Annotated in this window: 100 protein-coding genes and 2 pseudogenes; 40 read left to right on the plus strand and 62 right to left on the minus strand. The window is 43.1% G+C overall.

Features of this window, described 5'->3' with window-relative positions; all coding sequences use genetic code 11:
- Nucleotides 1-493, minus strand: a 493-nt coding sequence (locus QUA25_RS14145) for a calcium-binding protein (protein WP_445305264.1), incomplete at its 3' end; no start/stop codon positions are given.
- Nucleotides 494-581: 88 nt separating this feature from the next.
- A complete protein-coding gene (locus tag QUA25_RS14150; protein ID WP_333038797.1) occupies nt 582-1,469 on the minus strand; it encodes a calcium-binding protein in 888 nt (295 codons plus the stop codon).
- 298 nt (nt 1,470-1,767) lie between these two features.
- Between QUA25_RS14150 and QUA25_RS14155 the strand changes: the two genes are divergently transcribed.
- Nucleotides 1,768-5,538, plus strand: coding sequence for a WD40 domain-containing protein (locus QUA25_RS14155; RefSeq protein ID WP_333038798.1), 3,771 nt, complete (start codon nt 1,768-1,770; stop codon nt 5,536-5,538).
- Between the two features lie 328 nt (nt 5,539-5,866).
- Here QUA25_RS14155 and QUA25_RS14160 read toward each other — a convergent pair whose 3' ends face one another.
- Nucleotides 5,867-6,478, minus strand: a complete 612-nt coding sequence (locus QUA25_RS14160) for a 2OG-Fe(II) oxygenase (RefSeq protein WP_333038799.1) — start codon at nt 6,476-6,478, stop codon at nt 5,867-5,869.
- A gap of 635 nt (nt 6,479-7,113) precedes the next feature.
- On the opposite strand from QUA25_RS14160, the gene QUA25_RS14165 reads away from it, so the two are divergent.
- Both QUA25_RS14165 and QUA25_RS14170 read left to right on the plus strand, forming a co-directional pair.
- On the plus strand, nt 7,114-7,473 hold the full coding sequence (locus tag QUA25_RS14165; RefSeq protein WP_333038801.1) for a group 1 truncated hemoglobin: 360 nt from the start codon (nt 7,114-7,116) through the stop codon (nt 7,471-7,473).
- Nucleotides 7,474-7,684: 211 nt separating this feature from the next.
- A complete protein-coding gene (locus QUA25_RS14170; protein ID WP_333039000.1) occupies nt 7,685-7,960 on the plus strand; it encodes an ester cyclase in 276 nt (91 codons plus the stop codon).
- A 225-nt stretch (nt 7,961-8,185) separates the two neighbouring features.
- On the opposite strand, the gene QUA25_RS14175 is transcribed toward QUA25_RS14170, so the two are convergent.
- The gene (locus tag QUA25_RS14175) at nt 8,186-9,790 is read right to left on the minus strand and encodes an alkaline phosphatase D family protein (RefSeq protein WP_333038803.1); all 1,605 of its coding nucleotides are present in this window, start codon (nt 9,788-9,790) and stop codon (nt 8,186-8,188) included.
- A 222-nt stretch (nt 9,791-10,012) separates the two neighbouring features.
- Nucleotides 10,013-10,162: a hypothetical protein gene (locus tag QUA25_RS14180; protein WP_333038805.1), complete on the minus strand. Its 150-nt coding sequence runs from the start codon at nt 10,160-10,162 to the stop codon at nt 10,013-10,015.
- A gap of 357 nt (nt 10,163-10,519) precedes the next feature.
- On the opposite strand from QUA25_RS14180, the gene QUA25_RS14185 reads away from it, so the two are divergent.
- From QUA25_RS14185 to QUA25_RS14210, 6 genes are all read left to right on the plus strand, one after another.
- Nucleotides 10,520-12,856, plus strand: a complete 2,337-nt coding sequence (locus QUA25_RS14185; protein WP_333038807.1) for a glycoside hydrolase family 31 protein — start codon at nt 10,520-10,522, stop codon at nt 12,854-12,856.
- Between the two features lie 19 nt (nt 12,857-12,875).
- Nucleotides 12,876-13,001: a hypothetical protein gene (locus tag QUA25_RS14190; RefSeq protein ID WP_333038808.1), complete on the plus strand. Its 126-nt coding sequence runs from the start codon at nt 12,876-12,878 to the stop codon at nt 12,999-13,001.
- Nucleotides 13,001-13,609 (plus strand): Uma2 family endonuclease, encoded by a 609-nt coding sequence (locus QUA25_RS14195; RefSeq protein WP_333038811.1) that lies wholly within the window; start codon nt 13,001-13,003, stop codon nt 13,607-13,609. Before QUA25_RS14190 ends, QUA25_RS14195 begins: the two co-directional genes overlap by 1 nt.
- 229 nt (nt 13,610-13,838) lie before the next feature.
- The gene (locus QUA25_RS14200) at nt 13,839-17,954 is read left to right on the plus strand and encodes a WD40 domain-containing protein (protein WP_333038813.1); all 4,116 of its coding nucleotides are present in this window, start codon (nt 13,839-13,841) and stop codon (nt 17,952-17,954) included.
- Between the two features lie 222 nt (nt 17,955-18,176).
- Entirely contained in the window at nt 18,177-20,042 is a 1,866-nt protein-coding gene (locus QUA25_RS14205) for an ABC transporter ATP-binding protein (RefSeq protein WP_333038814.1), read from the plus strand.
- 608 nt (nt 20,043-20,650) lie between these two features.
- Nucleotides 20,651-21,247, plus strand: a complete 597-nt coding sequence (locus tag QUA25_RS14210) for a Uma2 family endonuclease (RefSeq protein ID WP_333038815.1) — start codon at nt 20,651-20,653, stop codon at nt 21,245-21,247.
- 129 nt (nt 21,248-21,376) lie between these two features.
- On the opposite strand, the gene QUA25_RS14215 is transcribed toward QUA25_RS14210, so the two are convergent.
- Nucleotides 21,377-21,799 (minus strand): hypothetical protein, encoded by a 423-nt coding sequence (locus QUA25_RS14215; RefSeq protein ID WP_333038816.1) that lies wholly within the window; start codon nt 21,797-21,799, stop codon nt 21,377-21,379.
- A gap of 293 nt (nt 21,800-22,092) precedes the next feature.
- Here QUA25_RS14215 and gnd point away from each other — a divergent pair, with 293 nt between their 5' ends.
- Nucleotides 22,093-23,547: a decarboxylating NADP(+)-dependent phosphogluconate dehydrogenase gene (gene gnd, locus QUA25_RS14220; RefSeq protein ID WP_333038818.1), complete on the plus strand. Its 1,455-nt coding sequence runs from the start codon at nt 22,093-22,095 to the stop codon at nt 23,545-23,547.
- Nucleotides 23,548-23,607: 60 nt separating this feature from the next.
- Here gnd and QUA25_RS14225 read toward each other — a convergent pair whose 3' ends face one another.
- Nucleotides 23,608-25,092 carry an alpha-amylase gene (locus QUA25_RS14225; protein ID WP_333038820.1) on the minus strand — a complete coding sequence of 495 codons (1,485 nt, stop codon included), beginning with the start codon at nt 25,090-25,092 and terminating at the stop codon, nt 23,608-23,610.
- Nucleotides 25,093-25,435: 343 nt separating this feature from the next.
- Between QUA25_RS14225 and QUA25_RS14230 the strand changes: the two genes are divergently transcribed.
- Together QUA25_RS14230 and arfB are read left to right on the plus strand one after the other, a co-directional pair.
- Entirely contained in the window at nt 25,436-25,906 is a 471-nt protein-coding gene (locus tag QUA25_RS14230) for a restriction endonuclease (protein WP_333038822.1), read from the plus strand.
- 75 nt (nt 25,907-25,981) lie between these two features.
- A complete protein-coding gene (gene arfB, locus QUA25_RS14235; RefSeq protein ID WP_333038823.1) occupies nt 25,982-26,395 on the plus strand; it encodes an alternative ribosome rescue aminoacyl-tRNA hydrolase ArfB in 414 nt (137 codons plus the stop codon).
- A 39-nt stretch (nt 26,396-26,434) separates the two neighbouring features.
- Here arfB and QUA25_RS14240 read toward each other — a convergent pair whose 3' ends face one another.
- The 3 genes from QUA25_RS14240 to QUA25_RS14250 form a co-directional block, all read right to left on the minus strand.
- On the minus strand, nt 26,435-26,704 hold the full coding sequence (locus QUA25_RS14240; RefSeq protein WP_333038826.1) for a helix-turn-helix transcriptional regulator: 270 nt from the start codon (nt 26,702-26,704) through the stop codon (nt 26,435-26,437).
- 308 nt (nt 26,705-27,012) lie between these two features.
- Nucleotides 27,013-27,285, minus strand: a complete 273-nt coding sequence (locus QUA25_RS14245) for a helix-turn-helix transcriptional regulator (protein WP_333038829.1) — start codon at nt 27,283-27,285, stop codon at nt 27,013-27,015.
- Between the two features lie 317 nt (nt 27,286-27,602).
- On the minus strand, nt 27,603-27,875 hold the full coding sequence (locus QUA25_RS14250; RefSeq protein WP_333038831.1) for a helix-turn-helix transcriptional regulator: 273 nt from the start codon (nt 27,873-27,875) through the stop codon (nt 27,603-27,605).
- Between the two features lie 246 nt (nt 27,876-28,121).
- On the opposite strand from QUA25_RS14250, the gene QUA25_RS14255 reads away from it, so the two are divergent.
- The 3 genes from QUA25_RS14255 to QUA25_RS14265 all read left to right on the plus strand — a co-directional run bounded on the left by QUA25_RS14255 (nt 28,122) and on the right by QUA25_RS14265 (nt 29,769).
- On the plus strand, nt 28,122-29,120 hold the full coding sequence (locus QUA25_RS14255; protein WP_333038832.1) for a hypothetical protein: 999 nt from the start codon (nt 28,122-28,124) through the stop codon (nt 29,118-29,120).
- 7 nt (nt 29,121-29,127) lie between these two features.
- Nucleotides 29,128-29,289: a hypothetical protein gene (locus QUA25_RS14260; RefSeq protein WP_246276752.1), complete on the plus strand. Its 162-nt coding sequence runs from the start codon at nt 29,128-29,130 to the stop codon at nt 29,287-29,289.
- Nucleotides 29,290-29,532: 243 nt separating this feature from the next.
- A complete protein-coding gene (locus QUA25_RS14265; protein WP_333038835.1) occupies nt 29,533-29,769 on the plus strand; it encodes a hypothetical protein in 237 nt (78 codons plus the stop codon).
- 61 nt (nt 29,770-29,830) lie between these two features.
- Here the strand turns inward: QUA25_RS14265 and QUA25_RS14270 are convergent, their stop codons facing one another.
- From QUA25_RS14270 to QUA25_RS14285, 4 genes are all read right to left on the minus strand, one after another.
- On the minus strand, nt 29,831-31,183 hold the full coding sequence (locus QUA25_RS14270) for a hypothetical protein (protein ID WP_333038837.1): 1,353 nt from the start codon (nt 31,181-31,183) through the stop codon (nt 29,831-29,833).
- A 27-nt stretch (nt 31,184-31,210) separates the two neighbouring features.
- Nucleotides 31,211-33,235: a helicase HerA domain-containing protein gene (locus QUA25_RS14275; protein ID WP_333038839.1), complete on the minus strand. Its 2,025-nt coding sequence runs from the start codon at nt 33,233-33,235 to the stop codon at nt 31,211-31,213.
- 7 nt (nt 33,236-33,242) lie between these two features.
- The gene (locus QUA25_RS14280) at nt 33,243-34,217 is read right to left on the minus strand and encodes a site-specific DNA-methyltransferase (RefSeq protein ID WP_333038840.1); all 975 of its coding nucleotides are present in this window, start codon (nt 34,215-34,217) and stop codon (nt 33,243-33,245) included.
- A 305-nt stretch (nt 34,218-34,522) separates the two neighbouring features.
- Nucleotides 34,523-34,735, minus strand: a complete 213-nt coding sequence (locus tag QUA25_RS14285) for a hypothetical protein (protein ID WP_333038842.1) — start codon at nt 34,733-34,735, stop codon at nt 34,523-34,525.
- Between the two features lie 168 nt (nt 34,736-34,903).
- On the opposite strand from QUA25_RS14285, the gene QUA25_RS14290 reads away from it, so the two are divergent.
- The 16 genes from QUA25_RS14290 (at nt 34,904) to QUA25_RS14365 (ending at nt 43,400) form a co-directional block, all read left to right on the plus strand.
- Nucleotides 34,904-35,134: a hypothetical protein gene (locus QUA25_RS14290; RefSeq protein ID WP_333038844.1), complete on the plus strand. Its 231-nt coding sequence runs from the start codon at nt 34,904-34,906 to the stop codon at nt 35,132-35,134.
- Between the two features lie 66 nt (nt 35,135-35,200).
- Entirely contained in the window at nt 35,201-35,554 is a 354-nt protein-coding gene (locus QUA25_RS14295) for a hypothetical protein (protein WP_333038847.1), read from the plus strand.
- The gene (locus QUA25_RS14300; RefSeq protein ID WP_333038849.1) at nt 35,538-36,104 is read left to right on the plus strand and encodes a hypothetical protein; all 567 of its coding nucleotides are present in this window, start codon (nt 35,538-35,540) and stop codon (nt 36,102-36,104) included. The genes QUA25_RS14295 and QUA25_RS14300 overlap by 17 nt, the downstream gene beginning before the upstream one ends.
- Before the next feature lie 173 nt (nt 36,105-36,277).
- Nucleotides 36,278-36,607: a hypothetical protein gene (locus QUA25_RS14305; protein WP_333038851.1), complete on the plus strand. Its 330-nt coding sequence runs from the start codon at nt 36,278-36,280 to the stop codon at nt 36,605-36,607.
- 153 nt (nt 36,608-36,760) lie between these two features.
- Entirely contained in the window at nt 36,761-36,973 is a 213-nt protein-coding gene (locus tag QUA25_RS14310) for a hypothetical protein (RefSeq protein WP_333038852.1), read from the plus strand.
- A gap of 9 nt (nt 36,974-36,982) precedes the next feature.
- Complete coding sequence (locus tag QUA25_RS14315) at nt 36,983-37,426, plus strand: hypothetical protein (protein ID WP_333038854.1); 444 nt, start codon at nt 36,983-36,985, stop codon at nt 37,424-37,426.
- A complete protein-coding gene (locus QUA25_RS14320) occupies nt 37,407-37,853 on the plus strand; it encodes a GIY-YIG nuclease family protein (protein WP_333038856.1) in 447 nt (148 codons plus the stop codon). The genes QUA25_RS14315 and QUA25_RS14320 overlap by 20 nt, the downstream gene beginning before the upstream one ends.
- 37 nt (nt 37,854-37,890) lie before the next feature.
- Nucleotides 37,891-38,226, plus strand: a complete 336-nt coding sequence (locus QUA25_RS14325; RefSeq protein ID WP_333038857.1) for a hypothetical protein — start codon at nt 37,891-37,893, stop codon at nt 38,224-38,226.
- On the plus strand, nt 38,219-38,566 hold the full coding sequence (locus QUA25_RS14330) for a hypothetical protein (protein ID WP_333038858.1): 348 nt from the start codon (nt 38,219-38,221) through the stop codon (nt 38,564-38,566). The genes QUA25_RS14325 and QUA25_RS14330 overlap by 8 nt, the downstream gene beginning before the upstream one ends.
- Nucleotides 38,559-38,783 (plus strand): hypothetical protein, encoded by a 225-nt coding sequence (locus QUA25_RS14335; protein ID WP_333038860.1) that lies wholly within the window; start codon nt 38,559-38,561, stop codon nt 38,781-38,783. The genes QUA25_RS14330 and QUA25_RS14335 overlap by 8 nt, the downstream gene beginning before the upstream one ends.
- A 20-nt stretch (nt 38,784-38,803) precedes the next feature.
- Complete coding sequence (locus QUA25_RS14340) at nt 38,804-39,148, plus strand: hypothetical protein (protein WP_333038862.1); 345 nt, start codon at nt 38,804-38,806, stop codon at nt 39,146-39,148.
- Nucleotides 39,138-39,434 carry a hypothetical protein gene (locus tag QUA25_RS14345; protein ID WP_333038865.1) on the plus strand — a complete coding sequence of 99 codons (297 nt, stop codon included), beginning with the start codon at nt 39,138-39,140 and terminating at the stop codon, nt 39,432-39,434. The genes QUA25_RS14340 and QUA25_RS14345 overlap by 11 nt, the downstream gene beginning before the upstream one ends.
- 11 nt (nt 39,435-39,445) lie before the next feature.
- Complete coding sequence (locus QUA25_RS14350; RefSeq protein ID WP_333038868.1) at nt 39,446-40,309, plus strand: hypothetical protein; 864 nt, start codon at nt 39,446-39,448, stop codon at nt 40,307-40,309.
- 225 nt (nt 40,310-40,534) lie between these two features.
- The gene (locus QUA25_RS14355; RefSeq protein ID WP_333038871.1) at nt 40,535-40,972 is read left to right on the plus strand and encodes a hypothetical protein; all 438 of its coding nucleotides are present in this window, start codon (nt 40,535-40,537) and stop codon (nt 40,970-40,972) included.
- A gap of 261 nt (nt 40,973-41,233) precedes the next feature.
- On the plus strand, nt 41,234-43,075 hold the full coding sequence (locus tag QUA25_RS14360; protein ID WP_333038873.1) for a hypothetical protein: 1,842 nt from the start codon (nt 41,234-41,236) through the stop codon (nt 43,073-43,075).
- 70 nt (nt 43,076-43,145) lie between these two features.
- Nucleotides 43,146-43,400: a hypothetical protein gene (locus tag QUA25_RS14365; RefSeq protein WP_333038875.1), complete on the plus strand. Its 255-nt coding sequence runs from the start codon at nt 43,146-43,148 to the stop codon at nt 43,398-43,400.
- Nucleotides 43,401-43,524: 124 nt separating this feature from the next.
- On the opposite strand, the gene QUA25_RS14370 is transcribed toward QUA25_RS14365, so the two are convergent.
- The 35 genes from QUA25_RS14370 to QUA25_RS14540 all read right to left on the minus strand — a co-directional run bounded on the left by QUA25_RS14370 (nt 43,525) and on the right by QUA25_RS14540 (nt 63,411).
- A complete protein-coding gene (locus QUA25_RS14370) occupies nt 43,525-43,755 on the minus strand; it encodes a hypothetical protein (RefSeq protein WP_333038877.1) in 231 nt (76 codons plus the stop codon).
- A gap of 16 nt (nt 43,756-43,771) precedes the next feature.
- The gene (locus tag QUA25_RS14375) at nt 43,772-44,101 is read right to left on the minus strand and encodes a hypothetical protein (protein ID WP_333038879.1); all 330 of its coding nucleotides are present in this window, start codon (nt 44,099-44,101) and stop codon (nt 43,772-43,774) included.
- Nucleotides 44,102-44,112: 11 nt separating this feature from the next.
- Nucleotides 44,113-44,721, minus strand: a complete 609-nt coding sequence (locus tag QUA25_RS14380) for a hypothetical protein (RefSeq protein ID WP_333038882.1) — start codon at nt 44,719-44,721, stop codon at nt 44,113-44,115.
- A 6-nt stretch (nt 44,722-44,727) separates the two neighbouring features.
- Complete coding sequence (locus tag QUA25_RS14385; protein ID WP_333038883.1) at nt 44,728-45,237, minus strand: thermonuclease family protein; 510 nt, start codon at nt 45,235-45,237, stop codon at nt 44,728-44,730.
- 56 nt (nt 45,238-45,293) lie between these two features.
- Entirely contained in the window at nt 45,294-46,277 is a 984-nt protein-coding gene (locus QUA25_RS14390; protein WP_333038885.1) for a hypothetical protein, read from the minus strand.
- Nucleotides 46,278-46,281: 4 nt separating this feature from the next.
- A complete protein-coding gene (locus tag QUA25_RS14395) occupies nt 46,282-46,647 on the minus strand; it encodes a hypothetical protein (RefSeq protein WP_333038888.1) in 366 nt (121 codons plus the stop codon).
- An 85-nt stretch (nt 46,648-46,732) separates the two neighbouring features.
- A complete protein-coding gene (locus QUA25_RS14400; protein WP_333038890.1) occupies nt 46,733-46,981 on the minus strand; it encodes a hypothetical protein in 249 nt (82 codons plus the stop codon).
- Nucleotides 46,982-47,010: 29 nt separating this feature from the next.
- A complete protein-coding gene (locus QUA25_RS14405; protein WP_333038892.1) occupies nt 47,011-47,325 on the minus strand; it encodes a hypothetical protein in 315 nt (104 codons plus the stop codon).
- A 49-nt stretch (nt 47,326-47,374) separates the two neighbouring features.
- Nucleotides 47,375-47,752, minus strand: a complete 378-nt coding sequence (locus QUA25_RS14410) for a hypothetical protein (RefSeq protein ID WP_333038895.1) — start codon at nt 47,750-47,752, stop codon at nt 47,375-47,377.
- A gap of 2 nt (nt 47,753-47,754) precedes the next feature.
- Nucleotides 47,755-48,123 (minus strand): hypothetical protein, encoded by a 369-nt coding sequence (locus tag QUA25_RS14415; protein WP_333038897.1) that lies wholly within the window; start codon nt 48,121-48,123, stop codon nt 47,755-47,757.
- A gap of 382 nt (nt 48,124-48,505) precedes the next feature.
- The gene (locus tag QUA25_RS14420) at nt 48,506-48,736 is read right to left on the minus strand and encodes a hypothetical protein (RefSeq protein ID WP_333038900.1); all 231 of its coding nucleotides are present in this window, start codon (nt 48,734-48,736) and stop codon (nt 48,506-48,508) included.
- A gap of 80 nt (nt 48,737-48,816) precedes the next feature.
- A complete protein-coding gene (locus QUA25_RS14425) occupies nt 48,817-49,740 on the minus strand; it encodes a DUF5131 family protein (RefSeq protein WP_333038901.1) in 924 nt (307 codons plus the stop codon).
- A gap of 73 nt (nt 49,741-49,813) precedes the next feature.
- The gene (locus QUA25_RS14430) at nt 49,814-50,167 is read right to left on the minus strand and encodes a hypothetical protein (RefSeq protein ID WP_333038904.1); all 354 of its coding nucleotides are present in this window, start codon (nt 50,165-50,167) and stop codon (nt 49,814-49,816) included.
- Between the two features lie 224 nt (nt 50,168-50,391).
- Entirely contained in the window at nt 50,392-51,174 is a 783-nt protein-coding gene (locus QUA25_RS14435) for a hypothetical protein (RefSeq protein WP_333038906.1), read from the minus strand.
- Between the two features lie 180 nt (nt 51,175-51,354).
- Nucleotides 51,355-51,813 (minus strand): hypothetical protein, encoded by a 459-nt coding sequence (locus tag QUA25_RS14440; protein ID WP_333038909.1) that lies wholly within the window; start codon nt 51,811-51,813, stop codon nt 51,355-51,357.
- 95 nt (nt 51,814-51,908) lie between these two features.
- On the minus strand, nt 51,909-52,364 hold the full coding sequence (locus QUA25_RS14445) for a hypothetical protein (RefSeq protein ID WP_333038910.1): 456 nt from the start codon (nt 52,362-52,364) through the stop codon (nt 51,909-51,911).
- Nucleotides 52,365-52,453: 89 nt separating this feature from the next.
- Nucleotides 52,454-52,930 (minus strand): hypothetical protein, encoded by a 477-nt coding sequence (locus QUA25_RS14450; protein WP_333038913.1) that lies wholly within the window; start codon nt 52,928-52,930, stop codon nt 52,454-52,456.
- Nucleotides 52,931-53,380: 450 nt separating this feature from the next.
- Nucleotides 53,381-53,656: a hypothetical protein gene (locus QUA25_RS14455; protein ID WP_333038915.1), complete on the minus strand. Its 276-nt coding sequence runs from the start codon at nt 53,654-53,656 to the stop codon at nt 53,381-53,383.
- An 83-nt stretch (nt 53,657-53,739) separates the two neighbouring features.
- Complete coding sequence (locus QUA25_RS14460; protein WP_333038917.1) at nt 53,740-54,336, minus strand: SLOG family protein; 597 nt, start codon at nt 54,334-54,336, stop codon at nt 53,740-53,742.
- Between the two features lie 69 nt (nt 54,337-54,405).
- On the minus strand, nt 54,406-55,011 hold the full coding sequence (locus tag QUA25_RS14465; protein WP_333038918.1) for an alpha-ketoglutarate-dependent dioxygenase AlkB: 606 nt from the start codon (nt 55,009-55,011) through the stop codon (nt 54,406-54,408).
- A 77-nt stretch (nt 55,012-55,088) separates the two neighbouring features.
- On the minus strand, nt 55,089-56,522 hold the full coding sequence (locus tag QUA25_RS14470) for a phospholipase D-like domain-containing protein (protein WP_333038919.1): 1,434 nt from the start codon (nt 56,520-56,522) through the stop codon (nt 55,089-55,091).
- Between the two features lie 86 nt (nt 56,523-56,608).
- On the minus strand, nt 56,609-57,118 hold the full coding sequence (locus QUA25_RS14475; protein WP_333038921.1) for a hypothetical protein: 510 nt from the start codon (nt 57,116-57,118) through the stop codon (nt 56,609-56,611).
- A 168-nt stretch (nt 57,119-57,286) separates the two neighbouring features.
- A complete protein-coding gene (locus QUA25_RS14480; RefSeq protein ID WP_333038923.1) occupies nt 57,287-57,610 on the minus strand; it encodes a hypothetical protein in 324 nt (107 codons plus the stop codon).
- Between the two features lie 150 nt (nt 57,611-57,760).
- Entirely contained in the window at nt 57,761-58,276 is a 516-nt protein-coding gene (locus QUA25_RS14485; RefSeq protein WP_333038926.1) for a hypothetical protein, read from the minus strand.
- A gap of 175 nt (nt 58,277-58,451) precedes the next feature.
- Nucleotides 58,452-58,850, minus strand: a complete 399-nt coding sequence (locus QUA25_RS14490) for a hypothetical protein (protein ID WP_333038928.1) — start codon at nt 58,848-58,850, stop codon at nt 58,452-58,454.
- A 186-nt stretch (nt 58,851-59,036) separates the two neighbouring features.
- Entirely contained in the window at nt 59,037-59,327 is a 291-nt protein-coding gene (locus tag QUA25_RS14495; protein ID WP_333038931.1) for a hypothetical protein, read from the minus strand.
- 21 nt (nt 59,328-59,348) lie between these two features.
- Entirely contained in the window at nt 59,349-59,600 is a 252-nt protein-coding gene (locus QUA25_RS14500) for a hypothetical protein (RefSeq protein ID WP_333038934.1), read from the minus strand.
- Nucleotides 59,601-59,606: 6 nt separating this feature from the next.
- A complete protein-coding gene (locus QUA25_RS14505; RefSeq protein ID WP_333038937.1) occupies nt 59,607-60,005 on the minus strand; it encodes a hypothetical protein in 399 nt (132 codons plus the stop codon).
- A gap of 103 nt (nt 60,006-60,108) precedes the next feature.
- On the minus strand, nt 60,109-60,474 hold the full coding sequence (locus tag QUA25_RS14510) for a hypothetical protein (protein ID WP_333038940.1): 366 nt from the start codon (nt 60,472-60,474) through the stop codon (nt 60,109-60,111).
- A 124-nt stretch (nt 60,475-60,598) separates the two neighbouring features.
- The gene (locus tag QUA25_RS14515) at nt 60,599-60,973 is read right to left on the minus strand and encodes a hypothetical protein (RefSeq protein ID WP_333038942.1); all 375 of its coding nucleotides are present in this window, start codon (nt 60,971-60,973) and stop codon (nt 60,599-60,601) included.
- A gap of 34 nt (nt 60,974-61,007) precedes the next feature.
- Nucleotides 61,008-61,394 carry a hypothetical protein gene (locus QUA25_RS14520; RefSeq protein ID WP_333038944.1) on the minus strand — a complete coding sequence of 129 codons (387 nt, stop codon included), beginning with the start codon at nt 61,392-61,394 and terminating at the stop codon, nt 61,008-61,010.
- Between the two features lie 176 nt (nt 61,395-61,570).
- The gene (locus QUA25_RS14525; RefSeq protein ID WP_333038945.1) at nt 61,571-61,942 is read right to left on the minus strand and encodes a hypothetical protein; all 372 of its coding nucleotides are present in this window, start codon (nt 61,940-61,942) and stop codon (nt 61,571-61,573) included.
- Nucleotides 61,943-62,023: 81 nt separating this feature from the next.
- Complete coding sequence (locus QUA25_RS14530) at nt 62,024-62,440, minus strand: hypothetical protein (protein ID WP_333038946.1); 417 nt, start codon at nt 62,438-62,440, stop codon at nt 62,024-62,026.
- Nucleotides 62,441-62,555: 115 nt separating this feature from the next.
- Nucleotides 62,556-62,963 carry a hypothetical protein gene (locus tag QUA25_RS14535; protein WP_333038949.1) on the minus strand — a complete coding sequence of 136 codons (408 nt, stop codon included), beginning with the start codon at nt 62,961-62,963 and terminating at the stop codon, nt 62,556-62,558.
- Nucleotides 62,964-63,030: 67 nt separating this feature from the next.
- On the minus strand, nt 63,031-63,411 hold the full coding sequence (locus QUA25_RS14540) for a hypothetical protein (protein WP_333038952.1): 381 nt from the start codon (nt 63,409-63,411) through the stop codon (nt 63,031-63,033).
- A gap of 68 nt (nt 63,412-63,479) precedes the next feature.
- Between QUA25_RS14540 and QUA25_RS14545 the strand changes: the two genes are divergently transcribed.
- The 3 genes from QUA25_RS14545 to QUA25_RS14555 all read left to right on the plus strand — a co-directional run bounded on the left by QUA25_RS14545 (nt 63,480) and on the right by QUA25_RS14555 (nt 65,457).
- A complete protein-coding gene (locus tag QUA25_RS14545; RefSeq protein ID WP_333038954.1) occupies nt 63,480-64,304 on the plus strand; it encodes a DNA cytosine methyltransferase in 825 nt (274 codons plus the stop codon).
- Between the two features lie 126 nt (nt 64,305-64,430).
- Nucleotides 64,431-64,586 carry a hypothetical protein gene (locus QUA25_RS14550; protein ID WP_333038957.1) on the plus strand — a complete coding sequence of 52 codons (156 nt, stop codon included), beginning with the start codon at nt 64,431-64,433 and terminating at the stop codon, nt 64,584-64,586.
- Nucleotides 64,587-64,668: 82 nt separating this feature from the next.
- A complete protein-coding gene (locus QUA25_RS14555) occupies nt 64,669-65,457 on the plus strand; it encodes a hypothetical protein (RefSeq protein ID WP_333038958.1) in 789 nt (262 codons plus the stop codon).
- Here QUA25_RS14555 and QUA25_RS14560 read toward each other — a convergent pair.
- The gene (locus QUA25_RS14560; RefSeq protein ID WP_333038959.1) at nt 65,449-65,880 is read right to left on the minus strand and encodes a hypothetical protein; all 432 of its coding nucleotides are present in this window, start codon (nt 65,878-65,880) and stop codon (nt 65,449-65,451) included. The genes QUA25_RS14555 and QUA25_RS14560 overlap by 9 nt on opposite strands.
- A gap of 90 nt (nt 65,881-65,970) precedes the next feature.
- Here QUA25_RS14560 and QUA25_RS14565 point away from each other — a divergent pair, with 90 nt between their 5' ends.
- The 4 genes from QUA25_RS14565 to QUA25_RS14580 all read left to right on the plus strand — a co-directional run bounded on the left by QUA25_RS14565 (nt 65,971) and on the right by QUA25_RS14580 (nt 71,346).
- Nucleotides 65,971-66,393: an RNase H family protein gene (locus QUA25_RS14565; protein ID WP_333038962.1), complete on the plus strand. Its 423-nt coding sequence runs from the start codon at nt 65,971-65,973 to the stop codon at nt 66,391-66,393.
- Nucleotides 66,394-66,492: 99 nt separating this feature from the next.
- A complete protein-coding gene (locus QUA25_RS14570) occupies nt 66,493-67,998 on the plus strand; it encodes a hypothetical protein (RefSeq protein ID WP_333038965.1) in 1,506 nt (501 codons plus the stop codon).
- 6 nt (nt 67,999-68,004) lie between these two features.
- Nucleotides 68,005-70,719 (plus strand): hypothetical protein, encoded by a 2,715-nt coding sequence (locus QUA25_RS14575; protein WP_333038967.1) that lies wholly within the window; start codon nt 68,005-68,007, stop codon nt 70,717-70,719.
- A gap of 54 nt (nt 70,720-70,773) precedes the next feature.
- Entirely contained in the window at nt 70,774-71,346 is a 573-nt protein-coding gene (locus QUA25_RS14580; RefSeq protein WP_333038969.1) for an HU family DNA-binding protein, read from the plus strand.
- A gap of 70 nt (nt 71,347-71,416) precedes the next feature.
- On the opposite strand, the gene QUA25_RS14585 is transcribed toward QUA25_RS14580, so the two are convergent.
- The 4 genes from QUA25_RS14585 to QUA25_RS14600 form a co-directional block, all read right to left on the minus strand.
- Nucleotides 71,417-72,259: an ATP-dependent DNA ligase gene (locus QUA25_RS14585; RefSeq protein WP_333038970.1), complete on the minus strand. Its 843-nt coding sequence runs from the start codon at nt 72,257-72,259 to the stop codon at nt 71,417-71,419.
- A 13-nt stretch (nt 72,260-72,272) separates the two neighbouring features.
- Entirely contained in the window at nt 72,273-73,100 is an 828-nt protein-coding gene (locus tag QUA25_RS14590; protein ID WP_333038972.1) for a hypothetical protein, read from the minus strand.
- A gap of 85 nt (nt 73,101-73,185) precedes the next feature.
- Nucleotides 73,186-75,972, minus strand: coding sequence for a hypothetical protein (locus tag QUA25_RS14595; protein ID WP_333038973.1), 2,787 nt, complete (start codon nt 75,970-75,972; stop codon nt 73,186-73,188).
- Between the two features lie 103 nt (nt 75,973-76,075).
- Nucleotides 76,076-76,624 carry a hypothetical protein gene (locus QUA25_RS14600; protein ID WP_333038975.1) on the minus strand — a complete coding sequence of 183 codons (549 nt, stop codon included), beginning with the start codon at nt 76,622-76,624 and terminating at the stop codon, nt 76,076-76,078.
- 555 nt (nt 76,625-77,179) lie between these two features.
- Here QUA25_RS14600 and QUA25_RS14605 point away from each other — a divergent pair.
- A complete protein-coding gene (locus tag QUA25_RS14605; protein ID WP_333038977.1) occupies nt 77,180-77,353 on the plus strand; it encodes a hypothetical protein in 174 nt (57 codons plus the stop codon).
- Nucleotides 77,354-78,042: 689 nt separating this feature from the next.
- Complete coding sequence (locus QUA25_RS14610) at nt 78,043-78,417, plus strand: hypothetical protein (protein ID WP_333038980.1); 375 nt, start codon at nt 78,043-78,045, stop codon at nt 78,415-78,417.
- Between the two features lie 687 nt (nt 78,418-79,104).
- Here QUA25_RS14610 and rppB read toward each other — a convergent pair.
- The 8 genes and pseudogenes from rppB to QUA25_RS14650 all read right to left on the minus strand — a co-directional run.
- Entirely contained in the window at nt 79,105-80,472 is a 1,368-nt protein-coding gene (gene rppB / locus QUA25_RS14615; protein ID WP_333038983.1) for a two-component system sensor histidine kinase RppB, read from the minus strand.
- Between the two features lie 190 nt (nt 80,473-80,662).
- Nucleotides 80,663-81,348 (minus strand): annotated as a pseudogene (rppA, locus tag QUA25_RS14620) (two-component system response regulator RppA).
- Nucleotides 81,349-81,393: 45 nt separating this feature from the next.
- Complete coding sequence (locus tag QUA25_RS14625) at nt 81,394-81,861, minus strand: hypothetical protein (protein WP_333038986.1); 468 nt, start codon at nt 81,859-81,861, stop codon at nt 81,394-81,396.
- A 246-nt stretch (nt 81,862-82,107) separates the two neighbouring features.
- On the minus strand, nt 82,108-83,031 hold the full coding sequence (locus QUA25_RS14630; RefSeq protein WP_333038990.1) for a cation diffusion facilitator family transporter: 924 nt from the start codon (nt 83,029-83,031) through the stop codon (nt 82,108-82,110).
- Between the two features lie 50 nt (nt 83,032-83,081).
- Complete coding sequence (locus tag QUA25_RS14635; RefSeq protein WP_333038991.1) at nt 83,082-83,576, minus strand: hypothetical protein; 495 nt, start codon at nt 83,574-83,576, stop codon at nt 83,082-83,084.
- Between the two features lie 101 nt (nt 83,577-83,677).
- Nucleotides 83,678-84,154, minus strand: a complete 477-nt coding sequence (locus tag QUA25_RS14640; RefSeq protein WP_333038994.1) for a DUF2808 domain-containing protein — start codon at nt 84,152-84,154, stop codon at nt 83,678-83,680.
- A 55-nt stretch (nt 84,155-84,209) separates the two neighbouring features.
- Nucleotides 84,210-87,335: an efflux RND transporter permease subunit gene (locus QUA25_RS14645; protein WP_333038997.1), complete on the minus strand. Its 3,126-nt coding sequence runs from the start codon at nt 87,333-87,335 to the stop codon at nt 84,210-84,212.
- Nucleotides 87,336-87,400: 65 nt separating this feature from the next.
- A pseudogene (locus QUA25_RS14650) lies at nt 87,401-87,674 on the minus strand (efflux RND transporter periplasmic adaptor subunit); the annotation flags it as partial.

Below are 87,674 nucleotides of genomic sequence, written 5' to 3' on the forward strand. Positions count from 1 at the left end.
CATTGCCGATACCGCCAAGCAGAGCATCGTCTAAATTACCACCAATCAGCCGATCGTCACCAGGGCCGCCAACTAGATAGTCGTAGCCAACGCCGCCATATAAAGTGTCATTACCAGCGCCACCATCGAGAACGTCGTTGTTAGACCCACCATCTAGATAGTCATTTCCACCAAGACCCAACAATATATCGCTTCCTGCATCACCATAGATTGTGTCAGATCCCAGCGTTAATACAGGGCCATTGGGGCCTTGCATCCATTCAGGATCTTTACCAACTAACTTGGGTCGGAATTGACCGTTATTGAAGGTATCGTCGTCATTGAAAGGGGTTCCATTAATAATTGCCATTTCAGTTGCTCCTTGTTCTTCAAAATTAGGGCGTAGAGATTGAGCGAAACCCACGTAGATGAATTTTGTTTGTGTAGGCAAGGGTGCAAGTTCGATGACGGGCGTCGCCACATTCGACTTGCACCCAGACGAGCGGTTTCCCACCGCAGGCAAGCGGGGTATTTTCCCTTAAATTGACACGCCAAGAATGGGCGGAGCGAAGCGGAAGGTGTGCAGCGCCCTACAGATAAAATTAGACGAAGGACAGGGTTAAATCCGCAGCCATTGTGTCAGAAACTACGGCAATCATGTCACCTTGATAAAATATTTTTGTGTCTTTCAGAGAGTCATTGCCGTAATCGTAGTAGCCCGATACAAATTCGTAGTCTTGCTTTTGACCGACCATCAAAATTGCATCTCCATCGGCTTTCTTAAAGTCCCGAATAATTGCATAAGCGTGCTCGCCTAAGCCATCTAAGTAAGGAACTTCAAACTCTGGGCCGTCAATAACTAGCGAGAATGTATCGGCTCCGGAACCGCCAATTAAGGTATCGACTTCATAATAATCGTATCCGTCACCATTGGCGTGACCAACAAGAAAATCGTTGCCGCTATTGCCTTCTAGCCAATCGGAATCGCCACCGCCATAGACTTTATCATTGCCAGTACCGCCAAATAGGAAGTCGTCACTGTCAAGGCCTTTGAGTGTATCTGCACCGCCACCGCCAAAGATGTCATCGTCCGTGTAATGCTTTCCTACTAGGTAGTCATTTCCTGGTGTTCCCGTTATGTTGTCATTGGGTAAGCCACTGATTTTATCGATGCGGCCGAATAAGCTGTTAGTAGAGTTGCTATCTGCGGCGATTACTTCACGTATTTCTACCATTGGATTACCATCGTCTTCTGTCCGGGGAACATCGGTGAAGTCTTCAATAAAAGGGGATTTATTGGGATTCGGATCGCCATCGGGGTCTGTCCGGGGAACATCGGTAAAGTCTTCAATCAAACCGAATTTATTAGGCTTAGGATTCGGATTATCTGAATCAGGGTCTTCAGTCCGAGGAACGTCGGTCAAGTCTTCAATTAAACCGAATCTCAGGGTAGAAATGTTAGCGTCGGCGATCGTTCTAAGTTCTGTCATGGTATTAATCCTATTTATGAGTGTATTCTGAGTTTGTCAAAGCGCTAAGTGTTTGTATTTGTTTGCTGCACCTTTCGCTTTCTGTTATCAGTGTCTTCGTAAAACTCTTGAACTGCAATGGTGATAAAATCAGGTATTATAGGAACTGATAAAGAGCTTCGCACTCGGAATTTATCGGAAAAAATCAGGTGCAGCCTGACAAAGCATCATCAAAATCAGCAAAAATCAGGTTTTTTGGTAAATCTCTACATAGTCAGGTTTGCGATCGTACAATCAAATCTAGATTTTGGTGCAGGCAATGATGAAAGAATCTCCAGTTAGTTATGAATATCAGATTGGCGGGAGTCTCCCCGCAGATGCGTCGAGTTACGTGACGCGACAAGCAGACTTGGACTTTTACGAAAGTTTGAAAGCGGGTGAGTTTTGTTACGTTTTGAATTCGCGGCAAATGGGCAAATCTAGTTTGCGGGTGCGGGCGATGCAAAAATTGCAAGCTGAAGGTACTGTGTGCGCTTTTATCGATTTAACTGGGATTGGCAAGGAAGATGTAACTCCCGAAAAGTGGTATGCAGGCATTGTCAATTCTTTGGTCAGTAGCTGTCAGCTAGGTAATAAAATTAATTGGCGGAATTGGTGGCGCGAACGCCGGGACTTGTTATCTCCCGTCCAGCGGTTTAGTTTGTTTATCGAAGAAGTTATTTTAGTTGAAATTTCCCAAAATATAGTTATTTTTATTGACGAGATCGATCGAGTATTGAGCATGAATTTTTCGGCTGATGAGTTTTTTGCTCTGATTCGCTGGTTTTACAATCAAAGAGTTGACAATCCTCTGTACCGGCGTTTGACTTTTGCGCTGTTGGGGGTGGCGACGCCTTCGGATTTGATTGCTGATAAAACTCAAACTCCTTTTAATATTGGTAAGGCGATCAATTTACGCGGTTTTCAGATTGATGAAGTGCAGCCTTTAATTGATGGTTGGCAGGGGCAAGTTGCCAATCCTGAAAGTGCGATCGCAGATATTTTGGATTGGACGGGGGGACAACCTTTTTTGACCCAAAAGCTGTGCAAGTTAATGCTGGAAAAGGAGTTGAAGAAAGTTAACGGCAGAGACGCAGAGGGCGCTGAAAAAGACAGGCAGGATGCCTGTTCGATCCCCACAGACGGGCAGGATGCCTGTTCCACACAGGAGGACGGAGTTGAGAGGTTGGTGAAGTTGCGGATTGTGGAGAATTGGGAGTCTCAGGATGAGCCTGAACATTTGAAAACTATTCGCGATCGCCTTTTGAGAAATCAGCAAAAAGCGGGGCAGTTATTGGGGCTTTACCAGCAGGTTTTGCAATCCGCGAACCCCCCCCAGCCACCCCTTAGCAAGGGGGGGCTAAATGCTGCTACTTCACCCCTGGGAAAGCAAGAAATAGCCACTCTTGCTCCTCCCCTTAGCAAGGGGGGGCTGGGGGGGGTTCTTGCTGATGGCAGTCCCGAACAAACGGAATTGCGACTGTCAGGTTTAGTGGTGCAACAGCACGGAAAATTAAAAGTTTATAACCGAATCTATGCCGAAGTTTTCAATCTTGAATGGGTGGAAAAACAGTTAGGAAAGCTGCGACCTTATTCGGAAAATTTTAATGCTTGGAAGGCGGCCAATTTTGAGGATAATTCGCGGCTCCTGCGGGGTCAGGCGCTGCAGGAAGCTTTGGAATGGGCAAAATATCAAAGTTTAAGCCATCTGGATTACCGCTTTTTAGCGGCGGCTCAGGATTTGGAAAAGCGAGAAGTTGAATTGGCTTTTGCACTGCAAGCTGAGGAAAGTCAAATATTGGCACAAGCTAATGAAACTTTAAGTCTGGCTCAGCATCAAGCTAAAACAGAGTTAACGTTAGCTAAAAAACAAGCTAGAAAAATAATTGCGATCGGCTCGACAATTTTAGGGATATCTTTAGCAGCAGCTATCGCCGTACAATTGCAAGTAATTAAAGCCGATCGAGAACTCGCAGAAACCAAAATAGTCCTCGAAAGTTTGTCGTCAAAGACAACTTTAGCCTCAAACCCTTTTCCAGCACTGATCGAAGCACTCCTTGCAGCACATAAACTTAAAAAATTAGAGGCATTCAGTCCGGCAAAATCTGAAACTAAGATGCAAGTATCGATCGCCCTCCAACAAGCACTTTACAGTATCCGAGAGCGCGATCGACTCCTCGGCCACCAAGCTGTCCTCAGAAACGTCGTTTTCTCGCCCGATGGCAAAATCCTCGCATCCGCTAGCGAAGACGATACTGTCAAACTCTGGAACCCAGACGGCATCTTACTCAGAACCCTCACCGGACACCGCGACAACGTTTGGACTGTCAGTTTCTCACCTGACGGCAAGACGATCGCATCTGCTAGTGACGATGCTACTATCAAACTCTGGAACATTGAAAACGGCACACAAATTAGAACCCTTACGGGGCATAGGGGCTGGGTGAGAGGAGTCAGTTTTGCTCCCGACGGATTGGCGATCGCATCTTCTGGTTCCGACGGCACTGTCAAACTCTGGAATCTAGCAGACGGCACTTTACTTCAAACCTTTACTGGGCATAGGGGGTGGGCAACAAGCGTCACTTTTTCGCCCGACGGGTTGGCGATCGCATCTTCGGGTAGCGATCGCACTGTCAAACTCTGGAATCCAGTAGACGGAACGGAAATCGCAACGCTGAGGGGCCATACCAATGCTGTCAGAAGTGTCAGTTTCTCCGACGACGGCAAAACCCTAGCATCTTCGGGTGAAGACGGTTTAGTCAAGCTGTGGGATGTCCAAAACCTGACTCTCCTCAAAACCCTGCAAGCCCACACCAGGCAAGTCTGGAACGTCAAATTCAGTCCCAGAGACAGCCGCAGCCAAACTCTGGCTACCGCTAGCGAAGACGGCACCGTCAAATTGTGGAATTTATCGCAGTTAGGAGACATCGAGCCGCAAACGCTCAAAGGACACACCGGCAGGGTTGCCAGCCTTAGTTTCAGTCCCGACGGCCGCACTTTGGCAACGGCAGGTACCGATCGCACGGTACGACTCTGGAACCTCACCGGCATCGAACCGAAAGTGCTTGAAAGCCACCGCCGTCAGGTTTTCAGTGCGAGTTTCTCGCCCGACGGCAAAACTGTTGCCTCCGGTAGCAACGATCGCACTGTTAAATTGTGGAATGCACAAAACGGCAGCGAAATCAAAACTTTTCTAGGACATCGAGGTGCCGTCACCAGCGTCAGTTTCGCCCCTGACGGCAAAATTTTAGCATCTGCAGGAAGCGATAAAACTATTAAATTGTGGAACCTAGAAACCGGCACCGAAATCAAAACCCTTTCAGGGCATCAGAGGGGAATTGATAGCGTTGTTTTCAGTCCCGACGGTAAAATCTTAGCATCAGCCGGAGTCGATAAAACTGTTAAATTGTGGCATCTAGAAAGCGGTACTCAAATCAAAACCTTCACAGGACATCTCGAAAGAGTTAGAAGTGTCACATTCAGTCCCGATGGCAAAACTTTAGCATCCGCAGGAAACGATCGCGCGATCTATTTCTGGGATTTAAAGAATTTAGAATCTACTCCAAGAAGGATTCTGAGAGCCCATAACAGCCGAATTACCAGCCTGCGTTTCAGTCCCGACGGCAAAATCTTAGCATCCGCTTGCGATGACAGCACAATTAAATTGTGGAATGGAGAAACAGGCACCGAACTCAAAACGATCAAAGGACACGGAACTTGGGTAAAAAGCATTAGTTTCAGTCCCGACGGCAAAACGATCGCATCTGCAAGTTTCGATCACACAATTAAATTGTGGAATGTAGCAGACGGCCAAACAGGATCGGAGGTGCTGCCCCTACAAACTTTTGAGGGACATAGCGATCGAGTTAATGACGTTAACATCAGTCCCGACGGCAAAACTCTTGTTTCTGCCAGCGATGATTCTACTTTAAGGATCTGGAATTTGAAACTTGATGTAGATAATTTAATGAAACTGAGTTGCCAATGGCTGAGCAATTATATTGCTAATCATCCCGAAGAAAAAGCGCTCCCCGAAATCTGCAATCCTTAAAAAACCGGATTTACACAACTGGCACTTTAAACAAAAATATGTTGTTGCGCTTGGGCGCTCTTTCATATCCTAAAAGCGCCCAAGCGCAATAACATACCTAAAAATCTTGTGACAGTTTGCCTTAGCCCTGAGATTAAAGATTTGGCAAGGACTAATGAACTAATCGTTGGGATTACGGCCCTACAGTTACCTTTTTTTTTACTGGTATAAACAAGCGCCCAACATAAAGCTGGCTATTTAAGTTTTTTTGGTAGGTAGTATGACAGTAATTCCTGCTTGGGGAGACATTTTGATTGTCAAATAAGAGGTTTTTTTTAGAGAATAAACATTACTTGCTTTTGGCTTTCACTGCCCTCGACTCCACTGTGAATCCTGGAATATCTTGCAGTTCTGTTTCGCTCAAACTGTACTGTTCGCAAACCAAACTCAAACGAGTTCCGGTACTTTTAACAGCGTTGACAGAGTGAGTCAAATCTCCTTGAAAATAGATCAGCGAGTTGGCTTGCGGCTTAATCTGTCCGACTTGCTGTTTGTTGCGCCGCAGTATCAACTCTCCCCCTTGCAAGTTTGGCGGTACTTGTACGTACAAAACGCTGACGGCTACGGGAGGTTCAACAGTTTTGCAGTACGATCGCAATGATCGATCGATATGCGGATCGACGCGGGAACCTTCACCCAGCAACAAAGGGTTGAGGTAAAAAGCATTGCATTCAGGCTGTAATGCTTGGTCTAGATAGGGTTTGAACAAGGGAAACCGCCGTTCTACTTCGGCGATTTCCGCACGTTGAAACACCACGGAAAACCCTTTTGTGCCAATGAAATCGCGATTGAGGTTGTTGATTGCTAGATAAGGGGAGGCTAGAATTGCTCCTCGCAAGTCGTTGAGGTAGTCGATCGAGAAAGCGTTAGGATGTTGGCTATAGTATTTCAAGGCACTCAAAAATCATCAAATTTTAAGGAAACAGCAGATAGAAATGCAGCAATCGCTCAGATTTGGGATTGCTTCGTTCCTCGCAGAGGACATAATAATCTTGATTTCAGTCCGCGTACTTAAGTCAAGGGTTTTTCTTAACTGCGAGCGATCGCCCGGAAGTGTCGCAACCGACTAGCAACGGCAGAATATCAGTATACAGGCGATCGTTGTGGTGATTCGATTATATTTGCAATTCCATTATACATGATGCCGCTCAGCAGCCGATCGCCCATTTATTTTAACTTGTGGAATTGCAGGGGCGGGCCTAATTTCCGCGATCGCATCCGGCCGCTGTTTTCTCACCAATTTCTTGAGTTTGCTAGCTGAAAAACAGATGTGTGTTGCGGCTTTGTCGCAAGCATCTTGCTAAAACAAGCAATCCGTGCATTAAGTCAAAATGCAGGGAGGGCGATCGACTATATCTAACTGGCAATAGAACGTTAATAAAGTTTACAAATAGAGGGCGAGCTCAAAAATACCACCAGCCGCAACAGTTACTAAGTAATTATTTCAGATTAAATTAATATTTCACAGGGTGAAAAAAGCCAAGCTGCCAGCTAAAATTAAAGAGTAAGTGAAAAAAAACAACTCGCTGAAACGATATGGCAACAACATTGTACGAGAAAATGGGTGGAGAATCAGCCATTAAAGAGATGGTGGATGATTTTTACCGCGATGTTTTGGCTGACGAGATAGTGAGCCATTTCTTCGATCATACAGATATGGAAAAGCAGCGCCGCCATCAAACTGCTTTTATCTCTTATGCCCTTGGCGGCCCCAAGCAATACTCAGGCCGTTCAATGGAGAAAGCACACGCAGGTTTGAATTTACAGCCAGAACACTTTGATGCAATTGTGAAGCATTTGACAGATGCCATCATTGCCCACGGCGCGTCTCAAGAAGATCTCGATGAAGCGCTAGGTAAGATCGCGACTTTGAAAGAGGCGGTTTTGTACAAGTAATAAGTAGGTGTGCAGAATTAATTACACAATATTTATACTGAAACCCTTGCCTAGCAAGGAGTCTTTATGTAATTAATTTTGTGTGGTTACTTATCTACAGTCCCGGACGCAGGGGTACCTTCATAACCGGGTTTTTTCCGAAAATACTGGATAAAGATTTTTAATCGCCGTAAAAAACTAAAGTGGTGAAGGTATTGATGCGTAAGTTTTTATCTCATTCTTTCAGGCGTTTCCAGGCAACTGCACCCATATGGAGAATCTGTTTGAAGACGGTGAGTGGGCGATTTTGGAGTGGAGTGGCACGGGTACATTTGTCGGCGAATTTGCTGGTTTTACTCCGACTGGCAAGAGTTATACTCTGCGCGGGTGCGGGTTCTTCCACGTTGTAGATAGTAAAATTCAATTTCAGCGTGGATACTTCGACAAATTAACGTGGTTCACTCAAATCGGTATACCAATTACTTCGGAAAGTGACGGCGCAGCATAACGCCCCTGTTGCAGCTAAGGTGCAAAGTCTTTGCGCTTCGCTTAGATTCGATCGCCGCCCAACAGGGGCGTTTGACTAGCATTGAGAATATTATTTTCTATCGGTAAGTAGATAGGGCTTTGAGCGCGTTACTACTCCCCGATCGATCGCAGATGATAGAACTTGATATTACTCGTACATTTTGTAATTTTGCCGATCGACTTGTCCAGCGCCCTTGAAGCTGTTTTAAACCTCCGGCGGCAAGTCCACGCTGTAGAGAATTTTGCCTTCAAGGTTGTGCAGCGCCACAGTCATCACCTGACTGTCGCCATTAATTTTAACCGTACCAAAGAACTGAAAACCTTTTGTAGGAGGTAGATTTTCTAATTCTCCCGGCGGCAAACTTTGGAACTTAACTAGGGGGCCAAAAGTATTGTCAAGCTTATTTGGTCCGTAAGTTCCAGCGTGAAGCGGCCCGGCAACAAACTCCCAAAAAGGTTTAAAATCAGTGAATTGAGCTTGACCTGGATCGTAGTAGTGCGCGGCAGCATAATGCACGTCAGCCGTCAGCCAAACGACATTTTGGATATTGTTTTGCTGGATAAAGCGCAACAATTGAGCAAGTTCGAGTTCGCGTCCTAATGCAGGGCCATCTCCATTGGCGAGGTTTTCAAATTTGCCGCTGTTTTTGCCATCTTCAATCACCAATCCGACTGGCATATCGCTAGCAATTACTTTCCACCTTGCCTTTGAATTCTGCAATTTGTTCTTTAACCAGCTAACTTGGGCATTACCCAAAAACGCCGTTTCTTCACTTGCTGCTGTCTGACGGTTGGTAGTGTTTATTCCTCGGTAGCTACGCATATCCAGCATAAAAATTTCCAGGGAAGAACCGTAATTGAACGAACGGTAAATCCGTTCTGGGTCGTTGGCATCGAAGCGGATCGGCGTATACTCCATAAATGCTTGCTTGCCTCGCGCTGCCAGTAAAGAACTGCTTTTGACTTTGTAGCGGTCATCGCTCATTAGCATCTCGCCGGGATACCAGTTGTTTGTAGTTTCGTGGTCATCCCACTGAACTAGCTGAGGCACTTCGGCGTTGAAGCGCCGGATGTTATTGTCTAGCAGGTTGTAGATGTAATTTCCGCGAAACTCTGTTAAGGTTTCAGCTACTTTTGACTTTTCTTCTGTTGTGATGTTTTTCCAGATGCTACCGTCGTCAAGTTTTACCTCAGATTTAATCGGATTATCGGCATAGATGTAATCGCCAGAATGAATGAAGAAGTCTGGCTTAAGCTGCCTGATAGTTTCATAGATTTTCATGCCGCCCCATTCAGAATTGATACCCCAACCCTGTCCGGCGGTGTCTCCAGACCAGGCAAAAAAGATGTCGCGCTTGCTGTTTGGAGGTGTGCGGAAACTGCCTGTAACGGGGACGCTGTAGATGTTTGGATCGGCTAAATTCTGGAAGCTGACTCGGTAGAATATTTGCCGGTCGGCTGGTAGGTCAATCAGGTTAATACGCGCCGTGTAATCGCTAGTTTCCAACGCTGCTGGGCCGATGATGCGCTGCACGTTGCCGAAGGAGTCGGCGGTGTCATATTCGACTATCATCCGGGAGGAGCGATCGCACCGACTCCAAATCACCGCACTGTTGCCGGTAATATCACCGCTAGCAACACCGTATGGAATGCTGGGGCGCATCCGCTCCGAGGTGATAATTGCCGGTGCAGAAGATTGTGCTAATCCTGATTGCGATCGCAGGTTTGCGGCAATAATACCGCTACCTGCAATTGCCGAACCGAGTAGAAACTGGCGGCGGCTGAGTTGGTCTTGTTTTTTACGTTTCATGGCTACCCTCATCTTTAAAAATACCGAGACTGTACTTCTGCTAATTTGTGATGTACGCAACAATCAGCAAATTCACCGCTGTTTCTGAGACGCCCCGAACTGTGAGGAGTAAAACAAATCCCACAGACAAAAACAGGTTTTCAATCAAGTTTTAGTGGACCCAAAATAAAGGTAGCAGGCGGTCGCTGAAAAAGCAAGCATCTAGACTACCAAAGCACCATATTAACCAAGTGTCTTCGCTTTTTCCTCTGCTAGTGCTTTTGCTAAACCAGCAGCAGCTTCAAAAGAATCATATAAACCTTGAGTATCTATTTTGTTCTGAACATCCAATGGGATTAAACCTGATTCATTATTCAATAATTCGGCTACCACGAAATTTAGTAGCAACAGTTTAATGGGATTAAACCTGATTCATTATTCAATAATTCGGCTACCACGAAATTTAGTAGCAACAGTTTATCGGAGTGAGATAACTATTTGAGGAGGGATAAAAATTCTGTGAGAGGCATAAGTTAAAGGTTTAATAAACTTAGGTAACATTTATTTTAGATTCTTTAGCTCTCACCTTTACAATACTCTCAGGCGATCGGGTTAATCAGGCGGTGGATCGGACAGATTAGAGATATTGAGGTTTTGGTGCATGAGATCGATCGTTGTAGTTCAGCCTTTTGCCAGATGACAACCCTTAACTCATGAAAGCAAAATCGATAATATTTTCAGTCAGAGTCTATGCCACAATACTTCGGAAAACTCCAAATTACAGAACAGCCTTGGTCAACAATAGGCTCGGTAGAGTCCATAAAGAAAACCGATCGCACCCTTCACTTTAATTGCGGCGAAACTTCCCTAAACCTCAGCATCCTCGCGCCGAATTTAATCAGAGTGCGAATGTCCCCGACAGGTGAATTCAAAAGCCGATCGCAATCAATAACTGTCCCTGACGAAGAGTGGGAAATTATACCATTTGAAGTGCGAGAAACAGAGGAAAAAATAGAAATTGAAACATCACAAATAACGATTTCAGTCAAGCGGGCTCGCGCTTCCATCGAATGCTTGGACAAATCGGGAAAACCCTTTGCTAGCGACTGCGATCCTAGTATGGGATGGCGCACCGGCGCAACCGCAGGCTGGAAACGCATCGAAGCAGACGAACACTTCTACGGTTTTGGCGAACGCACCGGCTTTCTCGACAAACTCTCCCAAGTCAAGACAAACTGGACAATAGACGCGCTTGACTACAATTCCCTCAGCGATGAAATGTACCAGGCGATCCCATTTTACATCGCCCTGAATCCCGATCGCGCTTACGGCCTCTTTTTCAACACTACATTTTGGAGTCAGTTCGACATCGGCGCCCAACAACCGGGAGTTTTGCGGATGGAAACCAGAGGCCCGGAACTCGATTACTACATCATTTACGGCCCGGAACCCGCCCAAATTATCGCCACCTACACGCAGTTAACCGGCCGGATGCCGCTTCCGCCAAAATGGGCGCTGGGATACCACCAATGCCGCTGGAGCTACGACTCCGAGGACGTTGTGCGGGAGTTGGCGAAGGAATTTCGCGATCGGGCCATTCCCTGCGATGTCATCCACCTCGATATCGACTATATGAACGGCTACCGCGTTTTTACCTGGAGCCCGAAGCGTTTCCCCGATCCCGCGAAACTGCTCGCAGACTTGAAAGCAGCGGGTTTTAAGGTTGTCACGATTGTCGATCCCGGTGTCAAGTACGAACCGGAAGGAGATTATGAAGTATTCGATCGGGGTGTGGAAAATGACTATTTCGTCCGCACCGCAGAGGGAAGGCTATTCCACGGTTACGTTTGGCCCGAAAAAGCGGTGTTTCCCGACTTCCTGCGGCCAGAGGTGCGCGAGTGGTGGGGCGAATTGCACAAAAACCTTACAGATATGGGCGTTGCGGGGATTTGGAACGACATGAACGAACCTTCGATCGCAGAACGGCCTTTTGGCGACGGCCACCAACACGTCTGGTTTCCGCTGGATGCACCGCAAGGCCCGGAATCCGAGGGCGCAACCCACGCGGAAACGCACAATTTGTATGGGTTGATGATGGCGAAAGCTTGTTCGGAAGGGTTGCAAAAAGTGCGATCGGGCGAGCGATCTTTTGTGCTGACGCGATCGGGTTTTGCGGGCATTCAGCGTTACTCCTCGGTATGGATGGGCGACAATCTATCGCAGTGGGAATACTTAGAAATGTCGCTACCGATGCTTTGCAATATGGGGCTTTCCGGCGTGGCGTTTGTCGGTTGCGACATCGGGGGTTTTGCGGAGAATGCAACCGCTGAATTGTTCGCGCGGTGGATGCAGGTGGGAATGCTGTATCCCTTGATGCGCGGTCATTCGGCGATAAATACGGCCCAACACGAACCGTGGGTTTTTGGCGATCGCACTGAGAAGATTTGCCGCGAATACATGAATTTGCGCTATCAGTTGTTGCCTTACATTTACACCTTGTTTTGGGAAGCTGCGACGACGGGAACACCGATTTTGCGACCGTTACTATATCAATTTCCGCGCGATCGGGCAACTTATCACCTTTACGATCAAGTATTGCTCGGCCCGTCGCTGATGGCTGCACCTGTTTACCGGCCGGGAGTTGAACACCGCGCCGTGTATTTCCCGGAGGGGACTTGGTACGATTGGTGGACGGGCGAATGCTATCAGGGCCCGACGCACATTTTGGCTGATGCACCTTTGGAGAGAATGCCGCTTTACGTGCGGGGCGGGGGCATAATTGCGATGGAACCTGTGAGGCAATTTGTCAGCGAAGAACCGCTTGAGTCATTGAAAATGCGAATTTGGCCCGGAAGCGGTGAATGGACGCTTTATGAGGACGACGGACACAGTTTTGAGCATGAACAAGGTGTCTGGGCAACGACTAATTACAAAGTGTATTTGGAAGAGGACAAAATCATCGTTGAAATTGCCGCGCGCGAGGGTCAATTTTCGATTTCTGAACGCGAAGTTATTGTGGAAGTTGTTGGCGTTGGCGAACAGCGATTTACAGATGATGGTACGGTGCGGCGTTTGACATTTGGATAGTTTTGGAATAAAGCGGTTTATGCTATGGTGGCATTCAGGGCGATCGCTCGATCTGGCAGAGTTTGAGATGGAAAGGGCGATCGCATCCCTCGATCAAGCTAAAAATATAATTATTCATGTACCTATCACTAAAGAGGCTTTCTGATGACTCAAACAATATCCAAGTTAATAACTTTTGATGATTTTCTGGAAGGAAAGCCAGAAAACGGACATTATGAATTACATAACGGAGTTATTGTTGAAATGCCAAATCCAACTGGTAAACATTCAGCCAGCGCAGGTTTTCAGGCGATCGAGTTTGGGTTAGAAATCAGGCGACTACAGATTCCTTACTTTATTCCCAAGGAATGTACAATTAAATTTAGCGATAACTCTGGCTACGATCCCGATGTAATTGTATTAGATAAACAAGCCGTAGCAGCCAATGAGTCTCGATGGGAAAGAGAATCAGTTATTACTCAGGGAAATTCCGTCAAATTAGTTGTTGAAGTTGTCAGCACAAATTGGCGGGATGATTATGGCCACAAAATGATTGATTATGAAGCATTAGGCATTTTTGAATATTGGATTGTAGATTATTTGGGTTTAGGTGGTAGCCGTTATATTGGTTCTCCGAAACAGCCTACTTTATCGGTTTATCAGTTAGTAGATGGTGAGTATCAAATTAAGCTGTTTCGAGGAGATGAAAGGGTTGAATCGGCAGTGTTTCCAGAGTTGAATTTGACCGCAAAGCAAATTTTTAACGGTGGGTAAGTGTAATGCACTGATAAATTTTCAACCAACCTGGGCGTGAGGATAAAGAAATAGAAATTATGTCATCATCATTTACAATGATTAACCGAGCATCTGGTATAATCTACATAAATAACTTAGATGAACTTTTATTATCACCACATTTACGGGAGAACCCTCTATCACCTAGCTAATTTGTTGCTTGTGGCTGCCCAAAAATCAGAAATTTAATGATTGGGAGAGAAATATAATGTCTACAAGAATTGAAGAAGTTAAGAAGCAGTTATCTAGTCCAAGTGAGCAAGAAAGACTTGCTGCTTTATCAGAGACTCTCAATTATGGTCAACAAGGTTTAGAACTATTGATTGAACAGTCTATCAAAGATGAATCAGACAGAGTTAAACAATTTGCCTACAGAGTTTTTCGTGGTGATAATTCTTATTTGAGGGCAAATACACCAGAAAACTTAACAACTTGCCCAACAGATGTTATTACTTGTCTAGCAATAAGTCCAGGCAATACTATTTTAGTAGGAGGGAGTTGGAAAAAAATTTGGGTATGGGATTTGCAAACAGGGGCACTGATTCGTAGTATTGAAGGACATTCGCATTGGGTTTTGTCTGTGGCTATTAGTCCGGGTGGAAGTATATTAGTTAGCGGAGGTGCAGATAAAACTATTAAGGTATGGAATTTAAAAACAGGGCAGATTATTCGGACGCTCAATGGTCATTCTAGTTGGATTACTGCTGTTGCTATCGCTGCTAACGGCAAAATTGTTAGCGGTAGCGCAGATAAAACCATCAAAATATGGGAGCTAAATACAGGTAAGCTAAGTAAAACCATAAAAAATGAAAAGGAACTATTTTGTGTTTTGAGCTTATGTATTAGCCATGATGGAAAAGTCATCGCTTGTGGAAGCACTAATAATAAAATTACATTATGGAATTTAGATAGCGGTCAACTCATAGGCAGTATTGAAGGGCATTCGGATTGGATTCAATCTTTAAGTATTACTTCAGGCAACACAACCTTAATTAGTGGAAGTCGTGATGGGGTTATCAAATTTTGGCAATCCAAAACAGAAGCAGTGTCTTCAAATCAATCAGCTTCAGTTTTGGGGAAAGGTTTAGTAGATGTAGCAGCTACGGTAGCGGGATTTTCATTAGGAGGGCCTATAGCTGTAGGGGCTTGGGTTTTAGGTAGAGTTATTGTTGGCGCATTAGATAATAAAGATTTGTCTACGTTACCTCTTCTAAATTTAGAAGATACCAATACTTACTCTCACAATCAATCAATTAATTCTCTAGCTTATCATGTCAATCAAAATATACTTGTAGTAGGCTTTTCCCAAAACATTAAAATATTTGATTTACGAGATAATTATAATAAAATCATCTATAATTTACCAGAAGAGTCTGGTTTTATTAGCTCTGTAGCAATTACCTCTAATGGAAAAACTCTGGCTGTTGCAGGTAAAGATTGGGTAACATTGTTGGAGGCAGAAACCGGAAAACCACTTCATGCTATTAAGGGATGTTCTTATCCTAAACTAAGCAAAATTGTTATTTATGAAACTTTCCAAGCACTCTTTTGTGGTCAAGAGCAGCATTTTATTGTTAAAGTTTTAGATCAGAATAATCGAGAGATGAACTTTAACGCTCAAGATATTACATGGGAAACTACTGGTGGTAAAATCGAACAGGGTTTATTTACCGCAGGTCAAAGAGAAGGAAGATTTGAAGTTAAAGCAAAGATAGGCATTTTTGAGACTTCTGTCACAATTACTATTATTCAGCCTCCTAGAATCACTGATATTTCTTTTGCTCCCTCTAGTATTACTTTAGAGTTTGGTAAAACGCAACAATTCACAGCACAAGTTTTAGATCAACGCAGAAATCCCATGCAGGAAACTGTATTATGGGAAGTAAGCGGAGGTGGAAGCATTGACCAAAATGGCAATTTTATAGCTGGAAGCAAGCAAGGTAAATTTGAAATCATAGCTTCAGTTAGTTCAATTCGTCGAGTTATTCCAATTACGATTATTGAACCTCCGAGACTAGCAGAACTAATTATTATATCTTCAATACCTCAATTAGAGTTTGGTCAGAGCTTTCACTTTCAAGTTAAGGGCTTAGATCAGTATGATAACAACATACAAACTGGGAAAATTACTTGGTCAGCAAGTAGCGGAGGTGGAACAATTAACCAAAATGGCAATTTTATAGCTGGAAGCAAGCAAGGAAATTTTGAAATTATCGCTTCAGTCCGTTCTATTCGTCGAGTTATCCCAATTACGATTATTGAACCTCCGAAGCTAGCAGAACTAATTATTACATCCTCAACATCTCAATTAGAGTTTGGGCAGAGTTTTCAGTTTCGAGTAAAAGGTGAGGATCAGTATGGTGACAACATAAATATTGGACAAATAACCTGGAGTACAACGGGTGGGTCAATTCTGAATAATGGAATGTTCCGCGCTAGTTATCAAGAGGAGGAAATAACTGTTACTGCTACTCTGGGAGAAATAAGCGTTTCTGCTGAGGTCACGATAGTTGAACCACCAAAACTAACGACATTAGTAATTTCACCAAACCAAGTAGAAATAAAGCCTGGACAGCATCAACAATTCAAGCTTCATGGTTTAGATGAGTGGGATCGTGAAATCGCAGTTGGGAGGATAGTTTGGAAAGCAACAGGCGGTACGATTGACCAAAATGGCAATTTTATAGCTGACATAAATGCTAAAGGTAAGTTTAGAGTAACTGCTACTTCCACGGAACACAATATCAGTACCTTTGCTGATATTACAGTAGTTTCTGTATTGATAGACTTTTCTATTTTTCCCAAGGAAGTAGCACTTCAACCCGAAGAAAATTTTACTTTTGATGTTATAGGATTTGATCAACAAGATGAACCAATACAGGTTAATCAAGTAGATTGGCAATGTACTCAAGGGGGAAGAATTAACGGCAATGGAACTTTTATAGGAGGTTATGAAAAGCGTGAAGTTACGGTTAATGCGACAGTCGAAGGAATTACTCAATCAGTTACAGTTACGTTGCTCCCAGTTTTAAGACGATTAGAGATTTATCCTCAAAAAGTAGTAAAGCTCAAGCCTGGTGAATGCCAAAAATTTACAGCAGTAGGCTTAGACCAATATGGCAATCGAATAGATACTGGAAAAATATCTTGGGAAACAACAGGTGGCAAAATTGACCAAAACGGTAATTTTACTGCTGGTCACAATGCTAAAGGTACATTTAATGTACGAGCTAATGTTTCTGAAATACCTGAATCTGGGGTAAGGGCTAAACTCTTAACTTTGGGAATATACATGAGGCTTTTAGAGCGTGTATTTTCATTTGTTAACTTTACCCAAAGTAATTTTATTGTCAAGTCTGCTATCGATTTTTTAACCACTAATTTTAATACTGGTGAAAAAACAGAACAAGCTGAAAATACCGAAACAGATTTTACAAATGAAGAAACTGATATCCTTGGTTTTGATATAGAAGCGTGGTTACAGAAAAACATCTTTAAGATTGTCGCTCGGATTCTCGACTTTGCGGGTCAACTATTTATTAATGCAGCTAAGATTAGTGCTTCTGTTGAAGTTATTGTAGTTCCTGTATTGAGACGATTAGAAATTTATCCTAGGGGCTTGCAGCTTAATACTATACCAATCCTTTGGTTGCTCTTTCGACAATACAATTGTATGGCTGGGATTTTATTTATACGCAAGTCCCCTAAAGAAGTACAACTTAAGCCTAATCAGAATTTAACTTTTCGTGCTAAAGGATCTGATCAGCAAGGGGATGTGATGGTGCCTGGGAATATCATCTGGCGTGCAACAAGTGGCAATATAAATTCAGATGGTAAATTTATCGCTGGAAAAAGTATCGGTCAAGTTAAAATAACCGCCATTGTTGGAGAGATTTATGATTCTACATTCATAAATGTAGTTGAGGATCAGAAATTAACACTACCACCATTAACACTTCTACCCAATCCTGCACCTGCACCTGCACCTGCACCTACAGAGACAGTTGATCGGGATCATGAACAAGATGATGATTTTGATGATGATTTTGATGATGATTTTGATGATGATTTTGATGATGACTTTGATGATGATTTTGATGATGATTTTGATGATGATGTCTTCAAAGATAATTTTTTTTATAAGTATTATTTTGCTGAATATATTTATGAGAATGATATCGATATAAGAGGTAATTATTTTCAGGACAAGTATTTTGATTGCGATAATATTCCGAATAAAATCGAGAAGTGGTTTTACAGAAGCCAGCTTTTTTACTACGATGGTTATAGTATTAATGATGTACTCGATGGTTATACTATTTAATGATATACTCGATAATGATGATTATTATTTAAATTAGATGGATGCTAGGAACTTTTTCGAGTATCTAATGGAGTAATGAAAAATTAATTGATGAATAGAATACCATAATTCACAGAGTAAACTAACTAAGGTATTTAATTTTAAATGCTTGGCAAACAGTTAATAAATACTGTTATAATATACCGTCGGGGGATGAGTAGACCCGACACCTACCCACAAACTATGCAAGCCATCCAAATTACCACATTCCAAGCTTTGTGGCGCAGCCTGGGCCTGATAATCAAAGCCGCACCAATAGAGCTCCGAAATTTAATAATACTCAACATCATCGGCGGTGCTGCCCCATCGGCCGTGCTTTTTTTAGATAAATTAATCATTGATGAAGTATCTAGGTTGCTATCGCAAACCCAAACAGCACAGCCCTTTGCTTTAATGCTTTCCCGGCCAATATTGCTGTGGAGTATTGCCGGAGTCTTAAGTCTCAGGTTAGTCGGCGATGCCCTAGACACAATGGGCTCTTTTGTCTCGACATCTTTGCGCGATCGCGTTCAAGGCTTTGTCGAAGGAAAAGTCATCGAAAAAGTCGCCAATTTCGACGATATTGCCCTCTTTGAAAACCCCGAACTATTAAATATAGTAGAATTAGCCAAAACGGGAGTATTCAAAATACAGCAACTAGCCTTTACCATCAGCATGACAGTCACGGGAATTTTTATATTTATTCCATCGATAGGCCTTGCTGCTGCGATAGCTTGGTGGGTGCCAGTGCTGATGTTGATTTCATCCTGCCCCTCAATTTACATCCAAAGAAAATATAGCAAAATCATCTGGAGAGTTCAAAGAAAGCAAGCTAAAATAACTCGTGAAATGAACTTATCCGCTAGAGTCTTGACGGGGGAAGAATACGCTAAAGAATTGCGTTTGTTTGGGTTGCAGGAACTTTGGCTCAAACGCTGGCAAGGTCAGTTTTTGCAGTTTTTTAGCGAGATGCAGCAAATCCGAAAAAAAGGAGCAATTGTTTTACTTTTGTGGTCAGTCTTTAGTAGAATCGGAGTAGCTTTGCCATTTGTTTATGTGGTAATTGGAGCTTTGGGTGGTCGCTATACTTTGGGAGATTTGGCGCTTTATTCGGGTTTGATTGTTCAGGTGGAGCAAAGTTTGCAATTACTTATAGGCAATTATGCTAATTTGTACGATATCTCTCTCGGTGTTAGTCCGATTTTTCAACTGTTAGAACTCAAACCAGAATTGCAGTCTCCGCTTGGGGATGTAGCATCTCGCCTGCCTAGTTTACCAGATGGCGGGCAAGATTCCCCCCCCTCAAAAGATAAAATTGGCATAGAGATTAAGGATTTATCTTTCTGTTATCCCGGTAGCAATAAAAGCACGGTTGAAGATATCAACTTAACGATTAATCCGGGTGAAATGCTAGTGCTTGTTGGTGAAAATGGCGCGGGTAAAACCACCCTTGGTAAACTCCTCGGCCGCCTGTACGACCCGACAAGTGGTACGATCGCCTGGAACGGCAAAGATTTGCGATCGTACTCTCTAGCATACGTGCGATCGCGCATCGCCGTAGTCATGCAAGATTACGCCCGTTTCCCCTCCACAGTCCGCGAAAACGTCGGTTTCGGCGACTTGCTTTCACTGTCGGATGACACCGCAATTAATGAAGCTATTTCCGAAGCAGGAATTGCAGCTAAAGTCAACAGTTTAGAGCAAGGTTTAGAGACTCCGTTGGGGAAACAATTAGAAGACGGCATCGACTTATCGGGGGGACAGTGGCAAAGAATTGCGATCGCCCGCGCCTTAATGCGGCTTTCTACAGCCGAAGTGCTCATTTTTGACGAACCAACCGCCGCCCTCGACCCCAAGACAGAACACGAAATTTACAGCATCTTCCGCCAAATTGCCGCTGGGAAAACCACGATTGTCATCAGTCATAGGTTGGGATTGGCCAAAATTGCCGATCGTATCGCCGTCATGGAAAACGGTAAAATAGCAGAAATAGGAACTCACGACGAGTTGATCGCATCAAACGGAATTTATTGTGCGATGTTCACACGTCAAGCTAGTAGCTATATTTAGAGTGAAATCAACAGTCCGCCAGGGGTTAAAACCCCTGTCTCATAGCGAAAGTCGGTTGAAACCGACTGGGGAGATATTGCAAGGCTTGTTCAAAAATGTGTCTTTCAGTCCTCTTTGAGAGGACTTTTGCTATGAGACGGGGGTTTTCAACCCCCGGCGGACTTGTGGGTTAGCGTGGGGAATTTTGCGCGGGTGATTGTGATAAATCATCGCGGATTTGCGATCTAATTTCTCTCGTTAGGTGGCGAGAAACCGGGTTTATGCGACAATTTTCAGTTGAGTACGATAAATATCGGAAGAAACCGGGTTTCTGGGATGATTGTGCGAGATAGATTTATGATAGATTAATCTCATTTGTTTTGTGGCAAAGTCTCGATCCCCCCTAGCCCCCCTTAAAAAGGGGGGGACAAAAGTCAAATACAAATTCCCGCTTTTTGAGAGGACAAAAGTTCGATTCAAAGTCCCCCTTCTTAAGGGGGATTTAGGGGGATCTAGCCTTCGAGGTAAAGCAGAGATACCTGTTTTACTGTTGAATGCGATCTTTTTGAGAAAATTGTCAGAAAGTGCGAGCTATAATAAAACCAACCTAGTTGGCGATAATATCAACGATGGAAACTATAACTCTCAACCTACCTGCAGCCGTCGCTTTAACCGACGAACAATTTTATCAATTGTCCATCGCTAATGAAGAGTGGCGATTAGAACAAACCCCCGAAGGAGAACTAATTATTATGCCTCCAACAGGCGGCGAAAGCGGCATAAGAAATTCCGATCTCAACCTGGGACTCGGTTTGTGGAATCGTCAGACTCGATTGGGAAAAGTCTTTGACTCTTCCACTATCTTTCAATTACCCAACGGTGCGAAGCGTTCCCCTGATGCTGCTTGGGTACTCCTAGAACGTTGGGAAGCATTATCCGCAGAAGATAAGCGCAGGTTTCCTCCCCTGTGCCCGGACTTTGTAATAGAATTGCGATCGCAAAGTGATTCCCTAGAAACATTGCGGGCTAAAATGCGGTATTATCGAACTAACGGCTGTCGCTTAGGTTGGCTAATTGACCCCCAAACACCTTTAGTAGAAATCTATCGGTTGTCTGAAGATGTAGCAGAAGTAATTAATTTCTCTTGTGACCAACCGCCTACACTTTCAGGTGAAGATGTACTTCCCGGATTTCTTCTAGATCTTACACCTATTCTCAATCCTTGAATCTAGATCCAGAACTGTCGCCCAAGTGGCGAGAAACCGGGTTTCTGCGACAATTTGGGTTGAGTACGAGAAATAAGGGAAGAAACCCGGTTTCTGAGATGAGCCTCCATCCACAAAAATGATGAGCAATTATCTCCCCGTCAACGTATCCGCATAAGGATCGGGCAAAGCTTGCTGCACCTCCAAAAGCGGCAAAGGATCTCCAGTCAACGGTTGGCTAATCAAATTTTTTTTTACCCCATCCCCCTTACGATCGCGCTCTTGCAAATGCGATAATTCCTCTTGATAAACCGCAACAATCCGCGCCAAACTCGCCGCCAAATCATCCCAATTATCATCTCCTCCCAACTTCTCAGAAATTCCCTCAAATAACTCTCCCGCTTGCCTTTTTTGAACATAAGCTTTCAAAAGCTTTCCCGACTTTTGCAAAACGGCCTGATAAATATCCCCATCAGACCACCACAGCCCCTGTTGACTCAGCAGCCAAGTCAAAATATACTCGCGAGCGTGTTGCTCCTTCACCCAGGCCGCGAGATACTGCAAATCTTCCATAGTTAAAACAGTCTCCTCAATTTTCCTCAAAATGTCCGCTTGTTTGTATCTACCGTTACCGCGATCGACATAATACCTGCCTTATCATCACCTGCCCGCGTCATTAATATCCCTTAAATCTTAAAAAAACCCTACTGATTTACCAAACAGCAATTCTGAGAATATAAAAATAAACCTAAACCTCCTAGGTCTATTGTCCAATACTTTTAGTCCACCGGAAAGCGGTACACCCCGCCTCGCTTTCCTCTCTCGCAAACCTATCATCAAGCGGGAACAACCAGCGGGTTATTAGCATGACAAAGCAAAATTTTGGTTTAATCGGTCTAGCAGTGATGGGCGAAAACCTAGCGCTCAACGTCGAAAGCAGAGGCTTCTCCGTGGCTGTATACAACCGTACAGCAGCCAAAACCGACGACTTCATGGCCCTACGCGCCCCCGGCAAGAACATTATAGGCACCAAGACTCTGACAGAATTCGTCGATGCCCTAGAAACCCCACGGCGAATATTAGTAATGGTGCAAGCTGGCAAACCCGTAGATGCGGTCATCGACCAGCTCAAACCCATGCTGTCACCGGGCGACATGATTATTGACGGCGGCAACTCGCTATACGACGACACCGAACGCCGCACCAAAGATTTAGAATCGATGGGGCTGGGATTTGTCGGCATGGGCATCAGCGGCGGCGAAGAAGGCGCGCTGAATGGTGCTAGCTTGATGCCCGGTGGCACCCGCACTGCTTACGGCCTACTAGAGCCAATTCTCACCAAAATTGCGGCTCAAGTAGATGATGGCCCCTGTGTCACTTTCATCGGCCCCGGTGGCGCCGGCCACTACGTGAAGATGGTTCACAACGGTATTGAGTACGGGGATATGCAGCTCATTGCTGAAGCCTACGATTTGCTCAAAAACGTTGGTGGATTGAACGGCCAGCAGTTGCAGGAAGTTTTTGCCGAATGGAATACCACAGACGAACTCAACTCGTTTTTGATTGAAATTACGGCTAATATTTTCAAGTACAACGACCCGGAAACTAAGCAACCCTTAGTTGAGGTAATTATGGACGCAGCCGGTCAAAAAGGCACCGGCCGCTGGACTGTTATGAGTGCTTTGGAATTGGGCGTGAGCATTCCCACAATTATCGCTGCTGTGAATGCGAGAATCATGTCTTCTTACAAAGACGAGCGCGTTAAAGCTTCCCAAGCACTGACCGGGCCTAGCGGCAAGTACGAAGGCGATACTAAAGAGTTTGTGAATAAAGTCCGGGATGCGCTTTACTGCTCGAAGATTTGCTCCTACGCGCAAGGCATGGCGTTGTTGAGCGCGGCCTCGAAGTCCTACAATTACGACTTGAGTTTGAGCGAAATTTCCAGAATTTGGAAGGGTGGCTGTATTATTCGGGCTGGCTTTTTGGACAAGATTAAAACAGCTTTCAAAGACGACCCCACGCTGCCGAATTTGCTGTTAGCGCCGGAGTTCAAACAGAGCATTCTCGATCGCCAATCGGCTTGGCGAGACGTGTTAGCTACTGCTTGCAAACTGGGGATTGCAGTGCCAGCATTTAGCGCCTCGCTGGACTATTTCGACAGCTACCGCCGCGAAAGATTGCCGCAAAACCTCACGCAAGCTCAGCGTGATTATTTTGGGGCTCACACCTACGAGCGCACCGACAAACCGCGCGGCGAATTCTTCCACTCTGAGTGGACGCAGACTGCTAAAGAATCGCTGCAAACCGGTACTACCGATTAATTAATTTTTGTAGGGTGCGTTTCGGCGCACCTTACAGATAGAACATGAGATTACTGCCAACTAATCTTTTTCCTGAATCCACACGGATACTGAACCGCCTTGACAGCGAAACTCGCCCCAACCCCACTCGTTAGTAGAAACAGGTTCCTTAATATGCCCTGTTAAGTCCACAAACTTAGCATGAGGTTTACCAACTTCCATCCACTTGAAACCCTCCGGGCCGTCACTCATAATTACTGCCATTGCTTGTGGATGTTTCCCATTGCCCAATCTCGTCCAGCCAATGGTATTCCAATGATCGAAATAGTCATATTGAGGGCCGTAGGCGAAGTGTTTGCGAGCATGGAGCAACTTATCAATTAGCGATCGATGAGACGGCATAACAATCTTGTACCGATTGCCATCACGCCCCCAATCTTCATATTCTGCACCGTAATAATCGCCGTAGAAAACGCAGGGATAACCTTCTCTTCGCAATAGAATAATCGCATACGCAAGAGGTTTAAACCACGGTTCTACAACAGATTCAAGTGCTTGCAGCGGTTGGGAGTCGTGGTTTTCGACAAAGGTTACTGCATGAGTCGGTTGCTGCTGCATCATTGTACCGTCTAAAATGCGCCGCATATCGTAATTACCACTCTGTTGGCTGGCGTAATGAAAGTTGTAATGCAGCGGCACGTCAAAAACGGACATTTTGCCCTTAACTGAACCGACATACCAGTGCAGGATATCGATATTTGGTGCCCAATACTCACCGACAACAAACAAATCTTTGCCGACATATCGCTCCATTTCATCCAACCATTCCGCAAAAAACCAAGACGATATGTGCTTGATGGCATCTAAACGGAAACCGTCGGCACCTGTTGTGTCGAGATACCACTTACCCCAGCGTGTAATTTCATCTCGTACCCATTGATCCTGGAAATCCAGATCGCACCCCATTAAATAGGCAAAATTGCCATTTTCTAGGGCAACATAGTCATCAAACATTCTCCCTTCTACCAAATAGACTGTGCCGCGATCGTCTGGATTGTATTCGTTGTAATCTACTGCGTCAAAATGCCACCAGTGCCATTCAAATTGGGAATATTTACCTTTGCGTCCGGGAAAGTTAAAATTGGTGTAGCTTTTGATTTCTTGCAACCAACCTTTGGGATTTAGCCGATCGTGGTAAGGATAAGGAGTTGCCTTAAATATCTCTGCTGCATCTGCACCAATTTTATGGTTTATAACTACATCGGCATAGATTTGGATCTGAGATTGGTGCAGGGCTGCGATCGCATCCAAATATTGCTGCTTAGTACCATATTTGGTGCGAATTGAACCTTTTTGGTCGAATTCTCCCAAATCAAATAAGTCGTAAACCCCATATCCAACGTCGCTTTGCCCACCCATTCCTTTGTAAGCTGGGGGCAGCCACAGTGCGGTAAAACCTGCATCTGCCAATTCTTGTGCTTGATTTTTCACCTCATCCCACAGGGTTCCTCGATCGGGAATGTACCAGTGGAAATATTGCATCATCGTGCCGTTGATATCTGCCATTTTTCACCGCCTTGAGATGATACTGACAATTTAAGGCGATCTTAGGCTAGAGCCTTGCCCATTGTCACTGTATCCCCATTAATTTTTGCTAAAACTTCGGTTTGGGTGTGATTAAAGTTTTGTTACAGTTCTCAACTAAAACATCTCTTGACTTTCGCCTGACTCTTTGAACCATACTTGAACTTGAGTGCAGACAAAAAGTCCAAGTCCTAGATCGGGAATCTAAAAGAATCAGTAATTAAGATCACAATGTGCTTGTTATCTTACTTGTGACCTTAGTAGATAACTATACTGAGCAAATCTGTTACCATCATAATTACTCCTTTTAAAAAAATGTAATTTTATGAAATCTTTTATTGGAAGAGCCGCTGCCGTTTTGGGTGTGATTGCGACATCGGTACTGGATACATTGAAAGAAGAAGAGGAAAAAAAGCGTTTATTAGACAGTGGTATTCTGGAAGTGGATGGAATGACGGGAAAAGAGTTTGAAAAATTTCTAGAGGTTCATTTTATAAATTTTGGTTATACTGTTACTTTAACTCAAGATAGTCAAGATTATGGGGCGGATTTAATTTTATACAAAGATGGCTCCAAAACCGTGGTTCAAGCGAAAAGAAGCAAAAATCCAGTTGGGATTAAAGCAGTTCAAGAAGTAGCAGGAGCCGTCAGGCATTACAAAGGAAATAAAGGCAGAGTCATCACCAACAACAGATTTACGGAAAATGCTTACAATCTTGCTAAATCTAACGACATAGAGTTATGGGATAGAAAAAGACTCATCGAATTCATCCTGACAGCTAAGAAGTGTAAATAATTGATCTACCAAAGTGAGTTATATATAAAAGATGCACTGCTTTCCCAGTATCTTTAATTTCACTGATGATGAATCATGCTACAAATTTCTAATACAGTGTTCATAGACGATCGCGAAATCGAGATTAGTGCGATTCGATCTCAAGGGGCGGGGGGGCAAAATGTAAATAAGGTGGCGAGTGCGATTCACTTGCGCTTTGATATCCCAGCTTCCTCATTGCCCGATCGCTACAAGGAGCGTTTGCTGCAAATCAACGACCAGCGCATCACCTCCGAAGGTGTGATTGTCATCAAAGCCCAGGAACACCGCAGCCAGGAACAAAACCGGGAGGAGGCTTTGAGACGGCTGCAAGAACTGATTAAAAGTGCGATCGTCATACCGAAAAGGCGCAAACCCAGCAAAGCAACTCGTAGTTCCCAGCGCAAGCGTCTCGACAGCAAAACCAAGCGAGGGCAGATTAAAGCTTTGAGAGGGAAAGTCACGGATTGATCGATGAAAAGTCGATCGGGCTTTTTGAGTTTTTAGTTGTCAGTCGGGATTTGGTGGGCCTAAGTCGTTAGGTAAATCGTTAAGCGTTTTTCCCAAAGCTTTGCAAAGAGCTTTCATTTGAGCAATGGTCAGTTCGGGTTCGTCTAATCCTCGTTCCCATTTGCTAATGGCTTGCTGAGTTAGGGTTTTTGTGCGGGTTTTGTCGGGAATTTGTTTTGCTAAGGCGGATTGCGATAAACCAACAGCCTCCCGCAAGATTTGCAGTGCTGGTATATCTTTGGACTCTTGAGTTTGTTTCTTTCGGGGCATATCATAGCAAATTCACAACCAAAGTTGTTGACAAATTGGCAAAATACAACTATGGTTGTTTAATATAGAGACAACACAAAGGCGGCTCCTTTAGCCGGACGGTGGAAACGCTTTGGTTTAGCGAGCTGCCTTATTTGTAGTTTCTACCCATTATGCCTGCATAGCCTTAGTATTTTCCGGGCTTGGGTGCATGACTCAAGCCCTTTTTTCTCAATACCGAAAAGGTGGTGCCATGTAAAAGGTCGATCGACCTCACAGCCCAGTTTAAAATTCTATCAAATATCAAGACCATGATTTAGCTCTGTTTGTTAGCTGTTCCTCGGCGGAACGTAATCATCAACAAGTCCTGAAACATCTAGCCCGATCGAGTGACAGAACTGTTTCAAGCTAATATTTAGGGCTGTACAGATGGCTATTGCAGTATCAACTCTGGGTTTTTGTTTTCTTTTTTCTATTGAATACAAAGTATCTTCAGAGACTTTCCCCGTCAGTTGCTGGCTAAGCTCTCGGCGACTCAAGCCCCTGTATTCTCTAATTTCTGCAAGGCTCATTTCGTATAAATCCCGTACTTCTTGATTCATGGTGCAGAATATTTCGTAGTTTACCCTTGACAAAAACAATAAGTCTGACTAAACTACGAATAAGGACATAGCAAAGCGGTTGGGCGAGCCTCCTTTGGTCAAAATGCAGGTTTGAAGAACCGCCTCATTTTTCGTGTCTATCAATTGTGCTTGCATACCCAAGCGTATTTTCGGGGGTTGGGCGCATACCTCAAGCCCCTTTTTTCTCAACGCCGAGGAGGTGATGCCATGTAAAAGGTCGATCGACCTCACAAGACAGCCTGACTCAAAATTGTATCAGCAGTAATAATTTTTTAACTGTTGGTTTAATTTAATTGCTAATTCGGCCCAAAGCTCTCTGGAAGTTCATCGATTTTTTCTATTTTTAGTTCTCGGCAAATAGCTTTCAACTGAAAGAGAGAAAATTTTGGTTCTGTGGCTCCAGATATCCATCTATGATACGTGGCCCGGGGAATCCCGCATCTAAAAGCAAACTCATCTTGTGATAAGTCTGTTTTGTTGATTCTTAGGGCTTCCAATGGTGAATTGCCCTCCTGTCTTCGTTCTTTTCTTGATGACATTGTAACATAAATCTCAAATTGAGATGTCATACTTGACAAATTTAAATCGACATCTCATAATGAGACACAAGTGACAGAACAAAAGCTGGTCGGTCAGGCCGAACAGCCAAAACCAGCAGTTTTGAATAACCGCCTTGAGGTGATGCGATGTAAGAGGTCGATCGACCTCACAGGACAGCCCAACTCAAAATTGTATCAAAGATCCAGACCAAAACTTCTCCTTTGCGATCGCACAACTTCCGTGCTATCGTGCCCTTTCTCGAACCATTCCAGATCATGTCCACATCAATTGACAACTTCTACCTAGGCGATGTCGCCTCCAACTTTCACTTTGCAGGCCCGCTGCTAGACTTTGAAGAAGAAATCCAGAATCAATCTCCCTTTCACGATTTAGACTACCTGACTGGCGAAATTAAAAGGGGATTCCTAGACTACGTGCGTCAAGGAATCATGCTGGACGCGATCCGAAAACTGCGATTGTACAAAGACAAGTTCAAAACTTTTAAAAGTTACTGCGAACAAGCATTAGGTCGGCAGTATTTTTACTGCACGCAAATTATCAAAGCTGCTGGCATTTGCCTGCGCTTAATTAAAGCCGGATTTGAGATTTTGCCTAGCTGCGTTGCTCAAGTTGTTCCTTTGTTCAAACACGCAATTACCGACCAATATGGCGACTGTCGTTTACAGGAAAAGTGGCAAGAAGTTGTCGATGTTATACCAAAAGAAAGGATTACCGCAGTAACTATTGCCGAAACAGTTGACAACAATCCCAACCTCCGGCTAAAACAAATTCGCATTAAAACCGACACCTACGCCATTTTAACCAAAAAAGCAGCCGCAGCCGGACTGTCAATTTCGGAATTTTTGGCAAGGTTGGTTGGCGAATACAATCCCAGCAATTTAGACCAGCCAGCGGAACATACTCCCGAACAAGAGGAGATTTTAGACCAATTAGACGCGGAGTTTAAGAAGCCGGCAACGGAACAGACTGCAACTTCTGCCCCAGGAAAAGTTAAGTCTAAAGGTTTTGGAGTCAAAATTGAGCCTAAAGGTGGTAAAAGGGAAGTTAAGGCGAAAACTTCGGAAAGGGAAGTTAAGGCGAAAACTTCGGAAGGTGAAGTTAAGTTCAAAAATCGGCAAAGTGAAATCAAAGCCGAGAAACAGTCGAATTCATTTAATGAGAAAAATCATGAAGTCATCTGCCCAAAATCCAATCATGCGTCAACTGAAATTAATGGAGGCTCAACTGAACGAAATTCAGTGCCACCTTATTAAAGCCACTGTGTTGAATTGGTGGCAAATAGTTTTGCCTGACGGACAAAAGATTGCGATCGAGCACGCGGGTGGCGGACACTGGATTTTTCGGGCTAACGGGCTTGAGAAATCTCATCCAGAAGTGCGGCTAGCGGTGTTAAGGGCGATCGCCGAAGGCTGTCGCCGATAAGTTACGGCCCAGGACACGGCGCGGTGCCGTGTCCTGAGATGGACTGGCGGACTGGTGCGCTGGGGGCGATCGATATTAGTTGCGATTGCGATCGGAATTTCCCAACTGTGGGGCAAAATTTAAGGTTCCCGCGTTTTAGGGAGATAATTTGTTATTACCGCTTATAAATACCCCAGTAAAAGCAAGCTCGAACTAGAAGCGGAATTTAATAACCTCGCCGAAGAATGGCGTGCAGAAACCAGGATGCTGTCATTGGTTGCACAGAAGTCAATGCACGCAGCTTATCAGAGAATTATTGGTATGGGCCCGGCTGTTGTCCCGTTGATTTTGCGCGATCTCGAACAAAAACCCGATCATTGGTTTTGGGCGTTGAGGGCAATTACTGGTGATAATCCAGTAAAACCTGAACAGCGCGGTCGAATGAAGCTGATGACTCAAGCGTGGATAGAATCGGGAAAAGAACACGGTTATGAGTGGTAGGCTGGATTACCGTAAAATCTTGAGATTTCCGAATTTAGAGCGTATGACAATTATTAAATTTTTATCCCTGAACATTCTGACTAGCAAATTTTTGAAGAATACCCTGGCTAGGATGAGCGGACAAGCTAACCAACTTATTAACAAGTGCCACGGGAAAAAGAGCAGAATCATACATATCACAGCGTAAAGCTTCTACGTTGTCTAGTATTACCTGTAAGTTAGGTAAATCAGTAGGGTTGGGAGTTTTCTTAAGTTTACGAACAGGCATAGAAACAACGTGCATCTGCCCTCCTCTCGTCTTAAAAATAATCTTGTGCCCATAGTTGCTCGTATAAGCATAGGGATTGTTAGGATCTCCTGTACCTGGTAAGATGTATCGGTAAATGTAATCGTCATTAAGAATGACTGCCTGCCCCGGCTTTAGCTTCTCTTGGATTGCGTGGGCATGATCCACAAAAGCACCACTTTTCTCTAAACCAGCTAATAGAATATTATGCTTATCTAGAAGCCAATTAACCAAATCATTCATTGGGTCATGTAGTAAAGCTGTTTGCCCAAAAAATCCAGTTGATCCATCTTTGATAAAAAGAACTTTTTTGAGAATTTCTGGTTGACTACGTAGCAACTGACGGATTATATGAATGATAATTATATGTTCGATAACATTCAGTAAATAACCCAAAATTCCCGCCGCTCCGGTTTCCTCGTCAATAACTTCATGGAGCCTAAAAATATCAGTTAAATGAATTTTTTCTCCGGTTTCTGGACATTTAAACATATAATTGGCCATATCTCTCTCTGACAAAACAACTTGATTCCCGACTGGACTTAAGGGGTTAGTTGCTAAATTCCAGCGCTTATCCTTTTCGGTTTTATTTCCTTGTTTATAGCGACGGAATATAAACCACGCCAGAGTATCTACTAAGCTATGTTTTTCTCCTAAATTATTATTACTGAAAAACTCGAATATCGCTGTAAGAACAGTGGCTTTGAGAGTATTTTTATCCTTAAAGCAAAGATTCTTGGTTGGCAGAGCTAGTTTTAATCGTTCAATCTTTCTGAGCTTTGCCATATCTTCTGGAGCAATAAAAGCTGCTGCATCAATTTTGGCAAGATCCTCCATCTCAAAATAGAGCGCGCCAAACTGTAGAAAGTGCATTGTTTGTGAAGGAAACCCCTTATCCAGAATAACCTCCGTATAACCGCCATCCACAGCAATAACCGCTTCTACAGGGTTATTTTGAGGAGGAGCAAAATCTACAGTCATATCTATTAATGAAATACCAGCATCTTTGGGAGGCTTATAAATACGCTCCATTGTGCTTTGAACTTCAGGGTCGTTAATAATGTGATGATGCGAAGCCTTACTCGCACCCTCAAAAGGTCGCCGATTGTTTTTACTGGTATATCCCATATTTTTGAAAAAGTCTCGTAAAGTAAGCTAATTTTCAGGGGGAAAGCGATCTATCTGGACTGGAATAACAAAGGGGTTGCTGTAGGTTTTCATCCGAACAAAACCTTTGTCGGTGTCTTGGCTGAAGCGAATTAGGCTTTCAGTGAAGTCACTGAAGTCATAATACTTTCTTAGCTCTTTAATCTCATCCTCGTTGTTCAAATGAGAAATAAACCAGTTTTGAGTCGCTTTAAGGATGTTGCTACTAATCGAGCTAACTTCTTGAGTAGCATAAACTAAACCGAGGTTCAGTTTTGCTCCTTCTTTTGCCAGCCTGTTATAGATTTGGGATAAATCTTTATCGTCTTTCTTAGGGAATAGATTGTGAGCCTCTTCAAAGTAAAACTGGATGAAATTATTTGGATGAGTGCTGGTAAAACGATTAATCGCATCAGCAAAAATACATAGACAAATTTTTTCGCTAAACATTACTTGTATCTCAGGATTTCCGAGGGAAAGGTCAACAATGACTATCTTTCCTTGTCGTAAATTACTTAAAATATCCTGGTCAAACGGTTGTTGAACGGTACTGGTATGTTGCTCGCGAATCGGATTAAGTATACGAAACCCAGAAACGTTAGCATTTCCACCCGATCTACTTTTACGAGTGAGCATCACTAGCAAAGCTTTTAAATCCTCGTCGGCCCATTCGTACCCTTTTTGTCGTCTATAATTAGAGAAAACTTCATCAGGATCTTCGTCATAAACATCCCAAAACATTTCCCACCAGTTTGCAGCTTGTTCCAAATTCAACCCTGAATTGGGATCGACATTTTCTTGTACAATATTACGAACATCCTGATTGGCCGTAAAACAGACTAGAGGGAAATTAGATGGAGCTTTAAAATTGGCTCGATATAGGCAACACAGATAAACTGCGACTCGGCGATCGTACCGTGCTTTAGCAGATCTATTAGTAGCATAATCTTCGGGTCGAGTAAAATCTATGGATGTAAAACTTCTTATATAGTTGCTGCTATTATTTGCAACACTAGGATAGCTTCTAATTAGTCCAAAACCATTTTCAATTTCCCGATAAAAATTTACTTTCATTTCCAAAAAGTCGGGTTTTGGTACAGTCGAGTATCGAACTGTCTGGCTTTGATATAAATCAAAAATTGCAGTTCCCTGATCCTGTAAATTTGGGTTGGCATATTCACCGTTAATGTCAAATATAATCTGCCCAATCGGATACTTAGGATTATTATCCTCTGTAAGGTTATTAAGAACTTCCTCTGGAGTTTCTTTTCTTTCGTCTAGCTTCAGTGGTGCGTTGTTGCTCATGTCAACACAAGCCTGAATAATCTTCTTAACCGTGTTGGATTTACCTGTTCGAGTCATACCAAAGAGAGCTGTGCGTTTTCCGGCAAAATCTGGGGCTTGGACATACACAGGAACTTCCTGTTCAGTTTGCTGGAAGCGACGGCTGGAACTGTAGCGAACTTTTCCAATCTTGATATCTCCAGAGCCTCCAGGAGTTCCATTTTCTCGATAGTTAACAATCGCCTTTAAAATATCAGATGATGGTTTAATTACTGAGTAATTATGGGCGCTATAGAAGTTTTCTAAGTCAGCACCGAAGCGAGTTATTCGGTCTTTATCAACGTAGAAAGATCCTAGCACTGAACATTCTAACCCACTGAAAGAAAATTCGTAACGAGTAAAAGTATCTAGCTGGGAGTGTTTATTCTCTCCTGTTTTAATATCATCCTTGTAATATTCCACCATACTACTAATAACGTTTTGGTCGGTGGGCAGCTTACTTGGTTGAATAACACGAAGAAGAATTGCTTCGGCGTTATTCTTGTCGTCAAGTTCGTTGTCATAGTAAGCAAGAAGGAAGCAACCTTGAGGAATGCCTTTAGCTCTCTGCTTCCAAGCATCGGCTACTAAAATTTCTGCTTTATTATAGCTAAGTCGGAAGGGACGACCAACAAAAAAGCCCGTATCCCAATCTCCATTAGACTTGCTCTTAAAAATTTTAGTCTGTGTGAGTTGTTGGCTAATGCTCATGATGTTATTACTGATGTTGGTTGGTAAGGGCAGGATCTTGAAAGCGAATTCTAGACTGTTCTACATATTTTTCCTCAGCATCTATGGCTATCCATTTACGATCTAGTCTAGCTGCGGCATATCCAGTAGTATTACTTCCTGCAAAAGGATCTAGGACTAAATCTCCCGGGTCTGTTAGAAATTCAATAAAAAAAGCCGCTAGACCCATTGGCATCCTAGCAGGATGAGGAGTAATTCCTTTTTTTTTACAACTTTGTGAAAAGAAGTCATTAGAGTTGCTATTGGAAAAAGAAAAACCATTGGGTAAGTTAGGCAAGCGAACTTGTCTGTTATCATCCATATTTTCTAGTTCAAATAAGTTATGAGCAATAGAGCCTCCGCAATCTCTTAGAAAACTTGTTTCACCAATTTTATGTTGAGAAGGTCTTGTTCCGGAATTATAGCGTCCTGTGGAAAGGAGATATTTCATACGTTCACTATAAGGACGCAAAACTTTAGAGTTGTTTGCTTTTGGGAAATCACTTTTAGCAATCCACCAAAGGCGAGTATAACTATCTACAGTTCTAATTCGCTTAACTGTAACCCAGTGAGCTGGGGAGGGAAGCCTGGATGGATTATAGCAGACGAACTCTTGTATTAAACGAAGTTGACATTCGGGATGAGAAACAAAATTCAATAGAGATTGTAAAGGTAGTAAAGATTGAACAGGACGGCCTGGTTCCCAACTGTTACCAAGTTCAATAACAATAGAGCCATCGTTTGTCAGCATTTCAGCAAAGATTGGTGCTAACTCCGTAAACCACTTAAGATAGTCATCTCCTAACATATTGCCATAGCTTTTTTTACTATTAAGAGGAAAAGGGGGAGATGTCATAATTAGATTGACTTGACCGTTTAGCTGTTGACAAGAGGGAGTCTTAAGTATATGTTCACTTTTGCCAACGTAATAGCGACCAGAGTTAGTTTCTTGAGCTGGGGACACCAAATTATTTCCTTACTTATGTTACTGACTGTATCAAAAGGCTTTTCAGGGTTTACAAAGTATTCTGCATCAAATTTATTCTACAGAAGCCGATCATAAAACAATTTATGTAATTATAAAACTTTATCAGTGACAAATAATTTGTTACGCGCAAAACAACAAAACCCGCTACACAGAGCGGGTTTAATAAGATGGACACAACTGGACTCGAACCAGTGACCCCTACGATGTCAAGGTTTAATTTGCATCGCTCAAACATATACGGGATATAGGATTTAAGCATTTTCAATAACTGATATATCAATTTAATCGCTTTTTTTAGATTTAGATTCTTGATTTTGTTGATTTTCTTCGCGAATCCTTAACCATTCCAGCAGTCCCATGCGAACGATCGAAGCCAGCGATTGACCCGGTTCGATCGCCTGAGCTCTAAGTCGCTCGCGTAACCCACCCACATCAAATGTGAGCCGATCGCGAGTATCCCTACTTTTTCCTTTTTTACTGTTTTCCTCGCTCATAAATCTAGCATATTCGATGAGCGAAACAAATCTTAGCTAAATATTCAAGTTTTTTCTTGACGCAACATCCATTGGATGTTACAGTTTGTTTAAACGCCCAGAAAAGTGTTGGTACCACTTTTCTGGACTTTCAACCAATGCCGGCAGACGGCACTAGGAGACAGAAATATGTTACTACAGACGGAATATCCGATCGTAGTTGAACGGAAATTCAACCAAAAAGCGATCGTGAGAGGATTCGGAAAAACAGCGGACGAAGCAGCAAACAAAGTATTTGCCTCCGCTCGGGATTATGGCTACTGGGACGCAACAAAAGCTTACCCGAAGGGACAACAAAACCAATCAGTGGCAGAAACTGTAGGTGGAGAAACCCCAGAACGTGGTGATGGTAAGCGCTAGACTCATTTTTTTTACTCTATCGTGAGCTACTTGAAGGGCTCAAAAAAAGGGTACTAAAAGTAGCTCATGAGATACGAGAAAAAGTGTCGAAAACCTTACACAGTCCAGTATCAAGACGAAGCGGGTAGAGCTAATTACTGGACTCGATCGCAAATAAAGCAAATCCTGGGGAGCGTCGGCCGTAAAAATAGACGCAAACCAGTACCAATGTCGGAAGCAACTTTTAAACGCCGACTGACATTGCTAGAAGAAGAATGCCCAGAGTGCGATCGAGTTCTTCATTCCCGTAAATTTTCAGATTTTCAGAAACGCTGTCTGGTTCAGGTTGAAGAAATTTTCGTTGCCTGCGATCGAGATATCGAAAAAACACGCAAATACTTACAAAACGTAGGACTTAACATCAATGACTACACTATCTAGAGTTGAGCTAAAGTTTGAACTCGGACTAGGTAAAGTGTCCGACATTACCACCGTCCGCAAAGCGCTCGGTCATCGTAAATGGCAAAATGCTCAGGTTGAGGGCGTGGATATCGACGAAGTACGGGAATATTACCGTTTGATTCGTGAAGAAATGAAGAGTCCGACTGACGCATTGCTAGAAATTGCTTCCAAGCGCACCGGATATGCTGAGCACTGCGATGATATCAACGATAGTGAAATTGACCATTCTCAAAACCGAGACGGGCAGGAAGAAACCAGTCAGCTAGTGATGGCAGTTCGAGGGGCAACATCTGAAGCAGCCCTGGCGATGACTGATGTGGGTGCTGCTGCTGCTGCTTCGGTTGTTGATGCCTTCTACATCTCCCTGGGAGACAATGTAATCGATCAGCTTAAAGCTCGATCGACAAATACTCGTGCCAATTTCCGAGAAATAGTTAGCTCAGTCGAAAATGCTCCCCTCGATCTTCGTAACGGTAGCTTGCCAGGAAAAAAAAATACACCGAAACAGATCACTGGTGCTTGGGGTTAATTGAATCCTGCATAGAATTAGCTACAGCTTTTAGCGATCGGCTAATTCTAGAAGAGCAAGCTCGCTCAGCTAACCGAGAAAAGTTTCTTATGGCTTTGGTTATTTATGCGAGTTTGCTCTCCTCAGATTCATCAAAATGCGATTGTTCTAACAAAGATAAAAAGGAAAACACAATGATTCCTATAACCTCTAATAAGGTTTATGATTGGGACCCAAACCAGAAAGTTTACGTCTACAGTGCTGATAAAAAATGTTTGGAACTGTGCCGAGTAATTGACGTGGATTTGTCAGACTTAGGCGATCGAACTCGGCTTCTGGAACCAGTAGACGACAACCTGCAACTCTGCAAACCAAAAGAACGAGAAATACCTCCTAACTGCGTCGGAGGTAGGCATTGCCCTTATCCTGGAGTTTGTTACCGTTTCGAGACTGAACAACAAGATTATGAATGCACTTTCCCCACTGTTGAAGATCAGTTGGCACTTGATGATTGTTGGAAATAATAGCGAAATTGAGTTACTACTCCTGACTAGCGTAATTCTAATCAGTTGCTTGATTCTTCTACTCAATATCGTCAATGTGTCGCGAAATGTTCGGCAACTCAACAAAGTTAAAAACATTCAATTCCGATACAAAAAATTGAAGGATGACAAAGGGTGGAAATAACGCCTGAAATACAAGCCATTCTCGATTTCTTGAAACAGTTTGGGAAAGGTAGTACAGCCGAAATTGCTTTCTGTACTCTAATCGAAGAATGGCGCGTAGAAATTGATGTTCAAGACATGGCTGATGAAGGTTGGGTCAGACTCTCATCTGATAACGAAAGTAATACGATCGCAAAACTGGTAAACCACAGCAAAGATTATTAGGAGGTAAGGATGGTAAAACGATTGACAAGCATGAGCTATGAAGAGCTTCAAGCTGAGCGCGATGCCAACGAATTGCTCAAAAACAATCTGAAAGCTCAAATCGAACGGGTCACTGATACAAAGGTTTCTTTGAAGTTAACTCAAGAACTTTTGCAGCTATCAAAGCGCAATGAAAAACTGGCAGAACGACAAGTGGTTTTGATGTCTAAGGTCAAAAGACCGATCAATATGTCGCTTGATGAAATCGAAGCGGAAATCCAACAGAATAAAGTTACGATCGCCAAGTTTGAAGGAGAATTAACATCCAGTGATTTTAATACACGGTTTAACGCCAGTCAAACACTACGGAATGTGGACGTAAGACAGAAAGCATTAAATGGTCAACGAATCGCGCTTTTGGAACATTCGATCGCAGAATTAAGGAAAGAAATGAATGCCACGCAAAAACGCTAAATCAACTCTCATTCTGAAACACCAACGGCAACCTAAACAACCTAAACCTCAAAGAAAGAGTGATTATGTCCCTGGGTTTAATTACATTTTCCAAGACGGTTATCTGTCTAAAGTTGGTTTGAGTGAAACACCCAAAACACGCCGATATTTCCTGTCACGAGAATATGGAGCCAATTTACAAATTAGGGCGATCGTGTTCACGATGAACATGAGACTGACAGAAAAAACGATGCACAAAATGTTTAAGCGCTGGAATGTTCACCGAGAATACGGCTTAGACGGTAGGACAGAATGGTTTGAAGCACCTCCTTACAGAGTTTTACTGATGCAAGTCACGCTATTTCTTCTCTGTTGGCTGGTCAATTTCGCTTACTTAGCTCTGACTATTTTAATTTTAATGCTCTTTTCCTCTCTGGTTTTTAGATAATATGCTCAACAAATTCCTGCAACTATTCCCAAATCTGTTGGCTTCTCAGGAAAAAGTTACTCAGGTTTCCCGAAAACTTAGTAATAAAATCTTTCAAAATTGTAATCAGGATGCTCGACATCTACTGCCAGGTTGCTATTTCTATGCAGGGTTGCAAATTAAAATCAAGTTTTTCTCTGCATATTCAGAATTCCTGAAAGAAGATATCGAATGTTGGGATTGGATAATCTATGACGGTTTTGGGCAAGTAATTCTACACACTGGGATCGGAGATACGAGAGATGATGCTGTTGCTCTAGCTCAAGCTTGGACAGTCGAATTTCTTCAGGGCAAAGTACCTTTTGTAATGGTTCCAGGTGATCAAAATGCTTAAGAAAATCTTGAATCTTGTTCCAATCAACATTCTTCAAAACATTGGTAGTTCGATCGTAGAAATCTTACACGAAAAAGATGAACTACGGAATTGGCAGCCGGATCAATCCGATGTAGCAGAAACTTTCTGTTATATGAACTTAGAAATCAAAATCGTTGCCTGTGCAAAATTGAATTACTGGTACTGGTATTGGTTTGTTTGCGATGGTCGAGGTGCTGAAATCCTTAGAAATGGAACAGCTACTACTGAAAATGATGCGATCGCTCTAGCTCTAAAATGGGCTAATGCGTTTTTAGCCGATGATGTTGATACTTTAGCTGAGGAAGAAATAGATGTTTAATTGGCTATTCGGCACAACTCCAGCAACAAATCAATATTCTCGCAACATTTACGTTTTCAGCAGCCGTCGCCCAACCCAAATTTTTACATTTTACGGTGATGCGGAAATTTGTGTGATTCAGGCAATGAAAGCAGTTGAGCGCAAACTTCCCAAACCTGAACCGGGAGAAATGGTGAAAATTACAGCTTACCTAACACCGGATGGTTTACCCGAATAATGCGTAAAAATCTTAAACCAATGCTGAATCTGTTACCTGATTCGATCGTCCTAGCGTTCACAAAACAACTGTTGATTTACCTAAAACTGAAAGGTGCAATCACAGAATGGGTGATAGATCCACCAATCTCTGACGAATATGACCATTATGGATTGATTATCCGGCTGCGCTGCTTTCATATTGACGGAGATGAACGCTGGAGCGAACAGTGGAACTGGTATGTCTATGACGGTATGTATCGGTTTCTCAATCAAGGCATGACCTATGACTCCGCTTCCTCCCTGCTGGCAGCTAAAAAGTGGATTAACGATTTTATGAACTATGACGATGAAGAATCTGATGAGGTAAGCAATAATGTTAGATAAATTGTTGAATTTATTGCCAGAGCGCACCGTTAGCCAACTAGCTATCAAACTCTTGCTTAATCTCCAAACTAGAGGTGTTGTAGAGTCTGACTCTAATTCTGATGAGGAGTATGACTATTTAGGCTGGGTAATCAAACTGAAATGGAGTGAATCAAAAAAGGAAATGAGTTGGTGTATTTACGATCGACTGAAAGAAGGAGTTTCTTACAGCAGAAAAACAGCTTTGTCTACGGCAGTAAACTGGATCGACAATTTAGAGCCTAATGATCCAACACAATTAGATTAAGAGGAAAAACAATGCAACAACTACTTGACCCAGAACAAGATGTATTGACTTACCTTCTCTCCACCCTAGTCGGTGGCGCTCTTGATGAAGAGGGTGAACAGATGTTGGAGGATCTATTCGACATCTCAACCGCTAACTTGAATCAGTTAACTCCCCAAGGTTGGGCTGCGATCGGCGATCGGGCAATTCAAGCAAAATGGTTTCTTGACCACATCAACGAAATCAAAGAGAAATTTAAGCTACTCATTGACGCACAAATTTGTTTCCGTGAGTTTCAAGCCTGGTTGATGGAAGCTGGCTATACAGGCGCTGAAAAGATTAAGAAAGCTCAGATAGATGTTGCTGTAGCCCGTGCCAAATACGGTGCAACCGTAGAAGTTCAAGATTATCGACTTACCAAAAAGCAAGAACAATTCACAGGGGAAGTTGAACAAGACAAGATTTTTTGGGACAACACAGTAATTGCTGCTCTAGCTAAGAAAGTTCTGGAAGTTGATGCAGCAACTCAAAGAATGCAAGGAAATCCAGAGTTTGCTGCTGAGTTAGAAAAATGGAAAGAAGATGGAACCAATATCTATAAGCAAGCTGCATACGGTTTGAAATTTGGTACTCATGGCTTGAGCCATCCAGCTCTCGGCGGTTCGACCTCTTCTCAAGTCCAAATTAGTCAGTCTAGCTACTCTCAACCTCAATTTATTTCAGCGTCAGGTGTAGCTAATAGTCGATCGAGAACATCCACAGCAGTCAAAGCAAAGGATTCAATCAATGTCGCCGTAAATTGGTCAGGCGACATAGCAGGCAAAGCTAAGGGTGTTGCTTCGCAGATAAATCGTGGTTTCTCAAGATTTAGTAGTTTCATGAGAGGTGAAAGTTGATTATTTCAAAGCATCAAGTTTTCAAAGTGGTTAGTTCGATCGATACCACAGCAGACGCTAAAACAAACACAGGTTGGGTAACAACAGATAATCATGAACCGGGCATAAAACTACCCAACAGTTACGGACATTTAGTAGTTGCTGAAACTTCGGCAATAGAGAATATCGAAATTTGCCCTAATTGTTGCTTAATGTACGGTCAACCATCTAACAAATGTACTAATCATGTTCTTCCAAACTTCACCGTTGCCGAAAAGACTTCCTCCACAGCAACAACAACAGCAACAGCAACTGCCACCAGAGACAGAAGCACTCGTTTTTAAGCCGTCAGCGCAACTGAAACACCTCAAAAATGTCAACAACTGGCTATTTTTGGTAGTGAATTTCTCGATCGGCATCGGCATTGCAAATTTATTTCGGCTCTCGAAAGCGCATCTTTTTCTAGGAATTGTGGCAATTGTTCTCAGCTCTCTCAGTCTGTTTTTCATGTCCCCCGCCGATCGCTCTTATCTCGGACTCTGGCGAACGGGCGGTGCAGCACTGGGAATCGGAGGAGTTTTGACCTTCTGGGATTTGTATTATCTCCTGACCTGGCAGCATGGTTTGGCGATCGCAGCTTTCGTCGTCTTCGCCATGTGGATCATTGGTGCGGGTAGTAAATAACACTTCTCTCCTGGCTGGTACGGTTGTTTCGTTAAGTTAGCCATCACCCCTGCCGGGAGATTTTTACTCGTCACTCATCAGTCATCACTCATCAGTCATTAGTCATCAGTCATTAGTCATTGGCTCGGCATCGGACATCGGACATCGGGCATCGGGCATCGGGCATTGGGCATTGGGCATTTGGCATTGGGCATTGGGCATTGGGCATTGGGCATTGGGCATTGGGCTTTGGATTTTGGATTTTGGGGATAGGAGTCAGACATGGGTAACAGGGTAACGGTCGGGTCATTTTTCGGAGCATTTTGCTGTTTGGGACTGGCATTGATGCCGCTTCCGTTTGATCGCTGGGTAGGAGTCAGGCAAGCCAGTTCTCTTGGTGCGATCGGCTGCGGATATTTCGGCTGGCGCGACAGCCAGAAAAAAAAGGAACAACTCGAACAGCAAGAGCTCTGGGAATTTGAGCAGCGACTAAAACAGCGAGCGCTTGATGCTGCTGTTAACTCCGCCCTCACCGAGGTTCTAGTTGAGGAGGTAGTAGTCAAAGAAAAAATCCGCGCCGATGCCTCAGTCAATGTCTACAAAGCCGAGACTCAGCAGAATTATGTCCGAGTCATGGCTCACGATCACCCCACCATCCTTGAGCATTTTCTCAAAAGTTCACAACCCCCAGAATCAGAAACAAAAACAGATTTTGATTCTCACTCAGAAACAGAAACAGATTTGATTTCTGATTCTGTTGTTGATAGTGTTCCGGGTGCTGTAGCAAGAGAGAAAACCGAAGAAGAGAAGAGAGCGGAGTATATAGCTGCTGTCCGATCGAAGTTAATCAAATTGATTGAGGAACATGAGGGAGGATGGATCGCACAACTAATGCACAAACCCATCCTAATTTATGGAGATATGGGTAGCTTTAAAAGTTACTTCGCAGCTTTTTTAGCACTGTGCCGGCATTACTTGTATGGTCACAAAATCATCTCAATCGCTGACCCTCACTTTCACCAAAATTATGATGAATGCTGGAAAACTTTGGTTAAGTTGGGAGTTCCTGGCTATGGCGCAAATCAAAATTTTGAGGAAGTTGGTCAACAACTTAACGCCATGTACGATCGATTCAAAGTCCGAACTTTGAAGGATGATTGGCTGACCTCTATCTTTGATGAAATGACACAATATGGCTTTGAAGAAGGTACGGCGGAACCTGCCAGCAAACTAACCAGAAAAGTTGTTGGCGACCCTCGCAAAGGTAAAGAAGCACCTATCTTTATTGCTCATAATGATACTAACGCTGCCTTTGGGGGGGGCGATGGTTTCAGTAAATCTGTCAATTCAGGAGTCATCAAACTACAGTTACGATCTGACAGTAAATATCAGCCACTTTTCAAAGGAACTATTTCGGGCATCAAAGATGAAGAAGGAGAGTGCATCAAAGATTTAGCTATTTCGATCGCTCCTTACTGGATACGTCCTGAATGGGTTTATGAATTATTTAATTTAGAAAATACTCACTCGGCGAGTCAAGTTATCAGTAGTTCAAAAATTCAAAACAAATCTGATAAAAAACTTGACTTGCAAAGCCGAGAAAGTGAAGTAGAATTAGACACAGAATCGGAAATTGATAGACTAAATCGGGCATTAAATCAGTCGGTATCTTGGGATTATTGGTTAGCCGAATCAACGACTGAAGAACTCGATCGACAAATAGATTTACACCGATCGCAATCCACCCCCAACACGGATAGTTTACCAGATAATTCAGCAAATAACTCAAGTGAAGAATTATCACCTTTGGATAACCTTATCAAAAGCGAGATAACTCCAAAAGCCTTACCCAGAGAGGATTATCCAGTTATCTGGGATGCCGAAGATTTCGCAAGATTACTGCCAAACGAGTCAGAAACAGCAGTTTTTGAGCGCATTTTGGAATTATCCGATAAATATACAAGTGCCAGCAAACTCATACAAATCGGTTTGGGTTTCACCCAGGGAAGAAGGAAGCCTCGAAGTTATTCAGATGTAGGGAAAAAGTGTTTTCAGTACATAGTAATGAAGTACGGCACACCCTCTCTGATTGCTAAATTCAAGGATTACTTGGAAAAGAGGTAAGTCCAATTCATCCTCTAGTCCATCGTCAATTCGATGGTAGTACATCAATCAAACAAAACTAGGAGACAAAATGCGTAAACCTACACCAGGCGAATCTTTATTTCTTGCCGGAACCCTGACAACAGCGATACTGGCAACTGTTGAAATTGTCCCCGATGTAATGCAAGAATTACAAGAGGAGGCGCGTCAGGCAAGTGAAGCATACAAGCAACAAAAGTTGGTCAATCCAGTAGACTCTTTTACTGCCGGAGCAATTATAGGTATAGTAGCTGGTTCAGCAGTAACATTGAAGGTTATAGCGGAGAAAATGAATAACAATCCGTAATTTATAACCAAAAACTAAATCTCATAGTAAAATCATTCTAAACCGTGATTTTACTATGAGATTTATGGATCAGTTAGCAGTTTTGTTTTTTGTCTTAGGTATTGTGGTGGGATTCTTAATGGTACTATTCCTCAACCAACTCATCTAGTAATATTGGAAATGTTCTGAGCTTAACAATGCGAGGTGGTTTGTTACTAAAAAAGCTCCAAACAATTAATGCAAGCCCAGCAACAAGTTGACCATGTTCGTTGGTAACGAATTTGCAAGCAACAAGCAATTCTGCGATGCCTGCGATACCCCCGAAAACAGTTGACAAAATATCTAATTGTTCTTGAGTAGGTTTTCTAAAGTTCATAGTTTTCTAGAGTAATTTAGTCTTGACCTTCATCGTCATCGTCAAATTGTCTTTCGATCGATTCAATAATATTGCACGAGCCAATATCCAATTTTTTTTCAATAGCCTCCATTCTACATTCTAAAGTTATCCATCGAAGTTTATTCATATCTTGCCAGCGCCGTAACTTAAACGCAGTAGATATTGTATCGCTTTCTTGTTTTTTGCTAAAGTTGTGACAAAACTTATCAATTTTGTAGACTAAATCAACCTTAATTTGTCGAGATGCTAGCCAAAAAATATAAGTTGAGATGGTTGCAATAATACCGATCGAACCCGCAACATAATCAAGCGTTTCTTGCTTCATTTTTCCATAGATTAGAGTTTGTCACCTGGAATGATAGTTGTTGGAAATACAAAATTTGGGTCAGCAATATACCGTGGGTCAGACTTGACGCGATCCATAAAATCAAAGTGTTCGTCAGGATCGCGACCTACAAAACATCCAGCTCCGGCGGTGTAAATGTCGTTCTTAGGGTGACCGTACCCGTGGTGCTGATTTATGCCGAAGTAACCTTCATCGATCGCATCCCCAGTCCTCATCATGTCCCGGTTCCAATCTCGGTAAACGCGAACAGGTGCAACCTGGATAAGAGCTTCGTGCGGGTGAGAGTAACCGTGAAGGCCGACTTGCCAAGCTCGATACTGCCCAAAGGCAATTCTAGCGGCACCGTTAGGGTTCATCGGATTGTCGGTGTAGTAGTAGCCCGGTTCGGTTGTTGCTTCCCAAGCACCTTCGATCTGGGGCAATCCATCATAAAAAACTAAAAGCAGTCGGGCATCATTGAAATGATTTGGAGTATCGGCATTGAGGGTTCCGTCCGGGTTCATCCCTTCCACATAAATTATGTTTTTTTCTCCCGCTCGTGTAGCCAATTGGTAATTTTTGGCTTTCATATAGTTAACAATTTTTTCAGCTAATTGCATTCTTTTTCAGGATAAATTTAACTTTTTGAACTCGTAAGGAAGAATTAGGTCAGGCTCTGACCAAAGCCCTAATTTTTTACGATTAGCAGCAGCAGTTTCTGTAATGACACCTCTGAGTACAGTCAATTCGCGGGTATTGTAGGCAAAGCGATTAAATGGCATATAAGTAACTGCCATTCCAGTTTTGCATAACTGAATTTGTATGTTGGTTGCTGCCGATATTTTGTCAAAGTAACAATCGCATACCCAGCGATCGTATATATCTTTCTCGATCGGAACCGTGATTATTGATTTTCCGGCTACATAATTCATCAAAGCTGTCTTAGATTTTTGTGCCCATTCCCAGTGTTTAAGTATTCGGGGATCGGTGCTAGTTTGCCCATTTTTTTGAGATTCAGGTGAATCTATCCACCGCAATCTTACTCTTAGTTCTGCACCTTGAGAATCTAGCGATAAAGTATCACCATCAAATACCCATTTAGAAAAGCACTTATAGACAGTTCCTGGTGTTATCATGGTAGCCTCAAAAGTATTTTATCTATTGTAATTTAGTTTTAATGCTTAATTAAAGGCTATTGAGAATTGACTAAAACAGGTTCAATCCAAAGCCGTTTACTATCTCGCCAGCGCTTACCTTCACCTGATTCTAACATCCTCCAATGTCCTCGTCTCCAGTGGGTACACGGAGAAAAATGAGTTTTTTGGTCTGTGGATATTACCGAGAAAGTGTGATAATTTTTGCCCAACCATCGGGGATATCTGACACTAGAAGAAGTTGGTTCGATAGGCTGGAATCCTTTATTTTTTCTCTTGATTTCGGATTCAGTAACCGTCGTCAACAATGACGGTGAAAATTCCAGAGTCAACAACACATTGATTACTAAGTTTCGGATGCGTTGAAGAAAAGCTTTATCATCGATCGATATGGTATGTTTACCCAAACTCTCATTTTCATCGTAAATCAAAGTACCGTCAGCTTTAACCGCAGTTCCTGAAGTCCAAACAGTTTCTAATGAATCTACGGTGCAAATCTGGAAATATCGATCGTGTTGTAGCGAAAACGGCTTAATTTGAATGTCATGCCACGTCCCGGAATTCCATTCAGGATATTCAGAATCACTACAAGAGATTGTGAGATAATCCACTTCAGCACCGTCTGGCGTATAAATCAAGCCTTTAGGTATGGCTAGCAAAAAAGTAGGTAACGATGGTTGCCAATCTTTAAGGACGCAAGGTTTATAAAGAGCATCAGTCTGATCGAATGCTTCTATCAATTGCTCAGTCAAACAATAAATAGGAGCATCTTTGATAAACCAAAGAGCTGTTCGGTAGCTATGTATAAATGCTGAAATATCAACTTTCACATATTCAGCGCTGCAACTTGACAAAGCTACCGAGAGAATTCCGCTCAAAATATGCCAGTTTATGTAGTTTGGAGGCATTTTATAGGTGCGATCGCCCCTGATTTCTTTAAGCAAATCTTTCTGGATTTCCTCAAAGATTTTCAGGCTGCGATCGCGGTTAGGATTCTTGTGGTCAAAAATGATTGGTTTCATGGCTTCAAATGTTAACGAAAATGATTCGAGTTTTGTTAGCGGGCATCCGTCGTAAATTAGCTCGTACTCCATAACTAAGACCGTCGTGGACTGCCAACATATAATCTGCCGATCGACTCATTAGAATATCTTGACGTGGATATCGACCTACATCAATGATTGGATAGCCGAAGCCTATACCGCTTCCTGCTTCGTAAACTTTAACTTTGGGATATTCTAAAACATTTAACAAGGTTAATGCTAATTGATCGAAACCACGATAGTTTCCAATCAAAATTGTAGCATTGAGCTTTGTGATATTATGAATTCGCGTCCACATTTCCTGGTTCATTTTCTCAAGTCTTTCGGTTCCAGTAAGAAATACTTGCATAGATTTAGAGTACAATTAATTGAGTTGGTGTTTTGAGTCAATTGACTGTTACATCGCGTTTGTAACAGTCAATTTTTCTAGTCTTTTAGATTCTTTTCAGAAGCATTCCAATTCGATCGTACCGATCGGAACGGCAACCGCTGTCAAAAATCCCAAATTGATAGTGAGAATAGTTGATACCAAATACCGAGATAACACAGTAGTGGTTGTAATAAGGGAATAATATTGAGCCTAAAAATGACTCAATATCTCTCTCAAACAACATTTTCGTTGTCAGCTTTTTATACTGTTGCTGGCTGTTTTGTCCCAAAAGCTCTAAAGTCTGAATATTCATTGGTCAACGATTAGCTAAAAACTACTGCTCTACAGCGAAGCTCCACGACGGTAATAATTAAGTTTTCTGACTTCTGTAAGTTGATCGATCGACCACATCTGGGCTAACAATTGACCTATTTCATCGTAAGTTTCGGGAGACTTAGCAGCCTCAAAGCCCTGAGTTTTATCTGTAATCGAACAGGTGTTGCGGTAGTAGCGGAACAGTTTATCTAACTCTGGTGCGATATTGAGTCTATCCCAGCGTAGTCGATTAGCTAATCTCAGAGCTGGTCGATCGTCTAGAATAGCTGAAGGATGGATGAAAGTTGAATTGTCAATTTTCGTGAGATAGGGAAGTGACATATTACTATGGCAAAAGGTCACTCCCCTACAGCAAAGCATTACTTATTGGCTACCTAGCACCACGACTATAATGATTTACTTTCCTGTCTTCAGTTAGTTGTTCGATCGACCACAGCTTAGCCAAACGCCGACCAATCTCATCATATTCTTGTATGCGAGAGTGGTAAAAGCCATAACCTTCTCCCACATATCCTTCATCACATTGAAGTGTTAAAAAGATATAACAGGTGTCGTCATAGGAGGGGAACAATTCACCCAATTCAGGTTTAATATGTTCCTTTTCCCAGCGAAGTTTAGCTGTTAATTTCTGAAATACTAAATCAACATCAAACCCTGAACCAGAACCTGAGCCTGAACTTGAATCAGACTTAGGTTCTGGTTCAGGTTCAGAGGAGTGATGATTTTTGGGAAGAATGCGAATTGCCATAATCATTTACCTCGACTGTTGTGATTGATTTTCTTGTCTTCGGTCACTTGTTCGATCGGCCACATTTTTGCCAACCGCCGACCAATCTCATCGTATTTGTCTAAGCAATCTCGATAGATTCCATAGCCTTCTCCTACATACTCTTCATCACAGTTAGGAGTTAGAAAGATGTAGCAGTAGTCTTTGTAATAAGGAAACAGTTCCCCTAGGTCAGGCTCAATATTATTGGTTTCCCAAGATAGTTTCGCTGTGAATTTAGCGAACATTGATTCTTTTGGCTTTGAATTAAAAGATTCTGACTCTGACTTAGATTCCGGGTCAGGGTCAGGGTTAGAGAATTTACCATTTTTGTCAGGAATGCGAATCGCCATTTATTTGTCCAGAAAACTCACAACTTTACAGCGAAGCCCTATTTTATTTACTAGGACTGTATTTGTGATATTGCTTTTCCTGTCTCCGTTGCCCTTCCCGATCGACATGGCAGGGAACACAGACACATTCGACTTCTAGATGGTTGACCGCATCGTAGCCCTTGTAGTGGTCATACTCATGGAGTCGTAGCTTGCGGGGCGGTACGCCATCGTCTCCTAAATGACCGCAATCCACACAGGGGATATTACGTGCACGCGGTAATTTATTGCGGGAGACTGCATAGTTTACGCGGTTGCGAGCTTGATTTTTGTCGCCATCTCTGCCAGGAACCGGGGGGAAACCTCGGGGTTTACTTATACCGATGCGCTACGCGCCCGCAAGCTACGGAATAGGCTGATACCTTCGGCGATCGAAAGCTCGACGACAGCTTCGGCAACGGTTATCTTTGCCGTCGCGCGCATTTTTAATCTGGTTAAACAAGTTCAGCTTTAACCAGGATTTGCAAGAGAAACACCATTTCAGACCAGACTTAAGATTTTGCTGATATTCTTCAACAGGAATTCCAATCTTGGCAGCAGCGATTTTTTGTCCACCGATTTTAGTGAGTGTCATATTTGTTGAGTAGGCAGTAGCTAAAAGAAAAACCTCTGACGAACCATTGGCACAGGTCAGAGGTTTTTTCTCAGGCAGGATTAGAGAGAGAGAGAAGACGACAACATTTGTCTCGGAACAGGAAACTGACGAAATCTCACATCTTCGGGAAATTCTTCGATCGTCCCGCCCTTTTTATCTTTAAGCTTCAGTTTTTGGTAAGTAGTTGCTACTCCGTCGATATAGCAGGCGCTGAGGATGGGGTTTGAGCCAAGTTGTTTGACAAATATCGCCACATCTTCAGCATTTTGACATTGGTTAACCATGAATCGAATCCAGTCCAGGTCACAGGGACGCGCACCGGGCCCGGATTCACCGCCGATAATTACTTGGTCGATTTGATCTAGCCATTCTTTCTTAATCGTTACCCGTTCTAGTAAAGGCTCACAGCTCAGAAACCAAATTACTGATTCTGTTTCTAAAAGGTAAGGAATTCTTTTAGTACAGTCTTGGTTCTCGATCGTCGTGCCAAGCCAGAGATTCGGAATCGGCCACACAAACTCTGCCGGGGGTAATTTCAGTTCCCGTCTCAAATCCTCAACGTGTTTTCTGATGGGTTCTTTTGCCGATCGAAAATAGTCCGGCATCCGCTCCGGGCGTTTTGTCAGAATTTGGAAGGTGTGCTGGGACGCTACCACCATATAAGCAAAAGCTAAATCCAGCGTATCATCACTGATCCAATCCCCGAAGCAATCAGTCATGGAGAAGATGAAAACTCTCTCACCTTTCTTCGTTTTCACCAGCTTCTCCATGATGATTGAGGAGAAAACCATGTTGACAGGAACTGTCCCGCTGTAGGCTAAGCCACTGGCAAAGATGAAGTAGTTACTTAGATTCATTGTTTCGGCATAACAATGAAGGCATCCTGGACTGATTTTATGACACCAGTGTCCGCCGTGTCTGCCATCGGCTTTGACCAAATGGATGGGATTAGCCGTGATGCCAGTCCACTGAATATTGCTCATGTGTTTTAGATGTTGGGGTAATCACGCGCGCGTGATAATTAACGTGCGCGTGTGTATGTAGAGAAATGAGAAACTAGCTAGTTACAGTGATATCCAGGTCATAGACCGCATCAGCTTCAATGAACTTTTCTGACGTGTGGCTTCGGATGGCTTGCTCAGACTTGAGGTAGATAGTGCAATCGCCATCGGTTCCGTTGCCATTCGATCGAATGTGCCAAGCCCAAGATACTGTTTCGACTAATTCAGCGGGAGAAGAATCTGTGACCCATTCCCAGTCAGACTTTTGAAATTCAGGCAAAAATTCTTGACCGTTTTCTTCGGCAACAGCTACAGCTTTTTTCAGAATTTCTATCACATACTCTTTGAAGAGTTTGAGAATGTGTGCTTGATTTCCAGTCGCGCTTGTTATTTTGATAATTTTCAGCATCAGATTACCTTTCTTTGACAGAGTGTTTGCTAGAAAGTGAGAGAGATTTTGAAAGTGGGAGGTCGAATAGATCCGGTCAGTTCCGGTCAGTTCGTAGCTTGCGGGCGCGTAGCGCATCGTCCTGAGTCAGATAGAGTCAGAGTGCGATCGAACTGAAAGTGACCTAAAGTGACCTAAAGTGACCTAATCTGAACTTTCAGAGGATTGCTCCCCTGAAGTAGAGATTATTTGCCTTTAAGTTGCTTGACAGGTTGCTGTTCGACATCAACAACTTCAGAACCGTTGCCATTACCGTTGAGATTACTACCCGCACCCGCTGGCAGAGCTAAACCAGAAGATGGCATAGAAGCTAAGCACAGCGTTTGATTCTCAATGAGTCGAGGATCGGTACAATGAGTCAACCCTTTCTGGTCATCTTCAAAAATCATCCGAGCAGCTTTGACGGCAGCTTCTTCAAAAGCACCGGTGATCGGACGAGTGGAAATGGCTAAGTAGTAGTAAGGGCCATAATTACCCTCGCTCTGTACCATCTCGAAGCGGAAAATGTTAGTGAAATAAGCATCAGAAGCTTTTCTGAGTGCATATTCATTAGCATCACCTTGCATACCTTCAGAAACCCAAGAATTGAATGCGTCGCGACTGAAACATTCAACTAAGCCTTTCATCTTGTCTTGACTTTGACGATGGATAAGAAACGTGCTCAGCTCAGAACATTTTTCATGAAAGTGAGACTTCATTCCCCCGGCGACTGGGATTCCCCAGACCTCGGTAAACTGTTCATTTTCATAGTGAGGTTTGAAAGTGAGAGTTTTCTGTCCGATCGCGCAAATTGCCATTTCGACAAATTCACCACGGGTCAGTCCAGCTTTCTCGGCTTTGCTGCTGTTCATTCCTTTGGTTTCACCAGTAACGAACATTCCGAATTCTTTGGAACAATTCGCGCGATACCGACTAGGAATAGTGGGGATTCTGAATGCGTATCCGTCAATGATAATTGGGTTTTCCATGATTTGTTTCTGGTTTCGTTTCTGAGTTGTTTCTGTTTCTGTTTTTGTTTCTGTTTCTGTTTAAGCTTCTGTTGTTAAAAGAAACTCAATCCCATTCAGCGAAGCATTACCTAACTTTGGGATATTATTTAACTTTAACGTAGCTGGCGATCGGAAAGACAATTGCAAGCTACGCTAAAGTTAAATGACTATTTGGTTCAAGTTTTCATCATGACAAAACTCAATTGCAGAGTGGAGGATATCGTCAGCAGCTTCTAAAGCGTACTTTTCGTTAACATTGACAGGATTGCGAGGAAAAGCGTTTACCATGAAGCCTTTCCCTAGATCAGTCTTAAATGGGAGAAAGCCTAATTCATAAATTTTGCCAGGTTCGATCGGTAGGAAATCACGCTTTACTGTGACGAAAGTTGAAAGCGTTCCCCCAGAATCATTAAGGACAAATCCCCAGATTTCTGTTATTGGCAACCGAGCAAGTACCGAATCGATCGTCAAAGTTAGATGATTCATCTTTACGATTGCCATATTCAGCGAAGGAAATTCTTGACCTTCTAAAACAAAGTAACCTTTGACTCGATTTTCTTTGTAGCGGACAAAGGGCTGTACTTGAAAACTGGATTCATTGATTGTGATTGTTGTCATTGTAGAAATACCGTAGAATACTGTAGATCTGAATTGTCAAGGATCAACAACCTAAAGCGAAGCATTTTAATGAATACTATCCCTTTAGGTTGATTTTAGCGTTTTAGGTAGTGAACATAAACCGCTAAACCTGGCACTTTATGCTCCGTTTTCTTAATTGCGATCGCCCTCTGTTTCCGTAACGTTTCTAAGTACGGAGAATTGAGAAGTTTTTCATGTTTTGTTTCTGCTTCTGCAAGCATTTCCTTCAAATCGTTGATGTAAGAGTCACTATTTTCGATGGCGGTTGCATTCGATCGACACAGTTTATCGTATTCGCGATTGATGTCTTCGTCCAATCGAGTAACGGTAAGGTTTTTGTCATCGTAGCGAGTTCGGAGCTGGATGACGATTTTGGCATTGTCGTCGTTATAAACAACGTTTTTGCGAGAGTTTTCAGATTCCATAATCTCGAAAGCTTCGAGAATAGCATCAGGTTCGAGCGCCTCAGCTTCAACTTTTAATCTTTCAATTTGATTGCGAATTTCAGCAATTTTTTGGAGATGTTTCATGTTAGAATTGTGGGGTGAGAAATACCTGAACTGAATCTGAAGCGGTTAGTCCTACGCTAACCGCTTTTCTGTGTGTCTGTGCTGGTTTTCTACCAACTAAGAGCGTTTAGTGCTGCTTGTTGCGGAGTTCCAGTAAACTCATCTTCAAGCGTTGAATTATCGAATAATCCAGCTTCATGAGCATCAGCAAGTTCTTGATGGATACAATCAACGTCGTACTCTCTCAAGTCTGTTGCTTCTTGTAAGTCATCAAACGGTAGATATCGATCGAAATGCTTGAAATCCTTGTTGATGAACCATTCAGGCTGCATTTCGATCGACTCAAGATGATTCTCAAGCCATTTCAGAAAAGCAAACTTAACTTGGTCAGGCGTAAATAAACTGCACTGTAGACAATCTAATGCCTGAAGCCGATCGACGATTTCATTCAGATCGATCAGTTTGCCGATCGCTTCTAGTAGTATCCGGTCTGCCACTTTCTCAGGAACTAAAGTCTCAACAGTTTCAGAATCGATTGCTAATTGTTGAACAGTTTGTGCTACAGTAATTGAAGATTGGATGGACATATTTTACCTTTGATAGATTGCTGGACAGAGTGATAGAGAAATCAATACCCCCCGGCGAAGCCTTCACGAAGCGTCGCCGGGGTTTTCTTGTCAGAGCGTTTGTCAGAGCGAAGGTAAATTAATTCGGAAAACCTTAGCTTCAGATTCAACGACGTTGTAAATATCGTTGCTCATGTGTTCGACTTTGGCTTTAAATCAACGCACAAACGCTAATTTGACATCAGAATCGTTGTCCATCTGACAGTCACAGATGCAGCGAAATTTAAGCGTTTCTACGATCGCGTCAACATCGAATATCTTTTCAATTATTAAAAGATAGTCGATGTCTTCTTGTGACCAAGTTTGCGGTGATCTGAAGATAGCTGAATGGTTTTGCATTTAAACACACAAACAAAAACAGAACACTCCCTTACAGCGAAGCATTGTTTCTGTTTCTGTTTCTGAATGATTCTAAACTGTTTCTGTTTCTGGTGTTGTTTCTGGTGTTATTGCTATGGGGTTGGCTAAAGCGTAGGAATTGAGAAGATAAAGCAGGCTAGCAGCAGCGACGGTAGTATATTTGGTAGTCTGTGGTTTGCCGTCATTTTTATCAGGAACAGAACGCTTGATTAAGTAAGAGCTGTCGGAGATGCGATCGCAAGTGAGAATGTCTCCGCGTTCGATCGCACCCTTCGCAAGTTTGGTGATGCGACTGTGAATATGCGCTATAACTGCTTTTTTCTTCATTTTGAGTTTCTGGTTGAGTTTTTGGTTAAGTTTGCGGTTGGTCAGATGTCCCCCTTAATAAGGGGGGATGTGAGGAAAAACAGCTAGAAGAGGCGTAACTGACGGTGAGCAGGTTCAACAATTAAGAACTGAGATTCAGCCGGGACGTACTGATAAATGAGCAGATTATGATTGCGGGCCATCTCAAAAGTTGTGGCAGTTCCACCCCCAACGCCGTGAGGATCGCCGGAAAAAACTGCTAGGCAAATGTCCGATCGTTTCACCATCCAAGCATTCCGAGCCTGCATGACACCTGGACTGTAATTCTTGTAAAGGCAGACTTGATCAGTTGCTTGCTCCAGCAACTTTTTGTAATGACTTTGCTCACGAGGTTTCCAGAGAAGATGTTGATCAGCGCAAGGAATCACGGCTGTCCATTTGAGTTTACGCCGAACTAAAATCTCTGCTGCAACTTGGTCAGTGCCGAGCGCCATACCACACAAGAATTTAGTCACGCCTTGCTTCACTGCCATTGTGATAAGTTTATCGATCGGAATGTTGTAATCGAACCAGCGATGTCCAGTAATCATCGCCGTGTGGTACTCTTTCACATCAAACGGTTCATGAAAATTGTATTGAGTCTCGCGGTTAAGACTTCGATTGACTCGTTGTTGTAAAGCAGGAATATTGCTTGCTGCCATGAGTTATTTCTCTGAAAAAGAATCAACAACTCATGGCGAAGCATTACTTATTTCTGTGTTATTTCTTGGCTAATAAACTTGGCGAATGGTTAAGTTTAATCTGCCGTGGTTCTTCAATAAGTCCGAGGTTTTGGGAAGAATTCTTTGGACTCCGTGATAGGCTAAACGGCTGTCACCGTGCAAGATAACGACATCGCCCGATCGTAAAAGGATGCCGTCGAGTGGATCTTTGCGACTGCGGTTGCTGCCGATGACAAAACTGCAATCATCACCGAGAGATATCGAAATGATGCAGGGTTTGAGGTTGCTCTCGGTGTTATCTTGATGCAAACCTAACTTACTTTTCCCGGTGGCTGGGTAAAAGTTGATTAGACAGGTTTCGGGCCGGTAATCAAATTCACCAACTAATTGGGCTAAACGTTGAGCACTATCTACCAACTCTGTCGGCATTGGTGCGAAGGGTTGATTATTTACTGGATTGGTATAGGAATAACGGTAGCCTTTTCGATCGGAAAGCCAGCCAACAATTCCGCAACTGGTTTGGCGACAGTTGAATTTCTGACCAGATGGCATTACGGGAATTGTTATTCCGCCGTTAGCTTTGACTACATCTCGGATAAGTTCAACGAGATTATATTGTTCACAAACAGAGAAATAGTTTTTGAGGTGCAACATAATTTTTATTTAGAAATCAACTCATCAACGCGAAGCGCTAGAGAACAGAAAATCTCCAGCGAGGGCTGGAGACTTATCTACTTACATTCAGATTTCCGTGAATCCATTTTCTGCTTGATGCGCTGCGGTAGACCGAGGATTGCATTCTGATAGACTCGATGCGCTACGCGCCCGCAAGCTACGAACTCTTGCTCAAAGTGAGCGCCGACCGTGGAGCTCTCGATAACCAACAGCGTTTCATCATTTGCCCGGTTGGCCGCTTCAGTCCAGTTGTGAGAACCGGTGATGACTTTGGTTCCATCAACAACACCGAACTTGTGGTGCAGTCGATCGCCTACAGGGAGTTTTGGCATTCCGACCGTCGCCAGTGGCTGACTCCAGGGACGGTTTTCGACTTCCAATTTGCAGCCTTCAAGCAAGCTGGCTCCCATCATATCCATCGCCTCGCTGTAAGGGCGGTAGACAAAACTGGAATCAACCAAAGCTCTGATACTTACTCCAGTCTGGGATTTAGCTCCCAATGTGTCTGCCAACTGCTGGGCAGAAAACACAAATAGCGCCAGATTGACGGACTTGGATGCGGTGGCTAAAGTCCGATCAATTAATCCGTTCGGTGTCTGCTGCCAGGGAGTTTTGCTTGTCGCCGGCGAGAACTGAACCGCGACGGTCGCACCGCCGACTTGAACTCTGGCGATCGGGCGAGCAGACTTCTTCACACCAAATTTGCTGTCTGGCTTTCCGCCAGGCCCGTCTCCCCACATCTGACTGAACTCTTCGCTGAAAACTTTGGCCAGCTCCGGGCTTTGAAGCTTGAGCAGATTATTCGGATTTCCCCGACTTTCGGCGCTCTTGAAATCGCCGTGAATATCGCTGGTAGTGAAATTGGCTGAAGTGACGATGAGAGTTTTGCCATCAATGATGATGAACTTGTGGTGCATCAATCCACTGCCTTTGCTACCGTCAGCGGTATCGTCTATCATCGGGATTCCTGCTTCACGGACGATCGCCAGAGCATCACCGCTGGAGATTTCCGCATCCGAAAGTGAACCGTCTTTATTGCTATCTGCAAGGTGAACGAGTTCGGCATAGCGATCGCGCTCTCGCTTGGGCAACGCTGCTACCTGTGAGGGAGAAAGAGCGATCGGACGATTGTAGAGATTTTCGATAATGACTCGAACTTTGATACCTGAGCGATGCCGATGCGCTAGAGCTTGCGCTATTCGAGGCAAACGAAGTTCCTCAATTGCGACATCGACACTTTCACGAGCGCTGTTGATGGAATAGACCATGAGCTGTTCTAAATCATGACCTGGACGAGTAATTTGGCGATAAGGCTCAGTGTAGCTAGAAACTTGAGACTGATTGAAATAAACCTGGAGTGATGGATCTTGAGGCAATGCTTTGACTACTGGTGCTGCGGGAATTTCTTCTATTGATTTTGGTTTCATGAATTGACAGGAAGCGAAACTAGCGAGAATTAAAGCTGCTAAACCGACAATTTTCTTGTTCATGATTTTTTGGGTGATGAATAATGTTTACGTGGGTCTAAAAAAAAATCTCTAGCTGGTGCTAGAGATTTTCTTCTACTTTGTCTTTGCTATTTACACTCCTTATCTTGCTTAATCACAACTTCGCCCAGATTGCCATGAGCTCCGCCTCTAACTAAACAAAATTTCTTTCTTGTCCAGGGGTGGCTAAAAGTAATAGTTCCATGCTGGCCATAACTGCCACCAATTCCGCTATTGGTTTCGCTACTCCAACTAATCAAGGTTGCTACATTGCTGCCTGCTTTGCCTGCAACTTTCGCATCAATACCTCTAAAAGTCGATTTGATATTTACACCGCTGGGCAATGTGACTTTCGATCCACAAACTCCGCTCAAACACTCTGCAATTGCTGGCTTTTCGCCTGTGTAGATGGCTACACTTCTAATTTCACCATAATTCACAATTGCATCATATCTACTTTGCTTCGCTGTCTGGACTAACTGCACATGGGCTGCTGTGACTTTTGCATAACCAATCAATCCAGTTCCTGCTAACAATCCAATTGCTGCCAATTCACCAGCGATTACGATTGTGGTCATTGTTTCTACTAAATTAGCCATGATAAATACCTAAGTAAGGGATAGTGAGTTGCAAATTTACAACTCACTTTCTTATCGCGAAGCGCCCTCACTAAAAATCTTTACCTTGCTCTTTTTCTTAATTTGAAAGCCCCAATATCCATGACAGATACTGAGGCTTTTCTTTACTATCGATCGGTACTGCTAGAACTAAAATACATCCGTTCTATTGCTGTTACCGTTACCGTTGCTGTTGCCGTTGTTGTATTCTTTCTTGCTGGCGTAATATTCCGATCGAATTTGCATCAATTCTTCGGCTGTATAACCCAACTTGCTGACAAACACACGTATTGCTGGCAGATCCATTTTATGAATCTCGTACTCGTCCCAATCACGCTTGAAAACTTCGTACAAATCTAAACCTTTGAGATCGGTATCATTATCAGCCTTGAACTGTGACCAAGCCATGATACGAACAGCATCTCTCATATTGGATGCTTCTTTTTCAGATTTAGTCAAAATGTGAATAGCCATGATAAAACTCTAAGTAAAGTACACAACATCTAACTCAATCCCTAATGGCGAAGCCCTACAAAACGCTTAGGTTCACCATTGTTTCTTCATTAACCGATTAGTAAATAAAGTTAAATATTTTGGGTCAAATCCAAAATATTTAACTTTATTTTACCATTCGATCGGCTCTACCATTTGCGATCGATAACCTTTGGCTTGATTCAATTGCCACAACACCAAACTAAATCTTTCCTCACTCATAATGCGAGGGACAGAATGGAGTTGCTTACAATTAAATTTCACAATTTCTCCATCATTCAACACACAGCTTTTGCCATCAACGACAAATTCTGCCATGCCAATATTCAGAGAGACTGCGATCGGTCTGCCATACCCATGATCTCGATGAGGAGCAATCAAACCACAACTGCCACCTCTTTCTTTGCCATGATAAGTCAACAAACCTATATCACAGCCTGGATAAAGCCTCTGACAAAGCTGATACAACCTTTCGTCATAAAACCCAAGGCTGACTTGTCCGTTGCCAAGATGGACTTTATTAAACAACCAAAGTTCTAACCTTTTATTGGTCAAACTACTATGGCTATATTCCATTTCGACAATTAAGTCTCTCAAATACTCTTTAAATTCAGAGAGATTTGGGATAACTTTCTTCATCTTTTCCATGATACTAGGCTCCTAATGACAATATTTCACTGCTTCCTTATCGCGAAGCGACCCTAGCGAAAAAACTTCTGTTACTTCTTCTCTTTCCTAGTTGTCGATCGAATGAATCTACAATGAAAATTTATTGATGATGGAAAGTAAAGAACTCTCCATCATCAATTTGTGCTAAGAAAAGCTAAAACGGAGCACTATCATCATAATGCGTTTCATCAACATCTTCACCAACATCTTCAGGGATATCGGTGTTGTTATGTCCGTTAGATGAACTGCTGTTCTTGACGGGAGCTGTGCTACCAGAAGTATTAGTTTTCTTGGCATAGTATTTCGATCGAATCGAAAGTAACTCAGCCTCAGAAAATTCTAAACTCTTAGCAAAGGCGAGAAGATCTTCATAACCTTTGTTATGAATCTCATCAACTTGCCATTCTTTGTCAAACACAGCATAACCGCCATACTGAAGATTCTTGAGTGCTTCTTTGTTGGTAGACTTGTACTCTTCCCAGGCAAGAATACGAAGCGCATCAATCAACAAACTACGCTTTTTGGCAGTTTTGGACATAAAAACAATAGCCATGATGAAATTCCTTTGATAAATGTACAGTAAATTCGGAAATAAGTAGAATACCTATCTCATTTCCCTATCGCGAAGCGAACCTCACAGAAAAACTACTGTAGGTTCTTTCTTTCGTAGCTGTAGCCATCGATCGATTGATGATGGAAAGATAAACTCACCATCATCAACTTAGGTCTAGGTCAACCATTAATCATCAGCAAAAGGGTCTGGATAAGGTTGCGCGATGGAGTAGTAACATTCTCTGATAGTCAACAGTTGTTCGATCGAGAAACCTCTTTCTGTTGCTAAGAGAGAAAGTTCAGTTAGATCCATCGATCGAATCTTGCACTGTCTCCAGCGACTGTAGAATCTGGTGTAACGCTGGTTTAAATCTTCACGAATCTCAGGATTTGTTTCAAAGACTTGCCATGCGAGCACCCGGAACGCATCACGTAGGCGTAGAGTTGTCTGTTCTGTTTCTGAATCAATCTGAATCATGGTAGTAGAAGTAGAAGTAGGTTAGGTTTCTGATTGGCTGTTTAACAATGCTTGGATAGAAAAGCCTTTCTCCATGAGATACCAAACAGTTCGATAGTAATCCATCGAATGAATTTGATGGATTTGCCAACGTTTGTTAAACTCGGCTTCACTCATCTGTTCGTGGTAATGTTGCCAAGCTAACGATTTGAAAGCCAACTTTAGCTTTTTAGTGATTTCCGATTTCTCACGTTCAGATTCAAAAACTTGTCGTTCACGTTCGTTTGGATACATCTTTTGTTACTGCTGTTGTTGGTGTTGTGGAAAAAGGTCATTAAGAAGCTTGATAAGAGTTTCTTTGTTCTCGATCGACACCTTCAATGCGTAAGGAAATAGCGCATCGTTTTCGGTAACAAACTTAACTTTGCCACTCAAATTAGATGCGGGGAATGCTACTTGAAGAGAAGTTGCTCTAGGAGTGAGAACCAGTTGATATCTTTTGTCACGTTTGTTTTTGTAGCCAACGTATTGTTCTGTGTAGCACCGGACTAACTGAGTATTCTTTGCTAACCAAGTTTCTGCGATCGAAAACAAAGTTGTTCCACCTTGAATTGTTTTAATGTCAGTAGAAATCAATTGAGGTACACCGTCAATAAGTTCAAATCGTTGAATCACATCGTAAACTATTTTGTCAGACATAAGAATTGTGGGTGAATTAGGTAATGTGGATAGTCTAAGTTTCTCCTTACAGAAGTAGTAAAGAGAAACTTAGGTCTTAGCTTTTAGGTAGTTGAATGGTCAGCTACTTTTTCTTGCAGCGAATTACTTCAGCAACAAACTCAGGACTTAGCCCACGTATTTTCATTTCAAACGGGAAATCTTTAATCCGCTTGGCTTTTCTGGGTTCGGCTTCTTTCGGGAGTGTGTAACCGCCAACTGTAGCTACCAGATTGAGATATGTAGTAGCCTCAGTTTTCGATCGAATGCCTATGTACGTGATGAAGGATTCAAATCCTGAAGCTGCATCGGGCATTTCTTCCCAATTGAATTGATTATTGGTTGTGCCGACAATCGTGATTCGATCGCTCAATCTTACTACAACGTAACTGCCGTGCGGTGATGTTTCGATAACTTCACCTTCAACACCTGCAAAATTGATTTTGTCCATGATTAAGTTTCTAAGTAAATAACTCAATACTTCAAAGCGAAGCAAAACACTAACAACCTTGGAAACAGTTTTTAATTCCGTTTCTCTGATTGCTAGTGTTTCTGATGTTTCTATGTTTCAGTAGCTAAGCAGAATGAGGATGAGGATAATGCTGTAGAGTTTGCACAAGATATTCAGGAGAAAGCCCGATCGCTCTCACCTCATAGGGATAGCCACGGACGAACCTAGAAATAAAGACATCTGCGTTGGGAGTTCCGCCAGCTTTGGTGATTGTGTTTTTGATAAGTTCGGCTTCCTGGTACGTGTAGACACCCACATATAAGACAAACCGTTCTGATAGAAAACCTGGTAAATTATCTGTTGTTTCATCCCAAGTAAATCGGTTTGTGTAAATGCCACGGACAGCGATTCGATCGGACAACCGGAAAATAAAATAGCTTTGGTGCGGGGACAACGCCAACACCTCAGCTTGAATTCCACCGAAATTGATTCTTTCCATTTCATTAATCCTGTAATTTCACCAATTCAATACTTTACAGCGAAGCATAGACCTCTTCTCTTTCTACTGAAGTGACAGCCACAGAAGATGGAACAAACGACTTGAAACGAGCTTGATGTTGAATCCTGTGCTGATTACCAATCGCTCGGAAAACCTCTTTGACATTCTTGAGACGAAGATGCTGAAGATTTAATGAACCTTGCGAATACTGTTGCCATAATCTTTGCTGTTGAAGGTGCAGACACAGATAGAAACCGTAATCTGGCAAAACTAAAGCTGGACATTTAATGCCTGTGAGATAAGGCTGAAATTCTTTAACTGGTTCCCCTAATTTATGCTTGCTACCTTTATTAATCAGCCAGAAATCTGCTTCGGGGAAATTGTTTTTCACAATCCAGTCAAACAGGGATAAGTTTTCCATTTCGTTTGGGGAACAACATCAAATCCCCCAAACGAAGTATTTTCATTTGTCTTTCTTGAATTTAACTCACATAGCCTGTATGTACGCGCTATGCACACATGACCATCACATGACCGTCACATGAGCATTGGGAAACAGGAACCGCATAGCTGAAGATTTCCTGTTTGTGCTAGAAGTTACCAGAAAATACTAAGAAAATCACGGTTGTCGATTTCCCAGGACAGAAGTTTTTCTTCAGTTCCTTGTTTAGTTTCCACAATATACTCAAAATATTGAGCAATTGTTGCTGAAGGGACGATCGACTTAACAGTAACTACCCCGCAGACAGTCGAATAAAGGCTACCTACCTGGATGCGATCGCCATTGACAGATAACGAGAGTTCGCAAGAGAAAGGATATTCCTTCCTACCATCTACGCAAACATAGACACCGCTTCGCCAAACCAAATTCTCGTTAACCGACAAATTAAACTGAGACTGGTCAGGGCGAGGGCGAGAAATCAGGGTAACTACTTTCTTTCCTGTTGGTTTAACTGTAACTAAACTCATGGCAAACTCCGCAATAAAAACTCTTGTTTCTATCGCGAAGCGCCCTTCGACTCTGCGAGCGTGCAAGAAGCCACAGTTCGATTAAGCGTTGATTATCGGGTATTCTGACCAATACCATTCTAGAAATCTTTTGATGAATTGAGCAGTAGGTAAGTCGTAAGAACTCACATACCACAGAAATAAAGGCTCATTTCTATGTCTCTCACAGAAACGAAGGAAATGTCTATTAACTGTTTGAGTTTCAATGTTCTGCCAAATAATTTGACGTTTTTCTTCGACTGTTGCTCCTTCAAAATAAGTAGCTAAATTGGTCAATTCTTTGCGCTGTTTACCAGCCCAAGTTGCCAAGCGAATGTCTGTACCTTCATAAGCAACAGCATAATGACCTTCTAGACATTCATCCTTAACTCGCTTGCCGTTTCGATCGAAATAGGTTCCCGCCCGTCTGTTGACATCATAAGGAAAAAGATTCATTGGATTGATATGAATTTGTGACATAATTCTCCTTGATATTAGGTGAGGGTTCAGGGTTGTTTCTTATTTCCGGTATCGCTGATAAAATCGGCTTCTTACCAGGAAAGGAATTAATCACTTTCCTGGTAGCGCCGAAATTCTAATTTAAAATCTGATTTGCCACATAATCAACGCATCTGGCGATAAGTTCAGCATGGGAATGATCGGAGATATAAATCAGCTTGAGCCGACCTGTATCTCGGTAAGCATGAGCTAATTCCATAATCGATCGAAAGATATCTGAATCAGCGACTAAATTAGGCTCATAGAAACCTTTTAATCCGGTTCTGAAATATCTGGGTAAATGCTTCTGGATTTGTTGCCATAGCATTTGTCGATATTCCTCAACAGAAAACTTGCCTCGCCAAAGCGGAGAATTGTCTAGTTGGTCATACTGATTCTTTAGACCTTCACTGACATTGAAAACTTCGCGGTCAATATCGATCGCAAACTTAACTTTTTCAGTCGTGAATTTGTCGAATTCAAATTTTTCTACGGCAATAGTCATGATAGTTGCAGGGATAGGAGGTCGCTTCTTGATCGCGAAGCGCCCTCACCCGGAAACTTCAATTGCTTCAAATTCGGATAATTTTGGTTTTCCTTCCCGTTCGATCGATATTTTCCTTGGTTCCGCGACTGTTGCCATCCCAGAGAGCCAAACCGTAATCGCAAACCGAACACATTGCTATATCTCGATCGACATAGCTTCCTGCAATCCCTACCGTTACATAGTCAGTAGTGTTTCTCGGTTTCCCGTTACCGCCCCACAAAGCAAAGTAAACTGTAACGTTTAGGTAATTCGATTGACGCAAATATTCTTGAACTAACTGATCTACGCCTCCCGCATCACCAACAATTATCGAAAACTTCAGTTCCATTATTCGATCGATCGATAGTAATCCAGCACTGATATCTTTGATGGAACGACTGCCAGAGATCATTACAATTTTAGTCATAATTGTTAATTCAAAACTACTTCCCAAACACGAAGTGTAAATGATAAAATTAAAATAAAGTCACAAGTATGAAACTGAAATGCGTTGATTTATTTGCGGGAATAGGAGCTTGGAAATTAGCAGGAAGTTTAGTGAACTCTAATTCTCAAATTAAATTTGAGACGATCGAATTTGTAGAAAACAATCCTTACTCCCAACAAGTTCTTAAAACACACTTTCCAGAAATCCCAATTCATTCTGATATCCAAGATTACCTACCAGTAAAAGGACAAGCAGATGTCTACACAATTTCGTTCCCTTGCACAGGCACATCCAGAGCCGGGAAAAAAACAGGACTTGCCCACATCGAATCAAGCCTTTGGTTTGAAGCGCTCAGGTGCATCATCATCGGTAGACCAAGTTTTGTGGTTCTGGAGCAGCCAGCGGGGGTTATCGATCGAGGGCTACGAACAATTATTGCCGGATTCCGCCTGGCTGATTATCAAACAGAAATTGAAGTTGTCAGCGCGTCGGAGTGCGGTGCGCCACATGAGAGACAGAGAGTGTTTGTCGTTGCCTACCGTAACGACTTACAGCTCCAGCAACGGCAAGGGTGGACCTGCTGGTCTGACAACATTGGAAAGTACATTACGATCGCAAAATCGTTTATCAGCTACCCAAAAACTGAATCCCGAACTCTGCCTCTGGTTAATGGCGTTCCCTCCTACCTGGCTGGAGTGCATTATGACCACTGGTGGAGAATGAATCCGCCACCAGTCAGTCCTGGATTAAAGCGTAGAACGCCTGGAAGACGAGAAGCAGTAACTCTAGCTGGTCTGTCGATCTGCGTTCCCCAAGCCACTGTTCCCTTAATGCGTCTCCAGTTTCTAGCTTCTTTACTTCCTCAAGATTAGTAATTGTTGCAAAGAGATGAGCAATGTAAAAAAGCAAATCCGTTTGTACCGTCAAGGGCTGTCTTATTTTCAGATAGCCGAACATACCAACACAACAGCAGCACAGGTACAGCGTAGTATCAGGGCATGAAATTGCAGCCTAAGCAAGTAGAACCCACTCGATCGGTTGATGAAATAGAAGCCCTGAGAGAGCGCATCCTTAGCTTGAGAATGGATGGGCAATCCATGAAGGCAATGGGTCGCCAAGTTGGGGTTGAGGAAATTGTAGTTTATCGACATTAGAGATAATGTGTTTTTCAAAACGTTGTTTAAGGGTACGATCGTTCATAAGTAACTTTTCCTTAAATTGTAACTTAACAAAATTATGACTAGGAAAAACAAAATCAAAAACAAACAAAAGCAGAAACAGAAACATAAACAGAAACAAAAACTGTTTCTGGATATGAGTTATGGTAGGAAACTCAATCTGCGGTGTTTTGTGAGTAAGTCATTGCATAGCGATGCTCACGCTGTTTATTTAGAAATTGATCGAGGAAGAGAAAGAAGATTTCGGCTAATCTCAGCTCATGCCAAAGTTATAGATGCCTGGAAAATAGTTGTTAATGGCGTAGAGCTTTTAGAAACTTTTAAAGCCAGCAATTCACAAACCAACGACGCTATTACCCAGGCTTTCATCCATCAGTTAGTTGCGACTTATGGTGATTATTCATCAGATGATGCTGAATCTAAACCCATAAATGGTGCAATTCTCATCCCGTGGCTGATGGAGGGTGGTTCCATAAATGACAAGCAGCTACCTGAAGGCATATCCTTTGAACCTATTAAGCCTCTTGTTACCCAAAAATGGAAAACCTACCACCGGGAATGCAACCATTTAGATTATCCTGATTACCCTCATGGTATGTATGCGATCGGTCTTTCTGAGATGGAAGCTTTAAGAATAGAAAATACTGAAAATATAATCATCAGTAATGTCTATCTTATTGCTGCTTTTATTGCCGATTTTTTGAAGGAGAACAATCACAGTGAATTCTATCTGTCTCAGTTACAAGCTGATCAACTTTTTGCTGATGCAGAGAAAACTTTCTCGACTGAACTCACAGCTTCTGAAACACTATTACCGAGTGACTTCGACATGAGTTACTTAAATTGATAGAACCCGTTGGAATTCCTTGACGACATAGTGGTAAAACTTGGGATTCCGATCGAACAACTTTGAAAACCTGCTCGGCAAACAACTAAATCCTTGTCGAGTCAGCTCTTCTACGAGAAAAAACACAGCAAACCCAAAATAGAAAAGCTTAGGAGCTATATCACCTTCTGGTGTAAATCCTTCCGTTGATATGTAGGATTTCCCATTTCGATCGACATATTGAACAAAGTATAGACTTCCGCCACCATTCAGTTGGATGAATTCTCTACTTTGTTCAGTCAGAGTTCCGTTTGGTCGATGATCTTTAAACTCGTTAAGCATTTCAACTACCAAATTGTTCATCTGTTCTACTCTCTGCTTCAGTCGTCTATTTTCTGCCTGTAGCTGCAAGTTTTCTATCAATAAATCTGTGTGTGTAGACATAGCAAATCTTTAAATCTTTGTTCTATTATAGCAATGATTCAGGTTTCAAGTAGCTTCGCTTTTAGATTTTGATGTTACTTTTTTAAATCAATGACACAGAATGTAAGTGAAACAAAAACTGTAGTCAACATTCATTGTGATGGTGCTTGCTCAGGAAATCCAGGGCCGGGTGGTTGGGCTGCAATACTCACAATTCCAGGGAAAACTAACAAGAAAATGATTAGTGGTAAATCTGACACAACCACTACTAACAACCGCATGGAATTAACAGCAGCGATCGAAGCTTTGAAAGCTCTCAAGAAACCTTGCAAAGTTACACTATTTTCCGATTCCACCTACGTCGTAAACACGATGGCTAAAGGTTGGAAACGTAACGCCAACCAGGATTTGTGGGAAGAACTTGATAAGTTAGCAAAAATTCATGAGGTAACATGGATATGGCTAGCACGGAATTCAACTTCTGAGTTGAGTGAGTGCGATCGACTTGCCAAAGAAGAAAGTTTGAAAACTTGAAGTAAATTCAAAGGCTGAATCTTGAGTTATTTTTTGGCAAACTAAGCTATCTGAGTACAAATTGAACTACAATATTGTAATCCAGTAGCAGCAGTTATTATGCCAATAGAATCGCCAGAATCTCCAGACATTACCGATCAAATAAGTGATGTCTGGGCAAATTTTCAGGCTTTAAAAGGAGTTACTGACATCAAAAAGATAATGGATGCTCCAAAAGAATGGTTAATGGAACAGCCACTAATTCAAGGAATATTAAGCCATCCGGTAGGCAAAGTTATTCTGAGTTGGATTGAATCATCACAAAATGTAGCAGCATTTCCTATGCTGATAGCTCAATGTGGTACAGCATTTTTGGAAACATCTCATGGTATCAATCGTGCCTACAACAGCAAACTTTATCCTAATTTGGCAGGTGCCGGTGAAAGAACTTTGGCTACATTAACTTCTACCAGTACAGAAAAAGGTATTTATGGCGATGTCATCAATGCTTTCAACAGCAGCTTAAATCTGCCAGAGTTATCCAAGCTAGGAGTCAAAATTGATTATGCTATGGATTCTGCTTGGACATCAATTAACCAAAGAAAGCTTCAAATGCAAGAAGAAGCCAGAAGATTACGAGATAAATACTACAAAGAATTGCAAGATGAGCGACTAAAATTAAACGATCGACGTAGAATCAGAGCTTTATACAATAATGTTGCTAAAAGCTTGGTTGCTATGGGTGACGCACCTATTCCTTCTCCCAGAATTGTACGGACTCCTCCCACAGGAACAATCACAGATACAGGAACAGGAGGTGGAACCGTAATAGGTCATAGCAATTATGATATCAACTCAATTTATAACGATCGAATCTTATCAATCAGAAGTATCAAAGTGAATGCAAGCGCTTTGGTAATTGTCCCGGTCGTAGCGCCGATCGTTGCTGTAGGGGGTGCTTTAGCAACAGTAGGCATTACAGCAGGCATAATTTCTAGCATAGCAAGCTGGTTTTTAACCACTTGCATGAATTTGGTTGGAATGCCAGCGAGTTTAATTTCAGCTCTCACTCATTGCGTAACTTCGATCGTACTCAAAGTTTCAGGAAGTTCTGGTGCTCAAGCACTAAGATTTTTTGCTGCTTCTGCTTTAAAAATCAACGAAGCTTTGTTGATGACTGTTTTTGGTACGACAAATATGAATGTTACAGCCTGGATGTTTTTGTTGGCAATGGCAGGCCCTATTTTGATTGTCTCGATCATCATTATTTTAGCCATGCGAAACAAAACCTCCCTAGCAAAAACTCTCTACATCTTTGGAGATTTAGCCGACAATCCTAATCGATTTAATTTGATGGTAGCTGCCATGTACGACACTAATGCGATCGAAATATTGGATAAATTCAAAGCTTCAGCTAAAGAGATGCGAGACACTGCTCGACTTGCTATGAGCCAAATTATTGGACTGGGGATAGATGCTAAAAATGAGTATGCCATTTGTTATAATCTAACTCATCCTGATAATCCAATTCAAGTCACTGGACAAGAAGAAATTGCAGCATTATTAGGAGCCGACAAAGTTGCTAGAATAGCAACAGGTAGACTCAACTTTATGGACTTCATTTAATCAGATATGCCAACTGAATATGACCTAAAATACGACTGGTACGGCGCAGACGAAACACTAGCAAAAATTTCAACTATTGCTGTTTTGTCTGTGTGGGATTGCGTCGCGAAAGAATGGGCAAATACTCCCAAAGTAACTTTGCGAAATACTCTGCTTTCAGGGTTGCACAAAGACGTTGGAAAAGATAGATTTTGCATTGGTGAAATTCCAGAAAATACCAAAAATGCAGCTTTGCTAAATCCTTTTGTAGCTAATAAAAAAGTTGATCGGTATCAACTGGATTTAGCTAGCAATTCCCGCAATCATGGTAGGTTTACATTCAATCTGGCTCCGATCGGGAAAGACTATTATGGAACTCTAGAAACGGAACAATGGAAACGAATCATTTACGGCAGCATTCTTCACACAGGATGTAAGCATTTAATTGGTCGCGAATTCAACTATGTAATAGTTGATGATACAGCCAAAGATGGTAACGGCAATCCGCAAGATGATCCAGTAAATAAACGGCACTGGAACAGCGGAGACAGTCACGCAAAAGCTTCCAGAGAATTCATGCAATTGCTCGGTGCGGGAACAGTAGAATTTAATCCTGATGAGATTGATGCTGATATTCCTATTCAGTTTCGGATAGCAGCATTTAAAAAATGGGTAGCAAAAGGGACGATCGCCTACAATCCTCTGTTAGATGAATCAGGCTATGATTTGGTCATTCCCTGGAGTTCGCTGAAAGGCAAAAAACCAGCACTCGGAAACTATACCGATAAACTGCTATGCGGGCTGGTATTTGAAGCAGAAAAGCGCACCGCAAAAGCAGGCTGGATGCTGTTTCAATGGTTCAAATTTGAAACTCTGGAACAAGACGATATTATTACCAAGCTACGAGCTAAATGTCAGAAATTAGCAGCAGCTACTAACTCTATTCAAGCCTTGGCTACTGAGTTGCGAATCCATCAAGAAGAAGCAGCACAAGAACGTGAACAGGGCGATAGTATTCAGTCAGAGGCAGAGTATGTCAACACGGCGATGGAAATTATCAAATATGACCTAAAAGGCAGGCTGTTACTGCATCCTTATATCACTACCAAAGTAGCAGAAAGACTTCGCGCTGTTTGGCTCAACTTAGCCAAAGCAGCCGGAGTTCGCTTCTGGTCACTGATGTCCCAACCTGATGAGTATTTTAAAAAGTACGAAAGCACGGACGCTAATAACGTAACGACTTTTACGGAAAAAGTATTTTGTGCACCGGGGATGGCAATCGGTGAGTACATCGTATTTTGCAACCCCATGCGCCACTGGGGAGATTGTCAGCTTTGGATTAACCGTCATGAAGGCACTTATGCCAAAGGCTATGGATTGATGGCAGCTTCGACAAAACTCATGCTGAGTCTGGGCAGAGACTTTGATGGAGATTTCGTCCAGTTGATTGCATCCAAGGAGTATCCGGCGTTGAGAGATGCGATCGATAACTTTGACACACCTCCATCCGTTGACAAGCTTCCAAAAATGGCGCTGCCTGGAACTCTCCAAGAAGTCGCCATTAAAAGCATGAATGACAGCACTGGGATTGTTGCCTCACTTCTGGGTCGGGCGCGAGGTGCGGGAGCTGAAGGAATAGTCCTGATGATTCCTCCCGGTGGGATGCAGACAGCTCCAAAAGAAATGTCAATCATTGACTTTCTCAGTCAGGAACTCCAAATCGCGGTTGACTCCCTAAAATCCGCATATCCGAATAATGACAAGGGTTTGCAGGCTGTTACTGACTATCTCAACACTCTCGGAGACGGCGGGAAAATCCCCTGGCTTAAAGACTTTAAAGAGGATGCGGTTTATTTAACTCGACCCTGTGCCGTTGCCGACGATGCGATCGATACTATTTCCCGGCTGGTCAGAGTTGTCAATACCTACTGGCGACCAGCTCAATTGGAAACCAACCTCGACATCAACTCCTTTCAGAATGCACTTTTTGTGGGCGTTGTGGTCGATCAGAAACAAACCGATTTTGCTTTTGAACATCGCAAGGCATACCGGATAGAAATGAGTGCTGCGATCGAATGGAAAACTCAAAATGATGGTGATACTACCAAAATTCGTGAGGTGTCTGCTAAATTTCAAGCTCTCAAAGACTCCGCGCTAGAACAATTAGCGGATGCTGACGGTCAGCCCTTCACTGAAAAAAGTTGGGCTGCTGCTTACTGGAGAGCGGTTCATACCGGAGCATCTGAGGTTAGCACTGGGTCGTTGGTATTCAACTTATTCAGGGACGAAATTCTCATGGACTTACAAGAAAATCCTGATACTTTGCCTTATTTCAACGCATACAACGTTCACAAACAAACTCCAAGTGTCTGGAGCCGAGGTGAATGGAAAGGGCAAAATGTTCTTGTTCGGATTGTTCAACGGATGAAACCTGCTGCGGGTGAGACAAAAGCGCGGATGGAACTTGGGGTTGATATGAGCTTTCCTGAAAGTACCAGAAATATCGGGTACTTCCCCCTTGGATGGATACCGAAAGAGTACCAAAGTAAAGTTGCGATCGGGGAAACTCGTGAGATGCGCTGTTACACCAACGGCAAATATATGGAAGATAGTGGACAAATCATCACCAAAACAGTTCGGCTCTATAACCGAACGCTCTCTCAAGAACAAATCGATTTCTTAGAAAACAAGATGCCAGCAGGTCTTTATAAGCCAGAAGATTTTGGTTTACCACCAAATTAATCATTTGATGGTGCATAATTAAAATATTCATTAGTCTTGTCGAGTACATTAGTTATGTCTGCCTTAACTGACCACGTAAAAGCTTCAACTGGATTTGCTGAAAGTACCATCAGCGCGGTATGGGATTCAGCAGTAGCCTTCATGTCACTCACTCTCCGCAATGGTGAAAAACTACCATTGGAAGGGTTAGGGATTTTAAAAGCTACCGATCGACCTGAACGTCAAGGACGCAACCCTCGGACTGGAGAAGCTATCACTTTTAAAGCTTCTCGCAGACCTAAGTTGACTTTCAGCAAATCCTTTTTGACTTTAGTTCAGCCAGATCCAAGCCAACCACAGCCTGCACCTGCTGCTGAATCTACTGCTCAATCTGTCGCTCCTGTTGCTCCTGTTCCTCCTGTTGCAGCCATTCAACCTCCTCCTATTCCAGCCGACTTGCTAGCGCAAAAAACCTTGAGTCATCCTGAGCAAACCTGGCAAATCAAAGCTCCTGACAGTTCCTTCGTTGAAGTACCAACAAGTGAACTAGCAGGCTGGGGAGTTAACGCTAGCACCCCGGTTTACTCGCCTAGCACAGGCTGGAAATTAGCGGGGAAAGTGCCGGAACTTGTAGGAATCGTCAAATAGTTTTGAACCAGACAGAAAAAAGCTTGAGTAGATGTACACTACTCAAGCTTTTTTCTTGCTCTATTTTGGTTCACACAAATGTCGAGAATACTGGATGCCGTAAAGAGCCTGTAGCAGTCACACCAAGATAAACCACTTCCAGCGTTCTGCCTAAATAATCAGCTTGGTTTGCAAATATTGTCGATCGCTCCAAGTCAGTAAATCCTGTCCCCACTCGACTATTGATGATTTGATTGTTAATCATTCCCCGAATCAGTAAATTACCCAGAGACTTTGCATATTTGCCACTACCTTTGGTAAACCCAACCACCGTAAAGTTGTTCTTAACAAAGTTTTTCACTTTTAGGAGATGGTTCGATCGAACCCCGGAGTAAATAGAGTTCGGATTCCGCAGCATTATCCCTTCATCTGAGAGTCCAGAACTTTTGACCAATTCAGCTTCAGTTTGGATTACCAAAGGATTATTTTCAATTAATTTCTGAGGGACGTAGCTAACTTTCCCCATTGCCGGGAAAATTTGCTTGACCTGATCTACTTCATGAACTGTCTCCATTGTCGGGAATTGATTGAACCCGATAGCAAAAATGCGGAACTGAACTTTTTGTTTATTTGCTACTACAGATTCAACAGTTTTTCTACTGCGGACAATTCCTGAGATAACATCAAAAATAGTTCCAGGGATGTACAACTCACCGTCTATAAAAGATAAATTATTAGTCGAGCGGATACTTTCGCATATTTCCTCAATCTCAGTCATTCCTAAATATCGAGTCAAGCCCGAGCGACTTCTCAATCCACTGGTCGGATTCTCATACAGACACCGCACTCCATCCAGTTTGGGACTGCTAAACCATTCTGTTACCCCATAGTTTTTTGCTGGGCTGTAAGTATTTGCTAATTGTGGCAACATCATTCAAACTTTCTCCTTAAACAAATCGACCCAAAGCAGGGGTTCGTAAATTCCCTGTAGCACTTAACCCCATATAAACGATTTGGACTTGTTTACCCATATAGGAATCTCTATTCATCCAGAGATCCTGTTCCTCTTCATCATTTAAGCCGTAAACACGAGTAATTTTATTGATTCCATTCACCATACCTTCAACGGACATATAACTGACAAAATTCACTACAGGATTTTGAGTGAATCCAACAACAGTAAAGATTCCGCTTGTTATTCCTTTTACTTTCAGATAGTTGTCCGATCGTACTTCTGAATAAACTGAGTCAGGATTTCTTAGGAATATTTCATCAGAAATCCCAGAATTGAGTATTTTCGTATATTCGCCAAGAACTCCGAGCGGTGTACTCCGAATCAATTCTTGAGGTATAAAGCTCACCATTCCCATTGTGGGAATATTTTGGCGCATCAAGGTAATCATTTCATGACCTGTCATGTTAGGATTTGTTGCTGAATAAACAGCAGAAATTCTAAACTCGACAGCAAACTTATCAGCAAGGTCATAGTTGGTTCGATCGCGCACCAACACCGTAAGTTCATCAAGTGTTTTGCCGGGGATAAATAATTCACCATCAAGAAATGACAGATTATTAGCATCACACAGAGTTTGACAAGCTAACTCAAGACGATCGAGTCCAACAAATCGGGTAGTCAAAGTCTGGCTTCTTAATCCTTTGATATCCCCAAATCTTTGATAAACACACCGAATTCCGTTGAGTTTAGGACTGCTAAACCAGAAGCCTGTAGGATATTCCTTTGCTGGACTGTAAGTATTGGCTAATTGTGGAAGCATATTAGTTTGTGTGGTTGTGACTTAACATTGCAGAATAGATAGCAAATCGCCCCGTTTTATGTAAAACAGGGCGATTTGCTATTTATTAATCAACTGAGATGAGTTGATCGATCGCGTAGTACGTGCTTATCATTCCAGCTTCTTTTGAGAAATTCAAAAGAATGAGTGAGTTCGCATAAGTGACAGTACCTACAGTAATGTGAGTTCCTGAAGATGGATTCGCGAAAACAGCAAACGGTTTGCTCTGTGCAACACCAAATCCTGCTGGGGTATTAGCCAAAGTAATGCTAGGTGTCCCGCTAGTATTCGGTGCTGTTATTTGCGTTCCTCCTTGCAGATGGATTAAATTTCCAGATCGACGCACTCTTAAATTTCCACTTCCAGCTAGTACGGGGATATTAACCCATTCACCCCAGACAATACCGGAACCAGCAGAGCCAGCAGGACCAGCAGGACCAGTCGCACCAGTCGCACCAGTCGCACCAACCGGGCCTTGAACTCCTTGAATTCCTTGAGCGCCAGGATTACCAGTAGCTCCCATTGCGCCAGTAGCTCCCGCTGCGCCAGTTGCACCAGTATCACCTTTAAGACCTTGAGGCCCTTGTGCTCCAGCGGAACCAGTTGCACCTTGAATTCCGGCAGCGCCAGTTGAACCAGTTGCTCCGGTTGCTCCTGTGTCACCTTTAGCTCCGGGAAGTCCTTGCAAACCTTGATCGCCTTGTTTAGCTCCCAAAGTCCAGACTGTCGATGTTAACGACGGGGGAGAATTTAAGCTTGGCGAGTTAGCAATGTAGCTGCTGCCGTTATAAGCAACCGCATCAAACATGACGTATTGAAGTGTTGGGTTCCAATTTCCACGCCAAATTAAACCGGGTCGCCCCATTTCGCCTCGAATCCCTTGAGGGCCTTGTGCTCCTGTTACACCTGCGGGCCCCATTTGACCAGTCGGCCCGATCGCACCCGGTGTACCTTGAATTCCTTGCTCTCCACGTTCACCAGGAGTGCCGGGATTACCTTGCAAACCTTGCGAACCCATTTCGCCTGGAATTCCTTGATCACCGCGATCGCCTTTAGCGCCTGCAGGGCCGGTCAAACCAATCGGGCCAGTAGCACCAGTAGCGCCAACATCGCCAGCAATTCCTCGATCGCCACGGTCGCCTTTAGAACCTTGCGGGCCGGTTAAACCGATCGAACCAGCAGGGCCGATGTCACCGGGAATTCCTTGATCACCGCGATCGCCTTTAGAACCCTGTGGGCCGGTTAAACCGATCGGACCAACAGGGCCGATGTCGCCAGCAATTCCTTGATCACCTCGATCGCCTTTGGAACCTTGAGGGCCGGTCAAACCTTGATCGCCAGTTGCGCCGACCGTGCCGGGAATGCCTTGATCGCCACGATCACCTTTTATGCCGGGAACGCCTTGCGGGCCGGTTAAGCCTGCGGGGCCCGTTGCGCCAATTTCACCGGGAATGCCTTGGTCGCCACGATCGCCTTTTACTCCGGGACTGCCTTGTGGGCCGGTTAAACCTGGATTTCCTTGAGAGCCTGTAGCGCCAACTAGACCTTGATCACCGCGATCGCCTTTCTCACCGGGAACGCCTTGCATCCCTGGATTACCGATATCGCCTTTGTCACCTTTGGGGCCGGCAATCCCAGGCACACCCTGTAAACCTTCAGCACCCGGAGCGCCGGGAGTTCCGGGTAAGCCACGTTCGCCCGGTTCACCTTGAATGCCTGGATTTCCTTGAGGCCCTGGACTACCAGCCGGGCCGGTCAAACCTTGAATGCCTTGAATTCCTTGACTGCCTGGTTCCCCTTTTTCACCAGCAACACCGGGAGAACCTGCTACACCATCTGCACCGGGATTACCTTGATCACCTTTGGGCCCGATCGGCCCCATCGCACCTTGAGCACCTGTTGCACCGGGAATTCCTCGATCGCCTTTCTGACCTACAGCTCCAGTTTCACCAGCCGGCCCGATCGCACCAGGTGTACCGGGTTCACCGGGAGTGCCGGGATTTCCTGGATCACCTTTAATACCCTGCGGGCCGATAGCACCAGCCGGGCCGGTAGCACCGGGTGTACCTGCTGCACCGGGCATACCATCCGCACCAGTCGCGCCGGGATTTCCCTGAATTCCCTGAATCCCTTGAGCGCCAGGATTACCAGTTGCACCAGTCGCGCCTGTTGCGCCGGGAGTTCCAGGCTGACCAACATCACCGCGATCGCCTTTTTCGCCGGGAATACCTTGAGGCCCGATGGGACCTTGAGGCCCTGCTGGCCCGACTGGACCTTGAGGCCCAACGATTGCCGGCTCTGGAGGAATAAGAGCAACATCCCGAGTAGCAGTAGCAACAATGCTAGTGCCAACCATCAAATCAGCGCGTAGAGTTCCATTTTGTGTGATAGCTGTCTCGAATGGAACCCAAGGAGATTCTTTGATAATTGTGCCATTGAGAATGAAACGGACAAAAGAGTTAGTTGGCGGATATGTTACATCAGCAACTACTACAGTTTGTCCTGAATTAAGAACAGGATCTCGTAGCGCAATTGTTGGTGAGTTGACCTTGACTTCAAAAGTGACTTGAGCTGTCGATCGAACTACCGGAGGCGTTGTGCCGGTGATATCTTCGACTTCAATGACGTGAACGCCAGCACTATTAATAGGAATAACTAGCCCAAATTGATATTGAGGTGCTGCCGTCGTGCCGACATTAGTTGCGGATGTATCTGTCCCAACCACTGTGCCGTTGAGTTTAAATCGAACGTCAGTATTTGTGTTACTGTCTGCGATCGCTGTTACTGCTAGAGAATAAGGCAAAGAGTTTACTTGAATACTTGGCTGACTTGGAGCGGTTATTCTAATAGCCATGATTATTTATTTAATTTGTGAATACACGAGATTTAATCTCTTCTCTGTAGTCAATACCAGAGAAGAGATTAAAAACAAGAGAGAGAAAGAACTTTGGCGCTTATCAGGTTTGAATCAGCAGAGCCTGAGCCAGGATAACTTCTGATTCCACTGATTCTCCAGCAATCATCAGAGTTGTGTAAGCATCAGGGCTTGTGTTGTCACCGTCATCGTCGTGAACCATGATGACTTTAGTATTTTGCAACTGAGTGAATGTTTGGTAAAGCTCAGTTAGATATTCAACCTGTTCGATCGGCATCAAAATGCTAAATACTGTCTCTGGTAAAACAGGCTCTTCCAGCGCCAAACCTTGGGTTGCCATCCCTACTAACTCTGTCAAAGAGTTTCTGATCAAAGGTTGAAACAGCTCATCTAAAGTTTTGTATTCAATGCGTCGTGTCGCCGGAGCTTTGTAACTAGGAGCGAGGGGATTAATCGCCTTGATTGCAGCTCTCCGCATTGAAGCATCTCTGCTGAGGATTGCTGCTTCATCCAATGGCAGTTTAGCTCTTTTAATCGAAAGGGGTGAATCGCTTTCAGATTGGGGCCAAAAGTTGTAGTCAGCGAGTGTTGCCCGCAGCATCTTTGTTGCGAATCCTGCTGTTATTGTCATGGTGGTAATCGAGTTCGGTATCGATCGATAAATTATTTTTTTAGTATATCATCTCAATTTTATTTCGCTTTTTAACGGCAAAAACTTGACTTTTGTTTACAAATAATATAGGAACAAAAAATAATTTTGACAAATGGGGTTTTGACCAGAAAACGGCAATAACAAACATAGAATCAGCCAAAAACCAGCAAGGTACAGAATTATTGTTTAAAACTGTTGCTTTAGTATTTGCACTCTTTTGAGTATCAAAAAACTAGGAATTTTCAAAATTGCTTACCCATTAATCACGTTTTCTGTCACCTAAGAAAACAATTTGACCATTTTCTGTAGCAGTGCCACCAGAATAGTAAGCGAAAAACACAACAAACTTGAGCATAAGAAAAACCAGTAGCGAACTGGTGCAACGCTATTAGTGGCGAGAAAGTGCATAAAATTTCAGGAGATAGGCTTGAATTTCTTGATTTTAAGCCAATCAAAGGAATTGACCATATAACTACTGTCAAACAGATGACTTTGACCTTCCCCACGAAAAGAAGCTTTGTTAGCAGGAAGCCAATGACAGTCACCGGAAGCATCTCGGATCAGGTAAAAGAAACATTGAGGAACGATCCTCTGCGAGGGCTGCGCCAACGGAAGTTCACTTTTACCGTAGCTTGCGGGGCGCCTTGCACGCTCGCGGAGTCGAAGGGTAGCGCCATCGCCCAACCCGGACACCAGTTGCTGCCATAGTAGAAAAAGCAGTCCTTCGGTTCCTTAAACCATTCGATGTGATTTTTAGTTATTTTGGCTATTTTGCTCATTAGATTTAGATGTGATTGATGAGAGATAGTCATAGTTATGGAGAAAAAACATCATCGCCCCAAAGCGAAGCACTACGTTAATAGCATTTAAGTAGCTTTTAGTCAATTAATTGTATTTCATACTTACAACCAACGAAAAGCATTTTATATTCAATAAAACTGTCATTGCCAGTGATTCCTAAGCGACCACTAAGAACAATTAGACAAAGCTACAAATTGACAATCTGGTCATCATGATTTTCCTTGTCCCTGGATTGCCTGCCCGTAAGAAGCGCAAAAACTGACATGGTAGCATTTCTTGATAAACTGCCGTGATTTCGTGAGGATACGGCTCGATATGTGATGTGAATAGCTAAGAATCGATCGAATAGATGGGCAAGGTGAATCCGAGGTTTTCCGAAATTTAGCGAAATAAACCCTCATCAGCATCGAATTACTAAGAAAATCTGTGGCGAACAATTTCCAGATTTTGCTCATCTAATTCCAAGATGACCTGAATTTCTAAACAACCACTGTTATCATTTTGATATAATTGTGACTAGGTATTGAGTTGGTGCGAGACTTTTTCCAATTTGTTGCGCCATTGCATAATATTTGGTCTACGCATCTCTACTACGGATGAAAAAGTACCTCAACCTCGTCACCGCCCTCCTCGCCTCGCTCAAACCCAAATCCGAGCTTCCCATAATCGATAGCTACGGTCAATCCCCGCTAACCCAGGAACAGCAGCAAGCTCTCATGGAATGGGTGTTCGCCAGTTTGATGGGTGCGGGGTACTTCGGCAAAGCTCACCTGATTTGGGATGATGGCAAAAACAGAGAGCGGGAGATATTCACCGCATTGATGAGAAACGAGCCGATATTCCTGTACCGCCAGGGAGTGCGACCTACCCCAACCCTTGAGGGATATTGCTGGCGGCTGATTGGCGAACATCCTAGTTTGCGGGTGTATCAGTTGGAGATGGAGGTTGAAGAAAGTGAAAGCTCTGCTTGACCTGGAAGCGATTATTATAAGGGGAAGCTGCCGTTAGCAAATTTTTGCCGAATTTAAGAAGCAAGTATGGGTGCCGGGAGGGTAAGCTTTCTAGGTTGATTGACATTTGCATCAAAATTTATTTGCATTCCGAATTCTAAGTTGTCAGCAGTCAGATGCAAATGTTGAGTTTCAAGATCAGCTTTAATTAAAATATTAAACAAAATGGAATGGCTAATATTCTACGAATAAGTTTTTTTAGACCCTGTATAATATCATCGTGTTACCAACAAATTCTATGAGCTAGGAAAGGGAGTGATAATGGAAAGAACAAGGGGAAGAAAACCCTGGTTAAAAACATAGGATTGAAGAAGCGACTTATCAAAGATGATTGCACAAGCCATCGACCATAAAAAATCATGTGTGGTCGAGTTTAAAAAACCCCTTTGTATCTGTTGGCTAGCTCAAACTCCAAGGGTGGGAGAGGAGCAAGTTCAGCTTTTATGTATATGCTAGCAGATGGTAATGCAGGGATTTTGAGCTATTTCACCTGTTTTTCTTGCACATTACTACCTTTCTTCGTCCGAAAATATATACAGTGTTTACTTGAATCACTTATTCAGCAAGCCCTAGTTAGTTAAGTATATTTGTCCATCATACCATAAATGTGCAACGCCCAACGCCCAAGTTCTAGGATGTGCCGATTCCTCAATGATTCATGGCATCCTTCACCAACGTCGCATTTCTTTCTCGAAATCGCAGTGTGAAAATGCTACCCGTACCCAATTTGCTCTGCACAGTCAGGCTACCGCCATGTGCTAAGGCTATAGCTTGCGCTATTGCCAATCCCAATCCCGATCCGCCAGTAACGCGATCGCGTGAACTGTTAACTCGATAGAAACGGTCAAAAATTTGCCTTTGATCTTCTGCTGCAATCCCACACCCTGTATCTTGAACATGAATCACAACTAAATGGTCACTTTTCTCTAAAATAACATTTACTTTGCCACCAGGTGAAGTGTATTGAATCGCATTGACAATTAAATTAGAAACTAAGCGATAAAGCTGGTTAGAATCACCAATAACACTCAATGGCTGATGCACCCGCAACTCCGATGTTAGCGCTACCTCTCTTGCGATCGCCATTGCTGCCAATTCCTCTACTAAATCGCTAACAAGGTCATTCAAACAACACCATTGAGGGCGATCGTTTATCGCTTGATTGTCCATGCGAGCCAGCAGCAGCAAATCAGCAACTAACTGAGTCAGTCGTCGGTTTTGCCGCTCGATCGTCCGCAAAATTTCCCGCGCTTCTTTTTCATCTAATTGAGGCGTCAACAGCGCCGATTCTACAGTCGCCTGCGAAGCAGCTAAAGGCGTTCGTAATTCGTGAGCGGCATCCGCTGTAAACTGTTGAATTCGTCGGTAGGAAACATAAATCGGTTTCATTGCCAATCCTGCCATTAACCAACTAGACAAGCCGACACAAATCAATGCTGTAGGCAATCCTAATTTCAAAACCCATTTCACTGTACGGAGATAATCATTAAAGTCTTGTAGGCTTCGCCCCACTTGAAAATATCCCCAATTTTGCTGGCTTTTAGTGTGCAGTTCTACAGAAATTTGGTGATAAACGTTGCCTTTAGTGTCAGTTATTGTTTGGCAGGGTTTGGAGTTAAAAACTGGTGATAATTCTGCTGGATAAGCGCCTGCTGTAGCAATTAATTTTCCGGAATAATCAAATAAACGAATATAGTAGTAGCCTTGGTTGATACCGCTTACAATATGGCGGCGGGGCAACTGTTTTTTAATGCTGTTAACTCCAATTAGGCGGAGGTTGGGCAAAAGTTCGTTTATTATTGGCTCTAAGCGTCCAGGCTGCTGCAATTCGAGGTCTAGGCTGTTGTGTAGCGTTCCCGCTACCGATTCTAATTCGCGCTCTAGGGCTACCCAGTGAGCGTGGGCGATCGCCCTATATACGCCAAATCCCAACAAGCTTAAAATCAAACCCATTACTGCTGCATAGGAAATGGCTAATTTCCAGCGAGTCCGGTTAAATAGTTTATTTTGATTCATTTTTCATAACTTAATAAGAGGTAATTGGTCAGACCTTAGATATTTCAACGTAATTCTGTCATTTTAAGTCTAGCGAAGAATCTCACAAATTCTTCACTACACTGCGTTGCCTTTGGCTCATGACAGACACAATAGCTGCCTCTAGGACTATTGGTAAATAACAGGGGTTCTGAACAATACCCACCCTACTTTAATTTCTCATCCGGTATCCTACGCCCTGTACAGTTTCAATTAAATTCGCGCCGCCCACCGACTCAAGTTTGCGTCGCAGCAAACGCACTTGAGCTGCTACTACATTGCTAAAGGTATCTGCACTAACCTCCCATAGCTGATTTCAAATTTGATCAGTGTTGACAATTTGGTTCGGATGTTTCATAAAGTATTCTAGCAGTTGAAATTCTTTGTTTATTAGAGCAATTATCTGGCTTTTGCTACTTATAGCGAAATGGCAGACAGTTCGATTTCCGCAGTTTACAACCAGATTTTCTACCTGTACTGTTGCGGTTGAATTTGGGGCGATCGCCTTTGCAAAGCCCCAAATTTTGCTAACAGTTCTGCCATTCCGAATGGCTTCACTAAATAATCATCAGTTCCCCCATCCAGTCCAGCCACTTTGTTTTTCAGGCGGTCTTTTGCCCTTAGCATCAACACAGGCTAATTACTATTGCAAGTCTGCAATTTACGCAGCAGATCTAAAGCCGATATTCCAGGCAGTAACCCGTCGAAGATTGCCAGTGTATATGTTTTTTTTGTTCTCTAGATAATTCCAAACCTGGGTGCTATCTAAAACCCAATCAACAATATATTTTCTTGGTTCAATGTTCGCTTAATCGCCCCACCTAAAACTCGCTCTTCTTCAACTAGCAGAACTTTTATAATCAAGGACAGTATGATAGTGTGTCTGCAACAAAAATCTTCCTATCAATAGACATGAATTTGAGCGAAACCCATTGGAATCTCTCCATTAACTCCAACAGATTTAGCAGAAATTCGGTATAGCCAAGCGTTAGAAACACCTCTTATTCTTACATCGTTCAAAACAAGTTTAAGCTTGGATTCTGACGTAAGCGGTTGAGAAAGTTTTACTATAATTTGGTTGTCTACAATAGAAAAGTCCGCATTAATTTTTCCTTTCACATTGTCTGTTAAAGTGATATTGTTGCTGACTATTAACCCCTTTGGAACATCAATAATCAGATGAGAAAGAGGGCTACGGGCTTGAGGAATGTGCAACCTAATCGTATGCCGAACAATCCTTGCCCGAGTTTGAGGAAATTGTACAGCTCCATCGATATGAGGAGTAGATCCTATGCTGGCACTGGCATAGTCAGCAGCAATGGGAACTGTGAGAGCCAAAGCTACAGCAGCCGAACAGATTAGCCTTTTCATTATTTCACTCCTGTATGACAACCGATTTCATTAATCAAGCCTCAGACTCCTTAGTAAAGGACTCTGTTATTATCTAAATTGACATATTAAGATGAAATCAGGATGAAATTTTTGACCTTTGAAGCACATTTATCCAGAAATCAGATTTTTAAAAGAAACTATTCATTCTTGTTGTGGTAAGTTGCTACTGCCGAGGGTGCGATGGGATAGGATCGAGAATAGTGTGTATCAAGATATTTTTTATACTCACAACACAACATTTTCTTGAGCAAGAGGACAAGGATAACTCGGATCGCCAGTTTCTACTTGGAGCGTAGTGTGCTCAATACCAAAAAGGTCGTGCAGCTCTCGATTTACCTGCACTAAAAAAGCATCACCGGTATAAGCTGTAGGCATCACCAAGTGAGCTGTGAGGGCTGTCTCAGTTGTACTCATTGCCCAAATATGAAGGTCGTGAACACCAGTTACGCCAGAGAGTCCAGCTAAATAAGTGCGGACTGCAAGGGGGTCAATGCTTGCTGGTACGGCATCTGTTATTAAGTTGAGGGATTCTTGGAACAATTGCCAAGTCCCTAAAACAATAACAACAACAATAATCAAGCTCATAATAGGGTCAAACCAAAGCCAGCCAGTTGCCACAATAGCGATGCCAGCTAGCACCGCACCCAAAGATACCGCTGCATCCGCAATCAGGTGGAGGAACGCGCCTCTGATGTTCAAGTCATTATGACGATCGGCCATAAACATTAAGGCACTTCCCGTATTAATAGCGATGCCTACGGCTGCAACGCCAATAATTGTATCGCCTGATACTGAGCTTGGTTCTGAAAAACGTTGAATAGCTTCCCAAGCGATCGCCCCTGAAGCTACCAGCAGGAGAATAGCGTTCAACAGAGCCGCCAAAATGGAAGAACGACGCAGCCCATAGGTGTGGCGTGCTGTCGGTCGCCGACGGGCAAGAATAGTTGCTCCCCAAGCCAGTAGCAGACCTAAAACATCACTCAAATTGTGACCTGCATCGGCAAGTAGGGCAAGGGAATTGGCAAGGATGCCATAAACTGCCTCAATGATGACAAACCCCGTGTTGAGTGCAATGCTGATGGCAAAGGCACGATTGTAATTACCACCGTGGTCGTGTCCGTGTCCTCCGTGACTGTGATTGTGAGACATGATCACTACCCTTAAAGCTTGTTTTTCTTGCCCTACCCAACAGGAAAAAATTACTGCTTAAAACTAAAGCGACCGTCTACTTTTTTCCCGCCAATATCCGACGTAATTTTCACCTGATACTGACCCGCTGCCTTTCCAGGAAGCAAAGCCGTGTAGCTTTTTTCTTGAGCTCCATAGGTCATGGGAAGTGTCTTTTGACTACCATCAGGTAGCTGAATTTGAGCCGTTACTTTAGCATTAGAGATTTCTTCGTTATTTTCTTCTTTTAGAAGATGGAAATCTAAACGAGTTCCATTATCTTCTTTTTCAGAGATAAACTCTAAGTGATAGGGAGCTGACTCGACAACTTGAGCGCCTTTGTGAAACGCGCCGGCATGGGTAGAGGACTCTTTTTTTGCTGCTCCATCGGACGCCTCGGACTTAGCAGGCTGGGCACCAGTAGAACTAGCATCTGAATTGGCGCTTGGGTTGCTGTTCCCACAAGCTCCTAAGAAAAGCAGACCCACACTTCCTAGAACAATCAAGCCTGATTTGAAAAAATTCATGTGCTTTACTCCTTGTATTCAATGATCAGTAATCTTAACAAATTTTACATCATATTTATCTTGCATACTCCCCTAAGAATTAATGCCAATCTTTAGATTAATTAATCTGTGCGAAACTCAGCTACACCTATGGGAATCTCTGTGTCACTACCAACGACTTTAGCTGAAAATCGGTACATAGAAGTAGAATCAAGAATGGGTTGTTTAACTTTGTTTAAATTAATATTAATCCTGCTGCCAGGGGCGACGGGTTCAAGGAAGTCTAATATAATATTTTTGCCCTTGACAGAAACATTAATGCTAATTTTCTTACCCTTGTGTTCCAGCACCTCAATATCATTACTCACAGCGACATTGGGTGGAGTGGCAATAATTATCTGGGTAACAGGGTTGCTGTTTTCAGGAAAGTGTAATACGAAAGTTTGTTTGACAAGCCGCCAGCGAGTGGGGGAAGAGTACACGTCTCCGTCAACATTGGAAAGCCTACTCTCATCTGTCTCGAAACTTGCATAGCTAGGAGCCATTAAAACTGTACTAGCTAAAGTCAATGCAACCGCCTTAATTAGTATTTTCTTCATTTTGATTCTTTGGGACATAAACGAATGAGAAAATCTGAATAATATACCGCGAAAATCACTTCTCAAAAACGGCTTGAACTACCTTTCCGTTGTCAGAAACGGGCGGTGTTTGTTTAGGCACTAAGAATCTTCCAAACTTGGCGTACAACGCGGGTAACACCAGCAGCGTTAATGCTGTAGAAGTAAACAATCCGCCTAAAACTACTACTGACAGAGGTTGCAGGATTTCTTTTCCCGCCCCGCCTTCTAATGCTAAAGGTGCTAAACCTAAAGCTGAAGTTGAAGCAGTCATCAAAATAGCATTGAGCCGTTCCATCGAGCCTTTAATAATTGCTTCCTTAAAAGGCATTCCCTCTGCCAATTTAGTGTTGTAATTGTCTACTAAAAGCAAGCCGTTGCGGGTGGCAACGCCAAATAAAGTCACAAAGCCAACTAAAGAAGCTACAGAGATGATGCCACCAGTCAAAGCTACCGCGATTACTCCTCCCACTAATCCGAGTGGCAAATTAATCATAATCATAGCAGTTGAAGGAATTGACTTGACCGAAATGTACATCAATACTGTAATTACAAGAAAAGAGATCCCACTAAATATCATAATATTTTGCGAAGCTCTTTGTTCTGCTTCAAATTGACCGCCGTACTGGATAAAATAGCCAAAAGGCAACTCTACCTCTCGTTTGACTTTAGCTTGAATTTCATTCACAACTGCTCGCAAATCCCTACCTTTAGCATTAGCTGCTGCTACAATTAAGCGAGAAACATTCTCGCGGTTAATCGTATTTGGCCCCGTACCGTATTTTACAGTAGCAACTTGGGCTAGGGGAATTTTATTACCGCTTGGAGTATCAACCAACAAATTCTGAATAGTTTCTAAGTTATTTCGGGCTTCAGGCTGCAACCAAACAACTAAGTCAAAAGTTTGCTGCGCCTCCAAAACTTGAGAAACAACTTTGCCGTTTAAAGCTGTCTCAATTATTTCAGAAAGCTCTCCGATTTTCAAACCGTATCTACCCGCAGCTTGGCGGTCAAACTTAATTTGAATTTGTGGCACTGGCACCTGGGGTTCGAGTTGCAAATCCACAATTCCTTCAACTGTTTTCATTTGCTCTCCAACTTGGGCACCGAGGCTGCGAAGCTGATCCAAATCCGGGCCAAAGATTTTGACAGCAATCTGACTTCTGACACCAGATAAAACCTCATCCATCCGGTGAGAAATAAAACCGCCGATATTTGGTGCAACTCCCGGCAATTTAGCAAATTCCTGCCGCAGCGCCTCCAAAGTTTTCGGTCTATTTTTCATGCCTGCCTCGGTCAAACCGATATCAATGTGAGCTAAATTGACTCCCGCAGCATCCGCATCTCCCGGAGCTCTGCCCGATCGCACTTGCACGTATTCAAACCTGCTATCATCCTTAAGTGCATCTTCAATAGCAAAAGCCGCGCTATCTGTTGTCTCCAAAGATACACCCGGATAAAGCTGAATAGTATTTACCAAAGTTTGCTCCTGAAACTCAGGCAAAAACACCCGTCCAAAGGATGGCAAAATAATTAATGCCGCCACCATACTAGCAGCAGCAAAAGCTAAAATAATCGCCGAGTAACGCATTGATATCCTGATACAAGAATGATAAATATGCTTGCAAAATCTCGGCAACCAAGGTTCTTTACCACTCATACGTTTGTTGGGCAATAAAATAGCGCAAAGGGCCGGAGATATTAACAGCGATTCCAGACTAGAAATCACAACAACTACCAAATAAGTAATCCCCATCGGCGTAAAAACTCGACCTTCTATACCGGGTAAAGTAAAAATAGGAGAAAACACCACAATCCCAATAACAGTCGCTCCAATTAACGAATCGCGCACCTCCTGACTGCCATCAAAAATCACATCCATCACAGGACGCGGATGAAGAGAAGACGTATTTTCTCTCAAATTGCGGTAGGTATTTTCGGCATAGACGATCGCATCGTCGATCGCAGTGCCGATCGCCACCGACAAACCACCCAAAGTCATCGTATTTAATCCCAGCCCCAGCCAATTCATCGCCAGAAGCGCCAACAGCCAAGTCAGAAAGAAATCCAGCAAAACAACCGCCAGAGTGCGCCAATTCATCAAAAATGGGATGAGAATAAGGGTGACGATAATACTGCCTTCAACTAAAGCCGATCGCACATTTTCCACCGAGGAATTAATATATTCTTCCTGTCGGAAAGTGACAGTAACTTTAATATCTTTTGGCAGAGCTTCCTTCACCTCAGCCATTGCTGCCTCAACCGCTTTCGTTACCGCTGGAGTATCAGCAACTGGCTGTCTGTTTACCATCACAATCACAGCTTTTTTGCCGTTAAAGCTGCCGTCGCCCCGCTTGATTGCAGCACCAACCTTGACATCAGCGACATCAGCAATTCTGACGACTGTTCCTTGCCGAGAGGCGATCGCAGATTGCTGCAAATCTTCCACAGACTCAATTCGCCCCACCCCCCGGATTAAAGTTTCTCGATCCGGTGTAATTAAATACCCCCCCGGCGCGTTAACATTCGCAGCCGCTGTCGCTTCGGCAACTTGCTGCAACGACACATTAAAAGCTTTTAACTTGGCAGGTTCTACTAATACTTGATATTGCTTCTGATCGCCACCATAAGCCACGACTTGGGCAACGCCAGTCACGCCTAAAAGGCGGTTTGTGACTTGCCAGTCAACCAGACGGCGCACTTCCATCAAAGGAGTAGTTTCCGAGGTAAAAGCATAGGTAATCACCAGACCGACAGGTGAAGTTGTCGGAGAGATTTGCGGTGTTTCTACCCCAGTCGGGAGTTTGCTTTGAGCTTGCTGTAACCGTTCTGTTATCAACTGGCGCGCTTGATAAATGTCAGTTTGCCAATCAAAGATTACCTTAACGGCAGAAAGACCCACAGCGGAAGACGATCGCACTGCTGTTACTCCAGGAGTTCCGTTAATTGCACTTTCGATCGGTAGTGTTACTAAAGACTCGATTTCTTCCGGCGCGAGCCCCGGTGCTTCCGTCTGAATTTCGACTTGCGGGGGTGCAAAAGGAGGGAAGACATCCAGCGACATTTGGGGAATGATAGAAAATGTCCAAAGACTAATAATAATGGTGGCGAGAACGACTAGCCAGCGGCGGTTAATTACCCATCTAAGAATTGTGCTGAACATTTTATTAGCTTTGAGTTAATAGATACATACTTCTGCCCATTAAATTGCTATATTCAAGCAATTGTTTACTTCAAACTCTTGACTTCTTCCTCTTGAATTTTAACGTGATGGTTGTCATTGTGTAACAGCAGTTCATTGTCCAACGCCGGTGCAGAGGCGGAAAAACTATTGTTTCGGGTATTGTTTCCAGAATCCGCTGCTATTGCTGGCAATTTGCGCCGATTTCCCCACAACACGCCGGCTGTGAAAGTCAGGGATGCGATCGCAACTCCTCCCCCTATTCCCGCCCACCATAAAGACACGGGTAAATTATTAAAATTAACCTCTGTTACCTTTGGA

Source organism: Microcoleus sp. Pol17C6, assembly GCF_036701145.1.
In the GTDB taxonomy this organism is placed as follows: domain Bacteria; phylum Cyanobacteriota; class Cyanobacteriia; order Cyanobacteriales; family Microcoleaceae; genus Microcoleus.

What these genes read in the sequence shown, in the direction of transcription:
- QUA25_RS14215 (WP_333038816.1), bottom strand. Translation starts at nt 21,799, where the DNA reads ATGGAAGATTTGCAGTATCTCGCGGCCTGGGTGAAGGAGCAACACGCT.
- QUA25_RS14390 (WP_333038885.1), bottom strand. Translation starts at nt 46,277, where the DNA reads ATGAAACCAATCATTTTTGACCACAAGAATCCTAACCGCGATCGCAGC.
- QUA25_RS14375 (WP_333038879.1), bottom strand. Translation starts at nt 44,101, where the DNA reads ATGAAGCAAGAAACGCTTGATTATGTTGCGGGTTCGATCGGTATTATT.
- QUA25_RS14425 (WP_333038901.1), bottom strand. Translation starts at nt 49,740, where the DNA reads ATGAGCAATATTCAGTGGACTGGCATCACGGCTAATCCCATCCATTTG.
- QUA25_RS14250 (WP_333038831.1), bottom strand. Translation starts at nt 27,875, where the DNA reads ATGACATCTCAATTTGAGATTTATGTTACAATGTCATCAAGAAAAGAA.
- QUA25_RS14500 (WP_333038934.1), bottom strand. Translation starts at nt 59,600, where the DNA reads ATGTATCCAAACGAACGTGAACGACAAGTTTTTGAATCTGAACGTGAG.
- QUA25_RS14545 (WP_333038954.1), top strand. Translation starts at nt 63,480, where the DNA reads ATGAAACTGAAATGCGTTGATTTATTTGCGGGAATAGGAGCTTGGAAA.
- QUA25_RS14625 (WP_333038986.1), bottom strand. Translation starts at nt 81,861, where the DNA reads ATGAAAAGGCTAATCTGTTCGGCTGCTGTAGCTTTGGCTCTCACAGTT.
- QUA25_RS14465 (WP_333038918.1), bottom strand. Translation starts at nt 55,011, where the DNA reads ATGTTGCACCTCAAAAACTATTTCTCTGTTTGTGAACAATATAATCTC.
- QUA25_RS14405 (WP_333038892.1), bottom strand. Translation starts at nt 47,325, where the DNA reads ATGTCACTTCCCTATCTCACGAAAATTGACAATTCAACTTTCATCCAT.
- QUA25_RS14330 (WP_333038858.1), top strand. Translation starts at nt 38,219, where the DNA reads ATGCTTAAGAAAATCTTGAATCTTGTTCCAATCAACATTCTTCAAAAC.
- QUA25_RS14485 (WP_333038926.1), bottom strand. Translation starts at nt 58,276, where the DNA reads ATGGAAAAGATGAAGAAAGTTATCCCAAATCTCTCTGAATTTAAAGAG.
- QUA25_RS14515 (WP_333038942.1), bottom strand. Translation starts at nt 60,973, where the DNA reads ATGGAAAGAATCAATTTCGGTGGAATTCAAGCTGAGGTGTTGGCGTTG.
- QUA25_RS14595 (WP_333038973.1), bottom strand. Translation starts at nt 75,972, where the DNA reads ATGGCTATTAGAATAACCGCTCCAAGTCAGCCAAGTATTCAAGTAAAC.
- QUA25_RS14555 (WP_333038958.1), top strand. Translation starts at nt 64,669, where the DNA reads ATGACTAGGAAAAACAAAATCAAAAACAAACAAAAGCAGAAACAGAAA.
- QUA25_RS14505 (WP_333038937.1), bottom strand. Translation starts at nt 60,005, where the DNA reads ATGTCTGACAAAATAGTTTACGATGTGATTCAACGATTTGAACTTATT.
- QUA25_RS14185 (WP_333038807.1), top strand. Translation starts at nt 10,520, where the DNA reads ATGCCACAATACTTCGGAAAACTCCAAATTACAGAACAGCCTTGGTCA.
- QUA25_RS14575 (WP_333038967.1), top strand. Translation starts at nt 68,005, where the DNA reads ATGCCAACTGAATATGACCTAAAATACGACTGGTACGGCGCAGACGAA.
- QUA25_RS14355 (WP_333038871.1), top strand. Translation starts at nt 40,535, where the DNA reads ATGTTCTTCCAAACTTCACCGTTGCCGAAAAGACTTCCTCCACAGCAA.
- QUA25_RS14380 (WP_333038882.1), bottom strand. Translation starts at nt 44,721, where the DNA reads ATGCAATTAGCTGAAAAAATTGTTAACTATATGAAAGCCAAAAATTAC.
- QUA25_RS14450 (WP_333038913.1), bottom strand. Translation starts at nt 52,930, where the DNA reads ATGTCCATCCAATCTTCAATTACTGTAGCACAAACTGTTCAACAATTA.
- QUA25_RS14360 (WP_333038873.1), top strand. Translation starts at nt 41,234, where the DNA reads ATGGGTAACAGGGTAACGGTCGGGTCATTTTTCGGAGCATTTTGCTGT.
- QUA25_RS14580 (WP_333038969.1), top strand. Translation starts at nt 70,774, where the DNA reads ATGTCTGCCTTAACTGACCACGTAAAAGCTTCAACTGGATTTGCTGAA.
- QUA25_RS14480 (WP_333038923.1), bottom strand. Translation starts at nt 57,610, where the DNA reads ATGGCTATTCACATTTTGACTAAATCTGAAAAAGAAGCATCCAATATG.
- QUA25_RS14190 (WP_333038808.1), top strand. Translation starts at nt 12,876, where the DNA reads ATGCTATGGTGGCATTCAGGGCGATCGCTCGATCTGGCAGAGTTTGAG.
- QUA25_RS14210 (WP_333038815.1), top strand. Translation starts at nt 20,651, where the DNA reads ATGGAAACTATAACTCTCAACCTACCTGCAGCCGTCGCTTTAACCGAC.
- QUA25_RS14270 (WP_333038837.1), bottom strand. Translation starts at nt 31,183, where the DNA reads ATGGGATATACCAGTAAAAACAATCGGCGACCTTTTGAGGGTGCGAGT.
- QUA25_RS14410 (WP_333038895.1), bottom strand. Translation starts at nt 47,752, where the DNA reads ATGGCAATTCGCATTCTTCCCAAAAATCATCACTCCTCTGAACCTGAA.
- rppB (WP_333038983.1), bottom strand. Translation starts at nt 80,472, where the DNA reads ATGAATCAAAATAAACTATTTAACCGGACTCGCTGGAAATTAGCCATT.
- QUA25_RS14495 (WP_333038931.1), bottom strand. Translation starts at nt 59,327, where the DNA reads ATGATTCAGATTGATTCAGAAACAGAACAGACAACTCTACGCCTACGT.
- QUA25_RS14415 (WP_333038897.1), bottom strand. Translation starts at nt 48,123, where the DNA reads ATGGCGATTCGCATTCCTGACAAAAATGGTAAATTCTCTAACCCTGAC.
- QUA25_RS14550 (WP_333038957.1), top strand. Translation starts at nt 64,431, where the DNA reads ATGAAATTGCAGCCTAAGCAAGTAGAACCCACTCGATCGGTTGATGAA.
- QUA25_RS14510 (WP_333038940.1), bottom strand. Translation starts at nt 60,474, where the DNA reads ATGGACAAAATCAATTTTGCAGGTGTTGAAGGTGAAGTTATCGAAACA.
- QUA25_RS14340 (WP_333038862.1), top strand. Translation starts at nt 38,804, where the DNA reads ATGCTGAATCTGTTACCTGATTCGATCGTCCTAGCGTTCACAAAACAA.
- QUA25_RS14365 (WP_333038875.1), top strand. Translation starts at nt 43,146, where the DNA reads ATGCGTAAACCTACACCAGGCGAATCTTTATTTCTTGCCGGAACCCTG.
- QUA25_RS14370 (WP_333038877.1), bottom strand. Translation starts at nt 43,755, where the DNA reads ATGAACTTTAGAAAACCTACTCAAGAACAATTAGATATTTTGTCAACT.
- QUA25_RS14560 (WP_333038959.1), bottom strand. Translation starts at nt 65,880, where the DNA reads ATGTCTACACACACAGATTTATTGATAGAAAACTTGCAGCTACAGGCA.
- QUA25_RS14255 (WP_333038832.1), top strand. Translation starts at nt 28,122, where the DNA reads ATGTCCACATCAATTGACAACTTCTACCTAGGCGATGTCGCCTCCAAC.
- QUA25_RS14565 (WP_333038962.1), top strand. Translation starts at nt 65,971, where the DNA reads ATGACACAGAATGTAAGTGAAACAAAAACTGTAGTCAACATTCATTGT.
- QUA25_RS14245 (WP_333038829.1), bottom strand. Translation starts at nt 27,285, where the DNA reads ATGAATCAAGAAGTACGGGATTTATACGAAATGAGCCTTGCAGAAATT.
- QUA25_RS14520 (WP_333038944.1), bottom strand. Translation starts at nt 61,394, where the DNA reads ATGGAAAACTTATCCCTGTTTGACTGGATTGTGAAAAACAATTTCCCC.
- QUA25_RS14430 (WP_333038904.1), bottom strand. Translation starts at nt 50,167, where the DNA reads ATGCTGAAAATTATCAAAATAACAAGCGCGACTGGAAATCAAGCACAC.
- QUA25_RS14635 (WP_333038991.1), bottom strand. Translation starts at nt 83,576, where the DNA reads ATGAATTTTTTCAAATCAGGCTTGATTGTTCTAGGAAGTGTGGGTCTG.
- gnd (WP_333038818.1), top strand. Translation starts at nt 22,093, where the DNA reads ATGACAAAGCAAAATTTTGGTTTAATCGGTCTAGCAGTGATGGGCGAA.
- QUA25_RS14490 (WP_333038928.1), bottom strand. Translation starts at nt 58,850, where the DNA reads ATGGCTATTGTTTTTATGTCCAAAACTGCCAAAAAGCGTAGTTTGTTG.
- QUA25_RS14345 (WP_333038865.1), top strand. Translation starts at nt 39,138, where the DNA reads ATGTTAGATAAATTGTTGAATTTATTGCCAGAGCGCACCGTTAGCCAA.
- QUA25_RS14290 (WP_333038844.1), top strand. Translation starts at nt 34,904, where the DNA reads ATGTTACTACAGACGGAATATCCGATCGTAGTTGAACGGAAATTCAAC.
- arfB (WP_333038823.1), top strand. Translation starts at nt 25,982, where the DNA reads ATGCTACAAATTTCTAATACAGTGTTCATAGACGATCGCGAAATCGAG.
- QUA25_RS14230 (WP_333038822.1), top strand. Translation starts at nt 25,436, where the DNA reads ATGAAATCTTTTATTGGAAGAGCCGCTGCCGTTTTGGGTGTGATTGCG.
- QUA25_RS14335 (WP_333038860.1), top strand. Translation starts at nt 38,559, where the DNA reads ATGTTTAATTGGCTATTCGGCACAACTCCAGCAACAAATCAATATTCT.
- QUA25_RS14200 (WP_333038813.1), top strand. Translation starts at nt 13,839, where the DNA reads ATGTCTACAAGAATTGAAGAAGTTAAGAAGCAGTTATCTAGTCCAAGT.
- QUA25_RS14295 (WP_333038847.1), top strand. Translation starts at nt 35,201, where the DNA reads ATGAGATACGAGAAAAAGTGTCGAAAACCTTACACAGTCCAGTATCAA.
- QUA25_RS14165 (WP_333038801.1), top strand. Translation starts at nt 7,114, where the DNA reads ATGGCAACAACATTGTACGAGAAAATGGGTGGAGAATCAGCCATTAAA.
- QUA25_RS14535 (WP_333038949.1), bottom strand. Translation starts at nt 62,963, where the DNA reads ATGACTATTGCCGTAGAAAAATTTGAATTCGACAAATTCACGACTGAA.
- QUA25_RS14385 (WP_333038883.1), bottom strand. Translation starts at nt 45,237, where the DNA reads ATGATAACACCAGGAACTGTCTATAAGTGCTTTTCTAAATGGGTATTT.
- QUA25_RS14265 (WP_333038835.1), top strand. Translation starts at nt 29,533, where the DNA reads ATGCTGTCATTGGTTGCACAGAAGTCAATGCACGCAGCTTATCAGAGA.
- QUA25_RS14600 (WP_333038975.1), bottom strand. Translation starts at nt 76,624, where the DNA reads ATGACAATAACAGCAGGATTCGCAACAAAGATGCTGCGGGCAACACTC.
- QUA25_RS14605 (WP_333038977.1), top strand. Translation starts at nt 77,180, where the DNA reads ATGACAGTCACCGGAAGCATCTCGGATCAGGTAAAAGAAACATTGAGG.
- QUA25_RS14305 (WP_333038851.1), top strand. Translation starts at nt 36,278, where the DNA reads ATGATTCCTATAACCTCTAATAAGGTTTATGATTGGGACCCAAACCAG.
- QUA25_RS14225 (WP_333038820.1), bottom strand. Translation starts at nt 25,092, where the DNA reads ATGGCAGATATCAACGGCACGATGATGCAATATTTCCACTGGTACATT.
- QUA25_RS14470 (WP_333038919.1), bottom strand. Translation starts at nt 56,522, where the DNA reads ATGAACAAGAAAATTGTCGGTTTAGCAGCTTTAATTCTCGCTAGTTTC.
- QUA25_RS14420 (WP_333038900.1), bottom strand. Translation starts at nt 48,736, where the DNA reads ATGACACTCACTAAAATCGGTGGACAAAAAATCGCTGCTGCCAAGATT.
- QUA25_RS14395 (WP_333038888.1), bottom strand. Translation starts at nt 46,647, where the DNA reads ATGCAAGTATTTCTTACTGGAACCGAAAGACTTGAGAAAATGAACCAG.
- QUA25_RS14275 (WP_333038839.1), bottom strand. Translation starts at nt 33,235, where the DNA reads ATGAGCATTAGCCAACAACTCACACAGACTAAAATTTTTAAGAGCAAG.
- QUA25_RS14400 (WP_333038890.1), bottom strand. Translation starts at nt 46,981, where the DNA reads ATGAATATTCAGACTTTAGAGCTTTTGGGACAAAACAGCCAGCAACAG.
- QUA25_RS14540 (WP_333038952.1), bottom strand. Translation starts at nt 63,411, where the DNA reads ATGACTAAAATTGTAATGATCTCTGGCAGTCGTTCCATCAAAGATATC.
- QUA25_RS14570 (WP_333038965.1), top strand. Translation starts at nt 66,493, where the DNA reads ATGCCAATAGAATCGCCAGAATCTCCAGACATTACCGATCAAATAAGT.
- QUA25_RS14640 (WP_333038994.1), bottom strand. Translation starts at nt 84,154, where the DNA reads ATGAAGAAAATACTAATTAAGGCGGTTGCATTGACTTTAGCTAGTACA.
- QUA25_RS14530 (WP_333038946.1), bottom strand. Translation starts at nt 62,440, where the DNA reads ATGTCACAAATTCATATCAATCCAATGAATCTTTTTCCTTATGATGTC.
- QUA25_RS14315 (WP_333038854.1), top strand. Translation starts at nt 36,983, where the DNA reads ATGGTAAAACGATTGACAAGCATGAGCTATGAAGAGCTTCAAGCTGAG.
- QUA25_RS14610 (WP_333038980.1), top strand. Translation starts at nt 78,043, where the DNA reads ATGAAAAAGTACCTCAACCTCGTCACCGCCCTCCTCGCCTCGCTCAAA.
- QUA25_RS14645 (WP_333038997.1), bottom strand. Translation starts at nt 87,335, where the DNA reads ATGTTCAGCACAATTCTTAGATGGGTAATTAACCGCCGCTGGCTAGTC.
- QUA25_RS14460 (WP_333038917.1), bottom strand. Translation starts at nt 54,336, where the DNA reads ATGGCAGCAAGCAATATTCCTGCTTTACAACAACGAGTCAATCGAAGT.
- QUA25_RS14205 (WP_333038814.1), top strand. Translation starts at nt 18,177, where the DNA reads ATGCAAGCCATCCAAATTACCACATTCCAAGCTTTGTGGCGCAGCCTG.
- QUA25_RS14435 (WP_333038906.1), bottom strand. Translation starts at nt 51,174, where the DNA reads ATGGAAAACCCAATTATCATTGACGGATACGCATTCAGAATCCCCACT.
- QUA25_RS14350 (WP_333038868.1), top strand. Translation starts at nt 39,446, where the DNA reads ATGCAACAACTACTTGACCCAGAACAAGATGTATTGACTTACCTTCTC.
- QUA25_RS14155 (WP_333038798.1), top strand. Translation starts at nt 1,768, where the DNA reads ATGATGAAAGAATCTCCAGTTAGTTATGAATATCAGATTGGCGGGAGT.
- QUA25_RS14630 (WP_333038990.1), bottom strand. Translation starts at nt 83,031, where the DNA reads ATGTCTCACAATCACAGTCACGGAGGACACGGACACGACCACGGTGGT.
- QUA25_RS14195 (WP_333038811.1), top strand. Translation starts at nt 13,001, where the DNA reads ATGACTCAAACAATATCCAAGTTAATAACTTTTGATGATTTTCTGGAA.
- QUA25_RS14440 (WP_333038909.1), bottom strand. Translation starts at nt 51,813, where the DNA reads ATGACAACAATCACAATCAATGAATCCAGTTTTCAAGTACAGCCCTTT.
- QUA25_RS14175 (WP_333038803.1), bottom strand. Translation starts at nt 9,790, where the DNA reads ATGAAACGTAAAAAACAAGACCAACTCAGCCGCCGCCAGTTTCTACTC.
- QUA25_RS14590 (WP_333038972.1), bottom strand. Translation starts at nt 73,100, where the DNA reads ATGCTTCCACAATTAGCCAATACTTACAGTCCAGCAAAGGAATATCCT.
- QUA25_RS14300 (WP_333038849.1), top strand. Translation starts at nt 35,538, where the DNA reads ATGACTACACTATCTAGAGTTGAGCTAAAGTTTGAACTCGGACTAGGT.
- QUA25_RS14150 (WP_333038797.1), bottom strand. Translation starts at nt 1,469, where the DNA reads ATGACAGAACTTAGAACGATCGCCGACGCTAACATTTCTACCCTGAGA.
- QUA25_RS14525 (WP_333038945.1), bottom strand. Translation starts at nt 61,942, where the DNA reads ATGAGTTTAGTTACAGTTAAACCAACAGGAAAGAAAGTAGTTACCCTG.
- QUA25_RS14320 (WP_333038856.1), top strand. Translation starts at nt 37,407, where the DNA reads ATGCCACGCAAAAACGCTAAATCAACTCTCATTCTGAAACACCAACGG.
- QUA25_RS14455 (WP_333038915.1), bottom strand. Translation starts at nt 53,656, where the DNA reads ATGAAGAAAAAAGCAGTTATAGCGCATATTCACAGTCGCATCACCAAA.
- QUA25_RS14445 (WP_333038910.1), bottom strand. Translation starts at nt 52,364, where the DNA reads ATGAAACATCTCCAAAAAATTGCTGAAATTCGCAATCAAATTGAAAGA.
- QUA25_RS14285 (WP_333038842.1), bottom strand. Translation starts at nt 34,735, where the DNA reads ATGAGCGAGGAAAACAGTAAAAAAGGAAAAAGTAGGGATACTCGCGAT.
- QUA25_RS14475 (WP_333038921.1), bottom strand. Translation starts at nt 57,118, where the DNA reads ATGGCTAATTTAGTAGAAACAATGACCACAATCGTAATCGCTGGTGAA.
- QUA25_RS14240 (WP_333038826.1), bottom strand. Translation starts at nt 26,704, where the DNA reads ATGCCCCGAAAGAAACAAACTCAAGAGTCCAAAGATATACCAGCACTG.
- QUA25_RS14585 (WP_333038970.1), bottom strand. Translation starts at nt 72,259, where the DNA reads ATGATGTTGCCACAATTAGCAAATACTTACAGCCCAGCAAAAAACTAT.